Consider the following 113,640-nt stretch of genomic DNA (forward strand, 5'->3'; position numbering starts at 1 on the left):
CGTAGCCCGGGGAGCGGTTGCCTTGGCTGCGGGGGCGGCGTCGGCTCGGGGGCTCTTGCCGCCCGCGGGTGCGTTTTTGCGTTCGGGCGTACCTGCCGATGCGTTCTTGGCGGTGACGGCCGGGGCAGTCTGGGACGTGGTGACTGCCGGGGTGTCCTGGCCCGTGGTGGTGGCCGGGGTGTTCTGGCCCGTGGTGGTGGCCGGGGCGGTGTTCTGGCCCGCGGTGGTGGCCGGGGCGGTGTCCTGGCCCGTTGCGGCGGTGGCCGATGAGGCGCCGTACGACGTGGTGGCTGGCTCGCCTGCGGCGGTGCCGGTGCCGGTGGTCGTGCCTGCGTCGGTGCCGGTGTCGGTGGTCGTCCCTGCGTCGGTGCCAGTACCCGTGCCGGTACCCGTGCCGGTGTCGGTGGTCGTGCTTGCGCCTGTGCTGGTGCCCGTGCCCGTGCCCGTGCCCGTGCCCGTGCCCGTGCCCGTGCCCGTGCCCGTGCCCGTGCCCGTTCTGGTGCCGGTGCTGGTGTCGGGTGAGCTCGGGATGGGCGCTTTCTCGGATACGACGTTGTCCGCCGAGGCCTCCCGCGGTCCCTGTTCGCCGGCCCCGGACGCGCTCGGATCGGCAGCGTCTTCGGGTGTGGCGGTTACGGCGTTCGCGGGGGAGGCGCCCGCAGGAGACGCGAGTGTGCCCGCCGCGGGTGGCTCGGAGGCGCTCGCTCCAGCAGTTGCCTGGGGTGAGCTTGTTCTGGTGGCCGACTTCGCGGCAGGGGCTTCGGGAGCGGCGTCGCCGTCCGGTGTGGCCTCGGGGGCGTCGGTCTCTGGTGAAGTGGCTGCGCCCGAGACAGCAGTCTGCGTGCTGACTGGCTCGGCGTCGGAAGCCGGCGTTGCGTCTGCGTCGGGATCGCCGTCGGCCTCCCCGGCCGCAGCAGCAGACTCGGGAACGTCCTTGGCAGAGGTGACTTCGGGCGCGGGGGCAGAACCGTCCGCGGCGGTGGCTGCAGAACTTGGCGCTGCGCTGGCCGGGGCATCACCGGTCGTGGCAGTGCCCGCTGAACTGGACTCAGCCCCGGCGTCCGGAGCATCCCCGTCGGCGATTCGTGAGCCCGCGTTCGACGCGTCGTCCTGGGCCTGAGCGTTCGCATCAGCCGCAGCGCTCGCCTCGTCGGCGGTTCCGGGCGCATCCTCGGCGCGAGTGGTCTTTCGGACAGCCTCGCCCACCGCGGCGGCTGCCCCGATCACGGCACCCGCAACAGCTCCGGCCGGGCCGGACGAGGCAGGCTTCCCTTCCTTCCCACTCCCGGACTGCGCGCTCGCGTCACTGCCCGCTACAGACTCGTCGGACGAGCCGGTGTCGCGTTGTGCCCCGCTCCGGTCGGCTTCATCCTGGCCGACCGTGCTGATAGCGGCCTCAGCCTCAGCGACAGGGCTTGCGGCTTCCGGCGCGCCGGCCTGCTGCGCCACTTCTGGTGTCGCAGCCTCGTTCTCAACGGGCGGGGCGGCGGGGGCCTCGCTGACAACCGGGGTGCTCACACCGTCGGCGACGGTCTCACCCACGACGGGGGGCGCGGCGGCCGCGGTCTTACGGGCGGACTTGGTGGGCAGCCCGAGCATGGGCGGTACGACGCGGGCGCGGGCGCCGGCCTCGCGCAGCTCTGTGCGGGCCTGGCGCAGGAGCTGCCGGGTGGCCGCGGTGTCGGGGCGGGCGGCCACGTCTTTCTGCAGCATCTGCGCGATCACCCGGCCCAGCGGCCCGGCATTGCGCGGGGTGGGCGCGGGCTCGTTGACCACGGCGGTCAGGGTGAGCACGGCCGACTGGCGGCGGAACGGGGGCATGCCCTCGGTCATCGCGTAGAGCGTGGCGCCCAGAGACCAGAGGTCGCACGAGAACGCCGGGCTCTCGCCGCGGGCGCGCTCGGGGGACATGTATCCCGGTGAGCCGACGAACATGCCGCTGTTGCTGAGCGTGGTCTCGTCGGTGATCCGGGCGATGCCGAAGTCGGTGAGCACCGCCCGGCCGCTGTCGGTGACGATGATGTTGCCCGGCTTTACGTCCCGGTGCAGGACCCCGGCGCGGTGCGCCGCCTCCAGCGCGTCGAGCAGGTCCAGGCCGATGTCGACCGCCCGGGTGAGCGGGATCGGCTCCTCGTCCTTGATGATCTCCGACAGGTTGCGGCCGGTGAGCAGCTTCATGACGATCCACGGCCGGTCGTCGGCCTGGAACACGTCGTAGATGGTGACGGCCGAGGGATGGTCGATCCGGGCCGCGGCCCGGGCCTCGCGCAGCATCCACAGGTTCAGGTCGTCGCGCTGCTGCTGGTTGACGCCCGCGGCGGGCATCAGTTCCTTGATGGCGACGTCGCGGTGCAGGAGGACGTCGAAGCCCGTCCAGACCGCGCCCATGCCTCCGCGGCCGAGCAGGTCACCGATGCGGTATCGATCGGCCAGCAGTCTTCCGCCGGCCCGTTGGTGTCCGGACGTGGTCATGACGCGGCACTCACCCCGCGCTCCTTCCGTCCGTTCGCCGAAGCCCGCTCGACCGCGGGCGAAGAACTCCCACCGGTCTTGTATCCGAGATCGGGTGAACGACACAAACCTGGCATGTACAAGGCCGGTTCGCCAAGTCGCCCAGGTGAATGTAACGGCTGCTACATTTACTGCTGTGACAGGCGACGTCCCATGGTTGATCCTGGTGGTCAGACTGCCCGCCGAGCCCTCCCGGCATCGGGTGGCGGTGTGGCGTGAGCTGCGCAAAGTCGGCGCGCTCTCGCTCGGTCAGGGCATCTGGGCCGCGCCCGACGTGCCGGTGTTCACGGCCGGGGTCGAACGCGCCCTGGCCCTCACCGAGCGCGCCGCCGGGGTGAGTGTGACGTTGCAGGCCGCTGGGCGCACGGCTGAGGACGCCGAGCGCTTCCAGCAGATGTTCACCGCCGAGCGCTCGGAGGAGTGGAAGGAGTTCCTGGCCGACTGCTTCAAGTTCGAGCAGGAGATCGCCAAGGAGATCCGGGTGGCCAAGTTCACCCTGGCCGAGCTCGAGGAGGAGGAGCAGAGCCTGGAGCGGCTGCGGCGCTGGCACCGCGACATCTCGGTGCGTGACGTGTTCGGTGCCCCGGCCGCCGACGAGGCGGCGGTCCGGCTGAAGCAGTGCGCCGAGGCCTGTGAGGACTACGCCGAGAAGGTGTTCGCAGCTCTGCACGGGAGTACCTCGTGAACCGGTCCATGTGGCCCTTGTACGCGGCCGGTTTCACCACGGCCTTCGGCGCCCACGGCATCGCCGCCAACCTGGGCGGTTTCTCCGACGACGCGGTGAACTCGCTGCTGGTGCTGGGCGCGCTGCTGGCCCTGTACGACGTGGCCGAGGTGGTGCTGAAACCGGTCTTCGGGGCCCTGTCGGACCGGATCGGCGCCAAGCCGGTGCTGCTGGGCGGGCTGGTGGCGTTCGCTGCGGCCTCGTCGGTCTACGTGGTCGCCGACAGCCAGGCGTGGCTGTGGGTGGCCCGCCTCGGGCAGGGGGCTGCGGCCTCGGCCTTCTCGCCCTCCGCCTCGGCCCTGGTGGCGCTGATCAACCCGGCGGCCAAGCGCGGGCGGGCTTTCGGCAGCTACGGCTTTTACAAGTCCATCGGCTACACCCTCGGCCCGCTGCTCGGTGGGGTGCTGGTCTGGGCCGGCGGTCTACGGCTGCTCTTCGCCGTGATGGCCCTGTGCGGCGCCGTCGTCGCAGTCTGGGCCTGGCGGGCGGTGCCCGACATCAAGCCGCTGCCCCGTCGTCGTCAGACCCTCGCCGACCTGGCCCGTCGCCTTTCCGACCGCGCCTTCCTCGGCCCCACGGCCTCGCTGGCCGCTGCTACGGCCGCGCTTTCGGCGGGGGTCGGCTTCTTACCGGTGTCCGGCGCAGCCGCCGGTCTGGGCACGATCGCGACCGGCGCGGCGGTGTCGGTATTGGCGGCCACAGCGGCAGTGGTCCAACCAAGGACGGGTCGGCTCCTCGACGAGGGGCGCCTCACCGTTCGTCTGGGGTTGCTTACGGGGCTGTTCGTCGCGGCCGCAGGCCTGGCGTTCGCCATGGTGCCGGGCCTGGCCGGCGTGCTGATCGCCGCCGCGCTGATCGGCGCGGGCACCGGCATGGTGACGCCGCTCGGCTTCGCCGCCCTGGCCGCGTCCACCCCGGAAGAGCGCATGGGCCAGACCATGGGCTCGGCCGAACTGGGACGCGAACTTGGAGACGCCGGTGGGCCCCTTCTCGTGGCCGGTGTCGCGGCCGCTTCGGCTCTGGTTTACGGCTACGCGGCTCTGGCCGTGATCCTGGCCGCGGGCGCGCTGATCGCCCTGGTCGGCGGCCGGCAGAGGACCAGTGCCTGACAGTTCAGCCTTTGCTGTATTCAGCATTCGCTGTAGCGTTGGCCGGGTGGAGACGCTTACGCACGGCCAGGTCCTCGCCCGCTTCGGTCACGCCCTGTCCGACCCGACGCGTGCGAAACTCCTCCTGGCCCTGCGTGAGAAACCCGGCTACCCGGGCGAACTCGCCGACGCTCTCGGCGTCACCCGGCAGAACCTGTCCAACCATCTGGCCTGTCTGCGCGGCTGCGGCCTGGTGGTCGCGGTGCCCGACGGCCGGCGCACGCGCTACGAACTGGCCGACGGGCGCATCGGTCACGCCCTGGGCGACCTGCTCGGCCTGGTGCTCGCGGTCGATCCGGCGGCCTGCCCCAGCTCTGACGAGGAGGGCTGCTGCTGATGACCAGTCTGACCCTGGGCCCTTCCCCGGCCGAAAAGGCCCGGCTCACACGAAGAGTGCGCCTGCTGGTGGCGGCCACCATCACCTACAACGTGATCGAGGCCGTCGTCGCCATCACGGCCGGTGCGCTCGCCTCGTCCACGGCCCTGATCGCGTTCGGGCTGGACTCGGTGATCGAGGTCTCGTCCGCCGCCGCCGTCGCCTGGCAGTTCTCCGCCAGCGACCCGGAATCCCGAGAGCGCACCGCCTTACGCCTGATCGCACTGTCGTTCTTCGCGCTCGCCGCCTACATCAGCTTCGAGTCGGTGCGCACCCTGACCGCCGGATCCGAGGCCGAACACTCCACGCCCGGCCTGATCCTGGCCGCCTTGTCGCTGGTGGTCATGCCGTTCCTGTCGTCGGCCCAGCGCCGGGCCGGCCGGGCCCTGGGCTCCCGCAGCGCCGTGGCCGACTCCAAGCAGACCCTGCTGTGCACCTACCTCTCCGCGGTGCTCCTGGCCGGCCTGGCCGTGAACAGCCTGTTCGGCTGGTCGTGGGCCGACCCGGTCGCAGCTCTGGTGATCGCCCTGGTGGCGCTGAAGGAGGGCCGCGACGCCTGGCGCGGCGATGCCTGCTGTGTCCCGGTGGCCACCACCACCGAAGGCGACTGCGCCTGCTGTCGGTGACCAGAAACGTCCTAAAACAATAGGGAGCCGGTTGGATCCGGGTGTTGGGCGCCGCCAGCACGGTCGAGATCGGGGCATGGGCAAATTCGGGCTCGCGACCACCCGCGGCGTAGCGATGCAATAATGGAACGATGACGGGCGCGCCAGGTGATGTGTTGTGGTCTCGGTGCCTGCACCAGTCCTCACGGGCCATGGCAGTGTCGGAGGGCTCTGTTCTTGTGGCGGAACGCAACTCGCGCCTGCTCGGGCTGGATCCGCTCAGCGGAGAACCCCGGTGGGACGAGCGCGTCGAGGACTGCTGGGGTACCGCCGTCGTCGCGGGTGACCGTGGCCTCTATCTGAGCCAGGCCGGAGTGCTGCACTGTTTCGATCTGGCGACCGGGCAGCGGCTGTGGGCCACGCCCGGTCTGAGCTGGTGCTACCACGTCACGGTCAGCGCCGACGTGGTCTTCGTGGGCGGCTGGCGCGGATACCGGCCGTTGATGCGGTTGTCGCTCGTCAACGGCGATCGCCTGCCGCTCGACGAGACGCCGCTGGTGGACCTCGGGCCCCTGGCCTGGCCGCTGCCGCTCCGGTTGGGGCGACCTGGCCAGAATCAGGCAGTGCTGGTGGCCGGTACTGAACGATCCGTGCTGCTGATGATGGCCTCTTCCGGCACCGTCCTGGCCGAATGGTCTCTGCCGCAGCCCATCCGGATCCCGGATGGTGATGCAGCGTACGATGCCGGCCCCGGCGGCCGGATCGCGTTCCTCAGCGGCCCTAGGACAGTGATGGTGCTCGACCCGGTGCACGGAGCGCAGGTGCTCTGGCAGCACACCCGGGATGTTCGGGCGGTCCCGCCGTTGCTCGCCGACCGAACCCTGTGGCTGTTCGACAGCGCCGGGATCGCCGTCGTCGACCTGGACCGCGGACTCGTCGCTGCGGTCAGGACCCACTCGTACGGGGCTCTCACCGCCGCGACCCGGGCCGGCGGCCGGGCCTGGTTCGCCTTCGCCGACGGTTCACTGATGGTGGTCGACCGCTCCGGCAGCCACACCATGGTCCCGCGGCTCCTGCCCCGCATCGATCGAATGGCCGCCGGAGAAGGTGGTTTGATCCATGCCATCGCCAAGGGACACCTCGTAGCGTTCCGTCAGTAACAGGAGAAGTCAGTTCCTGAGCAGACGGCAGACCTCTTCGATCGCCGCCGCCCTGGTGGTGGCGTGCACGCTCAGCCGGATCCGGTCGGAGCCGTGGGCCGTAGCCGTGAAACCTTCCTGCGCGAGCCGATCCCGCACCGAAGCCGCCTGATCCACCCGGGCCACAACGATTCCCGCCCGGTTCTCCTCATCACGAGGTGAAAGCACCTCCACATCAGCCGACCTCAGGCCGGACGTGAGAAGGCTCGCGGACTCGGCCACCTGTTTGGCCACGGCCGGGGCCCCGGCCGACTCGAGCAGTTCCAGCGCCGCCCACAGAGCCGCGGAGGTGAAGGGCGAGGCGTAGGTGACCGAGAGCTGGCTCGCGCCGCCCGCAGGAGTGTGTGGCTGACCGTCGTAGTCACCCGGATCCGAAACCCCGGTCCAGCCGCCCAGAATCGGCTCGAGCTGGTCGACCGCACGTTCCGAGAGCGCCATGAAACCGGCACCCCAGCCCGCCCGCAGCCACTTCTGCCCGCCGACCACCACCGCGTCGGCCAGCTGCCAGTCCTGATCCAGCACGCCGAAGCCCTGGATGCCGTCCACGATCAGCAGACGCTCCCCGATCACGTCGCGCAGCGCGGCCAGATCAGCGCGGTAGCCGGTGCGGAAATCGACCGCGCTGACCGCAACCGCCGTGGTGGACGGGGTGATTGCCTCAGCGACAGCGTTGGCGGTCATGCGCACCGGAACGTCGGGGCGCTCGCGGGTGACGTGGCGCACCGTGAGCAGCCCCGCCTCCTGCGCGTGCCACCACGGGTAGAGGTTGGCCGGGAACTCGTCGCGGCTGACCAGCACGTCGGCCCCGCGCAGGCCGAAGGCGATCTGCTGCAGCCCGGCCGAGGTGCTGGTGGTGAGCAGGCAGCCCGCCCGGTCGAAGCCGGTCAGCCGCGAGACCGCGGCCAGCGCCCGCTCGTCGTGGTCGTGCAGCCCCGCCGCGCCGCCGGCAGCCGCCTGCGCTGTTCCCGAGAGCGCCTCGACCACCGGCCGGGAAGGCGGCCCGTAGCTGGCGAAGTTGAAGTAGCCGGACGGTTCCTCGAACTGCTGGGTGTACTCGTCGAACCCGCTCACACATGCTCCTCGATAGCCGTTGCCCCCGGATTCTTTCACCGAAGCGCCACCGCGGCACCGGAGATCACCAGCAGCACCAGGTAGGCCCAGGCGTGCACGGTGTCCGGCACCGGAACCCGGCGAAGGCGCAGCACGATCACCACCGGGATCGCCGAGACGAGCAGGCACAGCGCGGCGACGACGTCGACGGAACCGACCAGAAGACGTCCGGAGTCGTCGGCAGCGGGGGTGGACAGGAGGGCGACGAGAGTGGCCGGCAGGGCAATGGCGAACGTCAGGGGATTGGCCAGCGCCGTCGCATCAGCCATGGAAACGCCGGAGCGGCGCATGGCGGGGACGGTGAGAACGCTGCCCCCTACGCCGAGGAACGAGGCAACGGCGCCGATCGGGATACCTATGGACGGCGGTGCCTTACGGTCAGTGGGGGAGCTGGGGTGCACGAAGCCCGGGCGGAACAGGATGTCCAGCACCGTCAGGGCGATGTAGGCAACGAACGCCCACTTCAGCACGGTGCCGTTGACCAGCGGATTGGCCAGGGCCCCCAACGCGCCCCCGACCGCCAGACACACCACCAGCGCCGGGCGGATGCGGGCCAGCAGCTCACGACGTGAAGACAGAGTGGCCACCAACGCGTTGACCAGCATGATCAGCAACGACGTCGACGTAGCCACCCCCAGCACCTCGGCCCCGTCACCGCCGTGCGCCCAGGCGATCACCGGCACAGCCACGAACCCGCCCCCGAAGCCGAACCAGACCGTGCTCACCCCGAGCAGCACGCCGACCGCCAGCAGGATCAGGTTCACCGTCATGGTGAAGACCCAACCGCCAATGAAGGACGCCGTCGAGCCCGCCGGCCGCTCGGGGCAGGGGGTCAGTTCCTCTCGTGGGCGCGGCCGAGGAGGGTGGGGGAGGTGAGCCAGTCGCCGATGCGGGTGATGCTGCGCTGGGCCTCGGGCTCGTCGGGGGTGTTGAGGTGGCCGTGCCGGGCGCCTGGTTCGCGGATCACCGTGACGTCGACCCCGGCCGCGGCCAGTTCGGCGCCGAACTGCTCGCCCGAGGCCCGCAGGGTGTCGTGGTCGGAGTTGAGGACCAACGTGGGGGGCAGGCCGGACAGCTCGTGGCCGCCGGGGAAGGCGTAGGGCTGGTCGAGCTGGGCCGGGTCTTCCACGTAGTTGAGGTTCATCGCGCGCACCGTCTCCGGCCCGAACACCGCTTCCTCCGGCAGAGCCTCGGCCTTGGCCCGGAGCTCGGCCGACAGGGGCGGCAGTTCGGCGTGCACGACCGGATAGACCAGGAGCAGGGCGCGCGGGGCAGGCCCGCCCCGGTCCCGCAGGCGCAGGGCCGCGCCGGCCGCCAGGTTGGCCCCGGCGCTGGCGCCGCCCAGGGCCCAGGTGCGGGCGGTGTCGTGGTTGACCGCCCAGACCCAGGCCGCGGTGACCTCCTCGGAGGCGACCGGGAAGTGGTTCGGGCGCGTCCGGTCGGCCTGCGGGGGTTCGCCCGTCCAGAGTGAGCTCACGGCCTGCGGCATGGGCACGAGCCGGTAGTCGACCGTGACCACACGCACGCCGCGCTGGGCCAGTTGCCGGGCCACCCAGTCGTTCTCGGGCATGTCGAGGTCGCCGGCGGCGAAACCCCCGCCGTGCAGCCAGACCAGCCCCAGACCCTCGGTCGTACCGGTGGAGGGCCCGCCCGGGGAGTAGATCCGCAGGGGGATCTCGCCGTGCGGGCCCTCGATCCGGCGTTCCTGGATCGTCACCCTCACTGGGTGCGGCGGATCGGGCCGAGGCGCTCGAGCTGGGTGACGTGCTGCGGGCCGAGCTCTTCCAGGCTGTGCGCGCCGAGAAGCTTCATGGTGCGCACCACCTGGTCGGACAGGATCTCGATGGTCTTGTCCACGCCCTGGCGCCCGCCGGCCATCAGCCCGTACAGGTAGGCCCGGCCGACCAGCGTGAACTTCGCCCCCAGGGCGATGCAGGCCACGATGTCGGCGCCGTTCATGATGCCGGTGTCGACCACGACCTCGACATCCTTGCCCACCTCACGGGCCACGTCGGGCAGCAGGTGGAACGGGATCGGGGCCCGGTCGAGCTGACGCCCGCCGTGGTTGGACAGCACGATGCCGTCCACCCCGAGATCGGCCAGCTTGCGCGAGTCCTCGACGGTCTGCACGCCCTTGATCGCGATCTTGCCGGGCCACATCTCGCGGATGATGCGCAGGTCCTCGTAGCTGATGGTCGGGTCCATCGCGAAGTCCAGCAGCTCACCCACCGTGCCGCCGGTCGACGACAGCGACGCGAACTCCAGCTTCGGCGTGGTCAGGAAGTCGTACCACCACCACGGCCGGACGCTGGCGTTGAGCACGGTGCCCAGGGTGATCTGCGGCGGGATCGAGAAGCCGTTGCGCTTGTCCCGCAGCCGGGCCCCGGCCACCGGGGTGTCCACGGTGAAGAACAGCGTGTCGAACCCGTTGGCGGCGGCCCGCTCGACCAGGCCGTAGGAGATCTCCCGCTGCTTCATCACGTACAGCTGGAACCAGTTGCGGCCGTTCGGGTTCGTGGCCTTCACGTCCTCGATCGACGTGGTGCCCAGCGTGGACAGACAGAACGGGATGCCCGCGGCCGCGGCCGCCCCGGCTCCGGCGTACTCGCCCTCAGTCTGCATCAGCCGGGTGAAACCGGTCGGCGCAATACCGAAGGGAAGCGCCGAGGGGCCACCGAAGACCGTGGTGGAGGTGTCCACCGCAGCCACATCGCGCAGCACCTGCGGGTGGAACTCGACGTCCTCGAACGCGCGGCGGGCCCGGTCCAGCGAGAGCTCGCCCTCGGCGGCCCCGTCGGTGTAGTCGAAAGCCGCCCGCGGCGTGCGGCGCTTGGCGATCGTACGGAGGTCGTAGATGGTCAGCGCCCTGTCCAGACGGCGCTTGCGGCCGTTGAACTCGGGCTTCTTGAACTTCATGAGCTCGAAGACCTCGGCGGGCTTCGGAACCTGACGTTGCACCACGGTGTGCCCTTCCTCAGCTGGCGCGGGGTTCGTGTCGGACGGGGGTGAAGGCCTGCGCCACCAGCTCGCGCAACTCGGCCAGCCCGCCCTCGGCCAGCCCGGCGGTACGGGCCTGGACCAGGATATTGCCGACCGCGGTGGCCTCGACCGGCCCGGCCAGCACCGGCAGCCCGCTGCGGTCGGCGGTGGCCTGGCACAGCAGCTTGTTCTGGGCGCCGCCGCCCACGATGTGGATCACCTCGACCCGCCGGCCGGCCAGCTCGGCGGCCTTGAGCACCGAGTCGGCGAAGGCCTGGGCCAGGCTGTCGATGATGGCGCGGGCGAACTGGGCGTGGGTGACCGGCGCGGGCAAGTCGTGCTCGGCGTACCACGCGGCGATGCGGGCCGGCAGGTCGCCCGGGGCCATGAACCGCGGGTCGTTCACGTCGAACACCGCAGCCGCCGGGGGAGCCGCGGCGGCCTCGGCCAGCAGTTGCTCCAGGTTGCTGGAACGCTGGGCGCTGTTGGCGGCCCGGTCCCACGAGCGCACCGACTCCGACAGCAGCCACAGCCCCATCACGTTGTGCAGGAACCGGATCCGCCCGTCGACGCCGCCCTCGTTGGTGAAGTTGGCCTCGCGGGCGGCGTCGGAGAACACCGGCTCGTCGAGCTCCAGCCCGACCAGACCCCAGGTGCCGCAGGAGATGTAGGCGAAGTCGCGGCCGGTGTTCGGCACCGCGACCACGGCCGAGGCGGTGTCGTGCGAGCCGACTGTGACCACGTCCAGGGCCCGGCCGACCACGGTGGCCGCGTGCGCCCGCAAGGGGCCCACCGACGTCCCCGCATCGACCAGACCGGGCAGGATGTGCTGCGGGATCTTCAGCCCGGCCAGCAGTTCGGAGTCCCACTGCCCGTCGCGCGGGTTCAGCAGGCCGGTGGTGGAGGCGTTGGTGCGCTCGGCCACCTCGACGCCGGTCAGCCAGTAGGCCAGCAGGTCGGGCATCAGTAGCAGCCGGTCGGCCAGCTCCAGCCGCTCCTGCTCGCAGGCCAGCTGGAACACCGTGTTGAACGGCAGGTGCTGCAGCCCGTTGCGGCGGTACAGGGCCGCCGGGTCGTACTGCGCGTGAACCGTTTTCACGCCCTCGGCGGTGCGCTCGTCGCGGTAGTGGTAGGGCACCCCGAGCAGGGCGCCGCCGCGCAGCAGACCGTAGTCGACCGCCCAGGAGTCGATGCCGACGCTGATGATCTCGCCCGGTGACTGCCGCTCAGCCTCGGCCAGGCCGCCCAGCACCTGCTGGTACAGCTCCAGGGCGTTCCAGTGCAGACCGTCGGGCAGTTGCACCGGGTCGTTGGCGAAGCGCGCGACGTGCCGCATGCGCAGGCCGCCGTCCGCGATCGTCCCCAGGATCACCCGTCCGCTGGTGGCTCCCAGGTCGACTGCGGCGACCGTGCCGGCCGGGCCCTTCGCGAGGGCCCGGCCAGGAACAGGAACGCTCATCGCAGGAAGGCTGCCGCGACGCCGGAGTCGACCGGGACGTGCAGGCCGGTGGTGCGGCTCAGCTCGTCACCGGTCAGCACGAACACCGCGTCGGCGACGTGCTCGGGCAGGACCTCGCGCTTGAGGATGGTGCGGTTGGCGTAGAACTGGCCCAGGTCCTCCTCGGCCACACCGTAGGTGGCGGCCCGGTTGGCGCCCCAGCCGGAGGCGAAGATGCCCGAACCGCGCACCACCCCGTCCGGGTTCACGCCGTTGACCCGCACGCCGTAGGCGCCCAGCTCGACCGCCAGCAGCCGCACCTGGTGGGCCTGGTCGGCCTTGGTGGCGGAGTAGGCGATGTTGTTCGGGCCGGCGAAGACGCTGTTCTTGGACGAGATGTAGATGATGTCGCCGCCCAGGCCCTGCTCGATCAGCGCCTTGGCCGCGGCCTTGGACACCAGGAACGAGCCCTTGGCCATCACGTCGTGCTGCAGGTCCCAGTCGGCCTCGGTGGTCTCCAGCAGCGGCTTGGACAGCGACAGGCCGGCGTTGTTGACCACCAGGTCGAGGCCACCGAACGCCAGCAGGGCGTCGTTGACGGCGTTCTGCACGTCTTCCGCGGAGGAGACGTTGGCCGCCACCCCGATCGCCACGTCGCTGTTGCCGATCTCGGCCGCCGCGGCCTGGGCCTTGGCCAGGTCGAGGTCGGCGACCACCACGCAGGCGCCCTCGGCGGCCAGACGCTGGGCGATGGCCTTGCCGATGCCGGAGGCCGCACCGGTCACGAAGGCCACCCGGCCGGCGTGCGACTTCGGCTTGGGCATGCGCTTGAGCTTGGCCTCCTCCAGCGCCCAGTACTCGATGCGGAACTTCTCCGCGTCGGAGATGGGCGTGTAGGTGGACAGCGACTCGGCGCCACGCATCACGTTGATCGCGTTGACGTAGAACTCACCGGCCACGCGGGCGGTCTGCTTGTTCGCGCCGTAGCTGAACATGCCCACACCCGGCACCAGCACGATCAGCGGGTCGGCGCCGCGGATCGCCGGGCTGTTCTCGTCGGCGTGCGCCTCGTAGTAGGCGGTGTAGTCGGCCCGGTACTCCTCGTGCAGCTCCTTCAGCCGGGCGATGCTCTCCTCGACCGTGGCGGTGGCCGGCAGGTCGAGGATCAGCGGCTTGACCTTGGTGCGCAGGAAGTGGTCGGGGCAGCTGGTGCCCAGTGCGGCCAGCTCCGGCGCGCGCTCGCTGGCCAGGAAGTCCAGCACCACGTCGGAGTCGGTGAAGTGCCCGACCATCCGCTTGTCCTTGCTGGCGATCCCGCGCACGGTGGCGGCCAGGGCGGCGGCCTTGGCCCGGCGCTCGGTCTCGGGCAGGGCCTCGTAGCCGCTGCGCACCCCGCCGAACGGCTCCTTGGAGCCGTTGGCCTCGATGTAGGCGGCCGCGGTCTCGATGATCCACAGGGAGTTCTTCTCGGACTCCTCGCTGGTCTCGCCCCAGGCGGTGATGCCGTGGCCGCCCAGGATCGTGCCGATCGCCTGCGGGTTGGCCGCCTTGATCGCGGCGATGTCCAGGCCGAGCTGGAAGCCCGGGCGGCGCCAGGGCACCCAGACCACCTTGTCGCCGAAGATCTGCTTGGTCAGGGCCTCGCCGTCGGCGGCGGTGGCGATCGCGATACCGCTGTCGGGGTGCAGGTGGTCCACGTGCGCGGCGTCGACCAGGCCGTGCATCGCGGTGTCGATCGACGGTGCGGCGCCGCCCTTGCCGTGCAGGCAGTAGTCGAACGCGGCGACCATCTCGTCCTCGCGCTCGATCCCCGGGTACACGTCCACCAGGGCCTTCATCCGGTCCAGGCGCAGTGCGGCCAGGCCCTTCTCGGTCAGCGTGCCCAGGTCACCGCCGGAGCCCTTGACCCAGAGGAGTTCCACCGGCTGCCCGGTGACCGGGTCGGTCTCGGTGCCCTTGGCGGAGGTGTTGCCGCCGGCGTAGTTGGTGTTCTTCGGGTCGGCCCCGAGGCGGTTGCTGCGGGCGATCAGCGCGGCGACGGTCTCGTTCGTCATCTGTTCTGGATCCCTTGAATCGGTGTGACGGGAAACGGGATTGGCTCAGGCGCCCCAGCCGGCCTGGGTGCCGCCGACGCGCTCGGACTCGATCTGCTGCTGGTAGCCCGAGGCCAGGTAGGCCTCCATCGGGTCGGCCGGCAGGCCCCGGGTCTCGCGCCAGGCGGCCAGGTCGGCCCGGACATCGGTGTAGAAGGCGTCCATGAAGATCCGGTTGGCCTCGAGCACGTCACCGGACTCCTGCGCGGCGGTCAGCGCGGCGGTGTCGACCAGCAGCGCCCGCGCGGTCATCTCCTGCACGTTCAGCACCGAGCGGATCTGGCCGGGGATCTTCTGCTCGATGTTGTGGCACTGGTCGAGCATGAAGGCCACGTCCGGGTTGCCGTAGCCACCGCCGCGGATCACCTCGAACAGGATGCGGAACAGCTGGAACGGATCGGCCGCCCCGACGATCAGGTCGTCGTCGGCGTAGAAGCGTGAGTTGAAGTCGAAACTGCCGAGCTTGCCCAGCCGGAGCAGCTGCATGACGATGAACTCGATGTTGGTGCCGGGGGCGTGGTGGCCGGTGTCGAGGCAGACCACGGCGCGCTCACCGAGGGCGGCGACCTGGGCGTACGAGGTACCCCAGTCCGGCACGTCGGTGTGGTAGAAGGCCGGCTCGAAGAACTTGTACTCCAGCACCAGGCGCTGGTTCTCACCGATCCGCTCGTAGATCGTGGCCAGCGACTCGGCCAGCCGGTCCTGGCGGCCGCGCAGGTCGGCCTGGCCGGGGTAGTTGCTGCCCTCGGCCAGCCAGATCTTCAGGTCGCGGCTGCCGGTCGCGTTCATCACCTCGATGCACTCGAAGTGGTGGTCGATCGCCTTCTGCCGGACCGCCGCGTCGGTGTGGGTGAGCGCGCCGAGCTTGTACTCGTCGTCCTGGAAGGTGTTCGAGTTGATCGTGCCCAGGGCGACCCCGAGGTCGTCGGCGTGCTTGCGCAGGGCGTCGAAGTCCTCGACCTTGTCCCACGGGATGTGCAGCGCCACCGTGGGGGCCAGGCCGGTGTACCGGTGCACCTGCGCCGCGTCGGCGATCTTCTCGAACGGGTCGCGGGCGGTGCCGGCCGATCCGAAGACCTTGAAGCGGGTGCCCGAGTTGCCGAAGGCCCAGGAGGGAAGCTCGATCGCCTGCGCCGCGAGCTGCGGGGCGACATCGATGAGTCGAGACATGACGGCGTTGTCCGTTCGTCGCTGAAACGTTTCATGGGAACGTAGCACGGGCGGGCCTCGGGCTTCCAGAGGCAGTTACGAACAGATTGAGGACGTCGGTCAGCGGTCCGGCGGGAGCCTCGCCCGAAGGGCGTGTGGGCTCGGGTGAAGGGCCGGGATTGTGCTCCGGCGTCCGGAACGCACGACGGCTGGGGGCACCCGGACACGGGTACCCCCAGCCGTCGGCTGAAACGTCTCAGTCCACTTCAGTTCACTTGGCGGCCTTGTCCACCTCGTTGAGCAGGCCGGCCACCGTGCCGTCGATGTCGGTGCGGCCGGAGAACGAGATCAGGCTGCGCAGCGGCATGCTGCCCAGCAGCTTCTGGGTCTCCGGGTCACGCCACATGGCGCCCGCCTCACCCAGCCCGGACAGGAACTGCCCCAGCACGGCGGCACCCTGCGGGTGCTGCATCCACTCCTCGAACGTCGCCTCCTTGCCCAGCTCGGGCTCCGGGGCGGGGACGTCGAGGGTGATCGTCTCGACCGCCCGCAGGTCCCGCGAGGACGCGCCGATCTGCACCACGAACTCACCGGGCTCGACCACCCAGCCGTTCGGCGACCAGAAGGCGAAGGCCCGCTCGTCCAGCTCCAGCCGCACCCGGCGGGACTCGCCCGCCTCCAGGCGCACCTTGGCGAACGCGCGCAGCTCGTGCACCGGACGGTCCACCCCGGCGACCGGGTCGCCGACGTACACCTGCACGACTTCGGCGCCCGCACGCGTCCCCTGGTTGGCGACCGTCACCTCGACCACCGCGGCGGCCACCGCGGGGTCCGGCACCGTCACCCTGGCGTCGGAGTAGCCGAACGTGGTGTAGCCCAGGCCGTGGCCGAAGGGGAAGGCGACGTCGCGGCCGGTGGTGTCGTACCAGCGGTAGCCCACGTAGAGCCGCTCGCCGTAGAACACCTTGCCCTGGTTGCCCGGCCAGTTCACGAAGGCGGGGGTGTCGCTCAGCCGCAGCGGCACCGACTCGGCCAGGCGGCCTTCCGGTTCAGCCGAGCCGAACAGGATGTCGGCCGTCGCACTGCCGCCGGCCTGACCGCCCAGCCAGACCTCCAGCACGGCGTCGGCGTTGCCGACCACCTCGCCCAGTTGCACCACGGCCCCGTTACTGAGCACCACGACCACCTTCGCCCCGGTGCCCCGCAGTGCGGCCAGCAGGCGCAGCTGGTTGGCGGGCAGATCCATGTGGGTGCGGTCGAAGCCCTCCGACTCCTCGGCGTCCGGCAGCCCCAGGAAGGCGACCACCACGTCCGCCCCGGCCGCGGTCTCGAGCGCCGCGGCCGCCAGGGTCCCCTCGTCGGAACCGTCGAAGGCGAAACCGGGAGCGAAAACCACCTCACGACGGGTTGCCTCACCGATCGCGGTGAGCGCGTCGTCCAGCCGGGTCGGGTTGATGTGCGAGCTGCCGGCGCCCTGATAGCGCGGCGTGCGGGCGAACTCGCCGACCACGGCGATCTTCCCGCCGTTCTCGGCGTCCAGCGGCAGCAGGGCGCCCTCGTTGGTCAGCAGCACCGAACCGGCCGCCGCGGCCCGGCGGGCCAGCGAGTGGTGCTGCTCGGCGAGCTGTTCCACCGACTGCGGCGTCTCGTCCGCGGGCCGGGCGGCCCGCAGCCGCTCGTGGGTGGAAAGCACGTTCGAGACTGCGATGTCGAGAAGTGACTCCGACAGCGTTCCGTTGCGGACAGCGTCCACAATCGCTTTCGGGCCCCGCTCGCCGGAGGAGGGCATCTCCAGGTCCAGGCCGGCCGCGACCGCGGCCACCGGGTCGGCCACCGCACCCCAGTCCGAGACCACGTAGCCCTCGAAACCCCAGTCGCCCCGCAGGACGTCGGTGAGCAGCCAGCGGTTCTGCGAGGCGAAGGTGCCGTTCAGGCGGTTGTACGAGCACATCACGGTGGCCGGCTGGGCCTGCTGGACGGTGCGCTCGAAGGCCGGGAAGTAGATCTCCCGCAGGGTGCGCTCGTCGACCTCGGCGCTGATCCGCATCCGGTCGGTCTCCTGGTTGTTGGCGGCGTAGTGCTTCAGCGAGGCGCCAACGCCCTTGGACTGCACCCCGTTGACCCAGGCGGCGCCGAGTTCACCGGCCAGCAGCGGGTCTTCGGAGAAGTACTCGAAGTTGCGGCCGCACAGGGGGGAGCGCTTGATGTTCACGCCCGGGCCGAGCAGCACGTCCACGTCCAGCGCACGGGACTCGGCGCCCAGGGCCTGCCCGACCTGCTCCAGCAGTTCCGGGTCCCAGGTGGAGCCCAGGGCGGCGGCGGTGGGGAAGGCGGTGGCCGGGTGGGCGGCGTTGATGCCCAGGTGGTCGGCGCCGGCGGTCTGCATGCGCACGCCGTGCGGGCCGTCGGTCAGGGTGGCGCCCTCGATTCCCAGGCGCTCGACCGGGCGGGTGGTCCAGAAGGAGGCGCCGGAGACCAGCGAGGCCTTCTCCTCGAGGGTGAGCTCTTCGATCAGGGGGTGCGCCATGGGTTCTCCTCGTCGAGGTGTGGTCCTGTCCTGACCGTACCTGAAATTCGACCACGTGGTCGAGGATGGGTCGACATCTTCGGCCGACGGTCGCTAACCTCACCGGAATGGCAGATCCCCCCACCCGCCGGCGCGGGCCGTACGCGGGCACGGCCGAGCGGCGCCGGGCGATCCTGGAGTCGGCCTTCGAGGTGTTCGCGAAGGTGGGCTACCGCAGCGGGTCGATGCGGGACGTGGCCCAGCGGATCGGGATCTCGCACACCACCCTGCTGCACCACTTCTCGTCCAAGAGCGAGCTGCTGGCCGGGGTGCTGGAGCTGCGCGACGAGTACGGCTCGACGGACTTCGCCGACGGCGGGCCGGGGATGCTGAGGCAGCTCGTCGAGGTGGTGCGGCGTAATCAGGACACCCCTGGGCTGACCGAGCTCTACTGCATCCTCTCGGCCGAGGCGACCGATCCCGAGCACCCGGCGCACGAGTACTTCCGGGGGCGCTACGCCCGGCTGACGGCCCGGCTGCACGAGCAGTTGCAGGAGATGGCGGCCCGGGGGGAGCTGCGCGACGGGGTCGATCCGGCCCTGGAGGCGCAGCGGATCATCGCGCTGATGGACGGGCTGCAGGTGCAGTGGCTGCTGAACCGCGAGTCGCTGGACATGGCCGAGCAGCTGCGCGACTACCTGCAGCGGCTTTCGGTGCCCGTGATCTGAGATACATCACCGATTGCGATCGCTCGACTACCCCGCGGTCGAGAGGGCTTGAGCTACGGGCACTCTGCGGTGACGGCTGCGTACGTAGCGCGATCCGGGGTGGGCTGGGGAGGTGATGGTCTCTTCGGTTTGCCATCCGTGCTGAAGGATCGAAATGTGCTGTCTCTCCAACAAAGGACGCCCGCAAGCGGCACTTTGTGAGGGTATGCACACTGCCGGGTGTGTTCTTGGAGCTTGGCGGGGTCAGTAATCTGTCGCCCTGTTTCTCTGGTCCGGTGTCTCGCCTGGGGGTGAAGTGGTCCAGGTGAAGCCAGAGATGAAGTTGTTTTGATGTGTTTTTAGGGGAATCGCAGGGACTCGCGCGGCATAATCGCTGCCGGTGAGCTTCTGGGGGGAGGCCTGTGTTCTGGGAACGGTTTGCGTCGCGCCTCAAGGTGCGCGGTGCGGGTGTGGTCGGGTGCGTGCTGGTCTTCGCGCTCGTGGTCGGGGCGGGGCTGATCGGCGCCCAGGCGACCGGTGCGGTGGTGCGCCTGCAGGACGGCGGGGCCTGGCTCGCGAACTTCGCGCAGGGCAGCGTCACCTGGGTCAACGGCTACGCCGGGCAGGCCGGTAAGACGGTCCCGATCGGCTCCCTGAGCTCCCCGTTCAAGGTGGTGCAGCGGCCGGACGGCGCCTACGCGGTCGACGAGAACGGCAAGGCGACCCTGATCGACGGGGCCCAGCTCGACGTCTCCGACCGGCCCAAGCAGCTCTCCAGCGGTGTGCGGGTGCTGGCCAACGGCGCCGCCACCTGGGTGCTCGACACCGAGAAGGCCCAGGTGCAGCGGGTCGACCCCGACTCGCTCGAGCCGATCGGTGAGCCGGTCGCGGTCGAGGGGGTCAGCCAGGCCGTCGTCGACAGCGAGGGCTACCTGTGGGCGGCCGTGCCCTCCCAGGGCGTGGTGGTGCGGATCGGTGACGGCGCGGTCGGCCGTACCGAGGTGGGCAGTGCCGGGCAGAACGTGACGGTGGCCGCCGACGAGCAGGGCGAGCGGGTCTTCGCGGTGAACACCACCGCGGGCTCCACGTTCTCGCTGCACGGTGACGGTGAGGCGCGCTCGTTCGAGCCGTTGCCCGAGGGCAGCGGCGGTAAGGGCCTGAAGGTCGACGTCGGTAACGACGGGCGGCTGCTGATCGGTCTGGACGGGCGGGCCGTGGTGGTTCCGGCCGACGGTGAGGGGCGCGCGGTCTCGCTGCCCTCCGGCACCAAGGTCGACCAGGTCGAGATCGTCTCCGGCATCGGCTACGTGGTCGACCGCGACTCCGACAGCCTGATCAAGGTGGACATGGGCGCCGGCACCGGCGCGGCCATCCCCAACGTCGGCAGCAAAGACCTCGACGACGTGGTGGCCCACGGAAACCTGCTGTACCTGAACGACTCCGGCGGCAACCAGGTCAAGGTGGTCAAGCCCGACGGCGTGATCGTGCCGATCGAGAAGTACCGGCCGGGCCAGAAGCCGTCGAAGAAGAAAAAGAAGAACCAGAACAACGAGCAGCAGCAGGCGCCGGAGACTCCCGACCCGCAGACGCCCGAGACGCCGGACAGCGAGAAGCCGGACGCCGAGCAGCCGCGCAACAACGACAAGAACGACAAGAACAAGGGCGAGCAGGACAAGCCCAAGCCCGGTCAGGACGACGAGGACCAGGGTGAGCCGCAGACGCCCGGGCCGGACGTCACGCCGATCGAGAACGACGGCCCGCCGGCGGTGGCCACGCCCGACCCGGAGGCCACCGGGCTGCCCGAGGTCACCGAAGAGCCGGAGCCCACGCAGGATCCGGAGCCGACCGAGGAACCGGCCGATCCGCCGCAGGCTCCGGTCGTGGCCGAGATGGTTCCGGAAGACGCTGCGGCCCTGGTCACCTGGGACGCCGCGCAGGACCGCGGATCCGAGATCACCGGCTACGCCATCGTGGTCGACAACCAGGCCATCGTTGAGGTCGGTGCCGGCGAGCGTCAGTACCGGCTCACCGATCTCACCAATGGCCAGCAGTACGGCGTGCAGGTGCGTGCCCTCAGCGCAGCCGGTGACGGTGACCTCTCCGCGGTGCGTTACGTCACGCCCAGCGCCGACCTGCCCGGTGTTCCGGGTGGGGTCAGTGCCACCGCGGGCGATGCTCAGATCACGGTGAAGTGGACGGCGGCGCAGCGCGACCGCAGCGACGTGCAGGGTTACACGGTGGCGGCGGTCACTACGGGCGGCAACCGCATCACCGTGCAGGCCGGCGCCACTGCCACTCAGATCGATGTCCCCGGGCTGACCAACGGCACCGGGTACACGGTCGAGGTGGCCGCGCGCTCGGGTGGCGGCGAGGGTGAGTACGGCCGTCCTGCCGATGGGCAGCCGGGCAGCGCTGGCAATCCGGTGGTGCCCGCGGGTGTGCCGGGTCAAGTCACGCTGGGCACCCCGGTCGCCGCGGTTGGCTCGGTCGACGTGAGCTGGCAGCCCGGCGCCAACGGCGGCAGCGCTATCACCGGTTTCCAGGTGCAGGTCGGTAACGGCGCGGTGCAGAACAAGGGTGCCGCGGAGCGCAAGCACACCGCCAAGGACGTTTCGGCCACCGCCGACACCACGGTGAAGGTGCGAGCGGTGAACGCCAAGGGTCAGGGGCCGTGGGCCTCGGTGGCGGTGCGGTCGAAGGAGCTGGCGCGCAAGCAGATGTACCAGTGCAAGAACCGCGAGGTCGGCGACATCTACATGCTCGACCTGGACTCGGACTGCAACAACCCCGAGGCCACGCGCTGGTACCAGGCCACGCCGATCTTCAAGGCGCTGTCCACCCAGCAGCCCGGCACGGTGCAGTTGATGCGCTGCATGATCACCAAGCCGCGGGGCATCATCCGGCAGCAGTTGCAGACCTGCCCGGCCGGCTCGGAGGCCAACGGTGGCACCGCGTTCTGGGCCTGGACCAGCGCCAACGCGAACGGCATCGAGATCCGGGAGTACCGCTACTCCGGGTCGGAGAACGGCGGCTACTACTACGCCCCGGTGGGTTCCGGCGCCCCGTCCGGGTTCGCCGCGACCGGTCGCTCGTTCTGGACGTGATCGGCTGCCCGGCCTGCGGGTGATCCGCAGGCCGGGCAGATCGGCCGTCTGCACCGGCGCAGCGGCCTCGTGTGCACCACCCGACGCAACGCACGACTCAGGAAAGCGCAGGAGACACGATGTCTGAACTTGCCGACATTGCCGGGAGTATCCGCTCCAGCGTGGAGCGGGCCCTCCAGGGCAAGCCGGAGGCCGTCCGGCTGGCGGTGATCACCCTGCTCAGTGAGGGGCACCTGCTGGTCGAGGACGTCCCCGGGGTCGGTAAGACCACGCTCGCCCGGGCGCTCGCGGCGAGCGTGGAGGGGCGCTGGCAGCGCGTGCAGTTCACCCCCGACCTGCTGCCCGCCGACGTCACCGGGATCACCGTCTACCACCAGCAGTCGGGGCGTTTCGAGTTCCGGCCCGGCCCGGTGTTCGCCAACCTGGTGCTGGCCGACGAGATCAACCGGGCCTCGCCGAAGACCCAGTCGGCGCTGCTCGAGGTGATGGAGGAGCGGCACGTCACCGTGGACGGCCGGGAGTACCCGGTGCCCCGCCCGTTCACCGTGGTCGCCACCCAGAACCCGGTCGAGATGGACGGCACGTTCCGGCTGCCGGAGGCCCAGCTCGACCGGTTCATGATGCGGATCAGCATCGGCTACCCCGACCCGGGCACCGAGTCGGCCATGCTCAAGTACGAGGCGGACGGCCCCACCGTGGCCTCGATCCGCCCGGTCATCGGCCTGGACGTGGTCCAGCAGATGATCACCCAGATCGCCAAGGTGCACGTGGCCGACGAGATCCGCGACTACATCGTGGCGGTCACCGGGGCCACCCGGCAGCTGCCGGAGGTGCGGATCGGGGCCAGCCCGCGCGCCGGCCTGGCCCTGCTGCGGGCCTCGCGCACCGCGGCGGCGATCGACGGGCGCGGCTTCGTGACCGCCGACGACGTGAAGTCGATGGCCTCGGCCGTGCTGGCGCACCGGCTGATCCTCACCCCGCAGGCCGAGCTGGCCGGCGTCACCGACTTCGACCTGGTCGACCGGGTGATCAGTGGCCTGCCCACGCCCACCTCGCTGGCCGCCGGGCAGGGTAACCGCCGGTGGTGATGACCGAGCCGGCCGGCGCCCAGCCGGCCGCCGGGCCCGCCGGTCCGCGTGGATCGCGTGGGGTGACCGGGCCGCAGTCCGCCCGCCCGGCTCCGGCCGGCCCGGGTGTGCCGCAGGGGCAGGCCGGCGGGGCCGCTGCGCCGGCGCTGGGCAGTCCGCTCGGTGGTGAGTCCGTCGATCTCGGCCGGATCCGGCTCAGCCCGGCCGGCAAGGGTCTGCTGGCGGTGGCCGTGGCCGGTCTGGTGGCCGGTTTCGGCTTCGGCTACGTCGAGCTGGTGGGGGTGGCGTTCGCCGCCGCGCTGCTCGTACTGGTCGCCGCGGCGCAGGTGCTGGCCCGGGTCTCGGTCCAGGTGGAGCGCAGCATCGCCCCGCAGCGGGTGTCGGTCGGCGAGAAGGCCATCGGCATGCTGCAGATCCGCATGGGGGGCCGGGGCCGTTCGATGCGCGCGGTCGACCAGGTGGGGGGCCGCAAGCACGAGATCCCGGTGCCGAAGGGCTCCAGCGGTGAGATGCGGCGGGTGGTCTACGACCTCGACACCAGCCGGCGGGGTGTGTTCCCGGTCGGCCCGCTGCGCCTGCACCAGCACGACCTGTGCGAGCTCGCCCACCGTCAGCGCGAGCTGGGCGGTGTGCTGCAGCTCATCGTGCGCCCGCGCACCTACCCGCTGAGCCAGCCCTCCCAGGGCCAGTCGCGCGACATGGAGGGCCCGCGCGCCAATTCCGGCGCCGAGAACGGGGTCACGTTCTCCGGTCTGCGCGAGTACGTGCCCGGCGACGACCTGCGCATCATCCACTGGAAGGGCCTGGCCCGCGGTGGGCCGCTGACCGTGCGCACGCACGTCGACAGCACCCGCAGCGACATCCTGATCCTGCTCGACGACCGGGCGAGTTCCTACCGCAGCGAGCACGACTTCGAGGAGGCGGTCTCGTTCGCCGCCTCGGTCGCCACCATGGCCCTGGCCGCGGCGGTCACCGTGCGGGTCAGCCCGGTCAGCGGCCGGGGCCTGGCCGGTTCGGCCTCGGCCATCCTCGACGGCCTGGCCGGGATCACCCTCGGCGAGCCCGGCCGGCCGGGCCACAACAACGGGCAGACCCTGGCCAGCGCTTCGCAGCGCACCTCGGGCGGCGGCCGCACGGCCGTGGCCGTCCTCGGCCCCAACGCCCGGGACGAGCTCGCCGCGCTGGCCCCGCTGCGCCAGACCTGGTCCACCGTGCTGGCCGCGGTGGTCGATCCGGCCGCCCGCAACCAGCGCCCGAGCGCCGAGCCCGGCGTCGCCGTGCTCACCGAGGCCACCGCGTCCGAGCTGGCCGCGGCCTGGAACCGGAGGTGGGGATGAGCGCCCCGCCGATCGACGCCCCCACCCGCCGGGCGCCGAACGCCCCCAATCGTCAGCGCCCGCAGTCGGGTTCGGCTCAGCCTCCGGTCCAGAGCAGTAGCCACCAGTCCGGTGTGATTCTGCAGCGTCTGGTGCTGGGCCTGATCACCGTCCTGGCCGCCGCGGTGGCCTGGTGGCGCATCTACCCGCCGCTGTCCTTGCCGGTGCCCGCGCTGAGCGGAACCCTGCTGGGAGCCATGGCTGTGGTGTTCGCCGACCGGGCCACCGCCGGGCTGCCCGCCCTGCGTGGGCTCGCCCGGCTGGCCCTCGGGCTGGTCGCGGCCCTGGTGGCCGGGCTGATCACGGCCATGACGGTGGCCGTTCCCCGCAGCACGGCCCCGGCCGACGCGGTCACCGGTGTGATCGAGGCCGTCACCGGCGGTATTTCGCGCATCCTCACCACCACCCTGCCCGCGCCTCCGGCGGCCGACCTGCTGCCGCAGTTCGCCGTGCTGTGCGCCCTGGCCGCGGCCGCCACTGCGGCGATCGCCCGCAGCCGGGGCGGCCTGGCCCTGGCCGCCCCCGCGCTGTGCCTGCTGCTCACCGCGCTGATCTGCGGGGTCGGCGGCGCCGGCGATCCGCTGTGGGTCGCGCTGCCGTTCGTCCTGGCCACCGGCTTCCTCGTGCTCGCCCGGCCCAACCCGGTCTCCATCGCGGTGACCACCGTGGTGCTGGCCCTGGGCTGCGCCGGAGGGCTGGCCGTGGGCGGCCTCGCCCGCGAGCCGATGGATCCGCGCCACCTCACCGCCCCGCCGCTGAAGGCCGAGCAGCCCACCGCGCCGATGGACGAACTGGCCGGCTGGCTGCGGCACTCCGGCGACACCGCGTTCGAGGCCCAGGTCGACGCGGCCTGGCAGAAGAACCCCCAGCCCTGGCGCATCGCCACCCTCGACACCTACGACGGGATCCGCTGGAGCAGCAGCACCCCGGCCGTGCCGGTGGGCTACGACCTGCCCGAGTCCGAGGAGACCCGCCCGCCCCTGGCCCAGTCCGAGGTCAGTGTCACCCCGGTCGCCCTGGAGGGCGTCTACGTGCCGGTCACCGGCCGGGTCGGCCACCTGGCCCGCCCGGGCATGACGTACGACCTGCGCGCCGAGACCCTGGTCGATCCGGAAGGGCTCAACGGCACCTACGAGCAGACCGTCACGCTGGGCGAGACCGAGAAGGAGAGCCTGGCCGGAACAGCCGCCGGGCGGGCCGGGTCCGGCGACCCCAGCCGCTCGCTGGAGGGCTGCACCGACGGCCAGATCGTCCGGCTGGCCCAGTCCGCCGTGGCCGGCGCCGACGGCCGTCCGCTCAGCCAGGCCCTGGCCCTGCAGACCTGGTTCAGCCAGTCGTCCGGCCTGAAGCTCGACCCGGAGGCCATGCCCGGCCACAGCTGCGGCCGGGTCCTGGAACTGTTCGGCGCGAACGGTTCCGGCAACGGTAACAACGGCAACGACGCGAACCAGGGCAACGGCACCCCCGACCAGTTCGCCACCGCCTACGTGCTGATGGCCCGCAGTCTCGGCCTGCCGGCCCGGGTCGCGGTGGGCTTCGCAGCGGGCCGGGCCGACGAGTCCGGCAAGGTCACCGTGAGCTTCGGCGACGCCGACGCCTGGCCGGAGATCTGGTTCCAGGGGCAGGGCTGGGTGCCGTTCTCGGCCACGCCCGACCGCTCCGGCTCCAGCGCCCCGCTGGAGCAGGAGGAACAGCAGCAGGAACAGCCCACCCAGCAGCCCGAACCGCCGAAGGAGGAGCCGGCCGACACCGGCCCGCCGCAGGAGGGCAGCCTGGACCAGGCCGGTACGGCCGAGGCCGAGACCACCGACTGGACGCCGCTGATCGCCGCGGTGGCCGTCGTGCTGGCGTTGCTGCTCGCCCTGCCCGTCGTGGGCGCGGTCGTGAACGTCCTGCGCCGGCGTCGTCGCCAGGCCGCCGGTGCTCTCGGCGCCTGGGCCGAACTGCTCGACCGGCTGGCCGATCTCGGCCATCCCAGCGCCGGGCGCACCTCGCTCGAGGTGCGCAGGCTGCTGACCGGGGTGGAGCCGGGCACCGGGCGAGACGTGGACGCCCTCGGCCGCCTGGTCGACGCGCAGGTCTACGGCGGATCCTCGCGCGGCGCGGATCCGCAGGCCTGGGGCCATCTCCGGCAGATCGAGAAGGCCCTGGCCCCGCACCGGCCCTGGGCCCGTCGCCTGGCGCGCGCGGTCGACCCGCGCCCGAGGAGGTGGGCATGAGCGAGCACCTCGGTGCCCCCGGCGGCGCCCAGATCGGCGACGTGATCCCCGAGCTCGACGGCCTGGTCGGTATGGAGGCCGTGGCCAGCGGCGGGTTCAGCGTGATCTACCGGGCCTTCCAGCCCGCGCTGAACCGCACGGTGGCGGTCAAGATCATGAGTGCCGACGGGGTGGACCGCCGCGACCGCGAGCGCTTCAGCCGGGAGATGGGCCTGACCGGCAAGCTCGGCACCCACCCGAACATCGTGGACGTGTACCAGCACGGCCTGACCCGTCACGGCCAGCCGTACCTGATGATGCCCTGGTACGACGGCGGTTCCCTGGCCGACGGCCTGCGTGACAGCGGCCCGATGCCCCCGCCGGTCCTGCTGCGCCTGGCCATCAAGATGGCCTCGGCGCTGGGCTACGCCCACAGTCACGGGGTGCTGCACCGCGACGTGAAGCCGGGCAACATCCTGCTCACCGCGCTGAACGAGCCGGTGCTGGCCGACTTCGGCATCGCGGTGGACGCACGGCAGGCCGGGAACGCGACCGTGGCCTGGACGCCGAACCACGCTGCGCCCGAGGTGCTCTCGTACGAGGAACCGACGGCCCAGTCCGACCTGTGGGCCCTGGCCTCCACGCTGTACACCGCGCTGGCCGGCCGCCCGCCGTACCCGGTCGACCCGGGCAACACCCTGCTGTCCATCCAGCAGCGCTTCCGCTCTGCCCCGCCGCCCTTCGTGCGTACAGACGTGCCTGCTTCCCTTTCGCAGGCCCTCACCGAGGCGCTCGCCCCGGCCCCGAAGGACAGACCGGCCGACATGGCCGAGTTCATCGTGGGCCTGCAGGCAGTCGAGCGGGAGCTGGGGCTCCCGGTCACCGTGCCTCCGGGCCTGGCGCCGGTCGCTGACACCAGCCGGGCTCGCCCCACCGGCCCGGAGCCCTCCACCCTGGTACCCGGGCGGCCCGGCGACACCTCCGGGCCCGGGGGTTCTGGTGGGCGCGGTGGCGCGAACGGGCAGGGGCCGCACGGCGATCAGTCGTGGTCCGACGAGTCCTGGTCCGGTCAGCCCTGGTCCGACCCGTCCCGGCACACCACAGGCCCAGGAGCAGACACTGGTCACGGCGCTGGCCCGGGCCAGGCCGGTAGGCCTGGTACGGCAGGCGGTTACGGCGCGGTCGGCCACGCCCGTAGCAACGGCAACGGCAACGGCTACGGCGGTGGTGACGGCTACTCGGGCGGCAACGGCTCTGCGGGTGGCAGCGGCTTCGGCGGTGGTGACGGCTACTCGGGCGGCAACGGCTCTGCGGGTGGCAGCGGCTTCGGCGGTGGTGACGGCCACGCAGGTGGCCACGGCTCCACAGGTAGCGGCTACGGCGGCGACAACGGCTACGGCAATGGCTACGCAGGCGGCAGCGGCACCACGGGTAGAAGTGACCGCCAGGGTGAGCCCGGCAGTGGGCCCCTGGGTGGTCATGGGCAGACCGGTGGTCAGGGGCAGTTCGATGGCCGGGCCGGCAGCCAAGGCCAAACGGGTGGGCAGGGGCAGCCTGGCGGCCCGGGTCAGCCTGGCGGCTCGGGGAAGTCCGGCGGTCTGAGCCAGACCGGTAATCCCTGGCCGGGGTCCGCCTCCTGGCAGCCCGACGACTCGTGGCAGGCCGAGACTCCCTGGCCCGGCATGCCCACCGACGGGGCCGGTATCACCGACCAGGCCACCCACCTCGGCCAGGACAGCCAGGCCGGAAAGAAGGGCCGGTTCGGCCGACGGGGACGGGCGGCCCAGTCAGACCCAGGAAGCCAGAGCGGCCCCGGCAACCAGAGCGGCCCCGGGAGCCATGGCAGCCCAGGAAATCAGGGCGGCCAGGGAAGCCTGAGCGGCCCCGGGAACTACGGCGGCCCGGGAAACCGGAACACGCAAGGGAACTCGAGCGGCCTCGGCAACCAGAACGGCCTGCTGGGCCAGAACGGCCAGGGGAGCCAGGGCGGCCAGAACGGGCAGGGCAGCCAAGGCGGCCACCCGGGCCAGAACGGCCGCGCTCACCAGGGCGGGTGGCCGGGACACGAGGTGCAGGCCGGGCCGGGCAACCAGCACGGCGCGTACAACCAGGTGGGCCACCGCGGTCGTCCCGATTCGGCGCAACCCGCGCCACCCGTCCCTCAGTTCAATGCCGTTCTCCCCAACGAGGGCACCCAGATCCCCGACGGCGTGACCGTCGTGGTCGGTGGCCGCCGTCCCAAGGAGAAGGCCGGCTGGTCGTGGAAGCGGCGCCTGCTCACCTCCACCGTGGGTGGTCTGGTCACCGTCGCCGCGGTCGTGGTCGGTCTCTCGGTGATGGCTCCCGACAAGCCCGACGAGTCGGTCACCCCGCAGGAGTCGCCGGCCACCTTCGTGCCGCCCACGGTCAGCGGTCTGCGGGCCACCGACCGCAGCCCCACCAGCATCACCATCACCTGGCACTCGCAGGGGCCCTACGAGAACGCGCACCGCGTGGTGGTCGAGAAGGGCGAGACCATCTGGCTGGAGCCCGAGCAGATCCAGGCCGGCGCGTACACGCTCACCGGCCTGAAATCCGGCCACAAGTACTGCATGACGGTCGACGTGTACTACCGGGCGCCCACGTCCGACACGGCGGCGGCCGACGACAAGCCGGAGTACGCCGTCTCCTCGTCCGAGCGCAAGTGCTTCTCCACCCGCAAGTGAGTTCCACCCACAGCTTCCACACCGGAAACCGTTAACGCAGAGGGGTAACCATGAGTATCAACGTCCGTTACGAAGACCTGCAGAGCACGGCCACCCAGCTGAACGCCGGCCGCGAAGAGATGATCGCCAACCTGAACCGGCTCAAGGGCCTGGTCGACGGTCTGGTCGCCAGCGGGTTCGTCACCGACCAGGCCTCGGGCCGGTTCCAGCAGTCGTACCAGCAGTGGAACACCGGCGCCAGCAACGTGATCCAGGGCCTCGAGGGCATGAGCGCCTTCCTGAACCAGGCCATCGCCCGGCACCAGCAGCTCGACTCCGAGCTGGGTTCCGCCGCCGGCGCCTGAGCCGAGCCCTGAGCCGAGCACAGAACAGAAACACGCGTCGTGCCCCGGCGCCGGGTGTTGTGGAAGGCACCCGAGCGCCGGGCAGGCGTACTACGAACGCGCCGCTCAGGCCACGCCCGCGGCCTGGATCGGCTGCACCGACCGGCGGACGGCCAGGTAGCCCCGCCCGGGCGGCACCGGCAGGATCTGGTCGCGCTCCAGCGTGAAGCCCAGCTGGCGGGCGGCGAAGACCCCGGTGGGGGCCAGCACCAGACGGGTGCCGTTCTGGATCGACGTCTCCACCACCCGCGCCAGTGAGCGCACCGAGCCCTCGAGCACCGGCCCGGCGTCACCGCACAGCACCAGCGCCCGGGTGCCGGCCGAGGCCGGATCGGCCAGATCCTCGAGCAGCGTGGGGGCGGGGGCGAAGTTCTCGATCCGCGCCTCGATCTTCATCTGATCGAAGTCGTCCACCACCACCGCGTGACGTCCCCCCTCGAAGGGGGCCACCGCCGTCCTCAGTTTCTCGTCGTTCCAGGTGGTTCCGGACAGCACGGTCAACTGCGGCGACAGCCCGGCCAGGGTCTGCAGCGGCGAGCGCGGCGGGGCGATGGCCAGCACCGGGATACCCACGTGCAGCAGCGACTGCACGATCGCGTTGGCGCTGGTGCTGCGGCCGCTGCCCTCGGGCCCGCTGATCAGCAGCAGGTGCGGGTCGTCGCCGAACAGGTCCACCCCGAGCGGTTCGATGTGGGGCCCACCGCGTCCCAGCGGGATCCAGGTGGGGCTGGGCACGTTCTGCCAGAGGATGCGCTCGCCCAGCGGCACGTGCACCGGCAGCGCCGCGAGAGCGCGCGGCGCACTGGTCAGGCTGTGGGCCTCGCGGGTGCGGGCGGTGAAGTCGGCCTCGTCCACCTGGAAGATCTGCACGTGGCAGCCGGTGGCCGTCTCGATGCCGCGGCCGGGCAGCCGGGGCGGCGGGCTGAACTGACCGCCGATCGCGGCCCGGCGGGCCGACTCGTTGGGGAAGGCCAGCAGGACGCGCCGGTTGAACAGGTCGGGCAGCCGGCCGTTGATCATCACCTGACCGCCGGTGACCACGACGTGCACGCCCACCGGGGGACCGCCCTGGATCACCTCGTAGAGCATGGTGAGGACGCTGGTCTCGTCGAACAGGCCCTGGTTGCGGTTCTCCAGGCCTTCCCAGCCGTCGACCAGGACCACCAGGGCCGGTCTCGGGGCGCCCGAGGCGAACCGTTCCCTCGTCCGTTTCTGGACCTCCTCGGCCAGCCAGGTGACCAGGCGGCGGATCCGGTCGGGCTCGCCGATGTGCATCACCGCGCCGGTGTGCGGCAGGGCCGCGCAGGCGTTGAGTTCGCCCTCGCGGTTGGCCACCACGTACAGGTGCACCTGGTCGCTGCGGTGGATCGAGACGCCGTTGATCAGGGCGCGCAGCGCGTTGGTGCGCCCGGACTGCGGGCCGCCGGCGATCATCCAGCGGTCGGTGCCGGCCAGGTCGAGGGCCAGGACCGGCTGCTCCTGGTTCTCCGGGTCGTCGGCCACGGCGAAGGCCAGGGACCCGGGCGGCGCCATCCGCAGGTTGCCGGTGCGCAGCAGGGCGGGCAGCGGGGGCAGCAGCGGCCGCTTCATCGGCGGCAGGTTCGCCGCCCGCGAGGCCGCCTCGACCGCGGCGATGGACAGGGTCTGGTCGGTCTCGCCCCGCACCGGGCCGCCTCCGGCCGAGGGCCGGGGCAGGCCCAGCTGCGACCAGTCCACGTGCCGTACCGAGGCGGGCCGGGCGGTGCCGTCGGGCGGGGGATCGCCCAGGTAGCCGGACTGGAACGGCCGGGGCTGGCGGCTCTCGTCGAGGGTGCACAGGATCAGCCCGCGGCCCTTGAACCGGCCGGGGATGCCCACCGCGTCCGGGGTCCCGAGCACCTCGACGCTGTCGGACTTCTCGTTCTGGCGCAGGGTGATCCGCAGGCTGATGTTGTTCTTCATCTCCGGCGAGAGCTTGCCCTGCAGCGACTGGGTGGCGAAGACCAGGTGCATGCCCAGCGAGCGGCCCTTGCCGGCCACCGCCATCAGTTCCTTGGGGAAGTCGGGCGAGGTGTCCATCGCCCGCGCGTACTCGTCGAACACCATGACCAGACGCGGCAGCGCGGGCATCCGCGGATCGCTGCGGCGGGCCTTCCAGTAGTTGTCGATCTCACCGCCGTGCCGGCCGAGCATCGACTCGCGCCGGCGCACCTCGGCCCGCACCGAGGCGAGCACCCGCTGGGCGGCGGCCTCGTCGAACTTCTGGGCCGGGTCGTCCTCGGTGTTGCGGATCAGCGCGACCACGTGCGGGCAGTGCTCGAAGGGCAGGAACGCGCTGCCGCCCTTGAAGTCGACCAGCACCAGGTTCAGCTCGTCCGGGCGGTTGGCCAGCAGCAGCGAGGTGACCAGGGTCTGCAGCAGGATGCTCTTACCGGCGCCGGTGGCCCCGGCCAGCATGGTGTGCGGGCCCTGCCCGGCCAGGTCGACGGTGACCGGGCCCTGCGCGTCGGCGCCCAGCGGCACCTCCAGCTGGGGGCCGGGGTGCTCGTCCCAGAGCTTGAGCACGTCTTCCGGGGTGGGCCGGGCCAGGCCGACCAGGTCGAGGAAGCGCTGCGGGTAGGGCAGGGCGCCCGGGTCGTCGCGGGCGCTGAGCCGGTCACGCATCGGGGCCAGGGCCCGGGCCAGCACCTCGGCCTGGCGGCTGCTGAAGCGCTCGGGCACGATCGCGTCGGCCGTGCCGGACCGGTCGCCCCAGGCGGTGACCGTGTCACCGTCGAGCCGCACCAGGCCCCGGCAGTCGATCATGTCGCGGGTGTCGATGCAGATCGAGTAGACCCCGACCTCGGGCCCGTCGTGCAGCACCTCGCGGATGCCGGGCACCTTGCGCATCGACAGCGCGCCCTGCAGCACCACCACCACGTGCTGGTCGATGCGGGCGTTGTGCACCTCGCGCAGCGCGTCCTGGCGGATCGCGATGAGCTGCTTGAGCTCGTCCAGGCGGGCGCCCCGGGTGGCCGGGGTGACCCCGATCGCGCACGGCGTCTCGCCGCCGTCACCGGCCACCACGTGCGGCAGCCAGCGCGTCCAGGCCAGGTCGGGGTCACCGTCGGGGGTGAGCACCACGATCCGCAGATCGGCCGGGCTGCGCAGGGTGGCGAGCTGGGTGAGCAGCCAGTTGGCCACCTGGGTGGTGCGCTCGGGCGGCCCGACCAGGCCCAGCACACCGGTGGCGCGCAGGTCGACCGTCCAGGGCACGCCGCGCAGCCACGGGTCCTCGAACCCGACCCAGGGCTCACCGCGCAGCGTGATCGAGGCCGGCCGGTCGTACCGGCCGACCCGCAGCAGCAGCGCCTCGTCGGACTGGCCGTCGCGGGGCCACAGCCCGCGCACCGAACCGGAGGCGATCAGCGCGATGCTCTCCGGGTCGGGGGCCTGGGCGTGACGCACCTGGATCTCGGTGACCGTGGCCTGGTCGATCTGGCCGGCCACCCGGCTGCGGGAGTTCTCGAACTTCTCCATCCGCTCGCGGCGGGCCCGGCGCTCGAAGAAGGCCGTGGCGCCCATCGTGATCGGGGTGAAGGCGGCGAACAGCAGCATCGCCGGCTGCTTCATGATCAGGGCCATCGCGACCCCGAGCAGCATCGGCACGAACATGGCCACGACCATGGCGCCCTTGCTGCTGCCCTCGGCCGGGGCGCTGGGGAAGCTCAGGTCGAGGGGGGAGACCCGGGGCGTGGGCGCGTAGGCGCGGTCGAACTCCAGGTGCGCGTCGGTGGTGCGGCTCAGCTGCACCGGCGGTCCGGGGGAGGCGATCACCTGCAGCACGTCGTCGCCGACCTGGAACCGCTGACCGGGGGCCAGGAATCGGGGGGCACCGATCCGCTCGCCCTCCACGGTGATCCCGTTGGCCTGGTCGGCGGCCTCGGTGACCTGGATCGTGATGCCCTCGCGGGCCGCCGAGATGTGCGCGTGCTCGCGGGAGATCTTGGGGTCGCGCAGTTTCACGTCGGCCCCGGCCGAGCGCCCCAGCGTGCTCGTGCCCTCGGGCAGGAACAGGGAGCGCCCGGCGTCGGGGCCGCTGAGCACCAGCAGGCGGGCAACCAGGTTGGGCGCCACCGGCCGGGTCAGCGGCCCGGGCTGCCCGATGGTCAGGTACGAGCCGACCGTGAGCGGGCTGTTCTCGATGACCTCGTCGGGGTCGAGCCACTCGTGCCCCACGTAGCAGGGGCGATCGCCCACACGGAAGGGCAGCGCCGCCAGCAGCGAGCGCACGGTGCTCTCGCCGGACGCGCTGATCTCGACGTCGTGCTCCGCCCCGCCCTGTGGATCGAGCTGTGGATCGAGCACCGTCAGCCGGATGATCAAACCGTTTCCCCCACGGATCGGCCTAGTGATGACCGACCGATCCTAGAGGGACATTCGCGCCGGTTTCGGCACGAATACCCTGGGTTACGGCACTACTCTCAATGGTGGACGTCGGTCAGTTCCAGTTCCCGGGGGATCCAGCACCACACCACGACGGCCGCGATCGCGACCATCAGGGCCCCGATGAGCCCCACGGCGGCGAAGGCATTGGTGAACGATTCGCCTGCCGCCTCCTGGAACCTGGTTCCCACTGACCCGGCGACCGATTCGGTGACGGCGTCACCGGCGTCCCCAGGTAGCCCCGAGCGGTAGACGACCCCGGCGATGCTGCCCAGCACGGCCACCCCGAGCACGGCCCCGATCTCGAAGGACATCTCCTCGATGGCGGCGGCCGAGCCGGCCTGGTGCACCGGTGAGCGGCCCATGATCAGTGCCGACCCGACGCCGAGGGCGGCGCCGCCGAGGCCGACCATGAAGAACGCGACGGCCAGGCCCGCGTACGGGATCGGCCGGGGCAGCAGGAAGACCGTGGCCAGGCCCGCTGCGGTGACCAGCAGGCCGGAGGTGATCACGGTGCGCACCCCGATCCGGCCGGCCAGGGCCGGGGCGAACGGCGAGCCGATCAGGCCACCCAGGGCGGTGGGCAGCAGGGCGGCCCCGGCGGCCAGCGGCGACCAGCCCTGCACCAGCTGCAGCCACTGAGAACCGACCAGCAGCAGGGCCATGAACACGGTGCTGTGCGAAAGCGCCGAGAGCACGCCGGAACGGAACACCGGGTCGGCGAAAAGACCCACCGCCAGCATGGGCTCGCTCTGCACCAGGCAGCGCCGCACGAAGGCGGCCATCGCCAGCAGGCCGGCCACCAGGACGGCCACGGTGGGCACGTCGAGGCCGTACTTGCTCAGATGCTTGATGGCGTAGACGATCCCGACCATCCCGCCGACCGACAGCAGCACGCCCACCGCGTCCAGGCGCGCGGGGCGCTCGGACCGGCTCTCCGGCAGCAGGAAGATCCCGGCCACGGCGGCCACCAGCATCAGCGGCACGTTGAGCAGGAAGGCCGAGTGCCAGCTGAACACCTCCAGCAGCACGCCGGCCACGATCGGGCCGATCGCGCCGCCCAGAGAGGCCATTGCCGCCCAGATGCCCAGCGCCAGCGCCCGTTCGCCCGGCTCGGGGAACAGGGCGCGGATCAGCGAGAGCGTGGTCGGCATGATCATCGCGCCGCCGACGCCGAGGAGCACCCGCAGGGCGATGACGGCGCCGGGGGAGTCGGCGAACAGCACCAGCAGCGAGGTCAGCCCGAACACGGTGAAACCGGCCAGCAGCATGCGTTTGCGGCCCACCCGGTCGGCCAGGGCGGCCACCGGTACGAGCAGGCCGGCCAGCACCACCGGGTAGGCGTCGACGATCCACAGCTGGGAGACCAGGCTGGGCTGCAGGTCGGCGATCAGGTCGGGCAGGGCGACGTTCAGCACCGTCATGTCCATGACCACGACGAGCAGGCTGGCGGCCAGGACGGCGAGGCCGGCCCAGCGCCGCGGGGGTGACTCGATCTTCGCCACGGGGGCGGTCCGGGTGCTCATCGGGCGCGGGTCCCTTCCAGGAAGGTGACCACCACGTAGGCGTCGAGGTCCTGGCGGGCGACCCGGCCGACCGTGACCGCGTCGCGGGCGGCGACGAGGATGCCGTACACCGCGGAGGACAGCCAGCGCGGGTCGAGGTCGCTGCGCAGCAGCCCGGCCTTCTGCCCGGCGGCCAGCAGTGCCGTCTCCTGCCAGGCCAGCTCCTCGGTGCGGGCCACCAGGTCAGGGGCCACCCGCAGGTAGGGGTCGGTCAGGGCGAAGCCGAACTCGTCGTAGTCGGCCAGGTAGCGGCTGAGCACGTCGCGGATGCAGGCCTCGATCCGCCCGGCGTCGCCGGAGGCGATGGCCTCGGACACGCCGGCCTCGGCCATGCTCTGCTCCCAGCGGTTCAGGGAGCGGGTGCCCAGTTCGTGCAGCAGTTCGTCACGGGTGGAGAAGTGGCGGTGCAACGTGGCCCGGCCCACCCCGGCCGCGGCGGCCAGGTCGGCCATCGAGGCCCGGGCATCGGTGTTCAGACGGCGTACGGCCGCGGCCAGGATCGCGTCCCGGGAAGTCATGGTGAGTCCTTCGGAAGACTTGCTGAGACATCACTGTCTCATGTGAGACAGATCTGTCTCAACAAGTATTCCCGGGGCCCACCCGGGATCCACCCGGTCAGCCCCCGATGCCGCCCGAACTGCCGGACTCGCCGTTGCGGGGTGGCTCCAGGCAGGTGACCGTCCCGTCCGGCTCGTCGAGGTAGCGCTCGGTCTTCTTGGGGCAGTCCTCGTCGGTGGGCACGTTGGGGCCGCTGACGTAGTCGTGGTCCTCGGAGCAGAACACCTCCGCGAGCGGCTCGCCCTCGGCGTCCTCGCTGCCGTCGTTCGCCCAGCACACGTCGTCCACCGAGTACCCGTCCGGCGTGGTGGCGAACAGCAGGGCCCCGGCCATGATGAAGCCGGCGACCACGGTGATACCGCCACCCACCAACCCGAGCACGCCCAGACCGATAAAGACCCCCTTGCGGCGTCGGCTCTCGGTCCGCGGGTCGATCAGCGGTTGCCAGTTGTGAGGGGGTCTCGGGCGCACGCTGCATCTTGCGGTGCAGAAGAGGCGGGTGTCTGCCCGTTTTCCGTTTCGTGACTTTTACGATCGGCCGTCCGGGTGGCGGCGTACTCGGCCAGTGCGTCGAGAAAACCGGGCGCCATCAGCCGGCGGGGCCGGAACACGGCGGTCAGCAGACCACGTACCTGCGACTGCTCCACATCGGTGCGAGCCAGTGAGTGGGCGGCCCCGGCGAACCATCTCACCTGCAGTTTCTGTGGTCCGAGGACGGAACGGTAGATCCGTTCGGTCTCGTGCGCGTCCACGTTCTGGTCATGGCCGGCCAGGACCAGCAGCACCGGCGTGCCTCGCGCCGCCAGGTCGTGCAGGGCGCAGGTGGCGTCGCTGCGAAAGTTCTTCAGCACGAAGCCCCAGCGGGCCCGGCTCATCGGCTCACCGTCCGGATCGGCGGCCAGGTAGTCGTCGTAGTCGCCGTTGCGCTCCAGAACGGCGTTGATCCGCTCTCTCTCCTTCAGCGCTGCATCAAGGTCGGCGGCCGTCGCCCGGAGGTTGAACTCGCCCTGCCGCAGCCAGTTGATCGCGGGGGAGAGCAGAACCACGAAGGAGATGCGCGGATCATCCGCCGCCACCTGCGGCACGACCCAGCCGCCCTGGCTGGCGCCCCACAACCCGACCTCGTCCGGGTTCAGCTCTGACCGCTGCCGCAACTGCCCGACCACTTGCGTCACCTCACGTGCCCGCTCGGCCTGGTCCTGGGTGAGCCAGTCGCCCTCCGATCCGCCTACCCCTGGCTTGCTCCAGGAGACCGAGGCCACCCCCGCCTTGGCCAGCGCCTCGAACTGAGGCCGGTACAGGCCGTCGTTGGTGGCCTCGACCGGCCCGTCGCCGTGCACGAACACCACCACCGGCACCGGCCCCGATCGCTGCCGCGGAAGAGTGAGCACGGCGTCCAGCTGCCCCTGCGGCCCGGTGAGGCGGATCCGGCGCTCATCCATCTCGAAGTGGTTACCCGCAACGGCGAGCCCGGTCAGAACGAGGACCACCGCCCCCAGGGCGGCCAGCCAGCGACGCATGATCTATCCTTTCAGCAACGATCGTTTCCTCGACGATAGGTCATCACATGGAGATCCGGATACACCGGGCCGTCCCCCGCGGAGCCGAGGCCGACGCGGCCCGCCTCTACGGCGATGCGTTCGGGTCGAAGTTGCGGCCAGGGCTGGGCACCGGCGCGGTCCGGGAGCGGTTCCTGGCCGCGGCACTGCGGCCCGATCGGATGGTGTGCGCGGAGGTCGACGGCGTGGTCTGCGGGGTGGTCGGGCTCAATCTCGACGGCGACGGCGCGTTCTCGATCACCTGGCGCTCCCTGCGCGAGCACTACGGCGCGAGCGCCTGGTGGCGGATGCTGCTGCTTCTGCCGCTGCACCGCGAACCCCGGAAGGGCCACCTGCTTTTGGACGGGATCGCGGTCGATGCGCGGATGCGTGGCCGTGGGGTGGGTGGCCGGCTTCTGGACGAGGTGGACCGGATCGCCGCCGAGCAGGGGTTCGACCGCATCGGTCTCTCGGTGATCGACAGCAACCCCCGGGCGCGGGCGCTGTACGAGCGGCACGGCTACTCGGCTGCGCGGACCGAGCGGGTCGGCGCGCTGGGGGATCTCTACGGTGGTTTCCGGTCGGTCACCAAGATGGTCAAGGAGGTCGGGGCGTGAGCCTGCCGGCGCGATTCGTGGTGGAGAGCCTGGTCGACGACGAGGGGACGGCCTCGCTGGCCCAGGTCTACGACGTGGGCAACGCGCTGGGCATCCCCGACCAGCCGATGCGTCTGACCGTACGGCGCATGATCGCGGCGGGAGAGTTCGTGCAGGAGGGGCGCGGGCGCGCCGGAACCCTGCGGCGCACGGCAACCGCAGATCTGACCGAGCGGCACGACGCGGCCTTCGTCGAGTTCGCAACGCGACGCGACCAGGGGCAAGAACCTTGGGACGGGTGGTGGCACCTGTTCGTCTATTCGGTACCGGAGACGGATCGCCAGTTGCGCGACGACGTCCGGCGCACCCTGGTGCGTCTGGGCGGGGCGCAGCTGCGGCCCGGCGTCTACGTCAGCGCCGACCCCTGGCAGGCGCTGGTGAACGCCGAGCTGGGGGACGCGGAGGTCAACAGCTGGACCCTGAGCACCCAGGACCTGCGCCGCGGGGAACTGCGGGAACCGGCCGAGCTGGCCGCAGCGCTCTGGCCCCTGCCCGAGATCTCCGGCCGCTACACCGCCCTACCCAGGCTCACCTCGTCCCCTGTTGGTAGTGACCGCATCGAGAACCTGCGCCGCGCGCTGGAACTGGTGGCAGCGTTCGACCAGGCCATGGCTCCCGACCCGCTGCTTCCGCCGGAGCTGCTGCCCAGCCCCTGGCCTCCGGTCGCCGCCCGGGCCGCGTTCCACCGAGCCTGGGCCGACCTGGCCGAGGCGGTGGCCGCCGAGGGGCTGCCGTTGTTCAGACGGTTCGCGGCAGGAAACTCTCCAGCAGGGTGAGCACCTGCTGCGGGTGCGTGATGGTGGGGGAGTGACCGGCGCCCGGGATCTCGTGCACCTCGCCCGCGCCCGGCATCGCCTCGCTCATCAGTTGCATGCGCGAGCGGGGCAGCGACTGGTCCTCACTGCCGCGCACCAGCAGCGCCGGGCAGGTGATCTCGCCCAGGCGCCCCGACACGTCGTCCCGTTCCAGCAGGCACTGCGCCGCCGCGCCGAGCGGAAGGCTGTAGTGCCGCTGCCAGTTGCGGATCCAGGCGTGCGCGGCCGGGTGCTCGCCGATGAGCTGGCGGGACAACGGCACCACGATGCCCTCGACCGGCCCGTGCTCGGCCAGCCCGGCGAACATCCCGGCGTAGACCACCTTGTCGTGCGGGTCGCAGGCCTGCGCCTCGGTGTCGAGGAGCACCAGGCCCCGCACCCGCTGCGGGGCCAGCAGCGCCACCCGCAGAGCGGTGAACCCGCCCTGGCTCACCCCACCGACCACCGCCTGAGGCACCTTCAGCGCGTCCAGCAGGCCCAGGACGTCGCGCGCCTGGTCCCAGTAGTCGAACGGGCTCTCGCCCTCGGGGGAGTTGCCGTGGCCGCGCGCGTCCCAGGCGATGATCCGCCAGCTGTGCGCCAGGGACGACTCGAAAACGGCCGAGAACATGGTGCGGTCGAGGAAGTAGCCGTGGCCGAGCACGAGCGTGGGGGCCGTGGAGGGGCGGCTCGGGGCGCTGTCGGTGTACGAGAGGGTCCGGCCGCCGACGGTGATCTCGCGGGTCTCCATCCGGTCAGGCTACGACTTACTTGAAGCGGCCGGTGAAGGCGAACAGGGGCTCCTGCTCGGGCCGCACGATCACCAGCGGCGAGCAGGCCCGGTGGGCCACCTCGGCGGCCACGATGCCGCAGCGGTCCTCACCCACCACGAGCAGGCTGGCGGTGAGCGACTCGGCGATCAGCACGTCGTCGGCCCGCCCGGCGATCACCCGGGTGCTGACCGGCAGCGGGCTGGTCGCGGCCCGCAGCGGTTCGGCGATCGACTCCAGCCAGTGCGCCGTGCTGATCAGGACCTCGGGTGAGGGTGCGGCCGCCCGCGGCGCACCGGCCGGCCGGGGTGGCATCCGCAGCGCGTGGACCAGGACCAGCGGAAGGTGACGGGCCCGGGCCTCGTCGGCGGCCTTACGGGCGACCAGGACGTTGGACGGTGTCAGGTCGATCCCCGCGACGACCCGGTATCTGCGCCCTATCTCGGCAGACATTCAATTCCCCCAGTGAATGATGCGTGAGGAGGACGGTACTCGGTCTACCCGAAGGTAAGAAGCACTTTTCTTGAACCTCGCAGAAAATGCCGGGTCACGGGCGTGCTGTGAGTTTCGGGATAAGTGAAAACCCCTAGTCCGAAAAGGCTGTTCAGAGCGACGCTCGGACCGCAGCGGTCATTTCTTCGCGGGTGAGTGGAAGAGGATTCGCTTTCGTTGAAGAAGCGGCCAGTGCGCCGTCCACCAGTTCGTCCACGTCGTCCTCGCGCAGCCCCAGTTCGGCCAGACCCGGCACGCCCAGAGCCTGGACCAGTTCGCCCAGCGCGGCCACCGCCGGCTCGGCCCCCGCCTCCTCCGAGCCGGTGACCAGCGGCCCGAGCGCGGCGAAACGGGCCTGCACGGCCGGATCGGGAGCGCGGCGCAGGGCGGCCAGGTCAGCCTCCAGAACCGCCGGGAGGAAGGCCGCGCACAGAGCGCCGTGCGGAGCACCGAGCATGCCGCCCGCCACCCCGGCCAGGCCGTGCACCGCGCCGAGCCCCGCATTCGCCAGCGCCACGCCACCCAGCAGCGAGGCCAGGGCCAGGTCGGCGCGCACGGCCGGATCGTCGGTGCCCTCGTGCGCCGCTCGCGGCAGGGCCCGCAGCGAGGCCGCCAGCCCCTGCCGGGCCAGCGCGTCGGTGACCGGGTTGGCCCGGCACGAGATCAGCGGTTCGACCAGCTGCACCAGGGCGTCCAGACCGCCGTGCACCAGGGGGGTGCGCGGAAGGCCTTGCAGGAGATCGGGATCCACCACCGCGGCGCGGGCCAGCATCGCCGGGGAGCGCAGGCTGACCTTGACCCGCCCGGCGGTGAGCACGGCGTTGCGGGTGACCTCGGAACCTGTGCCGGCCGTGGTCGGGACGGCCACCCACGGCAGCACCGGGCCGGACAGCGGACGGCCCTGGCCCACCACCTCCAGGTGCTCCAGCGGGTCGCCGTTGTGCACGAGCGCGGCCACGGCCTTGGCGGTGTCCAGGGCCGAGCCGCCGCCCACGCCGAGCACCGCCCCGACCCCGCCGCTGCGGGCCTGGGCCACGGCGGCCTGCACCGACTCGACCGACGGCTCACCCCCGGCCCGCACAGTGACCGTGCTGCGGCCGGCCTGCTCCAGACGCTCCCGCAGGGGCGCGGCGTGGCGGTCGGAGGCACCGGTGACCAGTAGCACCCCCTGGTCGCCCGCGGCCTCACCGGCCAGATCGGCGGCCTCGGCTGCGCGTCCGGCGCCGAAACGCACGTCACCGGGCAGAGTCAGGGCGAAGCTGTTGAACACGGGTCACCTCGGGGGTGGGAAATGCGGCCACGGTCGGACCGCCACGCTACCGAGCGGCGACCCGCGCCCTCACCCCGTGGTGGAGCGGCCCAGGTAGGTCACGGTGGGACCGCCGACCGGGAGCTCCTGGAAGCCCAGCCGCTCGTAGAAGAGCCGGGCGCTGGTGTTGGTAGGAGCCATGCCCAGGTGCACCGCCGACGCTCCGGCCTCGCGCACAGCGCCCAGGAACCGGTGGATCAGCTGCCGTCCGAAGCCCTGCCCCTGAACCTGCGGCAGAAGGTCGATGTGCAGGTGCGCGGGGTGGTTCTCCAGGCCGGGCTCGAGCATCCGCTGCGGATTCAGGCCCAGTTCCAGCAGCCAGCGGTCGGTCTCCGCGTACGGTTCGGGGTAACGCCGACGCAGGTGAGGCACCCAGGAGGTGGCATAGCTCCGCACGAACGCCGGGGTGTCGGCCGTGCCCAGCACGTAGCCCACCGGCTGCCCGGCGTCTTCCAGGACGAACGCGAACTGCGGTTCCAGCGTGACGTAGGGCGCCGCGAAACAGTCGCCCATCAACTCGTCGCTGCTGTACTGCCCCCGGGCGTCGCCCCCCGCGTCGCCGGTGCGCACGCAGATGTCCTGGACGGCGGGCAGGTCTTCGGGCCGGTACGGGCGGATGTTCGGCACGGGCCCGAGCCTAGGGCTTGTCCGGGCGAAGTGTGACCTTCGCCCCTGACCCGGCGAGAAGTTCCGAAGCACAATGAAACAGGTGGCACGGAGGGAGCTGACCATGACGTACTCCGAACGTAAGACCGTGGTGGGGCACGACGGGACGCCCGCAGCAGCGGCAGCCCTCGACTGGGCGGCCGCAGACGCCGCCCGCCGGGGCTCGGAACTCCTCGTGATGCAGACCGACGAACGCGGCTGGGCCGACGCGCTGGCCCGGGTACGGCGCCTCGCCCCGGAAGTGCCGGTCACCCTGACCGGTACCGGCCGCTCGCTGGCCGAGGCCTCGGGCCGGGCCGAGATGATCGTGCTGGGCGCCCCGGCCGCCGGCTCGCCCCAGGCCACGGTCGTCTCCGAGGTGGTGGCCCGGGCCGGCTGCCCGGTCGTGGTGGTCGGCCCGGACGAGCCCGGCCCGGCCAGCGGCCTGCCGGTCTCCGTGGGCTACGACGGCTCGGCCTGCGCCGAGCGCGCGCTCTCGTTCGCGGCCGAACGCGCCGCCCAGTGGCAGGTGCCCCTGGTGGTGGTCGTGGCGCAGGCTCCCCTGGCGGCCGACCCGCAGACCCTCGGGGCGCAGGCGGCCGCCTGGGTGCTGCGCCGCCACCCCGGGCTCGAGGTGCGCCACGAGGTGGCCGAGGGCGAGGCAGTACCGGCCCTGGCGGCCGCCTCACGTGGCTGCGGACTGATCGTGGTCGGCAGCCGAGGGCGTGCCCTGGCCGCAGGCGTGCTCGACAGCTCGGTCGGCGACGGGCTGATCTCGCGCTCACAGAGCCCGCTCGCCGTCGTCCACTGATCCAGCGGTCCTACCCCGCAGGTGAACGCCCGCGCCGCAGGTTCTTCTCCGCGTAGAGAGCCTCGTCGGCGCGGGCGTTGAGCAGGGCCGGGGCCTCGCCGACCTGACGCACGGCATACCCGGCGCTGAAGCCCACTCCCTCGGGCGCGGACCAGGCGGATGCGAGCCGCTCCAGGACCGCCCGGGCCACCGCGCCGTCGCCCCGGGCGATCACCGCGAACTCGTCCCCGCCGAAGCGGCAGACCAGGTCGGTGTCGCGCACCGATCCGGCCAGGGCGGCGGCGAAGGCGCGCAGCACCCGGTCCCCGGCCGGGTGACCCTGACTGTCGTTGAGCGCCTTGAACTTGTCCAGGTCGAACAGCACCAGCACGGCGTCGTCGGCCAGGCACTGCAGGGCCTGCTCGAACGCCCGCCGGTTGCCCACCCCGGTGAGCGAGTCGGTCATCGCTGCCCGGTCCAGCTCCTCCACCTGCCGGACCCGTTCCAGCACCGGCCCGGCCTGGATCGAGAGCAGCTCGATCACCTGGTCGGTGAAGTGGTCGAGGTCGGACACCGGCCGGGTCCACCAGATCACCATCACCCCGACCAGCCGGTCGCCGACCAGGATGGGGACGTACAGCAGCGAACGCGCCGACACCCGGGCCACGTACTGACGCGAGACCAGCGGACTGCTCAGGGCGTCGGCCACGTACAAGTGGCGCCGGGTGCGCGCGGCGACGGCAGCGCCCGAAGGGTCGGTGCCGACCGACAGCCGCACTCCCGAGAAGTCGGCCCCGATGCCCGCGCCGCCCCGGGCGACCAGGTCGTCGGCCGGCGGCCCGGAGTCACCCGCCCCGAAGCCCGGGATCGGCCGCTCCGAGACCATCGTGAACACCCCGTCGGCCCGCAGCACGTGCATCGCCAGCTCGCTGATCAGCCGGGCCGCGTCCGACTCGGTCTGCGCCTGCAGCAACGGGCGCAGCCCGGCGTGCAGCTGTTCCAGATCGCTGCGCTGGCGCTTCTGTGTCCAGATGGCCGCCGCGATCATCTCCCCGATCACCCCGGCGAACAGGATCGTGCCCACCAGTTCGACCAGGTGCTCCTGCTGCCGGCCCAGCCCGGCCACCACCCCCAGCAGGGCCACGTTCAGCGCGGTCAGCGCGGTGGTGCGCCCCGGCCGCAGCACCAGCCCGGCGTAGCCCAGGCTCAGCATGTAGACCGGCTGGTAGTGCCCGAGCACGCCGGGCAGCCCCTCGCCGAAGTTGAGCAGGAACGCGCTGGGCAGCACCGGCCAGATCAGCACCGAGTCGCGGAACCGGTGCCAGGGCAGCAGGAGCAGAGTCAGGCCGAGGACGGCGACCCCGGCCACGATCAGCAGCTGCGGCAGCCGGGCCTGCTCGTTCTCCCAGGTCTGAGCGGTGACACAGGCGGCGTAGACGTCCGCGGCCAGGTAGAGCGCACCGGCCAGGCGGCCCTTGCGCGTGCGCTGGGCGTCCTCGTCCAGCCCGGGCACCAGCCAGGTCCGCAACCAGCGGGAGGCCCACCAGGCCCAGGACCGGCTGCGCTCGTTCTGCACACCGGTTCATCGGCCGCTCCCGCCCCGGGATCAAGCCGGGGGACTAGGATCCGGCAGGTGTTCGTGAAGATCTGTGGCATCCGTGACCTGGACACGGCGCGGGTGGCGGTGCAGGCCGGCGCCGACGCGATCGGCTTCGTGCACCACCCGGCCAGCCCCCGGCACATCGAGGCGGCCGGGATCCGGGCCGTCCTCGAGGGGCTGGACGACCAGGCCGTCGAGACCGTCCTGGTGGTGCGCCGGCTCCCCGTCGAGCAGGTGCTGAAGGTGGCGCACCACAGCGGCGTGGCCACCGTGCAGTTCCACGGCGGCGAGAGCGACGAAGACCTGCAACGGGCCGTCAGCGAGGGGTTCTCGGTGATCCGCGCCCTCTCCCTCACCGAGTACGCGAGCAGCTCACCGACGTCCTCGATCAGTGCCCGTCTGATGCTCGACGCGCCGGAACCCGGCCAGGGGCAACTGATCGACGCCGAGGAGTTCACCACCCGGCCCGCCGAGCCGTGGATCCTGGCCGGCGGGCTCACCGTCGAGAACGTGCGGGCCCAGATCCGGCATCTACGGCCCGGCGGGGTGGACGTCTCCAGCGGCGTCGAGTCCTCGCGCGGGGTGAAGGACCACGCGAAGATCGCGGCCTTCGTGCAGAACGCCCGAGGCTAGACGCTTTCTCGCCCGAACCGGCGGATCTTGGCGAACATGTCCTCCAGCAGGAACCGCACATCGATCGACTCGGCCACCCGGACCGGATGACCGGCCCCGGCCACGTAGGAGCCCGACGGGTCGAACCGGGGTGCGGGGCGCTCGCGGAAACTGCCCCCTCCCGGGAACAGCATCAGTGCTACAACGGGTGAATCGCCCAAGGTGCGTGACTCGATCGGGGCCGGATGGTGGGCGGTGTTCCACTCCACGAGCTGGTCGATCAGGTAGTCGGCGAGCGGGCTGGTGCCCCGGATCTTCTCCTCCAGTTCGGCGTAACCCACCGAGACCTGGGCGAAGACGTTCCGGGGGATCTGCCACACCGTGATCCCCGAGTCGAAGACCACGTTGGCCGCAGCTATGTCGTTGCCCAGGTTGAACTCCCGGCCGGGGCACGCGTCCACCCCGTCGTACCCGGGCCCGCCGATCCACAGCACCACCACCGGCCGCTGGGTGATCGCCGGGTCCAGAAGGATCGCCGAGGCCATGTCGGTCAGCGGGCCGAGAAAGCCCACGTAGAGCGGATCCTCCTCGGATGCGAGCAGGCTCTCCTCGATGATCAGCCGGGCGCCGGGGCTGTCCTGGGGCGTGTGCTCGTCGGTCAGCGCGTGGGCGGCCCCGTTCGCCACCGGGGTGTCCAGATCCACGAGATGCAGCAGGCGGTCGATCTCCTCCCGCGACTCCTCCATGCTGCGCGTGCTGCGGTGCTCGCCGAAATGGGCCGGGATCAGCCCTCGCACGTCCAGCGAGGGGGAGAGCAGGGCGTGGACGATCGCGAACTGGTCGTCGGCCTCGTTCTTGGCGTCGGTGTCGAGAATGACGCGGCGGCGTTTCATGGCACTCCCTGCAACGGTGGCGGACATGAGCAGTACGAGTCTTTCGCACCGGCGGCTGCGCCGGACGAGCGACCCCACCCGGCGCTCAGCACGGATCTCACTACCCTGGAGAACGTGAACCCGAGCCACAGCCGGAGCAACCACGTAGTGGTGATCGGTCAGCGAGCCGGCCAGGCGGCCGCCGCGGCGACCTTCCTGGGCGGACCCGGGGTGACCCTGCTCGGTTGCGTCGAGTCGGTCCGACAGAAGACGTCGGTGCTGGAGGAACTGCGCGGGTTGCCGGTCGAGGTCGGTCACCTCCGGCTCGCCTCCGGCCCGGAAGACGCGCTGCGGCCCGACGACGTGTGCGGGGACGACGTGGCCGGAGCCGACGTGCTCCTGGTGGGGATGGACATTCCACCGGAAACAGCTCGGGCGGCAATGTATTACACGCGCGGCAAGGTGATCCTCGACCCCACGCCGGCGGCCGGGCAGCCGCCCGCGGCCCAGCACATCGAGGCCCTGGCCCCGTTCGTCCACGTCATGGTGCCCGACGCCCTGACCGTGGCCGCGCTCGACGTGGCCAACCCCTTCGACGCCGAGATCTACCAGCAGGCCGGTGATCTGGCCGAGCGGCTGCGGGTCAACGTGGTGGTCCCGCCCGGCCCGGCCGAGGAGGCCGGCGACTGCTTCCGTGGGGTGCTGGCCCTGCTGCTGGCCGAGAAGACGCCGCTGCCCGAGGCGGTCCGGATCGCCGTGCGGGCCGCCTCGGTGGCCACCATCACCGGAAAGCTCCCGGCCCGCAGCGAGACTCTCTCGGCCAGCTGACCTTCAGCTGAGGATCACCAGCTGCCGGGTGGCCCGGGTCATCGAGACGTAGCGGTCGACCGCTCCCTCGATGCCCTCGCCGAACCGGTCCGGGTCGACCAGCACCACCAGGTCGAACTCCAGGCCCTTGGCCAGCGTGGGGGTGAGTGAGCGCACCCGCGGCCCCGGCCGGAACCGGGGATCGCCGATCACGCAGGCCGTGCCCTCGTGGTGCTCGGCCAGCCACTGCTCCACCACGTCGGGCAGGTCGCCGGCGTCGCCGAAGACCACCGGCAGCCCGCTGCTGCGGATCGAGGTGGGCACGTTCGCGTCCGGCAGAGCGGCCCGGATCACCGGCTCGGCCTGGGCCATCACCTCTTCCGGGGTGCGGTAGTTGATGCTCAGCGAGGCGATCGCGACCCGGTCCAGCCCGACCCGGGCCAGCCGCTCGGCCCACGGCTCGGTGAAGCCGTGCCGGGCCTGGGCCCGGTCGCCGACGATGGTGAAGCTGCGGGAAGGGTTGCGCAGCAGCAGCATCTGCCACTGGGCGTCGGTGAGCTCCTGGGCCTCGTCCACCACGATGTGGGCGAACGGCCCGGCGAGATCGGCGATGTCGTCCGGCCGGGCGGCCGGCAGCGCCGCGTCGTCGACCAGGGCCTCCTGCAGGTCGCTGCCCTTGAGGATGATCATCGTGTCGTCGGCGTCGTCCAGCGCGTCCAGGATCTCGAAGACCACGCCGGCGCGTTCCTGGCGCTGCGCCTCGGCCGCCGCCTCGGTGCGCCGCCGCCGGCTCGCGGTCTGCGGGTCGCCCAGGCGCTGGCGGGCCGCGTCCAGGAAGGGCAGGTCCTCCTCGGTCCAGGCCTGCCCGTCCTTACGCTGCAGCAGCCGGACCTGCTCGGTGCTCAGCCAGGGGGCGCAACGGCGCAGGTAGGCCGGCACCGTCCAGAGGTCGGCGACCAGCTCGGTGGGCTCCAGCGTGGGCCAGGCCCGGTTCAGCGTCGTCATCAGTTCCTGGTTGCGCTGCAGCCAGCGCCGCAGCGCCGGGGCCGAGACCTCGGTGCCGTCCTCCTGCTGGTCGTGCTGATCGGCCACCAGTGTGACCAGTTCGTCGAGGATCAGGTCGGGCGCCTCGTTGTGCGGCGTGCCCGGAGAGATCGACCCCAACGCCGCCGCCCAGTCCTCGGCACTGAGCCACAGATCCTCGACCCACGGCGAGCTCACCGACAGGCCCTTACTCGGCGGGGTGACGTAGAACCGCACCGCGGCGTCGATCACCTCCACCACCTTGGCCGTCGACTTCAGCCGCCCCACCTCCGGATCCCGCTCCGGCTTCGCCGTCGCCCCCTCCGGCACCAGATCGCGCAACGTGCACGTGCGCACCCCGTCCTCACCCAGACTGGGCAGAACGTCGCCCACATAGTCCAGGTAGGGCTGGTGCGGCCCGACGAACAGCACCCCGCCCCGGCGATGCCCCAGCCTGGGATCCGAATACAGCAGGTAGGCCGTGCGGTGCAGCGCCACCACCGTCTTACCCGTGCCCGGCCCGCCGTCCACCACCAGCGCCCCGCGCGACCCGGCCCGGATGATCGCGTCCTGATCGGCCTGGATCGTGCCCAGCACGTCGCGCATCCGCGGGGAACGGGTGCTGCCCAGGCTGGCGATGAACGCCGACTGGTCGTCCAGTGCCGCGTTGCCCTCGAACGCCTCCGGGTCGAACACCTCGTCCCAGTAGTCGGTGATCCGTCCGCGCGTCCACCGGTAACGCCGGCGACTCGCCAGCCCCATCGGGTTGCCGTGCGTGGCCCCGAAGAACGGTTCGGCCACCGGCGAGCGCCAGTCGTGCAGCAGGCGGTGCCCGTTCCGGTCGGTCAGCCCCAGCCGCCCCACGTACATGGGCTCCTGCCCCTCTGGGCTTTCGGTCACCATCCGGCCCAGGCACAGGTCCAGCCCGAACCGTCGCAACGTGCGCAGCCGGCTGGTGAGCCGGTGCACCTCCTGGTCGCGGTCGAAGGCCCGCTGCCCCTTCCCGGCCGGCGCTCTGCGCTCGGCTTCCAGGCGCTCGGACAGTTCGGCGATCGACTGCTCGAGGGTGCTCGCGATCGCCGCGAAGTGTTTCTCGTCCGCCCCGATCAGATCGGGACGGGCCTTGGTGTGCAGGTCGGCGGGCAGATCGAAGGCTTTCACGGTCGAAGATTCTGCGCCGCGAACAGGGCCTTGCCGCAAGCCCCCCACTGCGCTATAACGTAGTTAGTGGCGGAGGAACCCGCCTTTTCTTTTGCCCGCAAACCGGCACCGTCGCGACACTATGGCGGTATGGACACATCCGCCCCGGTACCCCTGTGGTTGCTGGACTTCGACGGCGTGATCAACGGCAGCCGCGCCGGGTGGAGCGCCGCCCCGCACTCGAAGTGGCTGCAGGCGGCCGACCGCGCCTACCTCGTGCGCTACAGCCCAGCCCTGGTCAGCCGGATCCGGGGCCTGGTCACCTCCGGCGCGGTGGAGCTGCGCTGGTCCACCACCTGGGTGGACGACATTGCCCAGGTGAACAAGGAACTGGGCTTTCCGCCCGAACTCGCAGGGGTGGCCTTCACTCTGCCGCACGGCGTGGACACCACCCGGGAGCAGGTCAGCGCCCTGAAGATCGAGGCGGCCCGGAAGGCAGCTGCCGATGGGCGGGCCGTGATCTGGACCGACGACGAGGTCATCCCGGCCGACGGCCCGGTGCGTGAGGAACTCGAGGCCGCCGGTGCGCTGCTCATCGTCCCGAACAGCAAGCGCTGCCTGCGGCCCACCGACCTGGACACCATCGAGAAGTACCTGCACACCCGGTAGGTCGAGCGATTGGTAAAAAGTCCGCTTTGTGCGTTCAGCGGTCGCCCAGATCGTTGACGTGATCATCGGCGACCGTCTTCAGTGGTTCTCCGGCGACGGACCTTGGCCCCGTCGCCGCCCACTCGAGGAGGAACCGGCGATGCGTGTTCTGTCCAGTCTGCTCGGCCGCCCGAAAACCCTTCTGCTGGCGTCGGCCCTGGCCGGGGCGTTGACCCTGACCGGGTGCGGAGGATCGGACGACGAGGCCGAGGGGCAGGCGCAGGACGGGGGACCGGTCTCGGTCAGCGTGGGGGTCATCCCGATCCTCGACGTGGCGCCGATCTACCTGGGCATCGAGCAGGGCTTCTTCGAGAAGCAGGGCCTGGAACTGAAGATGGAGACGGCCCAGGGCGGGGCCGCGATCGTGCCCGGCGTGGTCAGCGGCCAGTACCAGTTCGGGTTCAGCAACACCACCTCGCTGCTGATCGCGGCCTCGCAGAATCTGCCCCTGAAAGTTGTTACCAACGGTGTGAACTCGACCGGTGAGAAGGGTAAGGACTTCGGCGGCATCGTGGTGCCGCAAGACAGCCCGATCCAGACCGCCGCCGACCTGGCCGGCAAGCGGGTCGCGGTGAACACGCTGAAGAACATCAACACCACCACCACGAACAAGGTGGTGCGCGACGCCGGCGGCGACCCCTCGCAGATCTCCTACACCGAGCTGCCCTTCCCCGAGATCCCGGCCGCGGTGGCCGGTGGTGACGTGGATGCCGGGCAGGTGGTGGAGCCGTTCCTGACCATCGCCAAGCAGCAGGGCATGCGGGAGATCGCCTCCAACTTCGCCCAGACCGACCCGAACCTGAACGTCGGCCTCTACTTCACCTCCCAGCAGTACGCAGGTGAGAACGCCGAAGTGGTGCAGAAGTTCACCTCGGCCATGCAGGAGTCGCTGAAGTACGCCAACGACAATCCGGAGGAGGCCCGGGAGGTGCTCTCCACCTACACCGAGATCGAGCCGGCCGTGCAGGAGGCGGTCACCCTGCCGAGCTGGCCGGAGCAGATCGACACCGCCTCCGTGGAACTGCTCAGCCAGCTGGCGCTGCAGGACGAACTGCTCGACGCCGAGCCCGATCTGACGAAGCTGCTGCCCTGATGAACGCGGCCGCGCTCGAGGTACGCGCTCTGGCCAAGACTTACGAAGGGCACAAGCGCCGGGTGGAGGCGATCCGGGAGCTCACCTTCAGCGTCGGCACCGGGCGGCTGGTCTGCGTGGTCGGGCCGTCGGGAGCCGGAAAGACCACGCTGCTGCGGTGTATCGCTGGCCTGCTGGCCCCGACGTCCGGCGAGGTGCTGCTGAACGGGCAGAAGGTCACCGGCCCGCCGCCGGGTATGGCGGTGGTGTTCCAGGAGTACGGGCGCAGCCTGTTCCCCTGGATGACGGTGCGGCAGAACGTGGAACGGCCGCTGATCGAGAAGGGGATGAAGAAGCCGCAGCGGCGGGCCGCGGTGGACGACGCCCTGTTCGCGGTCGGTCTGCTCGAGAGCCACGACGCGCACCCCTGGCAACTCTCGGGCGGTATGCAGCAGCGCGTTGCGATCGCCCGCGCGGTGGCCTACCAGCCCAGCGTTCTGGTGATGGACGAGCCGTTCGCCGCGGTCGACGCCCAGACCCGGGGCGAGCTGGAGGATCTGGTGCGGGACCTGTGGCGGCGCCTCGGCGTGACCACCCTGTTCGTCACGCACGACATCGACGAGGCGGTCTATCTGGGCGAGCGGGTACTGGTGCTGTCCAACCGGCCCACCCAGCTGCTGCAGGACGTGACCATCGACCTCCCGGCCGAGCGCGACCAGCTCAGCACCCGCTCCGAGCCCCGCTTCACCGAGCTGCGCTCCCAGGTGTACCGCCTGGTGCAGCAGGCCAAGCAGGGGGTGCGCGAGGTGGCCGAGCTGAAGGAACATCCGTGAAATACGCGCCTGGTAGACCGGGCGGATGCTCACCATCACCGGCGCCCGCAGCGTTCTGATCGACCAGCACACCACCACAACGAAGGACGTGGTGGTCGCCGACGGTCGCATCGTCGCCGAGGCGGTGGGTGAGGGAGAGATTTTGGACGCCGCGGGCAGCGTGGTCACGCCCGGTCTGGTGAACGCGCATCACCATTTGTTGCAGAGCGCCTTCCGCACGCTGCCGGGCTCGCGGGGCGTGCCGATGCGTGACTGGCTGGGCGTGATGGGCGCCGCGTACACCCGGGCCGGGGTGGATCCGGAGCTGGCCGGGGCGGCGGCGTCGGTGGGGCTGGCGGAGTCGCTGCTGAACGGCGTCACCACGGTCGCCGACCACCATCTGACCTGGCCGAGCGGCTGCGACGACGTGGGCATCGCGCGGGCCGTGGTGCAGGCCGCGCAGCAGGTGGGCGCCCGGCTGGTGTTCGTGCGGGGCAGCGCCCGGGACGACCCGCAGGAGGCCGCGGCCTCGGCGACCAGGATCGTGGAGAGCCTGCCCACCGGCTCGGACGGAATGCTCCAGCTGTCCGTGGGCCCGGCCGGGGTGCACAGCGACTCCCGCGAGACCTTCGAGCTGCTGGGCGAGGTGGCGGCCCGGTTCGGGCTGAGGCGGCGCACCCAGGCCAACGAGCAGGTCGATGTGGAGGTGGCGCTGGAACGCTACGGACGGCGTCCGCTCGATCTGCTGCAGGAGTGGGGCTGGCTGGAGCCGGACGTCACGGTGGCGCACCTGTGCGACGTGACCGACGACGAGATCAAGCGGCTGGCCGCGGCCGGGATCACCGCCACCCATGCGCCCGGCTGCGACGTGCCGATGGGCTGGGGCGTGGCCCCGGTGGCGGCCCTGCTGGAGGCGGGCATCGAGGTCGGGCTGGGCACGAGCGGGGGCGGCAGCAACGACGCCGGGCATCTGCTGGCCGATGCCCGCCTGGCGATGCAGGTTTCGGCGTTGGCCGGGCCTGCCTTGCCGGCGCGCACGGTGCTGGGGATGGCGACGGCCGGGTCGGCGGCGGGTCTGGGCCGTCCGGAACTCGGTCACCTGCGGGTGGGCGCAGCCGCGGACCTGTGCGTGTGGGACGTGAGTGGGGTGGCCGATGCGGGGGTGGCCGATCCGGTCGCCGGGTTGCTGTGGGCCTCGCCCGGGCGGCGGCCCCGGCACGTGGTGGTCGGCGGGCGCGTGGTGGTGCGGGACTACCTGCTGACCGGGGTTGACGAACCCGATCTGGTGGCCGGTCTGGACCGGGTGCTGAGCCGGGGACGTCAGCGCTGACCTCAGAGCTGCCTCGAGCTCACACCGGCCGGGTGCCTTCCTTGACGATGAACAGCCGATAGGCGCCGGCCCCGGACCAGCGGTGCGGTACTCCGGCACTCAGGTACAGCGAGTCCCCGGCCTCCAGCGTGACCCGGCCCTCGGCCCCCAGGTCGATCAGCACCCGGCCCAGGGTGACGTGCACGAACTCGTCCTCCGCGTGCTGGTAGTACTCGCCCGGGTCGGTGTTGTCGCCCTCGAACATCATCGGTTGCATCCGGCGGTCGCCGCTGGTGAGCAGCCGGGCCCGGCCCAGGCCGTAGGGGCCGGTGGTTCCCTCGTGGGCCCGCTGCACCTGCACGGCCGGGGTGTGAGGATGGCCATCGACCGGCCCCTCGACCGGTCCGGCAGCCAGCAGCTCGACCTGGCTCGTGCCCAGGGCCAGGGCGATCTCAGCCAAGGACGAGATGCTCGGGTTGGTCAGTCCCCGCTCGACCTTGCTCAGGAAGCCGTGGGTGAGGCCCGCCGACGCGGCCAGCTCGGCCAGGGTGAGGCCGCGCGCGCGGCGGATCTGCCGGATCCGGGTTCCGAGGGGCTGCACGCTGACGGCTGACTCCTTCGTGGTCGCAACTCTTTACCGCAGCGTCCCCGCCCGTGACATGGCCGAAACGCGGGATGCCTAGATTCGCCGATGTTCCTGACAGGAACATTTCGCGAGCATCCTACGCAAGTACCGAAGGTCGTCCAGCGGCCGGAAGGAGAACCGTGCCGGCCCTGCCTCAGCCCCTCACCCGCCTGCTCAACGCCACCCTGCCAGAAGGGCGAACAGTGGACGTGGGTCTGCGTGGCGGTCGGGTGAGTGAGGTGGTCGAGGCCGAGGGCCGGGCGGCGATCGAAGGTGAGCTCGACCTGAAGGGCTGGGTCCTGCTCACCGCCCCGGCCGAACCGCACGCCCATCTGGACAAGGCCCTCTCCTGGGACCAGATCGCCCCGCCGATGGGTGATCTGCGACTGGCGATCGATTCGTGGCGGGCCCACAGCCACACCATGACCACCGAGAGCATCGCCGAACGGGCTTTCGCCGCAGCCCAGTTGATGCTGCGCAACGGCACCACGGCCGTGCGCACCCACGTCGACCTGCTGGTCGGGCCGCAGCCGCTGCGCGGTGTGCAGGCGCTGGCCGGGCTGCGTGAACGGCTGCAGGGACGGATGGACCTGCAGATCACTGCGCTGGCCGCGCCGGACACGCCCGACGAGATCGTGCACGCAGCCCTGGATCTGGGCGTGGACCTGGTGGGCGGCGCGCCGCACCTGGCCCCCGATCCGCTGCGCGACCTCACCCGTCTGCTGGCCATCGCCGAGTCCCGCGGCGTGGGCACCGACATCCACACCGACGAGGGCCTGGACGGCGAACCCACTCTCACCTACTACGCCAAGGCCGTGCAGGACTGGCCGGCCGACCGGATCCGCTCGGCCGGGCACTGCGTGCGCCAGGGCACCCTCGAGCCGGCCGAGCTGGCTCAGACTGTCGAGGCGGTCAAAGCGGCTGATCTGGGCATCATCTCGCTGCCCATCACCAACCTCTACCTGCAGGGCTGGCAGCATCCGGTCTCCACCCCGCGGGGGTTGACCGCGCTGCGGGCCTTCCTCGACGCCGGGGTCAAAATTGCTGGGGGAGCGGACAACCTGCGGGACCCGTTCAACCCGGTGGGCCGCGGCGACGCCCTCGAAACCGCCTCCCTGTTGGTCACGGCCGGCCACCTGACCCTGACCGAGGCCTACCACGCCGTGTCGGCCGGGGCCCGCGAGGTGCTCGGCCTGCCGCCGGCCGGAGCCTTCCCCGGTGCGGTCGCCGACTTCCTCGCGGTGCGGGGCAACAGCCTGGGAGAAGTGGTCGCGGCCGCCCCCGCCGACCGGATCGTCCTGTACCGAGGCGCCCTGGTGGCGCGATCGTCCGTTGTTCACGAAACCGCCCTGTAGAGAAGGAGGTGACCATGTCTGACGAGACCCCGGCCGTCCTGCTCGATTTCGAAGACGTGTCGATGCGCTTCCCCGACGGCACGAACGCCCTCACCGGCGTGGACCTGAAGGTCGCCCGGGGCGAGTTCGTCTCGGTGGTGGGGCCGTCCGGCTGCGGCAAGTCCACCCTGCTGCGCATCGCCTCGGGCCTGGAGAAGGCCTCCACCGGAAAGGCCTCGGTCAGCTCCGACCGGATCGGCTACGTGTTCCAGGACGCCACGCTGCTGGCCTGGCGGTCCGTGCGCCGCAACGTCGAGCTGCTGGCCGAGCTGCACGGGGTGCCCAAGGCCGAGCGCTCCGAGCGGGCCACCAAGGCGATCGAGCTGGTCGGCCTGAACGGCTTCGAGAAGCACCTGCCGCGCCAGCTCTCCGGCGGTATGCGGATGCGCACGTCGCTGGCCCGCTCGCTCACCCTCGACCCGGAACTGTTCCTGTTCGACGAGCCGTTCGGGGCCCTCGACGAGATCACCCGGGAGCGGCTGAACGACGAGCTGCTGAAACTCTTCGTGCAGCAGGGCTTTGCCGGGCTGTTCATCACCCACTCGGTGGCCGAGGCGGTCTACCTCTCCACCAAGGTCCTGGTGATGTCCGGCCGGCCGGGCACGATCGTCGAGGAGTTCGACGTGCCGTTCGCGATGCCCCGCGACCCGGACATCCGTTTCACCGGGGAGTTCGCCACCCTGGTGGGCAAGATCTCGCACGCCCTGCGGGAGGGACACCGATGAAACTCAACTGGTGGCAGCCCACCATCGTGCTCGGCCTGGTGATCGGGTTCTGGTACGCCGTGGCCTACTGGTACGACAAGGGCAAGGAACTGGCCTTCGTGGTGCCCTACCCGCACCTGGTGCTGGACACCGCGGTCACCGACCCGGCGTTCCGCAAGGCGCTGCTGGACAACCTGTTCCAGACCCTGGTGGTCACCGCCACCGGCCTGCTGATCGCGGTGGTGATCGGGATGTCCTGGGCGGTGCTGATGTCGCAGGCCCGCTGGCTGGAGCACTCGCTCTACCCCTACGCGGTGATCCTGCAGACCATCCCGATCCTGGCGATCGTGCCGCTGATCGGCACCATCTTCGGCTACGAGTTCGCCTCCCGGGTCATCGTCACGGTGATGATCGCGCTGTTCCCGCTGGTCTCCAACACCCTGTTCGGCCTGCACTCGGTCGACCGGGCCCAGCGCGAGCTGTTCCGGCTCAACGGCGCCGGGCGGCTCACCACCCTGCTGAAACTCCAGCTCCCGGCCGCGCTCCCGGCCATTTTCGTGGGCCTGCGCACCGCGGCCGGGCTGGCCGTGATCGGGGCGATCGTGGGCGACCAGTTCTTCCAGCGTGGCACCCCCGGGCTGGGCGTGCTGATCCAGGTCTCCAACTCCCGGCTCAACGGGGCCGGCACGTTCGCCGCCATCATCACCGCCTCACTGCTCGGCGTGTTCGTCTTCCTGCTGTTCGGGCTGCTGGGCCGGCTGGTCACCGGCAAGTGGTCCGAAGCCTCCTGAACGTTCCCGAAACCGTGCTGCCCCTAGGAGATCTGATGTCCCACCGTACTGTGCGCCGCGCTCTGGCCGCCGGACTCGCCCTGGCCACGGTGGCCGGTCTGGCCGCCTGCGGATCGTCCGACGAGGAAGACAGCGGTGCCGGTTCCGGCGCGAGCGCCGCGATCGGCGACGTGGACCTCTCGGCCGACTGCCCGGCCACCGTCGTCATCCAGACCGACTGGAACCCCGAGGCCGAGCACGGCCACCTGTACCAGCTGCTGGGCAAGGACTACACCGCCGACGCCGCCCAGAAGTCGGTCTCCGGGCCGCTGCTGTACAAGGGGCAGGCCACCGGGGTGGACGTCGAGATCCGTTCGGGCGGGCCGGCCATCGGCTTCTCGACCGTGACCAGCCAGATGTACCAGGACAAGGACATCATGCTGGGCTACGCCAACACCGACGAGGCGGTCCAGCTGTCGGCCAAGAACCCGGTGACGGCGGTGTTCGCCCCGCTGGAGAAGAGCCCGCAGATGATCATGTGGGACCCGGAGACCTATCCGGACGTCACCGACATCGCCGGCCTCGGCCAGTCGCTGAAGTCCAGCGGTGGCGTGGTCCGCTACTTCGGCGGCGCCGCCTACATGGAGTACCTGGTCAGCTCCGGGAAGCTGGACAAGAGCGTGGTCGACGGCACCTACGACGGCGCCCCGGCCAAGTTCGTCTCGGCCAAGGGCAAGGACGCGCAGCAGGGCTTCGCCAGCGCCGAGCCGTACGTGTACTCCACCGAGGTGCCGGCCTGGGGCAAGGAGGTGAAGTACCAGCTGGTGCACGACGCGGGCTACCCGTTCTACTCCTCGCCCCTGTCGGTGCGCAGCGGCGACCTGGAGAAGTACAGCCCCTGCCTGAAGAAGCTGGTGCCGGTGCTGCAGCAGGCCGAGGTGGACTACTTCGCCGACCCGGCCGCCACCAACGAGCTGGTGCTGGACCTGGTCACCCAGTTCAACAACGGCTGGGTGTACAGCGCGGGCGCGGCCGACTACTCGGTCGAGACCATGCTCGGGCAGGGCATCGTCAGCAACGGTGAGAACGACTTCGTCGGCGACATCGACGCCGAGCGGGTGCAGAGCATCATCGACATCACCACCCCGATCTACACCGCCGCCAACAACGCGCCCAAGGCCGGCCTGAAGCCGGAGGACCTGTTCACCAACGAGTTCCTCGACGAGACCATCGGGCTGTCCTGATGCGCGAACGCGTTCGGGCCCTGGCCGCGGAGCTGCTCGACCTGCTCGGCCCGGACGGGGTGAGCAGTCAGGACGCGGCGCTGGACCGGGCCTCGGCCGACGGGGCCCGGCTCTCGCCGATCATCGTCGAGCAGCTCCCGCTGGGCCGGGCCGAACTGGTGGCCTGGCCCACCAGCGCCGAGCTGATCGCCCAGACCGTGGCCGCGGCGGTCCGTCACCAGGTGCCGATCACCCCGCGCGGCAAGGGCACCGGCAACTACGGTCAGGCCATCCCGATGAGCGGCGGGCTGGTGCTCGACACCACCCGGGCCCGCAGCATCGTCGAGATCGGCGAGGGCTACGCGGTGGTCGAGGCGGGCGTGCCGATGGCGGCGATCGAGCACGCGGCCAACGCGGCCGGGCAGCAGGTGCTCATGTATCCCTCCACTGCCAACTCCAGCATCGGCGGTTTCCTGTCCGGCGGCTCGGGCGGCACCGGCTCGATCCGGCACGGCATGCTGCACCAGGACTTCGCCCTGGCCCTGGACGTGGTGCACGCCGAGCCGGACGCGAAGCTGGTGCACGTGGAGGGCGCCCAGGCCGAGCCGTACATCCACAACTACGGCACGGCCGGCATCATCGCCCGGGCCCGGATCGCCCTGGAGCCGCTGCAGCCCTGGCGCGGCCTGTTCGCCAGCTTCGACACGTTCGAGCAGGCGCTCAGCGTGATCCGGCCGTTCGCCGACCTGGAGCCCACCCCACGCCTGGTCTCGGCCGATCCCGCGGTGCTGGCCGGGGCGCTGCCCACCGACGCGGCGATCCCGCCGGGCCGGGCCAGCCTGCGGGCGATCCTCGACGAGGCCTCGCTGGAGGCGGCCACGGCCCTGGTGACCGGTGCCGGCGGGCGGGTGGAAGACGTGCGCGAGGGCACCCAGGCGATGCTGAAGATCAGCCGGATCTCCTACAACCACCCGATCGAGTGGCTGCAGAAGTCCGCTCCGGGCAAGTACTTCCACGTCGAGGTGGCGGGAGACGCGCTGGTCGACCGGATCGCCGAGGTGGAGGAGGTCTACTTCGGCGGCATGCTGCACATCGAGGCGCAGAAGGGCCGGCCGATCGGGATGCTGGCCGGTATCTACTCCAGCGCCGAGGAGGTCTACGCCGGGTTCGAGCGGCTGACCGCCCTGGGGGTCGGGTTCCACAACTGCCACCAGTGGTACGTGGACTACCAGCCCGAGCGCACCGCCGAACTGGCCCGCAGCACCGATCCGCTGGGCCTGCTCAACCCGGGCAAGCTGCGACAGCCTTCCGGGGTGCTCACCGGGCGGCAGGCATGACGTACAAACTGGCCGAACTCTCCGGCCCGGCGGTCGCGCACAGTCTCACCGACTCGTCCATCGCCGTGATCCCGACCGGCGCGATCGAGCACCACGGGCCGCACCTGCCGCTGCTCACCGACGCGCTGATCGCTTCCGAGGTGGCCGAAGCGGCCGTACAGCAGGGGCTTTCCCAAGGGCTGGACCTGTGGCTGCTGCCCACCCTCACCTACACCAAGTCGGACGAGCACGCCTGGGCGCCCGGCACCATGTGGCTCTCGGCCGAGACGCTCTGGGCCACCCTGGTCGACCTCGGCCGCTCGATCGCCACCACCCCGGCCCGACGGGTGGTGTTCGTCAACGGGCACGGCGGCAACACCGCCCTGCTCGGCGTGGCCAATCGCGAGCTGCGCCGCCGGTTCGGCCTGGACACCTTCAGCATGCCCGCCTCCTTGGGTCAGGCCGAAGGAGGCCCGGATGAGCTGGGTTTCGGCATCCACGCCGGTCACGCCGAGACCTCGGTGGTGATGCACCTACGCCCCGACCTGGTCAATCTGTCGCTGGCCGCCCGCAACGTGCCGGAGCACCTGGCCGAGCTGGAATACATCGGGTTCAACGGCTATCCGGTGAGTTTCGGCTGGACCAGCGACGACTTCGGCCCCTCGGGAGTGATCGGCGACCCGACCGGTGCCAGCGCCGAAGCGGGCGCCACGCTGTTCGCCGAGTCGGTGCGCCGCGCCGTGGGAGCCCTGACCGAGATCTCCACCTTCCGGCACAAGGCATGAGCATCGCGGGGGAGGCCTGGGAACTCCTGAGCGACTGGCTGCCGGGCAATCACGAGCCGGAACGTCCCCAGCTGCAACTGGCCACCGTGACCGACGAAGGCACCCCCGACGTCCGTACTGTGCTGTTGACCCGGTTCTCGCCCGAGGGTTTCTGGTTCAACACCGACAGCCGTTCCCGCAAGGCCCAGCAGCTGCGCAGTACCCCGGCCGTGGCCCTGCTCTTCCTCTGGCCGGGGTTCACCCGCCAGCTCAGCGTGCAGGGCGTGGCCTCGGTGGTGCCGACGTCGGAGAGCGCCGAGGCCTACCAGCGGCGCTCGCCCTACCTGCAGCAGCTGGCCTGGCAGAACACCAACGCCTTCGCCCAGCTGCCGGCGTCGGAGCGGGAGGCCCGCTGGGACGCGTTCACGCACAGCGGTGACCTCTCCCAGCCGCCCCCGACCTGGGCGGGCTACCTGGTACGCCCCGAGCGCCTGACGTTCTGGGAGGGCAACCCGGCCGCTGCCAGCCGGCGCACCGAGTTCACCTGGTGCGCCGGCGAATGGCGAAGGACGTACCTTGCCGGCTGAGCCTCAGGAACCGTCGCGCAGGTCGGCCAGCCGCTCGGGCACGAAGCCGACCTGGTCGAAACGCACGGCGCAGCCCGGGCCGGTGGGCGCCTGGGCCTCGAAACCGAAGCGCAGGGGCTGCTGACCGGTGCCCAGGGTGAAGTAGCGGATCATGTTCCAGGTCTCACCGTCGACCGAGGCGTGGTAGGCGAACGTCTCGCCGATCCGGGACACCCGCAACCACACCGTGTTCTGGTCCACCACGAAAGCGTTGGCGTCGTCGGCCACCCCACGGCACACCACCGAGACCACCATCGGCTCGCCGGCCGGTGAGTACTCGAAACACAGCTTGCCCCAGTGCGCCTCGTCCACCCAGATCAGCAGCACGCCCGCGTCGTAGGTGGCGTTGAAGTCCACCTCCACCTGGGCGACGAACTGGAAGTCGCCCTCGGGGGCCGCGGTGAGCAGGGTGGCGGCGTTCAGCAGGGCGGGGGAGGCGAGCGTGGCGGCGGTGCCCGACGGGTCCACGAAGATGTCGCTCTTCGGGTGCGCGGTGGTGCTGAGCACGCCGTCGGTGACCTCCCAGGTGGAATCGGGGGAAGGGGTCAGGTCGAAGGGCAGGCCGGGCACACGCGTCGTCGTCATGCCGTGATCCTTTCAGCCCGCTCAGGCCATGGGTAGGCCGTTCTCCGCATAGACCGTGCCGCCGTGCAGATGGGCGCCGAGCGCGGCGGTGACGATCCGGGCCATCCGGGGGTTGGTCAGGCGCGGCACGTCCTCGGCGGTGCACCAGGTCCAGGCGCGCAGCTCCTCGTCCTGCAGCACGATCTCGGCCTCGTCCAGGGCACCCCCTTCGAACACCCAGTTGATGCTGTCGCCACCCGGCACCCGCGGCGGGGCGTAGTTGACCAGCAGCAGCCGCCCGGGCGCGACCTGCACCCCGAGCTCTTCGTGGGTCTCCCGGAAAGCCCCCGCCTGCGGCGACTCACCGGCCTCGATCACACCCCCCGGCAGGTCCCAGCCCTCCTTGTAGGTGGGCTCGACCAGCAGCACCCGCGGCTGCGGCCCGGTGTGCTCGGTGAACAGAACGGCCGCCCCCATCACCTTCCGAGGCAGCGAGGCCAGCCACTGGGCGTGCTCTTCTTCGGTATAGGTCACGCGGGCCACGGTAAGACGATCGGCGGGCGCATTGCTACCGTTCCCCGGGTGCGTCCCGCCGAAGCTCTGACCCTGGCCACCACCACGAACGCGGCCGTGGTCGTCCTGGTCGAGGGCGAGAGCGACCAGGGGGCGGTGCAGGCTCTGGCCCGCCGTCAGGGCATCGACCTGCAGGCGCTCCGGATCATCGTGGTCCCGATGGGCGGCGCCTCCGGGATTGCGCGCTTCGTCGAGGTTCTGGGGCGTCAGGGGCTTGGGCTGCCACTCGTCGGTCTCTTCGACGAGGCCGAGATCGGCTACGTGCGAAGGGCTCTGGAACGAGCCGGCTGGTTCCCCCGGTACTTGGGCTCGCGTCAGGATCTGTTTGAGGACGTGTCGGCGCGGGCTGGTCTGGCAGCGCTGGGTTTTCATGCGTGCGTGGTGGATCTCGAGGATGAGCTGATCCGTGCGCTGGGGGCGGAGGCGGTGCTGGGGGTGGTGGAGGCCGAGGGCGAGATGCCCCGCTTCCAGGCCCTGGCCCAGCAGCCCGACCATCGCGGCGAACCGGTCGAGGCCCAGCTGCACCGCTTCCTGGGCACCCGCGCCGGCCGTAAGGTCCACTACCCGCCCCGCCTGGTCGAGGCCCTGACCCCAGGGGCTGAGCCGGCCTGCCTGGTGGGGGTGCTGCGCTCGGCCCTCGCGGTCAGGGAGTCAGGTCTCAGGAAGTCAGATTGACGAAGCTGTCCTCGGGGGAGCAGGTGTCCCGGTCGTTCTCGCCGACGCTGAGCAGGCCCCACCACGAAAAGGTGGGCCCGTACGCAGCCAGCACCTCACGCGGGAACTCGGCCACCAGTCGTCCATCGGTCATCTCCACCACCTGGCCGCAGTCCAGCTGGTGCCGGGGCTTGAACTGGTGGCGGTAGGTGCGGGTCATGCCGTCGGGACTGCGCTCCACCGCCAGAAGGGCGTTCTGGTGCACGTCGGGCTGGGACTTGATCCACACGGCGAACCGCGTGGTCTGCTCGGTGTCGAGTTCGCCGGACCAGCGGAACTCGGCCCGCACCGGGTCACCGGAGGTATCGAGCTTCACGTTGAAGGCCGGTTCAGTCACGAAGGGTGAGTTTAGCCATCCGGAGAGTCAGCGGCGCACCTGAATGGTGTTCATCGGCGCGGTGTCGGCGGGCCTGCGGGGCTGGCTGGGTTTGCCGATCACCGGGGTCGGGGAGGTGGTCGGGTCCTTGACCGGGGACGGGTCGCCCTGGTTCGGAGCCGGCCGGGTGGTTCGCGGGGCGGTCACCTCGGAGGACGGGTGCAGGGGTTCCGGGGTGGCGTAGAACCAGCCCTGGGCCACGTCGCAGCCGATCTCGCGGATCTGGGCGTCCTGCTCGGCCGTCTCCACCCCCTCGGCGGTCACCAGGAGGTCCAGGCTGTGGGCGAGGTCGACCAGCGTCCTGAGGATCTGCTGGTCGATCGGCGACCACGGACGTCCTGACTTGGTGCTCTGCAGGAACGTCCCGGCCAGCTTGAGCTCGTGCCAGGGCAGCCGGCGCAGCGCGGCCAGGTTGCTGTAGCCGGTGCCGAAGTCGTCCATCACCAGGCGCACGCCCATGTCGATCAGCGAGTCCAGCACCGCCACCGGCTCCGGGTCGTCCAGGTTCATCACCACGCTCTCGGTGATCTCCACCCGCAGCCGCGAGGGCTCCAGCTGGGCCTGGTCCAGGGTGCGCCGCACGTCGTCCAGCAGTTGCGGCGAGTACAGCTGCCGCACACTGACGTTGATGTTCACCGCGGGCCAGTCACTCACCGCCAGATCGGCGCAGGCCCGGTCCATCACCCAGCGCCCGATCGGCAGGATCGCGGCGTTCTCCTCGGCGATCCGGATGAACATATCCGGTGAGAGCGAGCCCATGGTCGGGTGTTTCCAGCGCAGCAGGGCCTCGACGCTGTGCAGGTCGCCGTCGCTGAGGCGGATCAGCGGCTGGTACACCAGGGCCAGCTCACCGCGCTCGACCAGACCCGGCAGCTGCATGGCGACCTGGAAGCGGGTCAGCTGACCGGCCTTACGCTGCGGGTCGTGCTCCACCACCCGCCCCTTGCCGGCCTCCTTGGCCGCGTGCAGGGCCAGGTCGGCCGCCTGCATGATCTCGGCCGAGTTCGCCCCGGCCGCAGCCAGTTCCACCACCCCGACACTGGCGCCCACCTGCACCGGCAGCTGCCCGGTGACCTTCAGCGGCTGCTTCAGGGCGGCCAGGAGGTCCTCGGCCACCTGCATCGGCGCCACGTCCCGCGAGCAGCCGGTGAGCAGGGCCACGAACTCGTCCCCGGCCAGCCGGGCGACGAACGCGCCGGAGGGCAGGGCGGCCTCGGAGAGCCGCTCGGCCACCGCGATCAGCACCCGGTCGCCGACGATGTGCCCGCGGGAGTCGTTGACGAACTTGAAGCCGTCCAGGTCGATGAACAGCACGGCGACCCGCTCGTCCGGGCCCGGGTCGGCCACCGCCCGGTCGAGGTGCTGCAGGAACAGCACCCGGTTGGGCAGACCGGTGAGGGGGTCGTGGGTGGCCTCGTGCTGCAGCCGTTCCTGCAGCAGGCGGCGGTCGGTGATGTCCTCGACCACCGCCACCATGAAGGCCGGGTTGTCGTCGGAGTCGCGGATCAGGCTGACGCTGAGGTTGGTCCAGATCCCCTCGCCGTCCTTGCGCACGAAGCGCTTCTCGGCCTTGAACTCCTCCAGCACCCCGGAGGCGGTGTCGGCGTACTGCTGCCAGACCGCCGCTCCGTCCTCGGGGTGGATGTACTCCTGGATCTTCATGGCCCGCATCTCGTCCACCGTGAGGCCGAACATGTTCTGCAGGGAGGCGTTCACCTCGATGACGTTGCCCTCGATGTCGCCGACGGCGATGCCCACCGGGGCCTGGTCGACCAGCCGGCGCCAGCGCGCCTCCGACTCCGACAGCGCCCTGGCCACCTCGTCGCGGGCGGCCGAGGAGGCCTGGTGGATCGACTCCTGCTGGGTCAGCAGCCGCTGCTGCACGGCGGCCGCGTGCCCGGTGGCCAGTCCGCCCTGCATCCGCACGAGCTGCTGCTCGCGGTGCACGTCGCCGACGTCGGGCGCGTAGCGGGCCAGCACCATCAGCGCCTCGCCGATCGCCTTGGGCGCCGTGAGGTGGGCGTCGGCGAGCATCCGGCCGAGCCGGCGCCCCGCGGCCTGGGCATCGGCCGAGGGCGTCAGGCCCGCCATCGTCACCATGGTCAGCCGCTCGGCCAGGTGCGCGAACTCCTGCTCACTGGCCAGCGGGTCGCCGGCCTCGCGCAGGGCCTGCTCCCAGCCCGCGATGAGCTTCTTCTGGGTCATCAGGCCGTCTGCACGCTCAGCCGGTCAGGGCTTGCGGCCCACTCCGGCCCAGCCCGGGAACCGCTCGGCATCCTTGGCCGAGATCTCCTCCTCCGGGTGCCAGAGGGCCAGTAGGGTCACGCCGGGCTCGACCAGTTCGTAGCCGGCGAAGAACGCCTCGACCTCACCGCGACCGCGGTAATTCATCGTGCTGGTGGCCTTCTTGTACAGATCGCGCATACCCTCGGTCTGCTCGCTCGGGTGCAGCTCGTCGGTGGCGTGGCAGATCAGCAGGTAGCTGCCCGAGGCGCTCCAGTCGCGGTAGGTCGCGATCAGCTCGGCCGGCTTGGCCTCGTCCGGCACGAAGTGCAGCAGGGCGCACAGCAGTACCGCGGTCGGCTGGGTGGGGTCGAGCAGACCCAGCCCGTTCACCTCGTCCAGCAGCTCGCCGGGCTTGGTGAAGTCACCGGCCAGCACGGCGGCGTTGGTGTTGCCCTCCAGCAGCGAGCGGCTGTGGGCCACCGCCACCGGGTCGTTGTCGACGTAGACGACCTTGGCGTCGGGGGCGAGGTCCTGCGCCACCTGGTGCACGTTGCCCACGGTGGGGATGCCCGAGCCGATGTCCAGGAACTGCCGCACCCCCTGCTCGATCAGGTAGGTCACGCCGCGCCGCAGGAACGCCCGGTTCGCCTTCATGATCAGCGGGAGGTCGGGCCACCCGGCGATGGCCTTCTCGGCCATCTCCCGGTCCGGGCCGAAGTTGTGGAACCCGCCGAGGTAGTAGTCGTAGACCCGGGAGACGCTGGGACGGCTGAGGTCGATGTCCTCGCCCACCCACTGCGGATTCGTCAAAGTCGGACCACCCATCAGCTCTGGCTACCGCGACCGGAGGGCCCGCCCGACGTCCGGGCGGGACCGAAGCGCATTCGCTACCGGACGTTACCAGAACACCGTTAAGTGGCAGTTAGTTCTCCAAACGGGCGCAGCGGGCGCCTCTCAGGTGTCGAGCTCGGCCAGCATGGGCCCGAGCAGGTCGTTCAGTTCCCTCACCAGCACGCTCACGGCCCGCATGGCCAGGCCGGGCAGGTCGGGTCCGGGGGCCTCGGGGGCGGGTGGCAGGTCGGTCAGGGGGATCGGGGCGTCGATGAGGAGCAGTGGACGCACGTAGGGGAACCTGCTCATCTCTTCCGGAGAAGGCGTGAGGTACTGCCCGAGAACGGCCGGCCACCCCTGCCAGCCCCGGTCCTGCCCCCAGACCTGGGTCCGGGCCAGCGACTGGGGGAGGCCGGAGACCAGCTGTACGCGGGCGGTCAGCGACCCGTCCCAGGTGTTGCGCTCGCAGGCCACGTCCAGCACCCGCCGATGGAAGCGCACGTACCCCGGGTCGAGGTAGGGCAACGTGGCCAGTTGCCAGGCGGTGCAGGCGAAACCGACCGGGGAGATGTCGCCCCAGTGCTCCGAGAACACGGCCTCGAGCGCCCGCACGTGCGCGGCGTAGCGCTCGCCGTGCTCCCGGTCGTACTGGTGGTCGATCCAGGCCAGGCTCGGCGTCGGCATGGCGGCACAGCGTAGTGCTTTGCTGACAGCCGCCGGACCTGGTCAGGATCGGAGGGCCGAGCCGAGGTGATCGAACTCGCCGTTGCGCGCCCCCTGCAGCCAGGCGGCGGCGCAGCCGGGGGAGAGGCGCAGGGCGGGGCCCTCGGGATGCTTGGAGTCACGAACTTCGGGGCACCCGGCCTGCCGACGCATCTGCACACAGGCGCCGTTCGGGTTGGAGGCGCTCGCCTTGATCCAGGGGGTCTCGCTCACCATCGGTCACTCCTTGCGGACGTCGCCTTCGACGGTGATCTGATGGTGCGGGCGAGGCCGTGCCCGGCGGGCGGAGACCACCGAATCTGCCCCTAAGGGCAGAGAAGTCACGTCAGCGGGAACGTCACTCCGGTGAGTTCCTCGGAGACGGTCCACAGGCGCTGCTGGGTGGCCTGGTCGTGCGATTCGGGGCTGGAGGAGACGAGCTCGGGGTAGCCCCGGATCTCGCGTCGGCCACCGGGGCCGTAGTACTGGCCACCGATGACGGCCGGATCGGTGGCGGCCCGCAGCGTGGGCAGGGCGCCCATCTCGGGCTTCTGGGTCAGCAGGGGGGCCAGCAGGTTGAGGGGGCCCCGGATGGCGGCGGGGATGCTGCGGGCCAGTTCGGTGTTGGCGACGCCGGGGTGCGCGGCCACCGCGATCGTCGTGCCGTGCTGAGCGAGTCGGCGCTGCAGCTCGTAGGTGAACATCAGGTTGGCGAGCTTGGCCTGGCCGTAGGCGCCGACGCGGCTGTACGAGCGCTCCCACTGCAGGTCGTCGAAGTGGATGGCGGCCTGGATGCGGTGGCCGGTGCTGCTGACCGTGACCACCCGGGAGCCGGGGACCGGCAGGAGCCGGTCCAGCAGCAGCCCGGTCAGGGCGAAGTGGCCGAGGTGGTTGGTGCCGAACTGCAGCTCGAAGCCGTCGGCGGTGGTCTGCCTCGGGGTGTGCATGACGCCGGCGTTGTTGATCAGAAGGTCGATGCGGGGATGGGTGGCCCGGAGCTCGGCCGCCGCCGACCGCACCGATTCCAGGGAGGTGAGGTCGAGCGCCTGCACCGTGACGTCACCGCTGATCCGGGCGGCCGCCTGCCGGCCCTTCTCGACGTTGCGCACGGCCAGGACGACCGAGGCGCCTCGTTCGGCCAGCATGCGGGCGGTCTCGAAGCCCAGCCCGGTATTGGCTCCGGTGATGACCGCCGTCCGGCCGCGCTGGTCGGGGATGTCCTGCTGGGTCCACGAAGTACTCATGACTCACTCCTAAGAAACCGACGGTCTGTTACGTGACCAACTTAAGGTACCGCCGGTCTGATGTCAAAAGACCGTCGGTCTTTAAGTTAGGCTGGCGATGTGACATTCCAGCGGGCGCGCAGCGAGGAGCAGCGGCAGATCCGGCGGCGGGCGATTCTGGACACGGCGGTCGCCATGCTCGGCGAGATGCCGGTCGCCGAGCTGACTCTCAACGAGCTCAGTCGTCGGGTGGGCCTGGCCAAGTCGAACGTCCTGCGGTACTTCGAGTCACGCGAGGCGGTGCTGCTCGAGCTGCTGGACCACTTCACCGGGGTCTGGCTCGGGGGGCTCGCCCAGGAGCTGGAGGCCGGCATCGAGCCGGACGCGTCCCTGGAGGCCCGGGCCCGGCAACTGGCCGAGATCCTCAGCCGGTCCCTGGCGGGCCAGGAAGTGCTGTGCGACCTCGCAGGGGCGCAGGGCGGCGTTCTGGAGCACAACGTCTCGCCCGAGGTGCTCAGGCAGCACAAGCGCTCCTCCCTGGGCCGGGTCACCGACATGGCCGAACTCCTGAACCGGTACCTGCCCGAACTCGGCGACGACGCGCAGCTGTTCTGCCTGATGAGCCTGATCTCGGCGGGCGCCCTGGCGACGTACGTCCCACCGCCGCCCAACCTGCTCGCGGTCTATGCGCAGGAACCGGATCTGGGCCGGTTCAACCTGAACCTGCAGGACGCCCTGCGGTTCACCTTCACCTCGGCGCTCGTAGGAGTGCTGCCGCGGGCCTGAACTGGAGTCCTCGGCGCCCAGATCTCCGTGACGAACAGATCGTGCTGCCGCAAACGTCCTCTGGCGTCGGGCTTCTCGACCTGGACCGGCTGGCTGAAGGTGAGCCGACCTCGACCTGGCCAACCTGCTCGTGCACCTGGAACTACTGGCGCGGCAGGGCAGGCTGTTCTCGAGGCGTACGCGCCGACGGCGGAAACGCAGCCCCGTCTGGGCACTTACGCGCAGCTGACACGGCTCCGGCCGACGGCCGCCTACTCTTTCCGGCCGACCAGCCCGAAGCCGCGTCACTGCTGCTGAGTGACCTCTGTTCTAGCGCCGCAGCGCCTTCCGGGCCAGGAAGTTCCCGAGGAACTGACCGGCCTGCACGATCAGGATCATCACGGCCACGCTGATGTACACGACCGGCCAGTCGTAACGTTGCGAGCCGTAGGTGATCGCGAAGTCACCGATGCCGCCACCGCCGAACAGTCCGGCCTGGGCCGACATGTCCACGATGGCCACGAAGATGAACGTGTAGCCCAGGATCAGCGGGCCCAGCGCCTCGGGCACCAGCACGGTCAGCAGGATGCTGATCGGCCGCGCCCCGGCGGCCCGGGCCGCCTCGATCACGCCCGGGTTCACCGTGAGCAGGTTCTGCTCCACGATCCGGCTGACCGCGAAGGCCGCCGAGAGCGACAGCGCGAACGTCACTGCGTTGGTGCCGATCGTGGTGCCGATCGAGGCCAGCATCAGCGGCTGGATCGCCACCAGGAAGATCACGAACGGGATCGGCCGCACGATGTTCAGCGCGATGTTCAGCAGGATGAACACCGGGCGGTTGGCCATCAGGTTGCCCGGCCGGGTGGCGTAGAGCACCAGACCCAGCGCCAGACCGAGCAGACCACCGACGATCACCGAGATCGAGACGATGAAGAAGGTCTGGCCGATGGCGGTCTGGAAGACCTCCCAGTTGTACTCGCTCACGCGGCGGCCTCCTCGTGCTCGTCGATCACGAAGTCGTCGGCCTTCAGCGCGCTCAGGGCGGCGTCGACCGAGGCGTCGGCCCCGCTGAGCGCGAAGGTCAGGCTGCCCACCGGGCGCTCCTGCAGTTCGCTGATCCCGCCGAACACGATCTGCGCGCTGACGTCCCGTTCCAGGAACGCCGAGGACAGCGTGGTCTGGAAACCGGGCCGGTCCTGCACCCGGACGGTGACCAGCCGGCCCGGGTGCGAGGCCCGCAGCCGGCGCAGGGTGTCGGGCGAGGGCCGGTCGCGCAGCGTGCTGCTGACGAACCGCGCGGCCTCCGGCGTCTTCGGGTCGTTGAAGATGTCGTAGGCCGAGCCGCTCTCGATCACCAGGCCCCTGTCGATCACCGCCACCCGGTCGGCGATGCTGCGGATCACGTCCATCTCGTGGGTGATGATCACGATCGTGATCCCCAGCTCGCGGTTCACCTGGCGCAGCAGGTTCAGCACGTCCTGGGTGGTCTCCGGGTCCAGCGCGCTGGTGGCCTCGTCGGCCAGCAGCAGCGAGGGATCGGTGGCCAGGGCCCGGGCGATGCCGACGCGCTGCTGCTGCCCGCCGGACAGCTGCTCCGGGTGGTCGTGGGCGCGCGCCAGCAGGCCCACGAAGTCGAGCAGCTTGGCCACCTTGGCGTCGCGCTCGGCCTTGGGCACACCGGCCACCTTGAGCGGGTAGGCCACGTTGCCGGCCACCGTGCGCGAGCGGAACAGGTTGAACTGCTGGAAGATCATGCCGATGTCGCGGCGGACCTCCCGCAGCTCGCTCTCGCGCAGGCCGCTGACCGTGCGGCCACCCACCGTGAGCCGGCCCGAGGTGACCGGCTCCAGGCCGTTGATCAGCCGGACCAGGGTGCTCTTGCCCGCCCCGGACTGGCCGATGATGCCGAAGATCTCACCCTTGGCGACCTCGAGGTCGACCCCGCGCAGGACCTCCTGCGCGGGGTCCTGGCGACGCTTACCGGGGAAGGTCTTCGTCACACCCTCGAGGCGGACATGAACCTCACTTGGCGGCACGGGCCTGTTCCTCGACGGTCTTGAGCACTTCCTGGAGCTCGGCGGCCGGGGTGGTGCGGAACACCGCGGTGCCACCGTTGGACTCCTGCACGCCGGCCTCGACCGCCGGGTCGTGGTACAGCTCGGCGAGCTTCAGGTACGTCTCGTTGTCCTTGTCCTCGGCGCGGGCGGCGAAGATGTTGACGTAGGGGGCGGCCGCCTCGCTGGCCGGGTCGTCCTGGAACAGCGCCTCCTCGGTCTTCAGGCCCGCGTCGGTGGCGAAGTTCTTGTTCACGATCGCACCGGCCACCGAGCCGCTCTTGACCGCACCGGCGGTCTGCGAGGCGTCCAGCGGGGTGACCTTGACCTTGGTGCTCTCGATGTCCTCGACGCTGGAGAAGGCGCCGCCGCCGTCCTTGAGGGTGAGCAGGCCGGCCGCCTGCAGCACGAGCAGACCGCGCGCCTCGTTGATCGTGTCGTTGGGGATCGCGATCTCGGCGTCCTTCGGGATCTCCTCGACCGACTTGTACTCGCTGGAGTACAGCGGCAGCGGGTAGACCGCGGTGGCGCCGATCGGCTGGATCGTGTCGTTGCTGGAGACGTTGTAGTCGGCCAGGTACTGGATGTGCTGGAACTGGTTGAGGTCGACCTCGCCCTGCTTCAGGGCCGGGTTGGGCTGGCTGTAGTCGCCGAAGTTGACCAGCTCGACCGTGACGTTCAGTTCCTTCTTGACCAGGTCGGTGTACGTCTTCCAGTACGGCTGGGCGGCGTCGGCCACGCCGATCTTCACCGTCTGGGGGGCCGCCCCGCCCGCGGACGCCGAGGCCTCCTCGTCGTCACCGCCGGAGGTGACGGCATAGGTGATGCCGGCGATGGCGACGACCGCGGCCGCGGCACCGGCGATGATCGCGTTGCGACGGGTGTTGCCCTGCTTGGCGGGCAGCTGGGGTGCGCTGTTGGCGTCGCTGGAGTCGCTGGGGGGAGTGGGAGCGGACATGAACGGGTCCTCGCGGGTTTTCGACGGGTGGGCAGGGGGACGTCGGTCGGCCCTGACGGGCTTGTCTATAAAACTAGTATAAAAAGCGGCGGAGGGCACGCGTCCGAGACGAGCAACACGTTCCCGGGTGGACGAGCCGGCCCGGCGGCGAATTAGGCTGCCCGCATGAGCACCCCACGCATGCGCCTGAACGGCTTGCGGCAGAACACGGTTGGGCACACGGCGATGGGTCTGTGGCGGCACCCGGACTCCCGGGCCCACGAGTACCGCACGATCCGCCACTGGGTGGAGACCGCCCAGATCCTCGAACGCGGCGGTTTCGACTCGCTGTTCATCGCCGACGTCCTGGGGCCGTTGGAGGTCTATCAGGGCAAAGTGGACGCGGCCCTGCGGGACGGCGCCCAGACCCCCTCGGGCGACCCGCTGCTGCTGATCCCGGCGATGGCGGCCGCCACCCGCCGGATCGGCTTCGCCGTCACGGTGTCCACCACCTACGCCCAGCCCTACGCGCTGGCCCGCACGATGACCAGCCTGGACCACCTGACCGACGGCCGGATCGGCTGGAACGTGGTCACCTCGGCGCTCGACTCCGCGGCCCGCAACCTCGGCCTGGACCAGCAGATCCCGCACGACGAGCGGTATCTGATCGCCGACGAGTTCATGGACGTGGCCTACAAGCTGTGGGAGGGCAGCTGGGAGGACGGCGCGGTGGTGCACGACGTGGAGGCGGGCGTGTTCGCCGACCCGGCCAAGGTGCACGCCGTCGGGCACGAGGGCAGGTACTTCCGGGTGCCCGGGATCGCCCTGGCCGAGCCTTCGGTGCAGCGCACCCCGGTGATCTTCCAGGCCGGAAGCTCACCGGCCGGAAGTTCTTTCGCCGGCAAGCACGCCGAAGGTGTGTTCCTCAGCACCTACAAGGCCGAGATGGCCCGCGACCTGGCCCGGCGATTCCGGGCCGAGGCCGCCGCGCAGGGCCGCGACCCGCAGTCGCTGAAGATCTTCGCGATCGCCACCGTGGTCACCGGGGCCACCGACGAGGACGCCCGGGAGCGGCTGGCCGGCCTGCAGCGCTACGCCTCGCTGGAGGGCTCCCTGGCCCGCTGGAGCGCGCTGCTGCACATCGACCTGTCCGTCCTGGACCCGGACGTGCCGCTGGAGCACTCCGAGACCGAGGGGATCCGGGGCCTGGTCGACGTGTTCACCCGGATGGACCCGGACCGCACCTGGACACCCCGCTCGCTGGCCGAGTTCGTCGGAGTGGGCGGCGGCGGGCCGCTGTTCGTCGGCTCGCCCGGCTCGGTGGCCGACCAGATGGAGGCCTGGATGGAGACCGCCGGGATCGACGGCTTCAACCTGGCCGACCCGATCCCGCCGGCCGGGCACCGCGAGTTCGTCGACCTGGTGGTGCCGGAACTGCGCCGCCGGGGCCGGGTCTGGGACGAGTACGAGGGCGACACACTGCGCGAGTACTTCCGCGGCAAGGGACTGGCCCGGGTCGCCGACGACCACCCGGCCGCGGCCTACCGCCGCTGAGACCGGTCTGCTCACCGGGCCCCGTTCTGCGGGGCCCGGTGCAGTCGGTCAGCCGGTCTGCAGGGGCAGTTCGGGCCGGGCCGACCACTCGGCCAGGGAACCGTCGTAGAGCGGCACGTCGTGCCCGGCCAGGAACCAGCTGAACACGACGGTGGTGGCCGAGATCCCGCCGCCGCAGTAGGCGACGGACGTCTCGGCGTCGTACTGCTCCAGGGCCTGGGCGCGCTCGGAGGCCTCACGCCAGCGCAGGGTCTGCGGGTCGACCAGATCGGTCCAGGGCAGGTTCACGCTGTCCGGAATGCGCCCCGGGCGGCTGTAGGACGTGGTGCCTTCACCACGGAAGACCTGGGGCGACAGGGCATTCACCAGCTGTGCTCCCTGGCCGGCTTCGACCCGGGCCAGCACGTCCTCGAGGGTGACCACGAGTTCGGGCCGCGGGCGGGCGGTCAGCGTGGCGGCGGGCAGGTGCACCGGGCCGGATTCCAGCGGCAGCCCGGCCGCTTTCCAGCCGGGGAGCCCGCCGTCGAGCACCGAGACGCTGTCGTGCCCGAGATAGTGCAGCAGCCACCACAGGCGGGTGGCCCACATCGGTGAGTTGCGGGCGTAGACGACCACGTGCGTGTCGTCGCCGATGCCGCTGGCGCCCAGAGCGGTTGCCAGGTGGGTGGGTTCGGGCAGAACAAATGGACGGGGGGTGTCGGCTACCGACAGATTCCCACCGATGTCGGCGTACCCGGCTCCGGGGAGGTGTTCCTGCTCGTACTCGTCACGACCGGAGCGCACCTGGTACGGCCCGCCGCCGGGCGGCCGGTCGAGATAGGTGGTGGCGTCGAGGATGCGCAGGCGGGGGTCGCCGAAAACTGCGTGCACCTGGGGCGGCGACGCCAGCGGGGGCAGGAGGGGTTCGGGCACGTCGGCGGCCTTTCAGGTGTTCCGGTGTTCCGTTATTCCGGTGGAGGTTTCAGGCTGCGGACGGCGCGTGCGGGGTGCGCAGATCCAGCCGCGGCAGCAGGAGTTCGGTGAGCGACTCCACCTGGGCCGGAACGTCGGTGCTGAGTGGCTCGATGGCCAGGTGCGTGGCCCCGGCCTCGGCGAACCGCCCGGCCAGGTCGGCGGCCTGCTCGGGCGAGCCGATCGCGGCGATGTCGCCCAGGTCGTCGACGCTCACCCCGCGCGGGGCGCTCTGGAACCAGCGCTCGCGGGCGTCGGCCCGCACGGCCTGCTGGTCGAGACCGACGTTGGTGTTGAGGAAGACGCAGATCTCCAGCGGGCCGGTGGCCTCCGGACGCAGCTGCGCCCGGAGTTCGTAGAGCCGATCCACTCGCCGGCGCAACTGTTCCGGCGTCACGTTGAACGTCATCCAGCCCTCGCCCAGGCGGGCCACCCGGCCGAGCAGTCGGTCGAGCGTGACCGGCCCGGCGGTGGGGGAGGGGTTGGCCGCCACCCAGATCGGCAGTGGCCGCTGGACGAAGCCGGGGCCCAGGTCGAGATCGTCGACCTGGGTGAAGGTGCCGTGGAACGACGTGGCGCCGTTGCTGACCTCCCGCAGGAAGGCGACCGCCTCCTCGAACCGGGCCACCTTCTCGGGGTAGTCCAGGCCGAACGTGCGCAGTTCGTTCTCGACCGCCTTGCCGGTGCCGTTGCCCGGGCAGGCGGCCAGCAGCATCCGGCCCTGCGAGAGCGCGTCCAGGTCGGCCCACTGCCGGGCCACGGTGACCGGGTGCCGGAACCCCAGCGAGGCCATGCAGCCCACGCCCAGCCGGGCCCGCCCGGTGCGGGCGGCGAGCGCGGCCAGCAGCACCCCCGAGTCCAGGAAGGGCAGGGCCATGATCGAGTCGGCCACCCACAGGGTGTCCCACTCGGGGCGGGCGTCGGCGTACTCGGCCAGGCGCAGGATCACGTCGTGGCCGTAGTTGGTGGGGCGGTGACGCACGGGTAGGACGAGCCCGGCGCTGAGGCCGGAGACGTTGCTGGTCAACGGGTCTCACTTCCGAAGCGGTGCAGGCGTACCTCGCGGGCCCGGGTCAGGTGCTCGATCATCGCGGCCCGGGCGTCCTCCGGTCGCCGGTCGCGGATCGCGGCCAGGATGCGCTCGTGCTCGTCCCGGGTCTGTTCCAGGTCGGGTGCGGTCTCGCGGGTGCCGCGGTCGTAGATGCGCAGCTGGGCGGTGAGGCGCTGCAGCAGGGTCTCGATGGTGCGGTTGTGCGAGGCCCGCCAGATGGTGGCGTGCCAGGCGGAGTGGGTGCTGCGCTCGGCGTCGGCTGCCTCTTGTCCGGCCGGCTCGCTCTCCGCCAGGTCGGCGTGGGCGGCCAGCACGGCGGCGTGCAGGTGGTCGAGGCGGGCCAGGTCGAGCTCGCCCCGGCGCTCGGCCGCCCCCGCGGCGGCCTGCCCCTCGAGCACGATCCGGGCCTCGTACACCTCGAGCACGTCCTCCGGGGTGCCCGAGCGCACCCGGTAGCCCCGGCCGGCCTTCTCGACCAGGCCCTCGTGCTCGAGCCGGGCCAGCGCCTCCCGCACCGGGGTGCGCGAGACCTTGTAGCGCTCGGCCAGGGGCACCTCCTGCAGTACCGCGGTGGCCCCGAACTCCCCGGCCAGGATGTCCGACCGGACCTGTTCGAACAGCGTGCCCGGGGCCGGGGCGTGGCCCTCGTCGGCAGCCGGGGAGGCCTTGGCGGGGGCGGTTCGGGCGGGCATGAGGCGCACTCCTCAGCGGCTGGTCAGCAGGCGGGCCAGAGCGGGCGGACGGTCGGGAACGGGCCGAGCATACCTGTGTATACATGGGCATGCGAACTTGTTGACATTCTCGACAGGATTGATTCAGTATTCGGAGGCGGCGTCCTCGGTGCGGAGGTCGTCGCAGGTCAGGAGCGGTCCTGACACCAGGGCTGCCGACTCGTCGCCGGGGGCACCCCGGATGTTCGACGGTCCGCTGTCGCCCACCCCCTTGTTCCCCAGGAGCTCTCCGTGCAGACCGATCTTCGTCAGGACGCCCTCGGGCTGCCCTCGCGGTCTGTTCTGCACACCCTGGTGCGGCTGGTCCGGCAGAGCCCGCCCTCGGCCGGCGGGACCCGCCTGGTCGCCGTCGACGGACGCTCCGGCTCCGGCAAGTCCACCCTGGCCACCGACCTGGCCGCGGAACTGTCCGCGCCCCTGGTCCGCCTCGACGACCTCTACGAGGGCTGGGACGGTCTGCCCGGGGTGGGGGATCTGCTGCGGGAGTGGATCGCCGATCCCCTGGCGGCCGGCGGCCAGGCCCGCTGGCGCCCCTACCGCTGGGACACCGCCACCCGCGACGAATGGCGCACTGTGCCGACGTCCTCTGTTCTGGTTCTCGAAGGTTGTGGGGCCGGAAGTGCCGCCCTGCGCGACCACCTGGCCCTGCTCGTCTGGGTCGAGGCGAGCGCCGACGTGCGTCTGCGCCGTCTGCGCGGGCGCCCCGACTGGACCGGCTACCGATGTCACCAGGCCCGCTGGGCCGCGGCCGAGCAGGCCCTGCTGGACCGCGAGAACACGCCCGGCCACGCCGACGTCGTCGTCCACAACGACTCCACCCCCGCCACCCTCACCTTCCCGGCTCCCACGCCCCCTACTCTGTAACGGACCTCACGATGACCAGTTCTCTGACCAGGCTGACCCGACGCAGCCTTTTGGCTGCTACCTTCACCGCCACCGTGTTCGCGGCGTCGGCCTGCGGCGGTTCCTCCTCGGCCTCCTCCGAGGCCGGCGAAGGTGGGCTCACCGAGGTCACGGTGGCCCTCAGCTGGACGCCGAATACCGACTACACCGGCGTCTTCGCCGCCGACGAGCTGGGGTACTACGAGGACCAGGGCATCAAGCTCAAGGTCATTCCCTACTCCTCGACCGCGCCGGAGACCCTGGTGGCGCACGGGCAGGCCGACTTCGGCTTCTCGTACCAGGCCGGGGTGACCTACGCCCGGGCCGCCGGCCAGGACGTGGTGGCGGTGTACGCGCCGAACCGCAAGGGCACCTACGCCATCTCGGTGAGCGCCGACCGAGACGACATCCAGAGCCCGAAGGACCTGGACGGCAAGACCTACGCCGGGTTCGGCTCGCCGGACGAGGGCCCGCTGCTGAAGTACGTGATCCAGCACGACGGCGGCAAGGGCGACTTCAAGAGCATCGCCCTGGACACCTCGGCGTACCAGGCCGTCTACAGCAAGAAGGCCGACTTCACGATCCCGGTGGTGACCTGGGAGGGTGTCGAGGCCGAGCGCTCGGGCAAGCCGCTGAAGAACTTCGCCCCCACCGACTACGGCTTCCCCGACCAGTACTCGGTGCTGCTCGCCTCGGGCCAGAAGTACCTGGACGCCAACCCCGAGGTGACCAAGAAGTTCCTGGCCGCCACGGCCAAGGGCTACAGCTACGCCGCGGACGAGCCGGACAAGGCCGCCGACCTGCTCGTGCAGGCGAACAAGGCGCAGCTGAGCGATGCGGAACTGGTGCGGGCCAGCCAGAACCTGCTGGCCTCGGAGGGGTACCTGAACACCGAAGCGGGCCACGTCGGGGTCCAGGACGAGGAGTTCTGGAAGAACTACGGCTCGTTCCTGTACGAGAACGGCCGGCTCACCGACTCCGACGGCAAGGCCCTCACCGCCGAGCCGGACTGGACCACCTACTACAGCAACGACTACCTGGCGAGCGGGAACTGATGAGCGCACGACTGCGTGTGGTGCTGGAATACCTGCACCCATGGACGAATTCGGCCGGCTTCTTCGTGGCCAGTCACCAGGGCTGGTTCACCCAGGAGGGGCTGGACGTCGAACTGACGGTGGCCGACCCCTCGCGGGGTGACTCGCTGGCCTACCTCTCCCGCTACGAGGCCGATTTCGCGGTCTTCCCCAGCAACCGGCTGCTGGTGCGCCGGGCCGCGCACGAGCCGCTGAAGGCGGTCGCGGCGATCAACCACCGCGGGATGGAGACCATCCTCACCACCACCGCGACCGGTATCACCCGGCCGCGTGAGCTGGAGGGGCGCCGGCTGGCCCTGAACCCGACGCCCCGGGGCCTGGCCATGGTGCGTCACCTGGTCGAGGCCGACGGTGGTGACTTCGACCGCGTGGTCGTGGTGAACAGCGGCGCCCGGGAACTGCTGGCCGACGACGTGGCGGCCGGCGAGGTGGACGCCACCTTCGGCAACTACTGGGCCTGGGACGCGCTGCTCGGCCGGCTTCCCCTGGAGGACCGGGTGATCTGGCCGGTCGACGACATCGGGGCCCCGCCGTACCACAGCTACCTGCTCGGTACCCAGGAGTCGACCCTGCAGCGCAACCCGGTGCTGGTGCGCTCGCTGCTGGCCATCGTCGAGCGCGGCTACCTGGCCGCCCGCGACGAACCGGGCCTGGCCCTGGAGGCTTTCGAGCGGTACGTGCCGTACTTCCCGCGCGAGACCCTGCGCGCCTCGCTGGAGCTCATCACGCCCACGTGGTTCCACGAGGGCCGCTGGGGGCAGGTGCGCGCCGAGCTGGTCCAGCCGTATGCCCAGTGGCTGGCCGACTACGGCGTCCTGCCCAGCGCCGCGGGCTGGGAGGACTCGTTCACCGACGAGTTCCTGCCCAGCCAGGTGGGAATCGCAGCGGCATGACCGGCTTGCGGGTTCCCCGGGCGGGCGTGGTCGTGCCGCCGGTACTGCTGGTGCTGTTGCTCCTGGCCGTCTGGGAGGTCTACGCGGCCACCGCCGGGCCCGGCCCGGACGTGCTGCCCACCCCCTCGCGGGTGGTCGAGCAGGGCTGGGCCGACCGGGAGAACCTGCTGGCCAACACCTGGCCCACGCTGCGCGCCACGGTGATCGGGCTGCTGCTGTCGATCCTGGTCGGGTTCGCCTTCGCGGTGCTGGTCGATCTGTCCAGCCTGGCCCGGAGGGCGGTGCTGCCGGTGCTCGTGGTCAGCCAGACCCTGCCCCTGGTGGCGCTGGCGCCGCTGGTGATCGTCTGGTTCGGGTTCGGCCAGTTCCCCAAGATCCTGCTCATCGTGTTCGTCAACTTCTTCGCCACCACACTGAGTTTCGTGGAGGGGTTCCGCTCGGCCGACCCGGACAGCGTGGCCCTGCTGCGCTCGATGGGGGCCGGGCGGTGGCGGGTGTTCCGCACCGTGCGGCTGCCCTCGGCCCTGCCCTACTTCATGGCCGGTCTGCGGATCGCGATCACCTACTCGGTGGTCTCGGCGATCTTCGCCGAGTACGCCGGGGCGGAGGCCGGGCTCGGCGTGTACATGCAGTTCGCCAAGAACACCTTCCGCACCGACCTTGTGCTGGCCGCGGTCGGGGTCACCGCCGCGGTGACCCTGCTGCTGTTCGGCCTCAGCTACCTGATCGAGCGGATCGCCCTGCCCTGGGCCCATCTCGTCCGTGCCGGGGAGGCGCAGTCATGAACGCTCTGAGCATCAGCGGCCTCGACGTCACCCTCGGCGGTCTGCCGGTGGTCCGCGGCCTGGAACTGCACGCCGAGCCGGGGGAGTTCGTCTCCATCCTGGGGCCCAGCGGCAGCGGCAAGAGCACCACGTTCGGGGTGCTCACCGGCGCCCTGAAGCCGGACGCCGGCGACGTCCGGATCGAGGGGAACGAGCTGAACGGCAAGGCTTCCCGGGTGGCGTTCATGCCGCAGAAGGACGCGCTGCTGCCCTGGCGCACGGTGATGAACAACCTCACGCTCGGCCTGGAGGTGCGCGGCAGCAAGCGCGGCCCGGCCCGCGAGAAGGTCAGGCCACTGCTGGAGCCGTTCGGGCTGAAGGGGTTCGAGGACAAGTACCCGGCCCAGCTGTCCGGGGGCATGCGGCAGCGGGCCGCCCTGCTGCGCACGGTCGCCCAGGAGCAGCCGGTGCTGCTGCTGGACGAGCCGTTCGGGGCGCTGGACGCGCTGACCCGTTCGGAGATGCAGCGCTGGCTGGAGCAGATGTGGGAGCAGTACCGGTGGACGGTGCTGCTGATCACCCACGACGTGCGGGAGGCGCTCTACCTCTCCGACCGGGTGTACGTGTTCAGCCCGCGCCCGGCCCGGGTGGCGGCCGAGATCGTGGTCGACTTCCCCCGGCCGCGGACCCCCGAGCTGCTGGCCGATCCGGAGTTCGCCGCGCTGGAGGCCCAGCTGCTCAAGCAGCTGATCGGCTGAGCACGGCGACCTGCTCGCGGTGGCGGGTTGGCCGCTCGACCTCGTCCAGGACGGCCACGGCCAGATCGGCGTAGGAGAGCGCGGCGCCGGCCCGGCCGGGGTCGAAACGGTGGTCGCCGAGCAGGTAGCCGCCGGTGCTCGCCGCCTCGGCGGAGAGCAGTGGTGGCGGGGCCAGCACCAGCCAGTCCAGTTCGCCCGCCTCCTCGTCCAGGGTCTGCACGCCGGCCGCGTGAGCCTCGGCGAACGGCCTGAGGGTGGGCGGGAACAGGGCGGCGTCGTCGAGAACCCGGCCCCCGGCGTGGGACAGCGTGGCGAAGAGGCCGACCACGACCAGGCGTTCTCCGCCCGCCGCCTCCAGCGAGTCCAGCGCCGCGCGGCCGACCTTGCTGTAGAAGCCGGGGTCGAAACCCTCGAAGCTCGCCGGCGGGGCGGTGAACGGTGAGACGGTGCTGACCCAGCCGGCCGGGGCGGTGGTCAGGCCCAGCCGGGCGGGAGTGAGCCGGGCCGGGGCCAGAGCGTTGCCGGCGATCACTCGCACGCCCTCGGCGCCGGACAGGTCGGCGGCCCGGGCCGGGTCGCGCACGACTGCGACCACCGGCCGCCCGCGGCGTACCGCCTCGGCGACCACCGCGCGGCCGGCCCGGCCTCCGGCGCCGGTGACCACGAGAGGACTGTCCTGGGACATTCGATCAGCTCCTGACTTCCGTGGTGTGCAGTTCGGTGGTGAGCAGGGGGAGGAGTTGATCGCCGAGGCGGGCCACCTCTTCCCGGTACGGGGTGTCGGACAGGATGAAGTGGGTGATGCCCAGCTCCCGGTAGCGGTGCAGGGCCTGGGCCACCTCGGTGGCCGAGCCGACCAGCCAGGTGCTGGCCGCGCCGCCGGCCCCGGCCGGGCCGGGGGCGGTGTACAGGCAGGAGTCGAGCACCTCGCCGCGCTCGGCCAGGTCGTACAGCCGGCGCTGGCCCACCGCGTGCTCGCGGTTGCCCTGCCACCAGGGCTCGGGCTCCTTGCCGCGCAGGGCGGCGACCCGGGCCTCGGCGTCGGCCCAGGCCTGCTCGCTGGTGTCGCGGACCAGCGTGGTGATGCGCAGCCCGAACTCCAGCGGAGCATGGCGGCGCCCGGCGCTGAGGCGGCGCAGGCGGTCGATGCGCTCGGCCAGGGCCTCCAGGGGCTCACCCCAGAACAACTGGACGTCGGCCTCGGCGGCCGCGACGCGTTCGGCGGCCTCGGAGGCACCGCCGAAGTACAGCCGGGGTGCGGTCTGCGGGCGGAGGGCGAGGGACGACCTCGTGACCTGGTAGAAGCGGCCGTCGTGGGTCACCTCCGGCTCGTTCCACAGGCGGCGGACCAGCTGCATGAACTCGGCGGTGCGGGCGTAGCGCTCGGGCGAGGCGGTGACGGCGTCGCCGTAGGCGGCCGGCTCGTCCAGCCCACTGACGATGTTGACCAGCAGCCGTCCGTTGCTGAGGCGGTCGAGAGTGGCTGCGGCCGAGGCGAAGTGGGCCGGGTCCCAGTAGCCGGGCCGGACCGCCACCAGGGGCCGGAACGTGGTGGTGCGGGCGGCCAGCGCGGTGGCCACGGTGAACGTGTCGGGCCGGCCCCAGCTGGTGCCCAGCAGGGCGCCGGACCAGCCGTGCCGCTCGGTGAGGCGGGCCAGGTCGGTGGAGTACTCCAGCGAGCCCCAGCCGTCGCCGGTGTCGTCGCCGCGGTGGCCGGGCTCCACCGTGTTCGGGATGTACCAAAGCAGTTCCGGGCCCATCGGTCTCCGATCCGTGCGAGCTGTCCGGCAGTACCGTTGAACCTACATTGTCTACAGAAATGATTGACAATGCGTGTCACGGAACGGACACTTGTGGTCATGAACCGCGGGCCGCTGTTGACGAAGGTGCGCTGGGTAGACCTGCTGAGGGTCTCCAGCGCCCGGTGTCGACCGTGCGTCCCGCCCCGTTGATCGTCTGAAATCTTCGGCCGGGCAGGGGAACAGCGCAGGCCGGTTCTTCGGCGGAGTGCCCCGGAACCGTCAGGCGTAACCCCGCCCGGCGTCTTCTTCACCCATCTTCACGCGCCTTTCACCAGGGGTGCGGTGGCCGGCGCGCCCTGATCGGTGGCCGGCCGTCCCATCTCCGCTCGTCCCACGAGGAGCCCGGGCATGACCGTGCACATTCCCTTCTTCCTGACCCTTCCCAGCAGCGCCCAGGACGAGCCCGGCCGGGCCGTCGCCCTGGCCCGCCAGGCCGAGTCCAGCGGCCTGCAGGCCGTCCTGGTCGACGGTCAGGACGCCGAGCCCACCACGCTGCTGGCCCGGCTCGCCGCCGTCACCGAGCGCATCGGGCTGATCGGCACCCTCTCGGCCGGCTACCACGACCCTCTCGAACTGGCCCGCCGCCTGGGAGATCTCGACTACCTCAGCGGAGGCCGGATCGGCTGGCGCGTCGCCGACGACACCGGTGCCGCGAACGGCCGCAACTTCGGCCTGCGCGAACTGCTCACCGCCGGGCAGCAGGCCCGTCGCCAGGCCTCTCTGGTGGAGTCGGTGGTGGCCCGCTGGGACGAACGCACGGAACTGCGCTCGCCGCAGGGCCGCCCGGTCCTGGTCGGTGGCGCCGACGTGGTCAGCGCCGACGTGGTGCTGCTGTCCGAGTCCGACGGGCGCCTGCCCGCCTCCCGCGGTGAGATCCGCTCCCGCACGGCCTTCCTCGGCCGCGGGCCGGACTCGGTGCTGGTGCTGGCGGAGGTCGTCACCGGTACCGGGGCCGGGCCCGACGCCGACCGGATCGAGGCCCTGGTGAAATCCGAGGACGTGGACGGCGTCAGCGTCGTCCCCCTCGACGCCGAGGCCTTCTTCGAGCAGCTCGTGCCCGAGCTGCGCGGCCGCGGCCTGATCGGCGCGCAGGCACCGTACGGGACGCTGCGGGGAAGTCTGGGCCTGGACGCCCCGGCCCCGGTCGTCCCGGCCGGGTTCGGGTTGTCGCTCGTCGGAAGCCGGTGAACGCGATGAGTCTCGTCGTCGTCCTCGACCTGGCCGTCGGTGACGGTCTCACCCTGCACCAGGCCGCCGAGGTGGCCGACGCCGCCCGCGACGCCGGGGTCTCGGCGATCCGGGTCAGTGACGGCCCGCCCGGGGAGCTGGCCCTGCTCGACGCCGGAGCGGTGGCCTCGTTCCTGGCCGCCCGCCATCCGGACCTGAACTGGATCGTGGACGCCCCGACCACCCACAACGCGCCCTACAACCTGGCCCGGCGGAGCATCGCCCTGAACCGGGCCACCGGCGGGCGGGCCGGCCTGGCGCTGCGGGCCGGAGACGGTGACGACGTCACCGAGACCCTGGCCGAGGACCTGCCCCGCCCCGGGCTGCCGGTGGACGTGGGCGGAGCCGCCCGGCCCCACCGCTGGACGGAGTACGCGCAGATCCTGGCCGGCCTGTGGGGGAGCGAGCCGGTCGACCACGACGGGCGCTTCTACCGGGTCGCCGCCGACCCGGTCGGAGAGGGGCGCCCGGTGCTGGTGGCCGACGCCCGCGACCACGTGAACTGGGTGGAGGCGGCCCGGCTGGCCGACGTGTTCGTGGTGCCCCGGATCGAGCTGGTCGACGGCGGCAACACCCGCCTGACCGACGCGGTGTGGCACTCCGGGCGCCGCCGCGACCAGATCACCCTGCTGGCCCGGGCCGGGATCGTGCGGGAGAACGGCCGCTCCACGGCGGCCGAACTGGGCCGCTGGGCCACCGCCCACGCCCTCGACGGCCTGGAACTGGCCACCACCGGTGGCCGCGACGAGCTGCTGGGAGTGCTGCGCTCGGTGGTGCCCCGGCTGGAACCGGTCACCGGCGCCACCCTGCGCGCGGCCCTCGGCCTGCCCGAAGGGGTCGTGGTGCCGGCGTGAAGTTCCTGCTCAGCACCCTGATCGTGCACGCCCCCGACCCGGTCACCGGGGTCCAGAAATCCACCTTCGACCGGTTCCGGGAGGTGATCGACAAGGCGCTGCTGGCCGAGGAACTCGGGTTCGACGGCTACGGCGTGGGCGAACGCCACGAGCGTCCGTTCATCTCCTCCTCCCCGACCGTGGTGCTCAGCCACCTGGCCGCACTGACCCGGCGGATCCGGCTGTTCACCACGGTGACCACGCTCAGCCTGCTCGACCCGGTGCGCGCCTACGAGGACTACGCCACGCTGGACCACCTCTCGCAGGGCCGGCTGGAGCTGATCATCGGCAAGGGCAACGGGGCCGCCCAGCGCGAGCTGTTCCAGGTGACCCCGGAGGACCAGTGGGAGCGCAACGCCGAGTCCTACGAGGTGTTCCGGCGGCTGTGGCGCCAGGACAAGGTCACCTACGACACCCGGTTCCGCCCACCTCTGCACGAGGCCGAGGTCTGGCCCCGGCCCCTGCAGCAGCCGGTGCGGGTCTGGCACGGCAGCGCCACCAGCCGTGAATCGGTCGACCTGGCCGCGCGTTACGGCGATCCGCTGTTCTCCGCCAACGTCACCAACCCGATCGGGCCCTACGCCGAACTGATCGCCTACTACCGCGAGCGCTGGGCGCACTACGGGCACGACCCGGCCCGGGCGGCGGTGGGCTCGGGCACCGCCGGATATCACGCGGCCCACCGCTCGCAGGACGCGGTGGCAGCCTACGCCCCGGTCTTCGCCGGCTACCTGCAACTGCAGGAGAAGCTCGGCGTCGCACCGGTGTTCCCCACCCTCGAGGACTTCGTGGAGCGCAGCTCGGCCCTGGTCGGCAGCCCCCAGCAGGTGATCGAGAAGGTGCACCGCTACCACGAGCAGTTCGGCCACAGCGTGATCAACCTGTCCGCCGACGCCAACGGCCTGCCCGACCACCAGCACCGGGCCGGCCTGGAGCTGTTCCAGGCCGAGATCGCCCCGGCCCTGCGCCACACCCTGCCCGACCCGCCCTGGGAGTGGGCCCCCGCCCGCCCCGCGGCAGAACAGGAGCTCGTCCCATGACCACCACCCCGCTGGGCATCCTCGACCTGGTCCCGATCTCCACCGGATCGACCGCGGCCAGGGCGATCCGCAACAGCACCGACCTGGCGCAGCGGGCCGAGCAGCTGGGTTACGCCCGCTTCTGGTTCGCCGAGCACCACCTCAACCCGGGCGTGGCCGGCACCTCGCCGGCCGTCCTGCTGGCCCTGGTCGCCGGGGCCACCTCGAGCATCCGGCTGGGCTCGGGCGCGGTGCAGATGGGCCACCGCACAGCCCTTTCCGTGGTGGAGGACTTCGGCCTGCTGGACGCGGTGCACCCGGGGCGTTTCGATCTCGGGCTGGGACGCAGCGGCGGGGCGCCGCGGGCGCCTCGCCAGGTGACCGACAAGACCCCGGTGGTGGACGGGAAGACCGCGAACGGCCTGGTGATCCCGCCGCCGTTCGACTTCCGGCCGCTGCTCGGCTCGCCGCGCTTCCTGCTGCAGAAGCAGTTGCTGGCCCAGCCGGGGGCGCACCCGCAGGACTACGACGAGCTCGTCGGCGACGTGCTGGCCCTGATCGAGGGCACCTACACCTCGGCCGAGGGCGAGCCGGGTCATGTGATCCCCGGTGAGGGCGCCGACCTGCAGCTGTGGGTGCTGGGCAGCAGCGGCGGCGAGAGCGCCGAGGTGGCCGGCGAGCGGGGCCTGCGCTTCGGGGCCAACTACCACGTGGCCCCCTCCAGCGTGCTCGAGGCGGTGGACGCCTACCGGGCGGCGTTCAAGCCCTCCACCGGCGTCTCCGGGCTGGACCGGCCCTACGTGACGGTCTCGGCCGACGTGGTGGTGGCCCCGCAGGAGGAGCAGGCCCGGGAACTGGCAGCCGGCTACGGCGCCTGGGTGCGCAGCATCCGCACGGCCGAGGGCGCCATCCAGTTCCCCACCCCCGAGGAGGCGGCCCAGCACGTCTGGAGCGACGCCGACCGGGCCCTGGTGCAGGACCGCCTCGACACCCAGTTCGTCGGCACCCCCGGCCAGGTCGCCGACCAGCTGGAGCGGCTGCGCGACGCCACCGGGGCGGACGAGCTGCTGATCACCACCATCACCCACGACCACGCCGACCGGGTGCGTTCCTACGAGCTGCTGGCCCAGGAGTGGCAGCGCCGCTGAGGCCGCCCGGCCCACCGACACAACTCGCAACTCATGGACGAGGAGTACCCCTTTCGTGGGAAGAACCCTGAAGCACGCCCTTGACCGGCGGGTCGTGACCGCCGGCCTGACCGTCTCCCTGCTGGCCCTGGCCGGTTGTGGTTCCGGCTCCGACGCCTCCGCCGAGGCGGCCGGGGGCGAGCCGGTCTCCGGCGGGACACTGACCTTCGCCGTCGGCTCCGACACCGGCTGCGCCGACCCCCAGCAGGTGGCCAGCAACGACTCGATCTACTCGGTGCGCCAGCTGGTCGACTCCCTCACCGACCAGGACCCGGAGACCGGCGAGATCGTGCCCTGGCTGGCCGAGAGCTGGGAGATCAGCGACGACGCCCGCAGTTTCACCTTCCACCTGCGCGACGGGGTGACCTTCAGCGACGGCAGCGAGCTGACCGCCGAGGTGGTCAAGGCCAACTTCGACGCCGTCCCCGACCTGGGGCCGCTGGCCAACCTGGCCACCGGCTACCTCACCGGGGTGGAGAAGGTCACCGCCGAGGACCCGCAGACCCTGAACGTCACCTTCGCCCAGCCGAACGCCCAGTTCCTGCAGGCCACCTCGACCCACTCGCTCGGCGTGGTGTCCCTGGCCAGCACCGAGCTGAGCCCGCAGGAACGCTGCACCCAGGGCATCGTCGGCTCCGGGCCGTTCACCCTGGCCGAGTACGCCCCCAACCAGTCGGCCACCCTGCGCAAGCGCACCGGCTACGACTGGGGCTCCTCGCTGTGGAAGAAGAAGGGCGAGGCCTACCTGGACGAGGTGGTGTTCAAGGTGCTGCCCGAGTCCGGGGTGCGCACCGGCAGCCTGCAGTCCGGGCAGGTCGACGCGATCGGCAACGTGGGCCGGGCCGACGAGGCGGCGCTCGAGGCCTCCGGGGCCACCCTGCAGGCCCGGGCCAACCCGGGGGCGGTCTTCAACCTCGGGGTGAACAACTCCCGGCCCGCCCTGTCCGACGAGAAGGTGCGCCAGGCCCTGCGTCAGGCGATCGACCGGCAGCAGGTCGCCGACACGGTGTTCAACACCGGCACCGAGCCGGCCACCAGCATCCTGGCCCGCACCACCCCCGGCTACACCGACCTGTCCGCCGAACTGGGCCACGACCCGGAGAAGGCCAAGACGCTGCTGGAGGAGGCCGGCTGGAAGGCCGGGGCCGACGGAATCCGCGCGAAGGACGGCCAGAAACTCAGCCTCACCGTGGCCTGGTTCGCCAACTCGCCCACCAACCAGCCCGCCCTGGAACTGATCCAGCAGCAGCTGCGCGAGGTCGGCGTGGCGGTCGAGCTGAAGCAGTACGAGATCGCCCAGGGCGCCGAGGTGCAGCAGTCCGGCAACTTCGACCTGATGTGGGGCAACCTGACCCGCGCCGACCCGGACATCCTGCGCTCGCTGTACTCCACCGGGCTGGCCAACACCTACCGGATCCCGGCCACCGGCCTTGACGACACGCTGACCGACCAGGCCGGCACCGTGGACGAGGCCGCGCGCAAGGAACTGGTCGCCGGCGCGCAGGAGGCGATCGTGCAGAACGCGTTCGTCATCCCGGTGGTGGAGCTGCAGACCAAGCTCGGGATCGCGGCCGGCGTGCACGACCTGAACTTCGAGGCCTCCAGCCGGATCCAGCTGCACGACACCTGGCTGAGCGGGGGCGGGCAGGGATGAGCCGGTACGTACTCCGCCGGCTGGCGCAGGCGGTCGGGGTGCTCTGGGCGGCCTACACCCTGTCGTTCTTCATCCTGGTGCTGCTGCCCGGTGACCCGGTCTCGGCGACGGCCGGGGCGGGCCTGGACTCCGCACCGGTCGACCCGGCCCGGCTCGAGGCGCTGCGCGCCGAGTACGGGTTCGACCAGCCGGTGCCGGTGCAGTACGCCGAGCACCTGGGCCGGGCGCTGACCGGTGACCTGGGCGACTCGGTGGCCACCGGGCACCCGGTCACCGAGATGATCCTCGACGCCCTGCCCCAGACCCTGCTGCTCACCCTCAGCGCCCTGGCCCTGGCCGTGGTGTTCGGCGGCGGCCTGGCCCTGGCGGCCACCTACAGCTCCCGGCGGGGGGTGCGGCAGTTCCTGCTGTCGCTGCCCCCGCTGGGGGTCTCGGTACCGACCTTCTGGATCGGGCTGATGCTGGTGCAGTTCTTCTCGTTCCGGAACGCCTGGTTCCCGGCCTTCGGCAACGACGGCCTGCGCGGGCTGATCCTGCCTGCCATCACGCTGGCCGTGCCCACCGGGGCGCAGATCGCCCTGGTGCTGGCCAAGAGCCTGAGCACCACGCTGGACGAGCCGTACATCGAGACGGCCCGGGCCAAGGGCGCCGGGCGGGTGCACGTGCACCTTCGGCACGCCCTGCGCAACGCCTCGCTGCCGGCCCTGACCGTGGCCGGGCTGCTGGTCGGCGCGCTGATGGCCAACGCGGTGGTGGTGGAGACGGTGTTCTCCCGTAACGGCCTGGGCCGGGTCACCCAGGCCGCGGTCTCCGCCCAGGACATCCCCGTGGTGCAGGGCGTGGTGGTCTACGGGGCGCTGGTCTTCGTGGTGGTGAACCTGCTGGTCGACCTGGTCTACCCGGTGCTCGACCCGCGCATCGTGCTGGCCGGGCCCGCCACCCCCGGCGCCCCGAGGACGGTGACGGCATGACCGGCCAGATCCTCACCGAACCCCTCGGCACCACCACGGCACCCTCGGCCGAACCCGCCCCGGCCCGTCCCCTGGGAAGCCGCTCCCGACGCACCCTGACGTTCCTCGCCCGCAGGCCCGCACTCGTCCTTTCTCTGGTCGTGGTGGTTCTGGTGACCGTGGCCGCCTTCGCGCCGGGGGTGTTCACCGACACCGACCCCACCCGCGGCGTCCCCGAGGAGAACTTCCAGGCACCCGGCGCCGCGCACTGGTTCGGCACCGACAGCCTGGGCCGCGACCTGTTCGCCCGGATGGTGCACGGGGCGCAGCTGTCGCTGCGGGCCACCCTGATCGCGGTGCTGTTCGCCTTCGTGGTGGGCGGTCTGCTCGGCCTGGTGGCGGGTTTCGTCGGCCGCTGGGTGGACGACGTGATCATGCGGTTCGTGGACGTGGTGCTGTCCATCCCCACCCTGTTCCTGTCCCTGGCCGTGGTCACCGCCCTGGGCTACGGCACCACGAAGGTCGCGGTGGCGGTGGGGGTGGCCAACGTGGCCGGCTTCGCCCGGGTGATGCGGGCCGAGGTGCTGAAAGTACGCACCGCACTGTACGTCGAGGCCTCCCGCGGAGTCGGCGCCCGCTGGCCCACCGTCCTCGGGCGGCACGTGCTGCCCAACAGCCTGGGCCCGGTGCTGGTGCTCGCCACCCTCGAGTTCGGCACCTCGATCCTGGCCGTGTCCAGCCTGAGCTTCCTCGGCTACGGCGCCCCACCACCGGCCCCGGAGTGGGGAACGCTGATCTCCGACGGCCGCAACTACCTGGCCAACGCCTGGTGGCTGACCACCCTGCCCGGCCTGACCATCGCCGCCACGGTGCTGGCCACCAACCGGATCGCGCGCGCTCTCGAGACCGAGGTGAAGCAGTGGTGAGCCAACCGCTCCTGAGTATTCGCGACCTCGCGGTCTCCTACCGCACACGTTCCGGATCGGTACCCGCGGTGCGGGGCATCGACCTGGAGGTGCACCCGGGCGAAACCGTTGCCGTGGTGGGTGAGTCGGGGTCGGGCAAGAGCACCACCGCCCACGCCGTCGTGCGGCTGCTGTCCGCCAACGCCCAGATCGACCACGGGGTGGTCGAGTTCGACGGGCAGGAACTGCAGAACGCTCCCGAGCGTGTGCTGCGCAGCGTGCGTGGAGCCGGGATCGGCCTGGTGCCGCAGGATCCGGCGGTCTCGCTGAATCCGGTCAAGCGTGTGGGTGAACAGGTCGCCGAGGTGCTGCGCCTGCACTCGGTGACCACCCGCAAGCAGGCCGCCGGGCAGGCGGTCGAGATCCTGGCCAAGGCCGGGCTTCCGGACCCGGCCACCCGGGCCCGGCAGTACCCGCACGAGCTGTCCGGCGGTATGCGGCAACGGGTGCTGATCGCCATCGCCATCGCGGCCGGCCCCCGGCTGATCATCGCCGACGAGCCGACCAGCGCCCTGGACGTGACCGTGCAGAAGGTGATCCTGGACCACCTGCAGCACCTGGTGGCCGAGTCGGGGGCGGCGGTGCTGCTGGTCACCCACGACCTGGCGGTGGCGGCGGACCGGGCCGACCGCATCGTGGTGATGTCGCAGGGACAGGTCGTCGAGACCGGCCCCACTGCAATGGTGATGGGCAACCCGCAGCACGAGTACACCCAGCGCCTGCTGAACAGTGCCCCCAGCCTGCGCCCGCCCCACCGGGCCGAACCCCGCGCCGGCGGCGGGCGCCTGCTCGAGGTCGAGAACCTGGCCAAGGAGTTCCCGCTACCCCGAACCGCGGACGGCCCGAAGTCGGTGAAAGCCGTTGACGGTGTGAGCTTCTTCGTCGATCATGGCGAAACCCTGGCTCTGGTCGGGGAGTCCGGCTCGGGCAAGTCGACCACCGGGCGGCTGGCCCTGCGGCTGAGCGACCCGACCGCCGGGACCATCCGGTTCGACGGCGCCGACATCACCCACGCGGGAAAGGGCGTCACCCGGCAACTGCGGCGCCGGGCCCAGCTGGTGTACCAGAACCCCTACGCCTCGCTGGATCCCCGCTTCACCGTGGCCGAGATCATCGAGGAACCGCTGCGGGTGTTCAAGGTCGGCGACCGGGCCTCCCGCCGCGCCCGGGCCGGCGACCTGCTGGACCGGGTCGCCCTGCCGGGTTCCGTGCTCGAACGCCGCCCGGCGGAACTGTCCGGTGGGCAGCGGCAGCGGGTGGCGATCGCCCGGGCCCTGGCGCTCTCACCCGACCTGGTGGTCTGCGACGAGCCGGTCTCCGCCCTCGACGTCTCGGTGCAGGCACAGGTGCTCGACCTGCTTGTGCAGCTGCAGGCCGACACCGGGGTGGCCTACCTGTTCATCTCGCACGACCTGGCCGTGGTGCGGCAGCTGGCCCACCGGGTGGCGGTCATGCGCAACGGTCGCATCGTCGAGACCGCGCCCACAGAAGAACTCTTCACCCGTCCTCAGCACGAGTACACCCGAGAGCTCCTGGCCGCGATCCCGGGCCGGGAGAACCAGATCCAAGGAGTGCAGGCATGAGTGCCCCCACCGTCGACGACCTCACTCACGAATGGCAGGAATGGCGCCGGGGCCGGGAGGCGTCGCTGTCGGACCCGCACGGCTTCCTGGCCGTCACCAGCCTGAACTGGCTGACCGAGGAACCGCAGCGGTTCCCGGACGCCCCGGGGGAGTGGTCGACCGGTCCCGAAGGCCCCACCGTGGTCCTCGGCCCCGACGAGAAGATCCAGGTGGACGGGGTGACCCGGATCGGGCGTCACGCGTTCGGGGTGATCCCCGAGCGCGACGGCATCGACGTGGTCTGGGGCGAGGCGGTGATCGAGGTGGCCCGGCGTGGCGGCTTCGACATCGTGCGGCCCCGCCACCCCGACAGCGCCCGGCTGCAGGCCTACACCAGCACCCCGGCCTACGAACCGCAGCCGCGCTGGGTTCTCGAGGCCCGCTACCGGCCCTTCGACCAGCCTCGCCCGGTCAGGGTCGACGCCGCGGTGGAGGGGCTCGAGCACATCTACCAGGCGCCGGGTGAACTCAGCTTCGAGATCGACGGTCAGCCGCTGACTCTGACCGCCTTCGAGGGACGCACCCCGGGCAGCCTCCTGGTGCTGTTCACCGACGCCACCTCCGGCGTGACCACCTACGCAGCCAACCGCTCGCTCCCGGTGCCGGTACCCGACGAAGACGGCCACGTCGTGATCGATTTCAACCGGGCCGCCAACCTGCCCTGCGCCTACACCCCTCTCGCCACCTGCCCGCTGCCACCGCCGGAGAACCGCCTGCCGGTGGCGGTCGAGGCCGGCGAGAAGACCCCCCACCAGAACAACGAGATTTAGGACGAGGATGAGCGCCAACGATCATCTGCACCTCGGCATCGCCCTCGACGGTGCCGGCTGGCACCCCGCCGCCTGGCGGCAGCCGGACGCCCGCCCCGCAGAACTGCTTTCACCGGGCTACTGGACCGGCCTGGTGCAGGAGGCCGAGGCCGGCCTGCTCGACCTGGTCACCATCGAGGACGCACTGACCCTGCAGTCCGACGAGCTGTTCGCCCAGGACGAGCGCACCGACCGGGTGCGCGGCCGGCTCGACGCGGTGCTGATCGCCGCCCGGGTGGCCCCGGTGACCAGCCACATCGGGCTGATCCCGACCGCCGTCACCACCCACACCGAACCGTTCCACCTCTCCAAGGCCGTTGCCACGGTCGACTTCGCGGCGCTGGGCCGGGCCGGGGTGCGGGTGCAGCTGGCGCCCCGCCAGGACGCGGCCCGCCACTTCGGCCGCCGCGAGGTGCCCGCCATCGATGTCGCCCGGATCAACGAACCCGACCAGCAGCAGCTGCTGGCCGACGGTTTCGACGAGGCGGCCGACTACGTCGAGGTGCTGCGCCGGCTGTGGGACAGCTGGGAGGACGACGCCGAGATCCGGGACGTGGCCAGCGGCCGGTTCCTGGACCGGGAGAAGGTGCACTACATCGACTTCGAGGGCCGCTGGTTCTCGGTCAAGGGCCCCTCGATCACCCCGCGCCCGCCGCAGGGCCAGCCGGTGGTCGCCGCCCTCGGGCACTCCGACATCCCCTACCGCCTGATCGGGCGCGCCGCCGACCTGGGCTTCGTCACCCCGCACGACGCCGAGCAGGCCGCCACCCAGGTGCGCCAGATCGACGAGCACCGCCTCGCCGCCGGCCGCGCGGACGAGACCGTGCACGTGTGGGCCGATCTGGTGGTGGTGCTGGACGAGACCGAACAGGCCGCCCGCGACCGGCTGAACCACCTGAACGAGCTGACCGGGGCCGAGTACACCAGCGATGCGCTGATCTTCGCCGGTACGCCGGGCCAGCTGGCCGACCTGCTCACCGAGTGGAGCACGGCCGGGCTGACCGGCTACCGGCTGCGCCCGGCCACCCTGCCCTACGACCTGACCCAGATCACCCGCGGCCTGGTGCCGGAACTGCAGCGACGCGGCCGGTTCCGCACCGCCTACCCGGAGAAGGCCACGCTCCGGAGCCTGCTGGGGCTGCCCCGGCCGGCCAACCGTTACGCGACTGCCTGAGAGGCTCGGAGATGACCAAGCAGATTCACCTGGCGGCGCACTTCCCGGGCGTCAACAACACCACGGTCTGGAGCGACCCGGCGGCCGGCAGCCACATCGAGTTCGAGTCGTTCCGGCGTTTCGCGCAGATCGCCGAGCGCGGCAAGTTCGACTTCCTGTTCCTGGCCGAGGGCCTACGTCTGCGTGAGCAGAAGGGCCAGATCTACGACCTGGACGTGGTCGGGCGCCCGGACACCTTCACCGTGCTGGCCGCCCTGGCCGCGGTCACCGACCGGATCGGCCTGACCGGCACGATCAACTCGACCTTCAACGAGCCCTACGAGGTGGCCCGGCAGTTCGCCAGCCTCGACCACCTCTCCGCCGGGCGCGCCGCCTGGAACGTGGTGACCAGCTGGGACCGGTTCACCGGCGAGAACTTCCGGCGCGGGGGCTACCTGGCCCAGGAGGACCGCTACGAGCGGGCCCGCGCGTTCCTGCAGACCACCACCGAACTGTTCGACTCCTGGAACGGCGTCGAGGTCGTGGCCGACCAGGAGAACGGCCGGTTCCTGGACTCCGCCGCCCCGGGCCGGTTCCGGCACCAGGACCGGTTCTTCGACATCGAGGGCCAGTTCAACGTGCCGACCAGCCCGCAGGGCCGGCCGGTGGTCTTCCAGGCCGGTGACTCCGACGAGGGCCGCAACTTCGCCGCCGCCCAGGCCGACGCCATCTTCTCGCGCTACTCCCAGTTCGACGAGGGCAAGGCGTTCTACACCGACGTGAAGGGCCGGCTGCCCGGATTCGGCCGGGCGCCCGAAGACCTGCTGATCCTGCCGGCCGCCAGTTTCGTGCTGGGCGACACCGACGCCGAGGCCCAGGAGATCGCCCACCAGGTGCGCCGCCTGCAGGTCTCCCCGCAGACCGCGATCAACTTCATCGAACAGCTCTGGAACACCGACCTTTCCGACTTCGACGTGGACGGCCCGCTGCCCGCGTTCGACCCGGTCGTGGAGGGTGACTCGATCGCCAAGGGCCGCGCGAGCGTGCGTCAGCTGGCGAAGGACCCGGTGGCCCTGGCCAACGAGTGGCGGGCCCGGGCCGAGGCGGAGAAGCTCTCGGCCCGCGACCTGGTGATCGAGGTGACCGGACGGCAGACGTTCATCGGCTCACCGGCCACCGTGGCCGAGACGATCAACCGGTTCGTGCAGGAGGACGTCTCCGACGGCTTCATCCTGGTGCCGCACATCACCCCGGACGGCCTGGCCCCGTTCGTGGACACGGTGGTGCCGCTGCTGCAGGAGCGGGGGGTGTTCCGGACGGACTACGAAGGCACGACGCTGCGGGATCATCTCGGTCTGAAGTACCCCGCCTAGTCCGGCCTAGTTCAGGTTATAGCGCAGTGGGGGCCTTGCGGCAAGGCCCCCGTCACCCCTCAGAATCGCTCGCGGTCAGCGATTTCTGGGGGGTTCCGCTATGCGAGTGGTGATGTCGACCTACGGGTCGCGAGGAGACGTCGAGCCGATGGCCGCGCTCGGCGTGACGTTGCAGCAGCTGGGCGTCGAGGCGGTGGTCTGTGCGCCGCCCGAGCCCGAGTTCGAGGCGTTGCTGGAACGTTCGGGCGTGGCCATGGTGCCGGCCGGAATGTCGGTGAAGGAGCTGATTGCCCACGCCCGGGCGAACCCGCACGTCACGTTGCCGGAGCGGGCGCGGACGGTGACCGCGGCGCAGTACGAGGTGGTGCTCGAGGCGGCGCAGAAGGCCGACGTGATCATCGGCAGCGGTCTGATGCCCGCTGCGGCCGGAGCCCGCACCGCCGCCGACCAGCTCGGACTGCCCTTTCACCTGGTGGCGTTCCAGTCGGTGACGATGCCCTCGCCCCACCAGCCGCCGATCGCCTACCCCGGTCGTCCGCTGCCACCGGACGTCACGGACAACCGCGAGCTGTGGAAGCTCGACGTCGAGAACATGAATGCCATCTTCGGCGGGGCGGTGAACGACCACCGGGCCACCGTCGGGCTGCCCCCGGTGCCGGACATCCGCGCCCATGTCCTGAACAAACGTCCATGGTTGGCGGTCGACCCCACCTTGGCTCCCTGGCAGCCTTCGGACCTGGTCGACGTGCTGCAGACCGGCGCCTGGATCCTGCCCGACACAAGACCTCTCGCGCCTGAGGTGGAGGCGTTCCTGGCGGCGGGAGATGCGCCGGTGTACGTGGGATTCGGCAGCATGGCCATGGGCAATGCGTCCGCGGAGGTCGCGACGGCTGCGGTGGAGGCGGCCCGCGCCCTGGGCCGCCGCATCATCCTGGCCCAGGGGTGGGCCGGGCTGTCGGCCATCGACTCCCAGGACGACTGTTTCGTGGTCGGGGATGTGAACCAGCAAAGTCTGTTCCCCCGCTGCGCCGCCGTGGTGCATCACGGCGGCGCGGGCACCACGACCGCCGCCGCCCGCGCCGGCGTACCCCAGGTGATCGTGCCACAGGTCGTGGACCAGCCCTTCTTCGCCCGCCGCGTCTCAGAACTGGGCATCGGCGTGGCGCACGAAGGCAGTGTTCCCACGGCGCACTCACTGACCGAGGCGCTCCGGAAAGCCTTACCCCTGGCGGCTGCGGCCCAGGAAGTGGCCGGGCAGATCAGGACCGATGGGACGCTCGTGGCGGCTCGGGCGCTGGGAGCGGCTTGAATCGGGCTCGCTAGCGTGTGACCCATGTCGAGTGAGGACGAGCAGTCGGTTGCCGGGCCCTCCATCTGGGTACGGAGCCTTCGGCCTAGCCGGGAAGAGGCGCTCCAGGCCTTCGAAATGGCCCAGCGGCACTACGCCGAGCGCCGGGCCGCGCATCCGGAGGAGTACGAGCCGGAACCAGAGGAAGAGCCGTGCGATCCCGGGCCGGTGCGGCTGCTGACCGTCAGGCCGGTTCTGCTGCACGTGGAGAACCACATGTTCCTGGCCCAGGGGGACGACGACAGCAGTGGCTACTACAAGGACGAGCCCACCACGGATGTGAGCAACGGCCTGGTCGACGTGTTCGGTTCGGTCGTGCAGTTCTACACCGGTATCGCGGTGGGCCATCTTCACCTGCAGGTCGACTACCGCGCGGATGCACCGCAAGAGCTCGAACTGGACGAGTGGGAAGACGTGGTGGAGGTCAGTGCTCAGCTCACTGCCCCGTGCACCCGGTTCGGTTCGTACGACGACAACGTTCCGGAGGAGTGGCCGGACGTGAACCAGCAGGGCCCGGGCTGGTACCGGATCCGAGCCCACTGCCGTGGCCGCGACCTGGACTACGACTCTGCGCCCGAGGTGCCGCGGGAGCACCACAGGATCGTGGTGTGGCCGGCGCCGCAGACGGGTTCGATCCTGTACAAGCTGAACGACTACACCGGTATGGACAAGCGGCGCAGCGATGCGGTCAGAGTGTCGCGTTGACGGCCTGGGCCACGTCGGGTGGGAGTGGGTAGGGGGTTTCGGGCGGGAGCAGGGCCTGGGCGGTTTCGGGTTCGCCGGCCGAGACGTGGGCGTGGATCTGGTGGGCCAGGCCGGTGACGTCGTGCAGACCCACGATCCACTCGTCCACGTACTGGTCTACCGCATCCCGGGAGAGCCCCAGTTGCAGGGAGCGGAACGGCAGGGGCTGCATCTGCAGTGAGCGTTCCGGGTCCCACTGGTAGCGAACCGGCGAGGCCTTCAGGGCCCTGGCCCAGGTGGCGCGGTCGGGGTGGCGGGCGCGGTCGAAACTGCTGGCGCACGAGCGGGTCAGGGCCGCTTCGAAGCCGGTGCGGGTGAGCTCGACCGCGAGCACCCGTTCCTGGCCGGGTTTGGTGGCCCAGCCGGAGCGGTACATCATCCACCGGAACGAGGGTTTGATCCAGGTCATCCGCTCGCGTCTGAACGGGGTGACGAACCGGCCCGCGGCGAGGGCCGGTTCGGCGATCCCGGGGGAGTAGGCCTGGTAGACGGTGATGGTGGACTCGGTCCAGGTCGCCCGGACCTGGTGATGTGGCGTTTCCATGAGAAGGCCATGATCGTGCGGGCGGCGGGTGGACGGCCACCGGTTTAGAGACTCACCTCGGACCAGTCGAGGCCGTTCAGGTTGACCACCACCGCCTCCTGGGTGGTGCGGGCGATCACCACCAGCGCCTCCTCTCCAGGGTCGGGGTTCTCCTCGCGGTGCGGCACCCAGGGCGGTACGAACACGTAGTCGCCGGGGGAGGTCTCGATCCGGCGCTCCACCGGTTCGGGACCGTCGAGGTCGGCGAACACGAACACCGGGTGCCCGGAGACCACGTAGATCGCGGTCTCGGAGGCGCCGTGGTGGTGGTTGCCGGAGTTGGTCAGGGCGGGCACGTGGGTCTGGCCCATCCACAGGTGCTGGGCGCCGACCGTCTTGCCGCTGACCGCCTCCAGCCGCTTCATGCCCGAGGTCTGCGTGGTCTGCCCGACCAGGTTCGCCGGGGCGATCTGGTGCAGGCGGGTGTGGAACGGGTCGATCCCGGGCGGCAGCAGCACGCCGCTGGGGGTGCGGACCGGTTCGTCGCCCTGCGAGGCGGCGGGCAGGTGGACGGCGGGCATTCAGGCTCCCTGGGCGTACTCGACTGGGGCGTATTCGGGGTAGGGCGCGGGGGTGAGCGCGGGCCGGGCGAGCAGCCGGCGCAGCGCATCGACGGCCGGGGCGACGGTGTGCGGGGACAGGCCTCGCCGGGCCCAGACGGCCAGTGGCAGGGGCTTGGGGGCGGGCAGGTCGTGACGAGGGGCCAGGCCCTCGGGGGTCTGGCCCAGGGTGGCCATCAGCGCCACGCCCAGACCGGCCCCGACGGCCGCCTGGACCCCGGCCAGCTGGATCGCCTCGGCGTTAACCATAGCCGGGATTGCGTTTTCCGCAAGGGTTTCCAGAGCCCGCGAACGCAGGGCGCAGGGCTGGTCGAAGGCCACCACCGGGATCGGCGCGTTACCGGGCGGGCGCTGCCAGGTGGGCGCCGCGTACCAGGTCAGAGCCAGATTGCCGACCGGGGTGGCGCGCAGGTCGTCGGCCGGGCCGAGCAGCAGCGCCAGGTCGACCCGGCCCTCGGCCAGGCCCTCGCGCAGCTTGGTGCCGCGGTCGAGGCGGAAGCGGATGCGCAGGTCCGGCAGGGTGGTCGCGAGCTGCGCGGAGAGGTAGGGCAGCAGTTGCGCGGCGGCGTGCTCGGTGGAGCCGATCACCACCGACTCGGTGCTGTGCCGGCCGAAACTGCGCAGCGTCTCGTCGTGCAGGGCCAGCAGGCGACGGGCCTGGACCAGCAGTCTTTCCCCGTCGCCGGTGAGTCGCGAGCCCCGGCCGTGCCGCTCGATCAGGACCCGGCCGGTCGCACTCTCCAGCTTGCGCACGTGCTGGCTGACCGCGGCCTGGCTGAGGTGCAGGGAGGTGGCGGCGCGCTGGAAACCGCCGGTGTCCGCGACGGCCACGAAACTGCGGAGCGGGGCGATGTCCAGGATCTGACTCATGTCTATCAGAATACTAGAGAATGATCGGAAATCGTGATGGGTGTTCATCACAAAGCGTCAGACCCCGACACCTGGACAGAAAAACCCCTGGCCACGCATGCTCGAGGACATGACCCGGACGGCCCTCGCGAACCCCGCCAACTGTCGCTGACCACCCGTTGACAGCCGCGCCGCGCACCTGACGGCGCCGCGTCGTCCCTCGTTCCCGCTGTTCTCCCGTTCTCGATGTTTCTCGTCGTCATGCCGTCAGAAGGGCTCCGCCATGCCTGAAACACCCCGTCGCACCCTCAAGCTCGGGGCGATCCTGCTCGGCGTCGGTGGTCCCGGCCAGCACCGCACCTGGCTCGATCCGGAGATCCCGGCCGATGCCAGCGTCGACGTGAACTGGTACATTGACCGGGCCAAGGAGGCCGAGGCGGCCCGCTTCGACCACGTGTTCATCGTGGACAGCCAGTTCATCACCCCCGACTCGCCGAACCACTACCTCAGCCGGCTCGAGCCGCTCACCCTGCTCTCGGCGATCGCCGTGCACACCCGGCACATCGGCCTGGTCGGCACCCTCACCACCTCGTACAACGAGCCGTTCAACGTGGCCCGCCGGCTGGCCTCGCTGGACCACATCAGCGGCGGCCGGGCCGGCTGGAACGTGGTCACCAGCGGCGACGCCGGCACGGCGGGCAACTACAGCCGCGACCAGCACTTCGACTACGCCACCCGGTACGGCCGGGCGCTGGAGCACGTGCGGGTGGCCCAGGGGCTGTGGGACTCCTACGAGGCCGACGCCCTGCCCCGCGACCGCGAGCGCCAGGTGTTCCTGGACCGCTCGAAACTGCACGCCCTGAACCACGTCGGGGAGCACTTCTCGGTGGTCGGGCCGCTGAACATCGAGCGCACCCCGCAGGGGCAGCCGGTGATCTTCCAGGCCGGCGACTCCGAGGAGGGCCGCGACCTGGGCGCCGAGATCGCCGACGCGATCTTCACCCACGCCCCGAGCCTGGAGCAGGCGGTGGCCTTCCGCACCGAGATCCGCGAGCGGGCCGCGGCCAAGGGCCGCAACCCCGAGCACGTGCTGATCGTGCCGGGCATCTTCCCGGTGATCGCCGACACCGACGCGGAGGCGCAGGCCCGGCAGGACGCCCAGCTGGGGGCCAAGAGCTTCGAGAAGGCCCTGGCCGAACTGGGCCGGCCCTTCGGCTGGCACGACTTCAGCCAGTACGACCTGGACGCGCCGTTCCCGTCGGTGGCGGCGGCGGGGGAGCGCAGCTTCCGCACCCAGGCCGAGGCGATCACCCGGCTCGCCCAGACCAACCAATGGACGCTTCGGCAGGTTGTGGAGCACCAGCTGGCTTCCGGGCGCTCACCTTTCGTCGGCTCGCCGCTCACCGTGGCCGATGAGATCCAGCGCTGGTTCGAGGCCGGGGGCTTCGACGGCATCAACATCAGCGTCAACTCCCCGCGCGAGTTCGCCCGCTTCACCGAGCAGGTCCTGCCGATCCTGCGCGAGCGCGGCGTGGTCCGCAGCGAGTACGAGTCCACCACCCTGCGCGGCAACCTCGGCCTCCCGGTCCCGGAGAACCGCCACACCGCAGCCCGGTCCACCACGTCCGAAGCTCCCCTGCTCGTCCCCTGACTCCTCCTGACTCCCTCTCACTCCCTCTGACTTCCCCTGCCCGAACCCGAACCGAGGAACAGCCATGAACCCCAGTCCTGATCTACGTCGTCGGTCCTTCCTGAGCGGTCTGCTGGCCGCTCCCGTGCTCGGCGCGGTGCTGGCGGCCTGCGGCGGTGACTCCGGTTCCGGCGGGGCGGCCGGCGCGGCCACCCTGAAGTGGGCCAGCAGCTACTTCCCGACCCACTGGGACCCGGTGGTCGGCGGCTCCGGCGCCCAGTTCCGTCACCTCTCCCTGGTCTACGCCTCGCTCACCCGGGTGGACGAGAAGGGTGAGGCGGTGCCCGACCTGGCCGAGAGCTGGGAGTACAACGACCAGGGCGACCAGGTCACCTTCCACCTGCGGGCCGGGCTGAAGTTCAGCGACGGCACCCCGGTCAACGCGGACGCGGTCAAGCAGGCGATCGAGCGGGCCAAGACCCAGGAGGACTCGGCCCTGTTCGGTGACCTCACCTCGATCGACAAGGTGACCACCGAGGGCGAGCTGGACGCGGTGGTGCACCTGACCCAGGTCGACTGCCAGATCCCGCTGCTGTTCGGCGAGCGGGTGCTGCAGGTGGCCAGCCCCAAGGCCGCCGCCGACCCCAAGACGCTGGACCAGAACCCGGTCGGGCACGGGCCTTTCGTGGTCTCCCAGATCATCCCCGGCACCAAGGCGGTGCTGGAGAAGAACCCGGACTACTGGGACGCCGAGAACATCCACATCGACAAGGTCGAGCTGGTCTCCGCCCCCGACCCCTCCACCGTGGTCTCGGGCCTGCAGACCGGCGTGTACAACTTCTCCGACCTGGCCCCCAGCCAGGCCAAGGCGGCCGAGGACGCCGGCCTGGACGTGTTCGTGCAGCCCGGCTACAACGCCTCGAACCTGAGCCTGAACGTGAACAAGAAGCCGTTCGACGACCCGAAGGTGGTCGAGGCCGTGCGCCACGGCATCAACCGGCAGGAGTTCGTGGACAAGCTGACCTTCGGCTACGGCACCCCGGCCACCCAGCCGTTCCCGAAGGAGTACATCGCCTACGACCCGCAGTCGGCCGACCTGTGGCCCTACGACGTGGACAAGGCCAAGGCGGCGCTGGCGCAGTCGAAGTACTCCGGCGACGACCTGAGCATCGACCTGGTGATCCCGGACGAGGACCCGGCCGCCGAGATCGTGCAGGCGCAGCTGGCCGCGATCGGCATCACGGTGAACATCAAGATCGACAAGAACTGGGCCACCCCGTTCTTCGCCAAGGACCTGGTGGCCTCGCTCTACGGCACCACCGGGCGGGACTCGCCGCTGCAGACCCTGACCGCGCACTTCGGCCCCAACGGCCCGCTGAACCTCAGCACCCCCTACGAGCCGGAAGGTTTCGAGAAGGCGGTGGCCGCGGTCCGGGAAACCCCGCTTGAGGACGCCGGTTACGCCTCGGTCCTGCAGGCCGCCACTCGCGAGGGTCTGGTCAGTGAGGCCCTGGTCTTCACCTACTCACAGCCGAACGTGTACGTGAAGGACCCGGCGATCTCCGCGCTGCCGAAGAACCCGGGGCACATCAACTGGACCGGTGTGAAGATCTCGTGACCGTTCTGGAGAACCGGTTGCTGGTGCTGCCCGCCCGCCGCTCGAGCGACCTGGCCGTACGGGCCGGCCGGGTGCTCGGGCGGATCCTGCTCACCCTGGTGCAGTCGGTGGCGATCTTCGTGCCGGTGTTCCTGGTGGCCACCTTCGTCACCTTCGCGCTGCGGGCGATCAGCGGTCTCAGCCCGGCCCGGCTCTCACTGGGGGAGCAGGCCACCCCGGAGGCGATCGCCCGGATCGAGGCGCAGTGGGGTCTGGACCAGCCGTTCCTCAGCCAGTACTGGACCTGGCTGACCGACATGCTGCGCGGCGACCTGGGCAACAGCTGGTCCAACGGGGCGAGCGTGGCCGAGGTGATCGGGCTCGGCCTGGGCATCAGCCTCTCGGTGGCCGCGCTCGCCCTGACCATCGGCATCGTCCTGGGCTTCGCCTTCGGGGCCCTGGCGGCGCTGCGCCCGCGCACCTGGATCGACCGGACGATCACCGCGGTGATGACGGTGTTCTCGGTGATGCCGGCCTTCGTGGTGGGCATCGTCCTGGTCACCGTGTTCGCCGTCGGCCTCGGCTGGTTCCCGGCCTCGGGCTACGTGCCGCTGGAAGTCGGCGCCTGGCCGTGGTTCTCGCACATCCTGCTGCCCGCCCTGGCGCTCAGCCTGGACGTGGTCGCCGACGTGGCCCGGCAGCTGCGCTCCGGGCTGATCGCCGCCTATCGCGAGAACTACGTCACCGGGGCCCTGGTGCGCGGGCTCAGCCCGCGCCGGATCTTCCTGCGGCACGTGCTGCGCAACGGCATCGGCCCGACCCTGGCGGTGCTCGGGCTGAAGTTCCCGGCCCTGATCGGCGGTGCGGTGGTCACCGAGTGGATCTTCGGGCTGCAGGGTTTCGGCCGCTTCGCCAACGACTCCGCCCAGGCCGGTGACGTGCCCGCGGTGCAGGGCGTGCTGGTCGTCTCGATCGTCCTGGTCGTGGTGTTCAACCTGGTCGTCAACATCGTCCTGGGCCGGCTCACCCCGGCCTCCCAGCGGGGGGTGTGATGCTGCAACGCATCTGGGCGCTGCCCACCGGCAAGATCGCCTTCGCCATCCTCGGCCTGGTCGCCTTCCTGGCCGTGTTCGGCCCGCTGGTCGCCCCGCAGGACCCGCTGGCCGGCAGCCCGCAGGCCCTGGCCGGGCCGTCCTGGCAGCACTGGCTGGGCACCGACTACCTGGGCCGCGACGTGCTCAGCCGGCTGCTCGACGGCTCGCGCACCAGCATCGTCGGCTCGCTGCAGGTGGCGCTGATGGCGATGGCCGTGGGGGTGCTGCCGGGCATCCTGTCGGTCTACCTCGGCCGGGTGTTCGAGTGGACGGCCCTGCGCCTGGTGGACACGCTGATCTCGCTGCCCTTCCTGGTCTTCGCGGTGGCGGTGACCGCCCTGCTGGGCAACGGCATCACCCAGGCCATGCTCACCGTGGGCGTCCTGGTCTCGCCGCTGTTCTTCCGGGTCTCCCGGGCGGCCACCCTTGCGGTGGCCCGCTCGCAGTACGTGGAAGCCGCGCTGATCTGCGGCTCCTCGTTCGGGCAGGTGCTGCGCCGGCACGTCTGGGTCAAGGTGCTGCCGCCGATCGGGATCGCGCTGGCCCAGACCATCGGCGTCGGCTTCGTGGTGGTCTCCAGCCTGACCTTCCTCGGGGTCGGGGTGCAGCCCCCGGCTCCCACCTGGGGCGGTCTGCTGGCCTCGGACCTGGGCTACCTGGACTACCAGCCCTGGGCCCCGGTGGTCCCGGCGCTGCTGATCATGGGCACCGTCTGGGGCTGCAACCTGCTGGCGGACGCCCTGCGGGACGTTTCCGGTACGCCGCGCCGGGTCGTGGAGGTGGCTCGATGAGCGATTCGGTGCTTTCCCTGCAGGACGTACGGATCAGTACCGAGGACCGGGAACTCGTGCACGGGGTCTCCTTCGACCTGCCGGCCGGCGGGGTGGTCGGCATCGTCGGGGAGTCCGGCAGCGGTAAGACCCTGACCTGCCGCTCGGCCCTGGGCATCCTGCCCGAGGGACTGCACGTCTCGGGCGGCTCGGTCACCATCGACGGCTCGGACATCGCGGGCCTGACCACCCGGCAGTGGACGGCGCTGCGGGGCTCGACGATCAGCGCGGTCTTCCAGGACCCGGCCTCGTACCTGAACCCCTCACTGACCGTCGGCTCGCAGATCGCCGAGGTGCTGCGGGTCAAGGCCGGGCTGCGCCGGCGCCAGGCCCGGGAACGGGCCCTGGAGCTGCTCTCGGCGGTGCACCTGCGCGACCCGCACCGGGTCTACGACCAGTACGCGTTCGAACTGTCCGGCGGCATGCAGCAGCGGGTGCTGATCGCGGCCGCCATCTCGCTGGAGCCCAAGGTGCTGATCGCCGACGAGGCCACCACCGCCCTCGACGTCACCGTGCAGGCCGAGATCCTCGACCTGCTCTCGGACCTGCGCGAGAGCATCGGCCTGGGGCTGGTCCTGGTCTCCCACGACCTGGCCGTGGTCGCCCAGCTGTGCCAGGAGGTCCTGGTGATGCGCTCCGGCTCGGTGGTCGAGCAGGGCCCCACCGCCCAGGTGCTGCACGACCCGCAGCACGAGTACACCCAACTGCTGATCCGCGAGCACGAGCAGTACGGGCTCGACCGGTTCCTGGAGGCTGTCGATGGCTGAACCCGTCCTGGAAGTGACCGATCTCGAGGTGCACTACGGCCTCCGGGCCAAGCGTCACCGGGCCCTGACCGGGGTCTCGCTGTCGGTGCGGGCCGGGGAGGCGGTCGGCCTGATCGGCGAGACCGGCTCGGGCAAGTCCACCCTGGCCCGTTCGGTCCTCGGCCTGGTCTCGCCCAGCGCCGGCCGGATCCGGGTGGGCGGCCAGGACGTCACCGGCTACTCGCAGCGGCAGTGGCGGGCCTTCCGCCGGCGCGGGGTGGTGCAGTACGTGTTCCAGGACCCGCTGCGCAGCCTCGACCCCGACCTCACCGTCCAGGAGTCGCTGCTGGAACCGCTGCTGGTGCGCGGCGACTCGCGCGCCGAGGCCCTGGGCCTGGTCCGGACCCAGCTGGAGCGGGTCAACCTGGAGGCGGAACTGCTGCCCCGCCTGCCCGCCGAGCTCTCCGGCGGTCAGCGTCAGCGGGTGGCCGTGGCCCGGGCCCTGGTGGTCCAGCCGCAGCTGATCATCCTGGACGAGCCGGTCTCGGCGCTCGACGCGGCCAACCGGGTGCAGGTGCTGCAGATCATCAAGGACCTGCGCGACGCCGGCACCGCGCTGGTGTTCATCTCCCACGACCTGGGCTCGGTGGCCGGGGTCGCCGACCGGGTGGCCGTGCTCTACCAGGGCGAACTGGTCGAGGCCGGGCCGACCCGCACGGTGCTGAGGGAACCGCAGCACGCCTACACCCGCCTGCTGCTCGGTTCCGTGCCCACCCTGCGCTCGGCCCCGGCCTCGCGCGAAGAACGCCGGGCCCTGCGGGCCCAGCTGTAGACCACCCCTCGAGAGGAGTTGCCATGACCCGCAAGCTGCATCTCGCGGTCTCCGCCTACGGGGTGGGCGGCCCCGGCCAGCACGGCCTGTGGAAGGACCCCCGGGTCCCGAAGAACGCCAGCATCGACATCCAGTACTACATCCGCCAGGCCCAGATCGCCGAACAGGCCCTGTTCGACGCGTTCTTCGTGGTCGACAGCCAGTTCATCACCGCCGACTACCCCTCGCACTACCTCAACCGGCTGGAGCCGCTGACCCTGCTCTCGGCGGTGGCCACCCACACCAGCCGGATCGGCCTGGTCGCCACCGCCAGTTCCACCTACAACTCGCCGTTCAACCTGGCCCGGCGCTTCGCCTCGCTGGACCAGATCAGCGGCGGGCGGGCGGCCTGGAACGTGGTCACCAGCTTCGACACCGGCACCTCGCGCAACTACGGCCTGGACGAGCACCTCGACTACGCCACCCGTTACGGCCGGGCGCTCGAGGCGGTGCAGGTGGTCCGCGGGCTGTGGGACTCCTACGAGGACGACGCCTTTCCCGCCGACCTCGACGCGAACGTGTTCCTCGACCCGGCCAAGCTGCACGCCCTGAACCACGTCGGCGAGCACTTCAAAGTGGCCGGTCCGCTGAACATCTCGCGTTCCCCGCAGGGCCAGCCGGTGATCTTCCAGGCCGGGGTCTCCGAGGAGGGCCGTAACCTGGCCGCGCAGGTGGCCGAGGGCATCTACGCCCCGGGTGGCTCGCAGGCCGAGGCCCAGGCCTACTTCCGCGACATCAAGCGCCGGGCCGAGGCGGTGGGCCGCGACCCGCAGCACGTGCTGATCTTCACCGGAGCCACCCCGGTAGTGGCCGGCACCGACGATGAGGCGCACCGGCGATCGCGTGAGATCTTCGAGGAGGACAACGACTTCGACCGCAAGCTCGGCTTCCTCGGGCGCAGCTTCGGAGCGTACGACTTCAGCCGGCACGACCTCGACGCACCCTTCCCCGACGTGGCGCACCTGGCCGAGAAGGGCGGCCGCACCGCCGGTCAGGCGATCGTCGACCGGGCCGCGGCCGAGAACCTGACCCTGCGGCAGGTGGTGGACACGCTCACCGAGTACAAGCCTTCCCCGTTCACCGGCGCTCCCGACACCGTGGCCGACGCGATCGAGGAGTGGTTCGTCACCGGTGCGGCCGACGGTCTGAACCTGCGCTTCCGTGCGCTGGAGGATCTGGAGCGGTTCGCCGGGGACGTGGTGCCGGTGCTGCAGAAGCGCGGACTGTTCCGGACCGAGTACGAGGCGGACACCCTGCGCGGCAATCTCGGCCTTCCGATCCCGGAAAACCGTTACACGGCGGAGGTTGCCCAGTGAGCCGCACCTTGACCGGAGGCCGCGACGTCCACGTCGTGCCCTTCCCGCAGGACACGCCACCGGTCGCAGTTGACGTCCTGGTCGTCGGTGCCGGGCCGGTCGGCCTCTCCGCTGCGGTCGAACTGCGCGGCCGCGGCCTGAACGTGGCCGTGGTGGACAAAGCCACCGAAGCGACGCTGGTACGGGCCGGCGCGATGGGCCATACCCCGCGCGTGGTCGAGCATTTCCGTCGCTGGGGTCTGCTGCAGCGGATTCGCGACGAGTGGACGTTCCCTCCGGAGTGGAACCGTGGTATCCGGCTGATCACCTCACTGGCCGGTCACGACCTGGGGCCGGATCCGGTGTACTCGCGCACCGCCCAACGCAAACCGAGTGTGGAAGAGGCCCTCCGACGTCCTCAATCGGCTCTGCAAAAGGTCTTCCTGGACCGCCTGCGCGAGCTGGACGTGCCGGTCTCCGGAGGCTGGGAATTACGGGCACTGCAAGAAACTGAGGACGGGGTGCTCGCCTCCGTGGTCCGCGACGGTGAGGAGCGGGTCGTCGAGGCGCGGTTCATCATCGGCGCCGACGGAAACCGCAGCACCGTGCGCACTCTGGCAGGCATCGAACGAGACGGTGAACGGGCCACCGAGAAGCGCTACCGGCTGATCGTGCGCACCGGCGACATCGCCGACAAGGTCGGACCGGCGCCCAGTGGCGTGAACATCGTCTTCAACGAGAAGTCCTCGGGATTCCTGGCGGCCGTCAGCCACCACGACTGGCGGGTGTACGCCGGTCCCTTCCCCCTCGACCACGAACCCACCGAGAGCGAACTGATCGAGACCGCGCAGGCGTCCTTCGGTTTCGATCTGGACCTGGAACTGGTCTCGGCAACGGTCTACTACGACGCCAGCCGGATCGCCCAGACCTTCCGGCGTGGGCGAATCCTGCTGGCCGGGGATGCGGCGCACGTGCGCACCCCGGGCGGCAACCTCGGTGAGGGCTTCGGCGACGTGGTCAACCTGGGCTGGAAACTGGCTGCGGTCCTGCAGAACCAGGCCTCGGACGGACTGCTCGACTCCTACGACGAGGAGCGCCGCCGGCACAACTGGCGCATCGCCGACCACGCCCTGGAACGCTCACGCCGCAGCCGCGCCACCCTGGCCGAGTTGCGGGCCGAGGGCATCCCGGCCGACGACGACGTGAGCGAGTGGGCGGGGGAGCGACGCGAGAAGATCCGGGCCCGGCTGGCCGCGGAGTCGGTGGTCGCCCCGGGCGTCACCTTCGACGAGCGCTACGACCAGTCCCGCTCCATCTGGTACGAGGCGGAACCCGACGAGCCGGAATGGGATCCGGCGGTCTACCAGGACGACCCGAGGCCCGGCCACCGGGCGCCGAACGGTCTGGTCGACACCTACGGCAGTACGCTCTACGACCGGATCGGTGCCGGGTTCGCCCTGGTATCGCTGGGCGACAACCGTTCGCTGGAGACCTCGTTCAGTGAGGCCGCGGAACGCCGTGGGCTGGGCTTCACGGTGATCCACCTGAAAGACGTTCCGGCGGGCCAGCTCTACCAGGACGCGCCGTACTTCCTGATCCGCCCCGACCAGCACGTGGCCTGGCGCGGTGAGGAACTACCCCCGGGCGGGGCGGAGGCGGTGTTCGAGCGGGTGCTCTAGACGGCGGCGGTGCGGGGCCTGCGGCTGATGTCGGCGCAGGCCCCGCACACCGACTCGGGGATCAGGCCCACACGCATGAGCACGGCGAAGATCCGGCAGCCGACGCAGAACCCGAGCGCCGACTCCAAGCCGGCGAACACCACCATCATGGCCAGCAGCACCTGCGCCGGCCCGGCCAGCCCCAGAGCCGTGAGCACGACCGCGGCGCTGGTCACGACCGCCCCGATCGCCTGGGCGAACCGCTTGGGCGGGCCGGGCGTGAGACGAGCCGGACCCAGCCGCGGCGCGATCACCCGGGTGGCCAGCTGACCCAGCGGGCTGAACGTGGGCCCGGCCGCCACCCGAGCGATGAACCCGTAGGCCAGCAGCACGCTCAGCCACAGCCAGCCCTCGCCGACGAACAGGCTCAGCACGAGGGTGAGCCCGGACAAGGCCACCACCCCGGCCGCCACCGACCGCGCGGCCAACTCGTTCACCGGATTGGGGAAGCTGAACAGACCCGGCTTCGGGACGGAGACCAACTGGGCTGCCCTGACCTGCTCCATCGTGCGTTCCGTTCCGTCCGACGTCGTTCGCTCGGCCCCCATGACATCATGCCTATGTTTCCGGTAGGAAATTCGGACGGGAGGGCGTCGGCTGACCTTCGGTCCAGTCCACCTGGCCGTGCAGGTAGCCAGTCGGAGCGCATTGGCTATCGATCAACATGCCAATCGTCGTGAGGATGCTCGGGTGTCAACCCTTCGCCCCGCGCTGCCCCGACTGACCCAATTGCTGATCGGCCTCTTCCTCTACGGCGTGGCCACGGCCCTGATCGTGCAGGCGTCGGTCGGCGTGGTGTCGTGGTCGGTCCTGACCCAGGGCCTGCAGAACCTGGTGCCGTGGTCGTTCGGCACGCTGACCTTCGTGATCAGTTTCGTGGTGCTGCTGCTGTGGTTCCCGCTGCGGCAGCGGCCCGGCCTCGGAACTGTGCTGAACGTGCTGCTGGTGGGGCTGTTCGCAGACCTGACCTTCGCCGTGGTTCCGGAGCCGCAGACCCTGCCCGGCCGGATTCTCGTGTTCACCGTCGGCCTGGTGCTCCTGGCCGTGGCCACTGCCTGCTACATCGGGCCGGGCTACGGCACCGGCCCCCGGGACGGTCTGATGCTGGGCATCCACGAACGCTTCGGCCTGCCGATCTGGAAGGCCCGCACGCTCATCGAGGTCTCGGTGGTGCTGGTCGGCTGGGCGCTCGGCGGCGATCTGGGCGTGGGCACAGTGGTGGCCACGCTCGCGATCGGGCCGCTGGTGCACCCGCTCATCCCCTTGTTCGCCCGGCCGGCCCAGCCGGCTCAGGCCGAGGAGACCCAGCAGACCCAGCCGGCCGAGCGGGTCCGGGAGTCCGCGGACGCCGGGGTGCTCAGGCCTTGACCGCCAGCACCTGACAGTCGGCGTCGAGCAGGATGCGCTGGGCGTCGCTGCCGAGCAGGAACTTGCCCACCGCGGAGCGGTGCCGGATACCGATGACGATCACGGACGCCCGGTGGCGGCCGGCGGCGGCCAGCACGGCACCGGGGATGTCGGGGTCGACCGGGCGTTCCACGCTCAGGCGTACGCCGGCGGTGGAGGCCCGTTCCTGCAGTGCGTCGAGGGCCTCGGCGCTGGCGAAGTGCGGGTCGACCAGGGCGTCGCCCTTGGTGGCGTTCACCAGCACGATGTCGCTGCCGCGGAAGACGGCCTGCTCCAGGGCGGCGGTGAAGGCGGCCTCGGCGGCGGGGTTGGGGACGTGGGCCAGGACTACGGTCACTGGTTCTGCTCCTCTTTCGGCTGGGTTGTCTCGGTGGTGGCCGGCCTGCGGACCAGACGCAGGGTCAGGGGGATCAGGACCACCAGGGCACAGATGACCAGGACGGTGGCGGAGAACGCGGTGGACCAGAGGGTGCTGACGTCGCCCTCGCTGATCGCCAGGGCCCGGCGCAGCTGCTGCTCGGCGATCGGGCCGAGGATCAGGCCGACCACGGCGGGAGCGACCGGCCAGCCGTAGCGCCGCATCACGAAACCCAGGGCGCCGATGGCGAACAGCAGGGCGACGTCGATGGCGGAGAGGTTGATCGTGTACGAGCCGAGGGCGGCGAACATCAGGATGCCCGCGTACAGGTAGGGGCGGGGGATGCGCAGCAGGCGCGTCCACAGGCCCACCAGGGGCAGGTTCAGCGCCAGCAGCAGCACGTTGCCGATGTAGAGGCTGGCCAGCAGGGCCCAGACCAGGTCGCCGTTGGTCTCGAACAGGGCCGGCCCGGGCTGCAGCCCGTACTGCTGGAAGGCGGCCAGGAGGACGGCGGCGGTCGCCGAGGTGGGGAGCCCGAGGGTGAGCAGGGGTACCAGAACACCGGCGGCGGCGGCGTTGTTGGCGGCCTCCGGCCCGGCCACGCCCTCGATCGCGCCCTTGCCGAACTCCTCGGGGTGCTTGGACAGGCGCTTCTCGGCGGCGTAGGACAGGAACGTGGGGATCTCGGCGCCGCCGGCCGGGAGGGTGCCGAAGGGGAAGCCGAGGGCGGTGCCGCGCAGCCAGGGTTTCCACGAGCGGCTCAGGTCCTGCCGGGTCATCCAGGGGCCGGAGACGTTGAGCAGCTGGGCCGGGGTGTGCCGCAGCCGGGAGGCCACCCACAGCGCCTCGCCCACCGCGAACAGGCCGACCGCCACCACGACCACGTCGACCCCGTCGGCCAGCTGCGGGATGCCGAGGGTGAGCCGGGACTGCCCGGTGAGCGCGTCGATGCCGACCAGGCCCAGGGTGAGACCGATCAGCAGGCTGGCCAGACCCCGCACCAGGCTGGCCCCGAGCACCGCCGAGACGGTCAGGAAGGCCAGGATCATCAGGGCGAAGTAGTCCTGCGGGCCGAGTTTCACGGCCAGGTCGGCGATCTGCGGGGCGATCAGGGTGAGCAGGATCGTGGCCAGGGTGCCGGCCACGAACGAGCCGATCGCGGCGGTGGCCAGGGCGGCCGCCCCGCGTCCGGCCTTGGCCATCCGGTTGCCCTCGAGGGCGGTGACGATGGACGAGGCCTCGCCCGGGGTGTTCAGCAGGATGGAGGTGGTGGAGCCGCCGTACATGCCGCCGTAGTAGATGCCCGCGAACATGATGAACGCGCCGGTCGGGTCGAGGGTGAAGGTGATCGGCAGCAGCAGCGCCACGGTCATCGCCGGGCCGATGCCCGGCAGCACCCCCACGGCGGTGCCGATCAGCACCCCGGCCAGCGCGTACAGCAGGTAGGTGGGGGTCAGCGCGTCCTGGAAGCCCTGCAGCAGCAGGTCGAAACTGCCCATCTCAGATCACCGCCTGGAGGATGCCGTTGGGCAGGTACACGCCGAGCAGGCGGGTGAACACGATGAAGGTGACGAACGGGGCCAGCAGGCTGACCGCGACCAGCGAGCGCGGGTTGCGGGCGCCCAGCGTCCAGGCCGTGCCGGCGAACAGGCCGATGGTCGAGAGCAGGTAGCCGACCGGTTCGAGGACCAGGACGTAGACGAGCATCAGTCCGGCCAGGGCGCCCAGGGTGGGCCAGCTGGTGCGGGCCTCGCTGTCCACGTCCTCGCCCTGCTCGGGCTCGGCCCGGTCGCCGCGCCAGACCGCCACCGCCAGCCACAGACCCACCACGATCAGGCCGCCGCCGACCACGTAGGGGAAGAACCGCGGGCCGATCGCGCCCTCGGTGGGCGGGGTACGCAGCCCGTGCCCGTCGATGATCATGTAGATGCCGACCAGGACGAGCAGAACGGCAGGGACGATCTCGGTCAGGCCGCGGTCCGTGTGGTCGGTCCCGTCGGTGTGGTCGGGTGTCTGCGGCGTGGAGGTCACTGGACCAGTCCGATCTTCGTCAGGGTCTCGCGGATCTCGGCCGACTGCTCCCGGAAGAACGGCTCGACCTCCGCGCCAACCAGGAAGGTGTCCTCCCAGCCGTTGGACTCCAGGGCCTCCTTCCACTGCGGGGTGCCGTGCACCTCGGTGAGGAACTGCTGGATGTCCTCGACCTGCTCGTCGGAGGTGCCGGGCGGGGCGAGAACCCCACGCCAGTTGGCCAGTTCGACGTCCACGTCCTGTTCCTGGAAGGTCGGCGCGTCCAGGGAGTCGAGTCGCTCGGGGGCGCTGACCGCCAGGACCCGCAGGTCTCCGGACTCGATCTGGCCGCCCCACTCCTGCACGTTCGAGATCCCGGCCGCGACCTTGCCTCCGAGGATGGCGGCCAGGGCCTCGCCGCCACCGGAGTAGGGGATGTAGTTGACCTCCCGCGGGTCCACGCCGACCGCCTCGGCGTACAGCCCGGCGGTGACCTGGTCGGTGCCGCCGGCCGATCCGCCGGCGATCGCGTGGCCCCCGGGATCGGACTTGAACGCCTCGGTGAAGTCGGCGAGGGTCTGGAACTTCGAGTCCTTGGGCACCACCAGCACGTGGTACTCGCCGGTGAGCCGGGCCACCGGCACCGCGTCGTCGATGGTGATCTGCGACTGGTTCACCGCGATCGCGCCGACCAGGGTGGCACCCATCACCAGCAGTTGCTTGGGGTCGTCGTCGGCCACGAACCGGGCCAGGCCGATCGTGCCGCCGGCCCCCTCCACGTTGATCACCTGGGTGTTCTTCACCAGGTCGGAGTCCTCGATGGCGGTCTGCAGCGACCGGGCGGTGCCGTCCCAGCCGCCGCCCGGCGCGGCCGGGGCGATGATCTGCAGACGCCCGGTGGACGGGAACCCGGAGGCGCTGTTGGTGGGGGCCTCCTGCCCGCAGGCGGTCAGGGTGGTCAGGGCCACCGCGCCCAGCCCGGCGACAACGATGGCACCGAGATGTCGTAGCGACACGCGAGCTCCTCTCCATCGGTGAGCTGCGGCACAAACTACGCACATCGGATCACCGGCACTAGCGTCCCGGGGCGACGAGTTCCGGCCCGGCTGTCGCTCCCGGACAACGCCCGTGGTCACCGGAGCCGACCGGTTGCTCCGGATTTGCACTGTTCCCCCCGAGCAGGAGGGGCCGATGACGGAAGAGGTGGATCGCCCGGGGAGGGCCGACGGAGCGCAGGCGGATCTGCGCTGGGTCCTGGAACGCCTGGACGAGCTCGGTCCAGAGGGGGTGATCCAGGGCTTGATCGTGGTGGCCGCCGAGAATCAGGCCCCGGCGTGGGGCAGCGTGAGTGGCGGCCGGGCCGAGCGGCTGGCCGGGGTGCTGCGCCGTCACGCGCACGCCCTGGA

105 protein-coding genes (1 of these 105 only partly in view) are annotated in these 113,640 nt (G+C 71.2%); 59 read left to right on the plus strand and 46 right to left on the minus strand.

The genetic code is table 11. From position 1 onward, the window contains the following. The coding region (locus tag LWF15_RS06670; RefSeq protein ID WP_232809495.1) for a serine/threonine-protein kinase at positions 1-2,472 on the minus strand (2,472 nt) is incomplete at its 3' end. Between the two features lie 175 nt (positions 2,473-2,647). On the opposite strand from LWF15_RS06670, the gene LWF15_RS06675 reads away from it, so the two are divergent. From LWF15_RS06675 to LWF15_RS06695, 5 genes are all read left to right on the plus strand, one after another. Then, positions 2,648-3,196, plus strand: a complete 549-nt coding sequence (locus tag LWF15_RS06675; RefSeq protein WP_232809496.1) for a Chromate resistance protein ChrB — start codon at positions 2,648-2,650, stop codon at positions 3,194-3,196. A gap of 8 nt (positions 3,197-3,204) precedes the next feature. Continuing rightward, complete coding sequence (locus LWF15_RS06680) at positions 3,205-4,344, plus strand: MFS transporter (protein WP_269809774.1); 1,140 nt, start codon at positions 3,205-3,207, stop codon at positions 4,342-4,344. Positions 4,345-4,390: 46 nt separating this feature from the next. Further along, on the plus strand, positions 4,391-4,720 hold the full coding sequence (locus LWF15_RS06685; protein ID WP_232809498.1) for an ArsR/SmtB family transcription factor: 330 nt from the start codon (positions 4,391-4,393) through the stop codon (positions 4,718-4,720). Then, a complete protein-coding gene (locus LWF15_RS06690; protein ID WP_232809499.1) occupies positions 4,720-5,385 on the plus strand; it encodes a cation diffusion facilitator family transporter in 666 nt (221 codons plus the stop codon). Before LWF15_RS06685 ends, LWF15_RS06690 begins: the two co-directional genes overlap by 1 nt. A 131-nt stretch (positions 5,386-5,516) precedes the next feature. Further along, complete coding sequence (locus tag LWF15_RS06695) at positions 5,517-6,524, plus strand: outer membrane protein assembly factor BamB family protein (RefSeq protein WP_269809754.1); 1,008 nt, start codon at positions 5,517-5,519, stop codon at positions 6,522-6,524. 9 nt (positions 6,525-6,533) lie between these two features. On the opposite strand, the gene LWF15_RS06700 is transcribed toward LWF15_RS06695, so the two are convergent. The 8 genes from LWF15_RS06700 to LWF15_RS06735 form a co-directional block, all read right to left on the minus strand. Then, positions 6,534-7,634 (minus strand): aminotransferase class V-fold PLP-dependent enzyme, encoded by a 1,101-nt coding sequence (locus tag LWF15_RS06700; protein ID WP_232809501.1) that lies wholly within the window; start codon positions 7,632-7,634, stop codon positions 6,534-6,536. Positions 7,635-7,669: 35 nt separating this feature from the next. Beyond that, the gene (locus LWF15_RS06705) at positions 7,670-8,443 is read right to left on the minus strand and encodes a sulfite exporter TauE/SafE family protein (RefSeq protein WP_232809502.1); all 774 of its coding nucleotides are present in this window, start codon (positions 8,441-8,443) and stop codon (positions 7,670-7,672) included. A gap of 62 nt (positions 8,444-8,505) precedes the next feature. Next, positions 8,506-9,390, minus strand: a complete 885-nt coding sequence (locus LWF15_RS06710) for an alpha/beta hydrolase fold domain-containing protein (protein WP_232809503.1) — start codon at positions 9,388-9,390, stop codon at positions 8,506-8,508. A gap of 2 nt (positions 9,391-9,392) precedes the next feature. Further along, a complete protein-coding gene (locus LWF15_RS06715) occupies positions 9,393-10,634 on the minus strand; it encodes an alpha-hydroxy acid oxidase (protein ID WP_232809504.1) in 1,242 nt (413 codons plus the stop codon). 13 nt (positions 10,635-10,647) lie between these two features. Beyond that, positions 10,648-12,111 carry a rhamnulokinase gene (locus tag LWF15_RS06720; protein ID WP_232809505.1) on the minus strand — a complete coding sequence of 488 codons (1,464 nt, stop codon included), beginning with the start codon at positions 12,109-12,111 and terminating at the stop codon, positions 10,648-10,650. Continuing rightward, the gene (locus LWF15_RS06725; RefSeq protein ID WP_232809506.1) at positions 12,108-14,144 is read right to left on the minus strand and encodes a bifunctional aldolase/short-chain dehydrogenase; all 2,037 of its coding nucleotides are present in this window, start codon (positions 14,142-14,144) and stop codon (positions 12,108-12,110) included. The genes LWF15_RS06720 and LWF15_RS06725 overlap by 4 nt, the downstream gene beginning before the upstream one ends. Before the next feature lie 45 nt (positions 14,145-14,189). Then, positions 14,190-15,353, minus strand: a complete 1,164-nt coding sequence (rhaI, locus tag LWF15_RS06730; protein ID WP_232809507.1) for an L-rhamnose isomerase — start codon at positions 15,351-15,353, stop codon at positions 14,190-14,192. A gap of 250 nt (positions 15,354-15,603) precedes the next feature. Further along, entirely contained in the window at positions 15,604-17,859 is a 2,256-nt protein-coding gene (locus LWF15_RS06735) for a glycoside hydrolase family 3 C-terminal domain-containing protein (RefSeq protein ID WP_232809508.1), read from the minus strand. Between the two features lie 107 nt (positions 17,860-17,966). On the opposite strand from LWF15_RS06735, the gene LWF15_RS06740 reads away from it, so the two are divergent. The 7 genes from LWF15_RS06740 to LWF15_RS06770 all read left to right on the plus strand — a co-directional run bounded on the left by LWF15_RS06740 (position 17,967) and on the right by LWF15_RS06770 (position 29,360). Continuing rightward, positions 17,967-18,566, plus strand: a complete 600-nt coding sequence (locus tag LWF15_RS06740; protein ID WP_232809509.1) for a TetR/AcrR family transcriptional regulator — start codon at positions 17,967-17,969, stop codon at positions 18,564-18,566. Positions 18,567-18,967: 401 nt separating this feature from the next. Beyond that, a complete protein-coding gene (locus LWF15_RS06745; RefSeq protein WP_232809510.1) occupies positions 18,968-21,649 on the plus strand; it encodes a fibronectin type III domain-containing protein in 2,682 nt (893 codons plus the stop codon). Between the two features lie 119 nt (positions 21,650-21,768). Continuing rightward, complete coding sequence (locus LWF15_RS06750; RefSeq protein ID WP_232809511.1) at positions 21,769-22,737, plus strand: AAA family ATPase; 969 nt, start codon at positions 21,769-21,771, stop codon at positions 22,735-22,737. Further along, positions 22,737-24,074: a DUF58 domain-containing protein gene (locus LWF15_RS06755; RefSeq protein ID WP_232809867.1), complete on the plus strand. Its 1,338-nt coding sequence runs from the start codon at positions 22,737-22,739 to the stop codon at positions 24,072-24,074. Before LWF15_RS06750 ends, LWF15_RS06755 begins: the two co-directional genes overlap by 1 nt. Further along, positions 24,071-26,332 carry a DUF4129 domain-containing transglutaminase family protein gene (locus LWF15_RS06760; RefSeq protein ID WP_232809512.1) on the plus strand — a complete coding sequence of 754 codons (2,262 nt, stop codon included), beginning with the start codon at positions 24,071-24,073 and terminating at the stop codon, positions 26,330-26,332. The genes LWF15_RS06755 and LWF15_RS06760 overlap by 4 nt, the downstream gene beginning before the upstream one ends. After that, positions 26,329-29,016: a protein kinase domain-containing protein gene (locus tag LWF15_RS06765; protein ID WP_232809513.1), complete on the plus strand. Its 2,688-nt coding sequence runs from the start codon at positions 26,329-26,331 to the stop codon at positions 29,014-29,016. The genes LWF15_RS06760 and LWF15_RS06765 overlap by 4 nt, the downstream gene beginning before the upstream one ends. Positions 29,017-29,066: 50 nt before the next feature. Then, positions 29,067-29,360 (plus strand): WXG100 family type VII secretion target, encoded by a 294-nt coding sequence (locus LWF15_RS06770; protein ID WP_232809514.1) that lies wholly within the window; start codon positions 29,067-29,069, stop codon positions 29,358-29,360. Positions 29,361-29,465: 105 nt separating this feature from the next. Here LWF15_RS06770 and LWF15_RS06775 read toward each other — a convergent pair whose 3' ends face one another. The 5 genes from LWF15_RS06775 to LWF15_RS06795 form a co-directional block, all read right to left on the minus strand. Further along, a complete protein-coding gene (locus tag LWF15_RS06775) occupies positions 29,466-33,743 on the minus strand; it encodes an FtsK/SpoIIIE domain-containing protein (RefSeq protein WP_232809515.1) in 4,278 nt (1,425 codons plus the stop codon). Between the two features lie 98 nt (positions 33,744-33,841). Beyond that, positions 33,842-35,329 carry an MFS transporter gene (locus LWF15_RS06780; RefSeq protein WP_232809516.1) on the minus strand — a complete coding sequence of 496 codons (1,488 nt, stop codon included), beginning with the start codon at positions 35,327-35,329 and terminating at the stop codon, positions 33,842-33,844. Continuing rightward, positions 35,326-35,886, minus strand: coding sequence for a TetR/AcrR family transcriptional regulator (locus LWF15_RS06785; protein WP_232809517.1), 561 nt, complete (start codon positions 35,884-35,886; stop codon positions 35,326-35,328). The genes LWF15_RS06780 and LWF15_RS06785 overlap by 4 nt, the downstream gene beginning before the upstream one ends. 97 nt (positions 35,887-35,983) lie before the next feature. After that, positions 35,984-36,397 carry a hypothetical protein gene (locus LWF15_RS06790; RefSeq protein ID WP_232809518.1) on the minus strand — a complete coding sequence of 138 codons (414 nt, stop codon included), beginning with the start codon at positions 36,395-36,397 and terminating at the stop codon, positions 35,984-35,986. Next, positions 36,361-37,446, minus strand: a complete 1,086-nt coding sequence (locus tag LWF15_RS06795; protein WP_232809519.1) for an alpha/beta hydrolase family protein — start codon at positions 37,444-37,446, stop codon at positions 36,361-36,363. The genes LWF15_RS06790 and LWF15_RS06795 overlap by 37 nt, the downstream gene beginning before the upstream one ends. A 47-nt stretch (positions 37,447-37,493) precedes the next feature. Between LWF15_RS06795 and LWF15_RS06800 the strand changes: the two genes are divergently transcribed. Continuing rightward, positions 37,494-38,081 (plus strand): GNAT family N-acetyltransferase, encoded by a 588-nt coding sequence (locus LWF15_RS06800; RefSeq protein WP_232809520.1) that lies wholly within the window; start codon positions 37,494-37,496, stop codon positions 38,079-38,081. Further along, complete coding sequence (locus LWF15_RS06805) at positions 38,078-38,896, plus strand: PaaX family transcriptional regulator C-terminal domain-containing protein (RefSeq protein ID WP_232809521.1); 819 nt, start codon at positions 38,078-38,080, stop codon at positions 38,894-38,896. The genes LWF15_RS06800 and LWF15_RS06805 overlap by 4 nt, the downstream gene beginning before the upstream one ends. On the opposite strand, the gene LWF15_RS06810 is transcribed toward LWF15_RS06805, so the two are convergent. The 4 genes from LWF15_RS06810 to LWF15_RS06825 all read right to left on the minus strand — a co-directional run bounded on the left by LWF15_RS06810 (position 38,859) and on the right by LWF15_RS06825 (position 42,112). Next, positions 38,859-39,665: an alpha/beta fold hydrolase gene (locus LWF15_RS06810; protein ID WP_232809522.1), complete on the minus strand. Its 807-nt coding sequence runs from the start codon at positions 39,663-39,665 to the stop codon at positions 38,859-38,861. The two genes, LWF15_RS06805 and LWF15_RS06810, sit on opposite strands and share 38 nt — an antisense overlap. 16 nt (positions 39,666-39,681) lie before the next feature. Next, on the minus strand, positions 39,682-40,137 hold the full coding sequence (locus tag LWF15_RS06815) for a universal stress protein (protein WP_232809523.1): 456 nt from the start codon (positions 40,135-40,137) through the stop codon (positions 39,682-39,684). 151 nt (positions 40,138-40,288) lie between these two features. Continuing rightward, complete coding sequence (locus LWF15_RS06820; protein WP_232809524.1) at positions 40,289-41,446, minus strand: iron-containing alcohol dehydrogenase; 1,158 nt, start codon at positions 41,444-41,446, stop codon at positions 40,289-40,291. 69 nt (positions 41,447-41,515) lie between these two features. Beyond that, positions 41,516-42,112, minus strand: coding sequence for a GNAT family N-acetyltransferase (locus LWF15_RS06825; protein ID WP_232809525.1), 597 nt, complete (start codon positions 42,110-42,112; stop codon positions 41,516-41,518). A 103-nt stretch (positions 42,113-42,215) separates the two neighbouring features. Between LWF15_RS06825 and LWF15_RS06830 the strand changes: the two genes are divergently transcribed. After that, a complete protein-coding gene (locus tag LWF15_RS06830) occupies positions 42,216-42,941 on the plus strand; it encodes a universal stress protein (protein ID WP_232809526.1) in 726 nt (241 codons plus the stop codon). A 10-nt stretch (positions 42,942-42,951) separates the two neighbouring features. Here LWF15_RS06830 and LWF15_RS37350 read toward each other — a convergent pair whose 3' ends face one another. Beyond that, positions 42,952-44,496 carry a sensor domain-containing diguanylate cyclase gene (locus LWF15_RS37350; protein WP_232809527.1) on the minus strand — a complete coding sequence of 515 codons (1,545 nt, stop codon included), beginning with the start codon at positions 44,494-44,496 and terminating at the stop codon, positions 42,952-42,954. Between the two features lie 57 nt (positions 44,497-44,553). Here LWF15_RS37350 and LWF15_RS06840 point away from each other — a divergent pair, with 57 nt between their 5' ends. Further along, positions 44,554-45,153, plus strand: a complete 600-nt coding sequence (locus LWF15_RS06840) for a phosphoribosylanthranilate isomerase (protein ID WP_232809528.1) — start codon at positions 44,554-44,556, stop codon at positions 45,151-45,153. Here the strand turns inward: LWF15_RS06840 and LWF15_RS06845 are convergent. Then, positions 45,150-46,025, minus strand: coding sequence for a nucleoside hydrolase (locus tag LWF15_RS06845; protein ID WP_232809529.1), 876 nt, complete (start codon positions 46,023-46,025; stop codon positions 45,150-45,152). The two genes, LWF15_RS06840 and LWF15_RS06845, sit on opposite strands and share 4 nt — an antisense overlap. Before the next feature lie 114 nt (positions 46,026-46,139). Between LWF15_RS06845 and LWF15_RS06850 the strand changes: the two genes are divergently transcribed. Beyond that, the gene (locus LWF15_RS06850) at positions 46,140-46,832 is read left to right on the plus strand and encodes a carbohydrate kinase family protein (RefSeq protein ID WP_232809530.1); all 693 of its coding nucleotides are present in this window, start codon (positions 46,140-46,142) and stop codon (positions 46,830-46,832) included. Between the two features lie 3 nt (positions 46,833-46,835). Here the strand turns inward: LWF15_RS06850 and helR are convergent, their stop codons facing one another. After that, positions 46,836-48,995, minus strand: a complete 2,160-nt coding sequence (gene helR, locus LWF15_RS06855; RefSeq protein WP_232809531.1) for an RNA polymerase recycling motor ATPase HelR — start codon at positions 48,993-48,995, stop codon at positions 46,836-46,838. 129 nt (positions 48,996-49,124) lie between these two features. Here helR and LWF15_RS06860 point away from each other — a divergent pair, with 129 nt between their 5' ends. From LWF15_RS06860 to LWF15_RS06875, 4 genes are all read left to right on the plus strand, one after another. After that, entirely contained in the window at positions 49,125-49,643 is a 519-nt protein-coding gene (locus tag LWF15_RS06860) for an HAD domain-containing protein (protein WP_232809532.1), read from the plus strand. A gap of 139 nt (positions 49,644-49,782) precedes the next feature. Next, on the plus strand, positions 49,783-50,775 hold the full coding sequence (locus LWF15_RS06865) for an ABC transporter substrate-binding protein (protein WP_232809533.1): 993 nt from the start codon (positions 49,783-49,785) through the stop codon (positions 50,773-50,775). Beyond that, positions 50,775-51,587: an ABC transporter ATP-binding protein gene (locus tag LWF15_RS06870; RefSeq protein WP_232809534.1), complete on the plus strand. Its 813-nt coding sequence runs from the start codon at positions 50,775-50,777 to the stop codon at positions 51,585-51,587. Before LWF15_RS06865 ends, LWF15_RS06870 begins: the two co-directional genes overlap by 1 nt. A 25-nt stretch (positions 51,588-51,612) precedes the next feature. After that, on the plus strand, positions 51,613-52,896 hold the full coding sequence (locus LWF15_RS06875; RefSeq protein ID WP_232809535.1) for an amidohydrolase family protein: 1,284 nt from the start codon (positions 51,613-51,615) through the stop codon (positions 52,894-52,896). A gap of 19 nt (positions 52,897-52,915) precedes the next feature. On the opposite strand, the gene LWF15_RS37355 is transcribed toward LWF15_RS06875, so the two are convergent. After that, positions 52,916-53,476: a helix-turn-helix domain-containing protein gene (locus LWF15_RS37355; RefSeq protein ID WP_232809536.1), complete on the minus strand. Its 561-nt coding sequence runs from the start codon at positions 53,474-53,476 to the stop codon at positions 52,916-52,918. 164 nt (positions 53,477-53,640) lie between these two features. On the opposite strand from LWF15_RS37355, the gene LWF15_RS06885 reads away from it, so the two are divergent. From LWF15_RS06885 to LWF15_RS06915, 7 genes are read left to right on the plus strand one after another with little or no spacing between them, the layout of a single operon-like run. Then, complete coding sequence (locus LWF15_RS06885) at positions 53,641-54,855, plus strand: amidohydrolase family protein (RefSeq protein WP_232809537.1); 1,215 nt, start codon at positions 53,641-53,643, stop codon at positions 54,853-54,855. A gap of 14 nt (positions 54,856-54,869) precedes the next feature. Continuing rightward, positions 54,870-55,619, plus strand: a complete 750-nt coding sequence (locus tag LWF15_RS06890) for an ABC transporter ATP-binding protein (protein WP_232809538.1) — start codon at positions 54,870-54,872, stop codon at positions 55,617-55,619. Continuing rightward, positions 55,616-56,389: an ABC transporter permease gene (locus LWF15_RS06895; protein ID WP_232809539.1), complete on the plus strand. Its 774-nt coding sequence runs from the start codon at positions 55,616-55,618 to the stop codon at positions 56,387-56,389. The genes LWF15_RS06890 and LWF15_RS06895 overlap by 4 nt, the downstream gene beginning before the upstream one ends. A gap of 35 nt (positions 56,390-56,424) precedes the next feature. After that, positions 56,425-57,612, plus strand: coding sequence for a substrate-binding domain-containing protein (locus LWF15_RS06900; RefSeq protein ID WP_232809540.1), 1,188 nt, complete (start codon positions 56,425-56,427; stop codon positions 57,610-57,612). Beyond that, a complete protein-coding gene (locus LWF15_RS06905; RefSeq protein WP_232809541.1) occupies positions 57,612-58,928 on the plus strand; it encodes an FAD-binding oxidoreductase in 1,317 nt (438 codons plus the stop codon). Before LWF15_RS06900 ends, LWF15_RS06905 begins: the two co-directional genes overlap by 1 nt. Continuing rightward, a complete protein-coding gene (locus tag LWF15_RS06910; protein WP_232809542.1) occupies positions 58,925-59,692 on the plus strand; it encodes a creatininase family protein in 768 nt (255 codons plus the stop codon). The genes LWF15_RS06905 and LWF15_RS06910 overlap by 4 nt, the downstream gene beginning before the upstream one ends. Then, a complete protein-coding gene (locus LWF15_RS06915) occupies positions 59,689-60,258 on the plus strand; it encodes a pyridoxamine 5'-phosphate oxidase family protein (RefSeq protein ID WP_232809543.1) in 570 nt (189 codons plus the stop codon). Before LWF15_RS06910 ends, LWF15_RS06915 begins: the two co-directional genes overlap by 4 nt. Before the next feature lie 3 nt (positions 60,259-60,261). Here the strand turns inward: LWF15_RS06915 and LWF15_RS06920 are convergent, their stop codons facing one another. Next, complete coding sequence (locus LWF15_RS06920) at positions 60,262-60,882, minus strand: DUF1349 domain-containing protein (protein WP_232809544.1); 621 nt, start codon at positions 60,880-60,882, stop codon at positions 60,262-60,264. A 21-nt stretch (positions 60,883-60,903) separates the two neighbouring features. Further along, a complete protein-coding gene (locus LWF15_RS06925; protein WP_232809545.1) occupies positions 60,904-61,395 on the minus strand; it encodes an NUDIX domain-containing protein in 492 nt (163 codons plus the stop codon). A 48-nt stretch (positions 61,396-61,443) separates the two neighbouring features. Here LWF15_RS06925 and LWF15_RS06930 point away from each other — a divergent pair, with 48 nt between their 5' ends. Beyond that, complete coding sequence (locus tag LWF15_RS06930) at positions 61,444-62,109, plus strand: TOPRIM nucleotidyl transferase/hydrolase domain-containing protein (protein WP_232809546.1); 666 nt, start codon at positions 61,444-61,446, stop codon at positions 62,107-62,109. Here LWF15_RS06930 and LWF15_RS06935 read toward each other — a convergent pair. From LWF15_RS06935 to LWF15_RS06960, 6 genes are all read right to left on the minus strand, one after another. Further along, positions 62,093-62,485, minus strand: a complete 393-nt coding sequence (locus LWF15_RS06935; protein ID WP_232809547.1) for a hypothetical protein — start codon at positions 62,483-62,485, stop codon at positions 62,093-62,095. The two genes, LWF15_RS06930 and LWF15_RS06935, sit on opposite strands and share 17 nt — an antisense overlap. A 27-nt stretch (positions 62,486-62,512) precedes the next feature. Next, positions 62,513-64,729 (minus strand): putative bifunctional diguanylate cyclase/phosphodiesterase, encoded by a 2,217-nt coding sequence (locus LWF15_RS06940; protein WP_232809548.1) that lies wholly within the window; start codon positions 64,727-64,729, stop codon positions 62,513-62,515. Positions 64,730-64,753: 24 nt separating this feature from the next. Beyond that, positions 64,754-65,575 (minus strand): SAM-dependent methyltransferase, encoded by an 822-nt coding sequence (locus LWF15_RS06945; protein WP_232809549.1) that lies wholly within the window; start codon positions 65,573-65,575, stop codon positions 64,754-64,756. A gap of 129 nt (positions 65,576-65,704) precedes the next feature. Further along, the gene (locus LWF15_RS06950) at positions 65,705-66,265 is read right to left on the minus strand and encodes a hypothetical protein (protein ID WP_232809550.1); all 561 of its coding nucleotides are present in this window, start codon (positions 66,263-66,265) and stop codon (positions 65,705-65,707) included. A gap of 42 nt (positions 66,266-66,307) precedes the next feature. Then, positions 66,308-66,520: a DUF397 domain-containing protein gene (locus tag LWF15_RS06955; RefSeq protein ID WP_232809551.1), complete on the minus strand. Its 213-nt coding sequence runs from the start codon at positions 66,518-66,520 to the stop codon at positions 66,308-66,310. A gap of 104 nt (positions 66,521-66,624) precedes the next feature. Continuing rightward, a complete protein-coding gene (locus LWF15_RS06960) occupies positions 66,625-67,527 on the minus strand; it encodes an SDR family NAD(P)-dependent oxidoreductase (RefSeq protein ID WP_232809552.1) in 903 nt (300 codons plus the stop codon). 99 nt (positions 67,528-67,626) lie between these two features. Between LWF15_RS06960 and LWF15_RS06965 the strand changes: the two genes are divergently transcribed. Then, positions 67,627-68,292, plus strand: a complete 666-nt coding sequence (locus LWF15_RS06965) for a TetR/AcrR family transcriptional regulator (protein ID WP_232809553.1) — start codon at positions 67,627-67,629, stop codon at positions 68,290-68,292. A gap of 309 nt (positions 68,293-68,601) precedes the next feature. Here the strand turns inward: LWF15_RS06965 and LWF15_RS06970 are convergent, their stop codons facing one another. The 3 genes from LWF15_RS06970 to LWF15_RS06980 are packed head-to-tail and all read right to left on the minus strand — an operon-like array spanning position 68,602 to position 71,283. Beyond that, a complete protein-coding gene (locus tag LWF15_RS06970) occupies positions 68,602-69,255 on the minus strand; it encodes a methionine ABC transporter permease (protein WP_232809554.1) in 654 nt (217 codons plus the stop codon). Continuing rightward, the gene (locus tag LWF15_RS06975) at positions 69,252-70,271 is read right to left on the minus strand and encodes a methionine ABC transporter ATP-binding protein (RefSeq protein WP_232809555.1); all 1,020 of its coding nucleotides are present in this window, start codon (positions 70,269-70,271) and stop codon (positions 69,252-69,254) included. The genes LWF15_RS06970 and LWF15_RS06975 overlap by 4 nt, the downstream gene beginning before the upstream one ends. Positions 70,272-70,293: 22 nt before the next feature. Beyond that, positions 70,294-71,283 (minus strand): MetQ/NlpA family ABC transporter substrate-binding protein, encoded by a 990-nt coding sequence (locus tag LWF15_RS06980; protein WP_232809556.1) that lies wholly within the window; start codon positions 71,281-71,283, stop codon positions 70,294-70,296. 165 nt (positions 71,284-71,448) lie between these two features. Between LWF15_RS06980 and LWF15_RS06985 the strand changes: the two genes are divergently transcribed. Further along, a complete protein-coding gene (locus tag LWF15_RS06985) occupies positions 71,449-72,816 on the plus strand; it encodes an LLM class flavin-dependent oxidoreductase (protein ID WP_232809557.1) in 1,368 nt (455 codons plus the stop codon). 48 nt (positions 72,817-72,864) lie between these two features. On the opposite strand, the gene LWF15_RS06990 is transcribed toward LWF15_RS06985, so the two are convergent. From LWF15_RS06990 to LWF15_RS07000, 3 genes are read right to left on the minus strand one after another with little or no spacing between them, the layout of a single operon-like run. After that, positions 72,865-73,728 (minus strand): sulfurtransferase, encoded by an 864-nt coding sequence (locus LWF15_RS06990; RefSeq protein ID WP_232809558.1) that lies wholly within the window; start codon positions 73,726-73,728, stop codon positions 72,865-72,867. 49 nt (positions 73,729-73,777) lie between these two features. Next, a complete protein-coding gene (locus LWF15_RS06995) occupies positions 73,778-74,794 on the minus strand; it encodes an LLM class flavin-dependent oxidoreductase (protein WP_232809559.1) in 1,017 nt (338 codons plus the stop codon). After that, positions 74,791-75,510, minus strand: coding sequence for a GntR family transcriptional regulator (locus LWF15_RS07000; protein WP_232809560.1), 720 nt, complete (start codon positions 75,508-75,510; stop codon positions 74,791-74,793). Before LWF15_RS07000 ends, LWF15_RS06995 begins: the two co-directional genes overlap by 4 nt. A 270-nt stretch (positions 75,511-75,780) precedes the next feature. Between LWF15_RS07000 and LWF15_RS07005 the strand changes: the two genes are divergently transcribed. From LWF15_RS07005 to LWF15_RS07025, 5 genes are read left to right on the plus strand one after another with little or no spacing between them, the layout of a single operon-like run. Beyond that, positions 75,781-76,413, plus strand: coding sequence for a uridine kinase family protein (locus tag LWF15_RS07005; RefSeq protein WP_232809561.1), 633 nt, complete (start codon positions 75,781-75,783; stop codon positions 76,411-76,413). An 11-nt stretch (positions 76,414-76,424) separates the two neighbouring features. Next, positions 76,425-77,486, plus strand: coding sequence for an ABC transporter substrate-binding protein (locus LWF15_RS07010; RefSeq protein ID WP_232809562.1), 1,062 nt, complete (start codon positions 76,425-76,427; stop codon positions 77,484-77,486). After that, on the plus strand, positions 77,486-78,418 hold the full coding sequence (locus tag LWF15_RS07015; RefSeq protein ID WP_232809563.1) for an ABC transporter substrate-binding protein: 933 nt from the start codon (positions 77,486-77,488) through the stop codon (positions 78,416-78,418). Before LWF15_RS07010 ends, LWF15_RS07015 begins: the two co-directional genes overlap by 1 nt. Then, positions 78,415-79,203: an ABC transporter permease gene (locus LWF15_RS07020; protein WP_232809564.1), complete on the plus strand. Its 789-nt coding sequence runs from the start codon at positions 78,415-78,417 to the stop codon at positions 79,201-79,203. Before LWF15_RS07015 ends, LWF15_RS07020 begins: the two co-directional genes overlap by 4 nt. Then, the gene (locus tag LWF15_RS07025) at positions 79,200-79,940 is read left to right on the plus strand and encodes an ABC transporter ATP-binding protein (protein WP_232809565.1); all 741 of its coding nucleotides are present in this window, start codon (positions 79,200-79,202) and stop codon (positions 79,938-79,940) included. Before LWF15_RS07020 ends, LWF15_RS07025 begins: the two co-directional genes overlap by 4 nt. Here the strand turns inward: LWF15_RS07025 and LWF15_RS07030 are convergent. Both LWF15_RS07030 and LWF15_RS07035 read right to left on the minus strand, forming a co-directional pair. Next, positions 79,921-80,625, minus strand: a complete 705-nt coding sequence (locus LWF15_RS07030; RefSeq protein WP_232809566.1) for an NAD(P)-dependent oxidoreductase — start codon at positions 80,623-80,625, stop codon at positions 79,921-79,923. The genes LWF15_RS07025 and LWF15_RS07030 overlap by 20 nt on opposite strands. A 4-nt stretch (positions 80,626-80,629) precedes the next feature. Next, positions 80,630-81,700: an LLM class flavin-dependent oxidoreductase gene (locus tag LWF15_RS07035; protein WP_232809567.1), complete on the minus strand. Its 1,071-nt coding sequence runs from the start codon at positions 81,698-81,700 to the stop codon at positions 80,630-80,632. 390 nt (positions 81,701-82,090) lie between these two features. Between LWF15_RS07035 and LWF15_RS07040 the strand changes: the two genes are divergently transcribed. From LWF15_RS07040 to LWF15_RS07100, 13 genes are all read left to right on the plus strand, one after another. Continuing rightward, positions 82,091-82,930, plus strand: a complete 840-nt coding sequence (locus LWF15_RS07040; RefSeq protein WP_232809568.1) for an LLM class flavin-dependent oxidoreductase — start codon at positions 82,091-82,093, stop codon at positions 82,928-82,930. A 5-nt stretch (positions 82,931-82,935) separates the two neighbouring features. Continuing rightward, positions 82,936-83,823, plus strand: a complete 888-nt coding sequence (locus tag LWF15_RS07045; RefSeq protein ID WP_232809569.1) for an LLM class flavin-dependent oxidoreductase — start codon at positions 82,936-82,938, stop codon at positions 83,821-83,823. Next, positions 83,820-84,902 (plus strand): LLM class flavin-dependent oxidoreductase, encoded by a 1,083-nt coding sequence (locus LWF15_RS07050; RefSeq protein WP_232809570.1) that lies wholly within the window; start codon positions 83,820-83,822, stop codon positions 84,900-84,902. The genes LWF15_RS07045 and LWF15_RS07050 overlap by 4 nt, the downstream gene beginning before the upstream one ends. After that, a complete protein-coding gene (locus tag LWF15_RS07055) occupies positions 84,899-86,029 on the plus strand; it encodes an LLM class flavin-dependent oxidoreductase (RefSeq protein WP_232809571.1) in 1,131 nt (376 codons plus the stop codon). Before LWF15_RS07050 ends, LWF15_RS07055 begins: the two co-directional genes overlap by 4 nt. A gap of 55 nt (positions 86,030-86,084) precedes the next feature. Further along, positions 86,085-87,722, plus strand: coding sequence for an ABC transporter substrate-binding protein (locus LWF15_RS07060; RefSeq protein WP_232809572.1), 1,638 nt, complete (start codon positions 86,085-86,087; stop codon positions 87,720-87,722). Then, complete coding sequence (locus LWF15_RS07065; RefSeq protein WP_232809573.1) at positions 87,719-88,693, plus strand: ABC transporter permease; 975 nt, start codon at positions 87,719-87,721, stop codon at positions 88,691-88,693. The genes LWF15_RS07060 and LWF15_RS07065 overlap by 4 nt, the downstream gene beginning before the upstream one ends. After that, a complete protein-coding gene (locus LWF15_RS07070) occupies positions 88,690-89,598 on the plus strand; it encodes an ABC transporter permease (RefSeq protein WP_232809574.1) in 909 nt (302 codons plus the stop codon). Before LWF15_RS07065 ends, LWF15_RS07070 begins: the two co-directional genes overlap by 4 nt. After that, complete coding sequence (locus tag LWF15_RS07075) at positions 89,592-91,220, plus strand: ABC transporter ATP-binding protein (RefSeq protein ID WP_408622743.1); 1,629 nt, start codon at positions 89,592-89,594, stop codon at positions 91,218-91,220. Before LWF15_RS07070 ends, LWF15_RS07075 begins: the two co-directional genes overlap by 7 nt. Further along, a complete protein-coding gene (locus LWF15_RS07080; RefSeq protein WP_232809576.1) occupies positions 91,217-92,029 on the plus strand; it encodes a DUF1684 domain-containing protein in 813 nt (270 codons plus the stop codon). Before LWF15_RS07075 ends, LWF15_RS07080 begins: the two co-directional genes overlap by 4 nt. Positions 92,030-92,036: 7 nt before the next feature. Beyond that, complete coding sequence (locus tag LWF15_RS07085) at positions 92,037-93,242, plus strand: LLM class flavin-dependent oxidoreductase (protein WP_232809577.1); 1,206 nt, start codon at positions 92,037-92,039, stop codon at positions 93,240-93,242. 11 nt (positions 93,243-93,253) lie between these two features. Then, positions 93,254-94,594: an NtaA/DmoA family FMN-dependent monooxygenase gene (locus LWF15_RS07090; protein WP_232809578.1), complete on the plus strand. Its 1,341-nt coding sequence runs from the start codon at positions 93,254-93,256 to the stop codon at positions 94,592-94,594. A gap of 112 nt (positions 94,595-94,706) precedes the next feature. Then, complete coding sequence (locus tag LWF15_RS36085; RefSeq protein ID WP_269809755.1) at positions 94,707-95,903, plus strand: glycosyltransferase; 1,197 nt, start codon at positions 94,707-94,709, stop codon at positions 95,901-95,903. 24 nt (positions 95,904-95,927) lie between these two features. Continuing rightward, positions 95,928-96,647: a hypothetical protein gene (locus tag LWF15_RS07100; RefSeq protein WP_232809579.1), complete on the plus strand. Its 720-nt coding sequence runs from the start codon at positions 95,928-95,930 to the stop codon at positions 96,645-96,647. Here the strand turns inward: LWF15_RS07100 and LWF15_RS07105 are convergent. From LWF15_RS07105 to LWF15_RS07115, 3 genes are read right to left on the minus strand one after another with little or no spacing between them, the layout of a single operon-like run. Beyond that, positions 96,631-97,230 carry a DUF4291 domain-containing protein gene (locus LWF15_RS07105; protein ID WP_232809580.1) on the minus strand — a complete coding sequence of 200 codons (600 nt, stop codon included), beginning with the start codon at positions 97,228-97,230 and terminating at the stop codon, positions 96,631-96,633. The genes LWF15_RS07100 and LWF15_RS07105 overlap by 17 nt on opposite strands. Positions 97,231-97,274: 44 nt before the next feature. After that, entirely contained in the window at positions 97,275-97,790 is a 516-nt protein-coding gene (locus LWF15_RS07110) for a cupin domain-containing protein (protein WP_232809581.1), read from the minus strand. Continuing rightward, positions 97,791-98,699: a LysR family transcriptional regulator gene (locus LWF15_RS07115; protein WP_232809582.1), complete on the minus strand. Its 909-nt coding sequence runs from the start codon at positions 98,697-98,699 to the stop codon at positions 97,791-97,793. A 262-nt stretch (positions 98,700-98,961) separates the two neighbouring features. Between LWF15_RS07115 and LWF15_RS07120 the strand changes: the two genes are divergently transcribed. The 8 genes from LWF15_RS07120 (at position 98,962) to LWF15_RS07155 (ending at position 108,420) form a co-directional block, all read left to right on the plus strand. Then, positions 98,962-100,329 carry an LLM class flavin-dependent oxidoreductase gene (locus LWF15_RS07120; RefSeq protein ID WP_232809583.1) on the plus strand — a complete coding sequence of 456 codons (1,368 nt, stop codon included), beginning with the start codon at positions 98,962-98,964 and terminating at the stop codon, positions 100,327-100,329. 64 nt (positions 100,330-100,393) lie between these two features. Next, positions 100,394-101,926, plus strand: coding sequence for an ABC transporter substrate-binding protein (locus LWF15_RS07125; protein WP_232809584.1), 1,533 nt, complete (start codon positions 100,394-100,396; stop codon positions 101,924-101,926). 50 nt (positions 101,927-101,976) lie between these two features. Continuing rightward, entirely contained in the window at positions 101,977-102,957 is a 981-nt protein-coding gene (locus tag LWF15_RS07130; RefSeq protein ID WP_408622839.1) for an ABC transporter permease, read from the plus strand. Next, entirely contained in the window at positions 102,957-103,790 is an 834-nt protein-coding gene (locus LWF15_RS07135) for an ABC transporter permease (protein ID WP_232809586.1), read from the plus strand. The genes LWF15_RS07130 and LWF15_RS07135 overlap by 1 nt, the downstream gene beginning before the upstream one ends. Next, positions 103,787-104,596: an ABC transporter ATP-binding protein gene (locus tag LWF15_RS07140; RefSeq protein WP_232809587.1), complete on the plus strand. Its 810-nt coding sequence runs from the start codon at positions 103,787-103,789 to the stop codon at positions 104,594-104,596. The genes LWF15_RS07135 and LWF15_RS07140 overlap by 4 nt, the downstream gene beginning before the upstream one ends. After that, a complete protein-coding gene (locus LWF15_RS07145) occupies positions 104,589-105,407 on the plus strand; it encodes an ABC transporter ATP-binding protein (protein WP_232809588.1) in 819 nt (272 codons plus the stop codon). Before LWF15_RS07140 ends, LWF15_RS07145 begins: the two co-directional genes overlap by 8 nt. 23 nt (positions 105,408-105,430) lie before the next feature. Next, the gene (locus LWF15_RS07150) at positions 105,431-106,762 is read left to right on the plus strand and encodes an NtaA/DmoA family FMN-dependent monooxygenase (protein WP_232809589.1); all 1,332 of its coding nucleotides are present in this window, start codon (positions 105,431-105,433) and stop codon (positions 106,760-106,762) included. After that, a complete protein-coding gene (locus LWF15_RS07155; RefSeq protein ID WP_232809590.1) occupies positions 106,759-108,420 on the plus strand; it encodes an FAD-dependent oxidoreductase in 1,662 nt (553 codons plus the stop codon). Before LWF15_RS07150 ends, LWF15_RS07155 begins: the two co-directional genes overlap by 4 nt. Here the strand turns inward: LWF15_RS07155 and LWF15_RS07160 are convergent. Next, positions 108,417-109,007 (minus strand): DUF4395 domain-containing protein, encoded by a 591-nt coding sequence (locus tag LWF15_RS07160; RefSeq protein ID WP_232809591.1) that lies wholly within the window; start codon positions 109,005-109,007, stop codon positions 108,417-108,419. The two genes, LWF15_RS07155 and LWF15_RS07160, sit on opposite strands and share 4 nt — an antisense overlap. A 142-nt stretch (positions 109,008-109,149) precedes the next feature. Here LWF15_RS07160 and yczE point away from each other — a divergent pair, with 142 nt between their 5' ends. Beyond that, positions 109,150-109,827: a membrane protein YczE gene (gene yczE / locus LWF15_RS07165; protein ID WP_232809592.1), complete on the plus strand. Its 678-nt coding sequence runs from the start codon at positions 109,150-109,152 to the stop codon at positions 109,825-109,827. On the opposite strand, the gene LWF15_RS07170 is transcribed toward yczE, so the two are convergent. Genes LWF15_RS07170 through LWF15_RS07185 form a run of 4 tightly spaced genes read right to left on the minus strand, consistent with a single transcriptional unit; the run spans position 109,817 to position 113,250 of the window. Further along, positions 109,817-110,203, minus strand: a complete 387-nt coding sequence (locus tag LWF15_RS07170) for a universal stress protein (RefSeq protein ID WP_232809593.1) — start codon at positions 110,201-110,203, stop codon at positions 109,817-109,819. The genes yczE and LWF15_RS07170 overlap by 11 nt on opposite strands. After that, entirely contained in the window at positions 110,200-111,723 is a 1,524-nt protein-coding gene (locus LWF15_RS07175; protein WP_232809594.1) for a tripartite tricarboxylate transporter permease, read from the minus strand. Before LWF15_RS07175 ends, LWF15_RS07170 begins: the two co-directional genes overlap by 4 nt. A 1-nt stretch (position 111,724) precedes the next feature. Continuing rightward, complete coding sequence (locus LWF15_RS07180; RefSeq protein WP_232809595.1) at positions 111,725-112,255, minus strand: tripartite tricarboxylate transporter TctB family protein; 531 nt, start codon at positions 112,253-112,255, stop codon at positions 111,725-111,727. After that, positions 112,252-113,250 carry a Bug family tripartite tricarboxylate transporter substrate binding protein gene (locus LWF15_RS07185; RefSeq protein ID WP_232809596.1) on the minus strand — a complete coding sequence of 333 codons (999 nt, stop codon included), beginning with the start codon at positions 113,248-113,250 and terminating at the stop codon, positions 112,252-112,254. Before LWF15_RS07185 ends, LWF15_RS07180 begins: the two co-directional genes overlap by 4 nt. A gap of 175 nt (positions 113,251-113,425) precedes the next feature. On the opposite strand from LWF15_RS07185, the gene LWF15_RS07190 reads away from it, so the two are divergent. Beyond that, positions 113,426-113,640, plus strand: partial view of a WD40 repeat domain-containing protein gene (locus LWF15_RS07190; protein ID WP_232809597.1) — the 5' portion only. Its footprint extends 2,311 nt past the window's final position; 215 of the gene's 2,526 nt are visible here — the first part of the coding sequence; the start codon lies at positions 113,426-113,428; the stop codon falls past the right edge of the window.

This window comes from Kineosporia rhizophila, assembly GCF_021277265.1.
In the GTDB taxonomy this organism is placed as follows: Bacteria; Actinomycetota; Actinomycetes; order Actinomycetales; family Kineosporiaceae; genus Kineosporia; species Kineosporia rhizophila.

Bases quoted from the DNA above. Each gene is read 5' to 3' on its own strand.
- LWF15_RS06680 (WP_269809774.1), top strand. From the start codon at position 3,205: ATGTGGCCCTTGTACGCGGCCGGTTTCACCACGGCCTTCGGCGCCCAC.
- LWF15_RS06690 (WP_232809499.1), top strand. From the start codon at position 4,720: ATGACCAGTCTGACCCTGGGCCCTTCCCCGGCCGAAAAGGCCCGGCTC.
- LWF15_RS06695 (WP_269809754.1), top strand. From the start codon at position 5,517: ATGACGGGCGCGCCAGGTGATGTGTTGTGGTCTCGGTGCCTGCACCAG.
- LWF15_RS06705 (WP_232809502.1), bottom strand. From the start codon at position 8,443: ATGACGGTGAACCTGATCCTGCTGGCGGTCGGCGTGCTGCTCGGGGTG.
- LWF15_RS06720 (WP_232809505.1), bottom strand. From the start codon at position 12,111: ATGAGCGTTCCTGTTCCTGGCCGGGCCCTCGCGAAGGGCCCGGCCGGC.
- LWF15_RS06725 (WP_232809506.1), bottom strand. From the start codon at position 14,144: ATGACGAACGAGACCGTCGCCGCGCTGATCGCCCGCAGCAACCGCCTC.
- rhaI (WP_232809507.1), bottom strand. From the start codon at position 15,353: ATGTCTCGACTCATCGATGTCGCCCCGCAGCTCGCGGCGCAGGCGATC.
- LWF15_RS06735 (WP_232809508.1), bottom strand. From the start codon at position 17,859: ATGGCGCACCCCCTGATCGAAGAGCTCACCCTCGAGGAGAAGGCCTCG.
- LWF15_RS06740 (WP_232809509.1), top strand. From the start codon at position 17,967: ATGGCAGATCCCCCCACCCGCCGGCGCGGGCCGTACGCGGGCACGGCC.
- LWF15_RS06750 (WP_232809511.1), top strand. From the start codon at position 21,769: ATGTCTGAACTTGCCGACATTGCCGGGAGTATCCGCTCCAGCGTGGAG.
- LWF15_RS06755 (WP_232809867.1), top strand. From the start codon at position 22,737: ATGACCGAGCCGGCCGGCGCCCAGCCGGCCGCCGGGCCCGCCGGTCCG.
- LWF15_RS06760 (WP_232809512.1), top strand. From the start codon at position 24,071: ATGAGCGCCCCGCCGATCGACGCCCCCACCCGCCGGGCGCCGAACGCC.
- LWF15_RS06765 (WP_232809513.1), top strand. From the start codon at position 26,329: ATGAGCGAGCACCTCGGTGCCCCCGGCGGCGCCCAGATCGGCGACGTG.
- LWF15_RS06770 (WP_232809514.1), top strand. From the start codon at position 29,067: ATGAGTATCAACGTCCGTTACGAAGACCTGCAGAGCACGGCCACCCAG.
- LWF15_RS06780 (WP_232809516.1), bottom strand. From the start codon at position 35,329: ATGAGCACCCGGACCGCCCCCGTGGCGAAGATCGAGTCACCCCCGCGG.
- LWF15_RS06785 (WP_232809517.1), bottom strand. From the start codon at position 35,886: ATGACTTCCCGGGACGCGATCCTGGCCGCGGCCGTACGCCGTCTGAAC.
- LWF15_RS06795 (WP_232809519.1), bottom strand. From the start codon at position 37,446: ATGCGTCGCTGGCTGGCCGCCCTGGGGGCGGTGGTCCTCGTTCTGACC.
- LWF15_RS06800 (WP_232809520.1), top strand. From the start codon at position 37,494: ATGGAGATCCGGATACACCGGGCCGTCCCCCGCGGAGCCGAGGCCGAC.
- LWF15_RS06810 (WP_232809522.1), bottom strand. From the start codon at position 39,665: ATGGAGACCCGCGAGATCACCGTCGGCGGCCGGACCCTCTCGTACACC.
- LWF15_RS06815 (WP_232809523.1), bottom strand. From the start codon at position 40,137: ATGTCTGCCGAGATAGGGCGCAGATACCGGGTCGTCGCGGGGATCGAC.
- LWF15_RS06830 (WP_232809526.1), top strand. From the start codon at position 42,216: ATGACGTACTCCGAACGTAAGACCGTGGTGGGGCACGACGGGACGCCC.
- LWF15_RS06845 (WP_232809529.1), bottom strand. From the start codon at position 46,025: ATGAAACGCCGCCGCGTCATTCTCGACACCGACGCCAAGAACGAGGCC.
- LWF15_RS06860 (WP_232809532.1), top strand. From the start codon at position 49,125: ATGGACACATCCGCCCCGGTACCCCTGTGGTTGCTGGACTTCGACGGC.
- LWF15_RS06865 (WP_232809533.1), top strand. From the start codon at position 49,783: ATGCGTGTTCTGTCCAGTCTGCTCGGCCGCCCGAAAACCCTTCTGCTG.
- LWF15_RS06870 (WP_232809534.1), top strand. From the start codon at position 50,775: ATGAACGCGGCCGCGCTCGAGGTACGCGCTCTGGCCAAGACTTACGAA.
- LWF15_RS06875 (WP_232809535.1), top strand. From the start codon at position 51,613: ATGCTCACCATCACCGGCGCCCGCAGCGTTCTGATCGACCAGCACACC.
- LWF15_RS06890 (WP_232809538.1), top strand. From the start codon at position 54,870: ATGTCTGACGAGACCCCGGCCGTCCTGCTCGATTTCGAAGACGTGTCG.
- LWF15_RS06895 (WP_232809539.1), top strand. From the start codon at position 55,616: ATGAAACTCAACTGGTGGCAGCCCACCATCGTGCTCGGCCTGGTGATC.
- LWF15_RS06900 (WP_232809540.1), top strand. From the start codon at position 56,425: ATGTCCCACCGTACTGTGCGCCGCGCTCTGGCCGCCGGACTCGCCCTG.
- LWF15_RS06905 (WP_232809541.1), top strand. From the start codon at position 57,612: ATGCGCGAACGCGTTCGGGCCCTGGCCGCGGAGCTGCTCGACCTGCTC.
- LWF15_RS06910 (WP_232809542.1), top strand. From the start codon at position 58,925: ATGACGTACAAACTGGCCGAACTCTCCGGCCCGGCGGTCGCGCACAGT.
- LWF15_RS06915 (WP_232809543.1), top strand. From the start codon at position 59,689: ATGAGCATCGCGGGGGAGGCCTGGGAACTCCTGAGCGACTGGCTGCCG.
- LWF15_RS06920 (WP_232809544.1), bottom strand. From the start codon at position 60,882: ATGACGACGACGCGTGTGCCCGGCCTGCCCTTCGACCTGACCCCTTCC.
- LWF15_RS06940 (WP_232809548.1), bottom strand. From the start codon at position 64,729: ATGACCCAGAAGAAGCTCATCGCGGGCTGGGAGCAGGCCCTGCGCGAG.
- LWF15_RS06945 (WP_232809549.1), bottom strand. From the start codon at position 65,575: ATGGGTGGTCCGACTTTGACGAATCCGCAGTGGGTGGGCGAGGACATC.
- LWF15_RS06950 (WP_232809550.1), bottom strand. From the start codon at position 66,265: ATGCCGACGCCGAGCCTGGCCTGGATCGACCACCAGTACGACCGGGAG.
- LWF15_RS06955 (WP_232809551.1), bottom strand. From the start codon at position 66,520: ATGGTGAGCGAGACCCCCTGGATCAAGGCGAGCGCCTCCAACCCGAAC.
- LWF15_RS06960 (WP_232809552.1), bottom strand. From the start codon at position 67,527: ATGAGTACTTCGTGGACCCAGCAGGACATCCCCGACCAGCGCGGCCGG.
- LWF15_RS06980 (WP_232809556.1), bottom strand. From the start codon at position 71,283: ATGTCCGCTCCCACTCCCCCCAGCGACTCCAGCGACGCCAACAGCGCA.
- LWF15_RS06985 (WP_232809557.1), top strand. From the start codon at position 71,449: ATGAGCACCCCACGCATGCGCCTGAACGGCTTGCGGCAGAACACGGTT.
- LWF15_RS07000 (WP_232809560.1), bottom strand. From the start codon at position 75,510: ATGCCCGCCCGAACCGCCCCCGCCAAGGCCTCCCCGGCTGCCGACGAG.
- LWF15_RS07010 (WP_232809562.1), top strand. From the start codon at position 76,425: ATGACCAGTTCTCTGACCAGGCTGACCCGACGCAGCCTTTTGGCTGCT.
- LWF15_RS07015 (WP_232809563.1), top strand. From the start codon at position 77,486: ATGAGCGCACGACTGCGTGTGGTGCTGGAATACCTGCACCCATGGACG.
- LWF15_RS07020 (WP_232809564.1), top strand. From the start codon at position 78,415: ATGACCGGCTTGCGGGTTCCCCGGGCGGGCGTGGTCGTGCCGCCGGTA.
- LWF15_RS07025 (WP_232809565.1), top strand. From the start codon at position 79,200: ATGAACGCTCTGAGCATCAGCGGCCTCGACGTCACCCTCGGCGGTCTG.
- LWF15_RS07030 (WP_232809566.1), bottom strand. From the start codon at position 80,625: ATGTCCCAGGACAGTCCTCTCGTGGTCACCGGCGCCGGAGGCCGGGCC.
- LWF15_RS07035 (WP_232809567.1), bottom strand. From the start codon at position 81,700: ATGGGCCCGGAACTGCTTTGGTACATCCCGAACACGGTGGAGCCCGGC.
- LWF15_RS07040 (WP_232809568.1), top strand. From the start codon at position 82,091: ATGACCGTGCACATTCCCTTCTTCCTGACCCTTCCCAGCAGCGCCCAG.
- LWF15_RS07045 (WP_232809569.1), top strand. From the start codon at position 82,936: ATGAGTCTCGTCGTCGTCCTCGACCTGGCCGTCGGTGACGGTCTCACC.
- LWF15_RS07055 (WP_232809571.1), top strand. From the start codon at position 84,899: ATGACCACCACCCCGCTGGGCATCCTCGACCTGGTCCCGATCTCCACC.
- LWF15_RS07065 (WP_232809573.1), top strand. From the start codon at position 87,719: ATGAGCCGGTACGTACTCCGCCGGCTGGCGCAGGCGGTCGGGGTGCTC.
- LWF15_RS07070 (WP_232809574.1), top strand. From the start codon at position 88,690: ATGACCGGCCAGATCCTCACCGAACCCCTCGGCACCACCACGGCACCC.
- LWF15_RS07080 (WP_232809576.1), top strand. From the start codon at position 91,217: ATGAGTGCCCCCACCGTCGACGACCTCACTCACGAATGGCAGGAATGG.
- LWF15_RS07085 (WP_232809577.1), top strand. From the start codon at position 92,037: ATGAGCGCCAACGATCATCTGCACCTCGGCATCGCCCTCGACGGTGCC.
- LWF15_RS07090 (WP_232809578.1), top strand. From the start codon at position 93,254: ATGACCAAGCAGATTCACCTGGCGGCGCACTTCCCGGGCGTCAACAAC.
- LWF15_RS36085 (WP_269809755.1), top strand. From the start codon at position 94,707: ATGTCGACCTACGGGTCGCGAGGAGACGTCGAGCCGATGGCCGCGCTC.
- LWF15_RS07100 (WP_232809579.1), top strand. From the start codon at position 95,928: ATGTCGAGTGAGGACGAGCAGTCGGTTGCCGGGCCCTCCATCTGGGTA.
- LWF15_RS07105 (WP_232809580.1), bottom strand. From the start codon at position 97,230: ATGGAAACGCCACATCACCAGGTCCGGGCGACCTGGACCGAGTCCACC.
- LWF15_RS07110 (WP_232809581.1), bottom strand. From the start codon at position 97,790: ATGCCCGCCGTCCACCTGCCCGCCGCCTCGCAGGGCGACGAACCGGTC.
- LWF15_RS07115 (WP_232809582.1), bottom strand. From the start codon at position 98,699: ATGAGTCAGATCCTGGACATCGCCCCGCTCCGCAGTTTCGTGGCCGTC.
- LWF15_RS07120 (WP_232809583.1), top strand. From the start codon at position 98,962: ATGCCTGAAACACCCCGTCGCACCCTCAAGCTCGGGGCGATCCTGCTC.
- LWF15_RS07125 (WP_232809584.1), top strand. From the start codon at position 100,394: ATGAACCCCAGTCCTGATCTACGTCGTCGGTCCTTCCTGAGCGGTCTG.
- LWF15_RS07135 (WP_232809586.1), top strand. From the start codon at position 102,957: ATGCTGCAACGCATCTGGGCGCTGCCCACCGGCAAGATCGCCTTCGCC.
- LWF15_RS07140 (WP_232809587.1), top strand. From the start codon at position 103,787: ATGAGCGATTCGGTGCTTTCCCTGCAGGACGTACGGATCAGTACCGAG.
- LWF15_RS07145 (WP_232809588.1), top strand. From the start codon at position 104,589: ATGGCTGAACCCGTCCTGGAAGTGACCGATCTCGAGGTGCACTACGGC.
- LWF15_RS07150 (WP_232809589.1), top strand. From the start codon at position 105,431: ATGACCCGCAAGCTGCATCTCGCGGTCTCCGCCTACGGGGTGGGCGGC.
- LWF15_RS07160 (WP_232809591.1), bottom strand. From the start codon at position 109,007: ATGGGGGCCGAGCGAACGACGTCGGACGGAACGGAACGCACGATGGAG.
- LWF15_RS07175 (WP_232809594.1), bottom strand. From the start codon at position 111,723: ATGGGCAGTTTCGACCTGCTGCTGCAGGGCTTCCAGGACGCGCTGACC.